We start from the raw sequence: 113664 nt of genomic DNA, 5'->3' as shown, positions 1-113664 counted from the left end.
ACTCCGGTGGCGCGCCGAATCATGCTCAACTGCGCCTGCTTTCCGGCACACTTGGACCATGACCGTATCGCCCGACCGCCCCGAACTCGCCCACGGCACGGCGGCGTTGTGCTCCCTGCTCGGCTCGCCCGACGACCTGCGGCAACCCGGGGTCCGGCAGGCCGCGGAGCGGGCGAGGGACCTGCTGCGTTCCGGTGCGGGCGCCGACGCGATCGAGGAGTGCTACGAAGGCCTCGACCACGCGATGCGCAGGGCCGGGGACGCGGGCGGTCTTGTCAACGGCTCCCGGGGCGCCATGACCCCCGGCCTCGCGCCGCACATCAGGGTGGCCGTGTGCCCGGGACCGGCCCACTGCAGCAGGCTCGAACGCGCCCGCGACCTGCTGCCCGCCCCCCACTGCGCGGTCAACGGAGCGCGTATGCGCAAGGGCCGACTGGACCCCGGGCAGTGACCGGCTCCGGTCCCGCGGCCTCATGAACCCGCTCCTCGCCACCCTGGGCGGCAAGCTCACCGAACGCTGGCTGAACCTCCTGGTCCTGCCCGGCGCCCTCTTCCTCGCCGCCACAGCCGTCGGCACCACCCTGGGACACCGCCACTGGCACGACGCCGACCGGCTGCGCGCCACGCTGGACGACCTCGCGGCCCGCCCCGCACTCGACCGGACCGGCACCGCCGCGCTCCTGGTGGCGCTCGTCCTGCTCACCGCGGCCGCGGCTTCACTTGCCTCGCAGTTCCTCGGCGGCGGGTTCGAAAAGTACTGGCTGCGTTTCGGCCGCGACCCGCTCTCGCGCGCCCTCACCACGCGGCGCGAGCGGCAGTGGCTGGCATTGGACGGACAGCTCGATGACGCCGTCGCGCGTGCCACCCCGACCGGTTCGGCGGCAGGCGGTGCGGTGCGGGTCGGGAGGAGCGCGGGCGCGCGGATCCAGGCCATCGGCGAGGCCCGCGACCGTATCTCGCTGTGCGCACCGAAACGCCCCACCTGGTACGGCGACCGCATGCAGGCGACGGCGGACCGCGTCGAGGCCGCGTACGGAGTGGACCTCGCCGCCCTGTGGCCGCGTCTGTGGCTGATCCTTCCCGAACCCGCCGTGCAACAGATCCAGGCGGCCCGTGACTCCTTCAGTGCGGCGGCCCGTCTCGCCGCCTGGGCCGTGGGCTATGCCCTGCTCGCCTGCTGGTGGTGGCCTGCCGCGCTGGTCGCCGTCGGGTGCGGGGTCGTGGCCCGTTCCCGTTCACGGGCCGCGCTCGACGCGCTCGCGGGCCTCACCGAGGCGGCCGTCGACGTCCACGGCAGGGAACTGGCCACGCGTGTCGGGCTGCTCGGGCCGGACACGACGGGGCTGCTGGACCACGACACGGGGGACGGGATGTCGGAGGTGTTCCGCAAGGCCGACTGACGTCGCCCACACCAATTCCCCCCGCACCAGTGCCCCGCACCGATTTCCCGCACGCTGATTTCCCCCTCACCACCCCGTGAACAGCAAGTGATTGACGGCGAGCGCGAGTACGGCCTGTGCGGTGAGCCAGTGGCGCCGGCCCGCCGGAGGCAGAAGCGCCGTGGCCGCGAGCAGGAACGTCGCGAAGGGCAGCCAGATGCGTTCCGTCTCCGCCTTGCTCATGCCGGAGAGGTCGGCGGCCAGCAGGGCGAGGAGAGCGGCCAGGACGAGCGCGGTCAGCCGGTCGGCGGGCGTCGTCCGGCCGGTGCGCAGACGGCCGATCGCGCCGGGCGCGGACGCCATCGCCCTGCGGAGGCCCGCCACCGTCGCGAGGCCGACGACCAGCACCGTGCAGGCGAGGTTGGCCCAGACGAAGTAGCCGTACGGCCGGATGCCGCCCGCTCCTTGGTAGTAGCGCTCGACGAGCAGGTGGTACGCCTCCCACCAGTCGAAGCCCGCGAGGGTGAAGGCGAGCGGGGCGACGGCTGCTCCCGCCAGCATCAGCGGCAGCGGGCGCGGGGTCCGGGCGATCAGCAGGACGGCGGCGGCGACGACGGCGAACAGGGGCAGGCCGTACGAGAGGTAGCAGGTGAGGCCGAACAGCAGGCCCGCGCCGAGGGCCGCGGTCGCGGGGGAGCGGACCTTGCGCGTCGCCGCGAGCGCGAGCAGGGCGATCATCCAGGCCGTGACGGCGGCGAAGTACCCGTCGGCGGAGGCGCCGACCCAGATCGCGGCCGGGGCCAGGACGAGGAAGGGAGCCGTCCGGCGGGCCGTCGCCTCGTCCGCAAGGGCGCGCAGCGTGATCAGGACGGCCACCACGGCGGTACTGCCCGCGGTGATGCAGAAGGCACCGGCCCAGGCGCCGCCGCCCAGGCCGACGCGGTCGAGGAGGACGAAGGTGAGGGTGGCGCCCGGCGGATGGCCCGCGGTGTGGGCGGGCCAGTGGCCGGGGGAGTCGATCAGGATGTGCCGCGTGAAGTCCCGCAGCGTTGCCGGGATGTCCTCGAAGCGGTCGATGACCTGGAGGTATTCGTACTTGGTGGTCAGCCGCCGCGCCACGCCCCGGTGCCAGCCGTCGATCAGGGCGAGCGACCAGATCCAGGCCAGGGAGGTGGCCCAGGCGGTGAGGAGAAGGGGCCGCCAGGGGAGCCGGGCGGCGAGAGCGGGGGCGTACGCGATCACGGCGAGGGCGACCGCGAGCGCGGCGGGTGTACCGGGGCCGATGTGCGGGTCCCATTGGGCGTACAGGGGCGGCCAGTTGAGGTGCAGGGTGCCGTCCGTGTCCTCGATGGATGCGCCGACGGCGACGGCCGCGACGACGAGGAGCGCCGCGACGGCGGCCGCGGCCAGGTCACGGCGGTGGCCGGTGCGCTCTGTGGTGCTCACGTCTGCACCGTAGGCGCAGGTGGAGTGAGTGCCGGGGCTCTGAGGGATGACGTCAGCGTTTCGTCATGAGTCGTGGGCCCATCCAGGGGCAGGGTCCGGCATACGGTCGATTCATGCCCCCCGTCCCACATATGACCTCCCCTGCCGACCCTGGTTTCTGGCGCAGCCCGCTGCGTGGGCCCTGGCTCACTTCGGTGCTCGGCGTCGTCCTGCTGCTCGGCATCACAGTGCTGTTCGTGACCGGCCTGCTGTCGTACGCCGCGTACAACCCGGATCTCTCACCCGTCAACGACAAGACACCGGACAAGGGCCTCCTCGGCTTCTACCTCTTCGACTGGCCGACCGACCCGCACTGGCTCTACCGCCTCAACCAGGGCCTGCACGTCACGGTCGGCATCACGCTGATCCCGGTGCTGCTCGCGAAGCTGTGGTCGGTGATCCCCAAGCTCTTCGCGCTGCCTCCGGCCCGGTCGGTCGGCCATGCCCTGGAGCGGGTGTCGCTGCTCCTGCTGGTCGGCGGCGCGCTGTTCGAGTTCGTCACCGGTGTCCTCAACGTCCAGCTGGAGTACCTCTTTCCCGGCTCGTTCTATCCGCTGCACTTCTACGGGGCCTGGGTGTTCTTCGGCGCGTTCGCGGCCCACGTCGTGCTGCGCCTGCCTCAGGTCGTACGCGTACTGCGCGAGCAGGGATGGCGTGAACGGCTGCGGGACCCACGTCCCGAGCCGGCCGACGCGGGAGGTCTGGTGGCGCCCCAGGCCGCCGAGCCGACGGTGTCCCGGCGTGGCGCGCTCGGCATGGTCGGTGCGGGATCAGCGCTGCTGCTCGTCACGACGGCGGGGCAGAACTTCGACGGGCCCCTGCGCCGCACCGCCCTGTTCGCCCCGCACGGCGGCGGCGATCCGGGGAGCGGGCCGAACGGCTTTCAGATCAACAAGACGGCAGCGAAGGTGGGCATCGAGCGGCAGGACACGGGTGAGCTGTGGCGGCTGGTCGTCAGTGGGCCACGGGGCCGCGAAGACGTCAGGCTTTCCCGGGAGGATCTGCTGCAACTCCCCCTCCACAGTGCCGCGTTGCCCATCGCGTGCGTGGAGGGCTGGTCGACGTCGGACCAGTGGTGGCGCGGTGTGCGGCTGCGGGATCTCGCGGCACTCGCCGGGTTCGACGAGGACCCTCCTGGCGTTCTCGTGGAGTCCTTGCAGCGGCGCGGAGCCTTCCGCAAGGCCGCCCTGCGCGACAACCAGGTACGCGACCCGCGTTCCCTGCTCGCGCTACAGGTCAACGGGGAGGACCTGTCGCCGGACCACGGCTACCCGGCGCGGATCATCGTCCCGGCCGCGCCCGGCGTGCTCAACACCAAGTGGGTGTCCCGTCTGACCTTCGGGGAGCTGTGATGACCGGTTTCACGCACCGATTCCGCCGGTGGTACGGCGAGGGGCCACTGCAACTCCTGGTGCTGCTCGGCTCTTTCGCCCTCGCCGGGTATGCGGGAGTGCGTCTCCTGGACGGTGACTGGCTGCTGATCGCCGTCTGGTTCGTCGGTGCGGCGCTGGTGCACGATCTGCTGTTCGTGCCCGCGTACGCACTCGCCGACCGGGCGCTGCGGGCCGCCGCCGGGGGGCGGCGGAACCGCAGGGAGTGGATCAACTTCGTGCGCGTCCCGGCATTCCTGTCCGGGTTGCTGCTGCTCGTCTGGTTCCCGCTCATTGCCGGACAGGTGGAGCGCTATGAGTCCTCCACCGGGCTCCCGGCCGGTGACTTCCTCGTCCGGTGGCTGGTCGTCACGGCCCTGCTGTTCGCGGGGTCAGCGCTGTGCCGGGTCCTTCAGACGCGGCGCAGGGCCAGGAACGAACGGCCGCCGGTGGTCCACTGATCGGCCGGGTGCCAGCCGAGAGGGCGGGCGTGACGCAGCAGGGCGGGCGTGCCGAGACGGGCCCAGGGGAACAGCTCGCCCAGCGCGCCGTGCCCGTCGTCGACGTGCACCTCCACCCGCTCGTCGACGTCCATCTGTACGGTCTCGGCGATCAACAGGCCGCCGGGTGACAGGAGTTGGGCGACGCGCTCGAGGAGTGCGGCCGGATCGCCGCCGATCCCCACGTTGCCGTCGATGAGCAGCGCGGTGCCCCAGCGGCCCTCGCCCGGCAGCGCGTCGAAGACGGAGCGGAGCAGCGCGGCGGCGCCGAGCCGGAGCGTGTGGTCGACGGCTGCCTGGCTGACATCGACCCCCAGGGCGCGATGGCCCCGGGCGGCGGCTCCCGCCACCAGACGGCCGGGCCCGCAGCCGATGTCGAGCACGCTGCCCTCGCAGCGACGCAGCGCGGACAGGTCGGCCGCGTCGGCGTCGGCGCACCAGCGCTCTACGTCGAGCGGCAGCAGCCAGCCGTCGCTGCGGCGCAGGAACAGCGGGCCGTGGCCGTTGCGCAGGGCGTTGGTGTACGGATCCGCGCGCCAGGGGGTGGCCGCGGGGCCGGTCCTGCGGAGGGTCGCGTCCGGCAGCGCGGTGCTCATCGGCCGCCACCCCGTCCCGCGTGTCCGGCTGCCGTGCCGAGGCGGGCGAGCGTGGCGGCGAACCGGCTGCCCGGCGCCGCTTCGGCGACCTTCCCGGCGTCGTCGGCCGTGTCGACGTCGCGCAGCAGGGGCAGATCGCGCACCCGCAGCCCGGCGCCGGTGAGCCGGGCCCGTTGCTGCGCGCCGGTGTCGGGCCTCGACATGGGGACGCCGCGCAGCAGCTCCGGATCGGGCTCGGCCAGGCCGAGTGCCCAGAATCCGCCGTCGACGGCGGGGCCGAACCAGGCGTCGCAGTCCCGCCAGGCGTCGGGGTCGAGCGCGGGGGCGAGGAGGCCGGGGGTGACCTGGGGGGTGTCCATGCCGATCAGGAGCGCGGGGCCCGAGCAGCAGGCGAACGCCGCGGCGAGCCGTTCGTCCAGGCCGCCCGCGCACTGGGGAACCACCTCGATGCCGGCGGGCAGCCAGGGCCCCGGCTGTCCGGCGAGCACCAGGACGCGACGGTGGGCGGGCGCCGCGAGCACGGCGCGGAGGGTGTCGGCGAGCGAGGCCGCGGCGAGCTCGGCGGCCTCCTCGGGCGTGTAGGGCGGGGTGAGTCGGGTCTTCACGCGCCCCGGCAGCGGCTCCTTGGCGATGACGAGCAGAGTCGTCCCGTACGTGGTCACAGGGCACCGCCCGCCGCGCGCCGCACACCGGTGCCGGAGGCCGTCCGCGGTTCCTCCGCGAGCACGGCCCGCATGTCACGCACCGCGTGCCACGTCCCCCGCCACGTGCCGGTGACCTTCGACTTGCCGGAACGCGGCAGGTACGGCACGTCCCGCTCCTCGATCCGCCAGCCCGCGTCGGCCGCCCGTACGACCATCTGCAGCGGGTATCCGCTGCGCCGGTCGGTCAGGCCGAGCCCGAGCAGGTCCTCGCGCCGCGCCGCCCGCATCGGGCCCAGGTCGTGCAGGCGTACACCGGTGCGCCGCCGCAGCATCCGCGCGAGCGCCACATTGCCCGCGCGTGCGTGCGGCGGCCAGGCACCGCGCCCCTGGGGGCGCCGCCGTCCGACGACCAGATCGGCCTCTCCGTCCGTCACTCTGCGTACGAAGGGCCGCAGCAGCCCCGGATCGAGGGAGGCGTCGCAGTCGCAGAAGCACACGATGTCCGCGTCGGACGATGTGAGGCCCGCGTGGCAGGCGGCCCCGAAGCCGCGCTGCCGCTCGTGGACGACGGTGGCGCCCAGGGCGCGGGCGATGTCCGCCGAGCCGTCGGTGGAGCCGTTGTCGACGACGACGGCGCGCCAGTCGTCGGGGACGCGTTCCAGCACCCAGGGCAGGGCGGCGGCCTCGTCGAGGCAGGGCAGGACGACGTCGACCCGGACGGCGCGCGCGTCGGGTGCGGGCACGTCGGGCTCTACGGAGGGGGAGGGGGTCATGTGACTCACCCTATGAATCTGAACCGGACATATCGGACTTGAGGTTCTTACGAAACAGGGACGTCGGCAACCGGGGGCGGTCCTGACCGGCAGATCCGCGCGCGGCAGGTGCGAGGCTTGCCGTATGCAGCCACCACCGCCACCGCAGGGCCGCCCGCACGTCGGGGACGGCGCCCCCGACGTGCCCCGGGTCCTCGTCGTGGACGACGATCCGACCGTCGCCGAGGTCGTCGCGGGCTACCTGGAGCGCGGCGGCTACACGGTCGAGCGCGCCGAGGACGGCCCCGGGGCGCTGGAGCGCGCCGGGGCGTTCCGGCCCGACCTGGTCGTCCTCGATCTGATGCTGCCCGGCATGGACGGTCTGGAGGTGTGCCGCAGGCTGCGCGCCAAGGGTCCGGTGCCCGTCATCATGCTCACCGCCCGTGGCGACGAGGACGACCGGATCCTGGGCCTGGAGATAGGGGCCGACGACTACGTCACCAAGCCGTTCAGCCCGCGCGAGCTGGTCCTGCGGGTGGGGTCGGTGCTGCGGCGCAGCCGCGCGGCCCGCGCTCCCGAGGCCGTCGCCACGCTGCGGGCCGCGGGCCTGTGGGTGGATCCGGTGGCGCGTCGCGCGACCAAGGGCGGGGCCGAACTCGCCCTCACCCTGCGGGAGTTCGACCTTCTTGCCTTCCTTCTGCGCCACCCCGGGCAGGCGTTCGGGCGTGAGGAGCTGATGCGGGAGGTCTGGGGCTGGGAGTTCGGCGACCTGTCCACGGTCACGGTCCACATCCGCAGGCTGCGCGGCAAGGTCGAGGACGACCCGGCGCGGCCCTGCCTGATCCAGACGGTGTGGGGACTCGGATACCGCCTCGACGTACCCGATGCACCCGACGTACTCGATGCGCCCGACGCACCCGGTGCACGCGACGCGCCCGACGTACCCGACGCCCACGCCGCTCATCGCGCCCAGCACGACCGCGTACCGCCCCGAGCCGAAGGCTGACCCTCATGCAGGACATCCTCCTCATCGCTCTCTTCGCCTTCCTGGGGGCCGCGAGCGCCGGGCTCCTGGGCGCCCTGACGCTGCGCCTGCTGCGGCATCGCTCCCTCGCGGTCGCGATGACCGTCGTGGCGGCCGTCGCGGTGCTCGCGATGCTGGCCGGGACGCTCGCGGTGGCCTGGGAGATGTTCCTGTCGCCGCACGACCTGAAGGTGGTCACCGTCGTCGTGGCGATGGCCGCGATGGTCTCGCTCGCCACCGCGCTGCTGCTCGGCCGCTGGGTGGTCGCCCGCAGCAAGGCCCTGACGCTGGCGGCCCGTTCCTTCGGCGACGGCGGCAGCTTCGCGGCCCCGCCCGAACCCGTCAGCGCGGAACTGGCCGCCCTGACCCGGGAGTTGGAGTCGACCAGCGCCAAGCTCGCCGAGTCACGGGAGCGCGAGAGGGCCCTGGAACGCTCCCGGCGCGAACTGGTCGCCTGGATCTCGCACGACCTGCGCACCCCGCTGGCCGGTCTTCGTGCCATGTCCGAAGCGCTGGAGGACGGCGTCGCGGCCGAACCGGACCGCTATCTGCGCCAGATCCGCACCGAGGTCGAACGCCTCAACTCCATGGTCGGCGACCTCTTCGAGCTCTCCCGGATCCACGCGGGCGCGCTGGCCCTGTCGACCTCGCGCATCTCGGTCTACGACCTGGTGGGCGACGCGCTCGCGGGCGTCGACCCGCTCGCCCGCGAACACCGGGTGCATCTCGTGGGCGACAGCGTCGAAGCAGTCCCGGTGGAGGTCGACAGCAAGGAGATGAGCCGCGTCCTGGGCAATCTCCTGATCAACGCGATCCGCCGCACCCCGGCCGACGGGACCGTCGCGGTGGCCGCCGAGCGCTCCGCGGACGGCGTGGTCCTGTCCGTGACCGACGGCTGCGGCGGCATCCCCGAGGAGGACCTGTCCCGCGTCTTCGACACCGGCTGGCGCGGCAGCCAGTCCCGCACGCCCCCGGCGGGCGCGGGCCTAGGCCTGGCGATCGTGCGCGGCATCGTCGAGGCCCACCAGGGCCGGGCAGCGGTCCGGAACGTGGCGGGCGGCTGCTGCTTCGAGGTCACCCTGCCCACCGCTCGGGCGTAGCGGCCGCCGCCCCGCGGGACTACCCCCGCAGCGGCGCCTTCGCGAAGGAGGCCATCCCCTCGGCGAAGCCCACATCGGCCCGCCACCCCAGCTCCGCCCGCAGCCGAGCCGAGTCCGCCGTGACATGCCGTACGTCGCCGAGCCGGTACTCACCCGTCACCACCGCGTCCGGGCCCCCGAACGCCCGCGCCAGCTCCCCGGCCATCTCGCCGACGGTGTGCGGCTCCCCGCTGCCGGTGTTGTACGCCGTGAATGCCCCGGCGTCCCGTTCGCGCACCGCCTCGAGCGCCATCGCGTTGGCCGCCGCCACATCCCGTACATGCACGAAGTCCCGCCGCTGGCGGCCGTCCTCGAAGACCTGGGGCGCCTCGCCCCGCTCAAGCGAGGAACGGAAGAACGAGGCCACACCGGCGTACGGGGTGTCGCGGGGCATGCCGGGGCCGTACACGTTGTGGTAGCGCAACGACACCGCACGGCCGCCGCTCGCCCGCGCCCACGCGGCGGCCAGATGCTCCTGCGCCAGCTTGGTCGAGGCGTACACATTGCGCGGATCGGCGGGCGCGTCCTCGCTCACCAGGCCGGGCTTCAGCTCGGCTCCGCAGTCGGGGCAGAGCGGCTCGAAGCGCCCGGCGTCCAGATCCGCCGCCGCGCGCGGACCCGGCCGGACGACCCCGTGCCGGGCGCACTCGTATCGCCCCTCCCCGTACACCACCATCGACCCGGCGAGCACCAGATCCCGTACGCCTGCCTCGGCCATCGCGGCGAGCAGGACGGCCGTGCCCAGGTCGTTGCAGGCGACGTACTCGGGGGCGTCCGCGAAGTCCTTGCCGAGCCCCACCATCGCCGCCTGGTGACAGACGGCGTCCACCCCGCGCAGCGCGTCCCGCACCGCGTCCCGGTCCCGGACGTCGCCGACGGTCCACCGCTGACCGGCGGGCGGCCTCGGCTGCCCGGCATGGGCGGAAGGCAGCAGGGCGTCGAACACCACCGCTTCGTGCCCCCGTTCCGTGAGGGCTTCGACCACGTGCGATCCGATGAACCCGGCGCCGCCGGTGACAAGTACGCGCATGCGGCCCACGCTAGGCGCGCCGAGCCGGGCTGACGATCACCGACGGGGCTCCGTCACGGGTCCGTAAGGACTGCCCGACAGGGCTTCGGGCTTGCGCTTTCCGTTGCGGCAACTTCTACGGTCAGGTGTGTGGCCGGAGAGACCGGCCCGGCGAGGGAGGCACCGGCCATGGCCTGGTCGATCGCGGAGGTGGCGCGGATGTCCAAGGTGACATCGCGGACGCTGCGGCATTACGACGAGATCGGCCTGTTGCCGCCCGCATGGATCGGGAGCAACGGGCACCGCTACTACGAGGAGGCCGATCTGCTGCGGTTGCAGCAGATCCTGCTGATGCGGGAGCTGGACCTGGGGCTGCGCGAGATCCAGGCGGTCCTGGACAGCCGGCTCGACCAGGTGGCCGTGCTCCGTGAGCACCACCAACAGCTGCTCGCGGAACGGGACCGTCTTGAGACGCTGGCCCGTACGGTCGGCCGCACCATCGCCGAACTGGAAGAAGGCAAGGACAAGGGCGAAATGACGAAGATCAACAAGCCGGAGAACCTGTTCGACGGGTTCCAGCCCCCCTCCGAGGCCGAGGCCGAGGTACGGGAGCGGTGGCCGCAGGCGTGGGAGCAGTCCCGGCAGGCCGTCGACGCGATGACCGCCGAGGACACGGAGCGCTGGCAGCGTGAGGTGACGGCGCAGATGATCCGCATGGCGGAGTTCATGGTGGCCGGCACGCCGGTGTCCGACCCGGCGGTGCAGGCCGAGGTGGACGCCAACTACCAGGGCATCTGCCGGTTCTGGACCCCGACCGCGGCCGCGTACAAGGGAGTCGGCCAGACCTACGTCGACGACCCGCGGATGCGGGCCAACTTCGACAAGATCGCCGACGGTCTCGCCGTCTATCAGCGCGACGCGATGACCGTGTACGCCGATGCCCGGCTGAGCTGACCGCCCTAGGGGTGTCGGCCCGGCACGATTCCCCGGGCCACGCCGAGCTCGACCAGATCCTGTGGGCGCAGGCGCAGCTGCTCCGCCGTCGACCGGGTCTCCTCCGGCCCCCGCTTGAGGATCGCGGTGGCCAGTTCCGGGGCGATGACCGAGAAATAGCTGTCCGGCGTCGCCCAGAGGTTGTCCGGTGCCGCGAGGGCGAGGGCGCCGCCCGAGCCGCCCTCGCCGATGACCAGGGAGGTGACCGGCACCGGTGAGGTGGCGACGGCGGCGAACAGATCGGCGATCGCCGCGCCCGCGCCCGCGCGTTCGGCCTCCGCCCCGTTCGCGGCCCCCGGCGTGTCGACGAGCGTGAGCACGGGAACGCCGAGCCGCCCCGCGAGCCGGACGAGACGGGCCGCGGTGCGGTACCCGGCGGGCGTCGTCGCCGTCCCGCACTGCGCCGCGTAGGCGACCGTCCGCCCCTCGCGCAGCCCGAACCCGCAGAGCATCCCCGGGTCCGTGCCCCCGCACCGGTCGCCGCGCAGCGGTGCGCGGTCGGTGAAGTAGGCGTCCAAGTAGGCGGCGGCGTGCGGGCGTTCGGGGGAGCGCGCGCGGCTGACGGCTTCCCAGCCGGTGGTGGGAAGGTCGGTGCGGCCCAGGGCGGTGGGGGGCTCGGGGGGTTCGGTGTGTGGGCGGGCATCCCCGTCCGGGGAGGCCAGCAGCCTCAGGCGCAGCGCCAGTGCCTCGCGCAGCTCGTCGGGGCGTACGACCTCGTCGATCGCGCCCGCCGCCAGCTGGGCCTCGGCGGTGTACGCCGCCGGGTCCGTGTCCGGCGGGCGTACCCGAGACCCGGCGAAGCCGACCTGACTGCCGGGCAGCGCCAGGATCAGGTCGGCGCCCGCGCCCAGGGTGGCCCAGCCGCCGCCCGTGGTCGGATCGCGCAGGACCGCGATCCGGGCCAGGCCCGCCGCGCCGGTGAGCTCGGACTGCCGTGCCACGCGCTGCAGTTGGACGAGCGCGCGCATGCCCTCCTGCATGCGGCTGCCGCCCGTCGCGATCAGCGACACGACGGGCAGCCGGTGGTCCCGGGCGTGGCGGTGCGCGGCCTCCAGGCGGTCCCCGGTGCGCTCGCCGAGGGATCCGCCCAGGAAGCCGAACTCGAAGGAGACGACCATCGTCCGCGTGCCGCCGACGGTGGCGGTGCCGCAGACCACCGACTCCCGCTCGCCGGTGCCCTCCTCGGCCCGGGTGCGGGAGTCGGCATAGCCCTGCCAGGCGAGCGGTCCGTCCTGCCGTACCTCCTCGGCGAACTCCTGTGCCGGGTGGGGGAGTTCACGGAAGCTGTCCTGGTCGGCCACTGCGGTGACGGCCGCGCGGGCGGTCAGGCGCGGGGCCGGACCGCCGGGCGTGGACTCAGGCATGGAGCGACCGCTTCATGATCTTCCCCATGTCGTTGCGGGGGAGCTCCGACAGATAGCGCACGGTCCGCGGACGCTTGTGCGGGGCGAGCTGCGCGGCCACGTGATCCGCCAATTCCCTCTGCAGCGGCGGGTGTTCCGGGTCGGCCGGGACGATCCAGGCGACGATGCGCTCGCCCAGGTCGTCGTCGGGCTCGCCCGTCACGGCGGCCTCCCGCACGCCGGGGTACTCGAGCAGGGCGTTCTCGATCTCGCCCGCGCCGATCTTGTAGCCGCCGCTCTTGATGAGGTCGGTGGCCTTGCGGCCGACGATGCGTACGTAGCCGTCCTCGTCGCGCACCGCCATGTCGCCGGTGCGGAACCAGCCGTCGGCGGTGAACGCCGCGGCGGTGGCGTCGGGCCGGTTCAGATACTCGGTGAACAGATTCGGGCCGCGCACCTCGATCTCGCCGACCTCCTGGCGGTCCGACGTCTCGGCGCCCGCCTCGTCCACGAGCCGCAACTCCACACCGCCCAGCGGCACTCCGACGGTTCCGGCGCGCTGTTCGCCGTCGGCCCGCACGCTCGTGTTCATCAGGGTCTCCGTCATGCCGTACCGCTCGATCACGCGGCGTCCCGTCGCCGCCGCGATGCGCTCGTGGTCGTGCACGGGCAGCGCGGCGGACCCGGAGACCAGGAGCCGGGCACCGGACAGGGCTTTGGCCAGTTCCGGGTCGGTGGGCAGCGCCTCCGCGATGCGGTGGTACATGGTGGGCACCCCGAACAGCATCGTGGCCCCGTCGGACAGTTCCTGCCGCACCCCCTCGATGGAGAACCGGCCCAGATGCCGCACCGAACCGCCCCGGCGCAGCGGCCCGAGGATGCCGAGGATCAGTCCGTGCACGTGGAACAGCGGAAGTCCGTGCACCAGCACGTCGTCGGACGTCCACTGCCAGGCGTCCTCAAGGGCGTCCAGGGTGGTGGAGAGGGCCCGGCGGGGCAGCACCGCGCCCTTGGGCGGTCCTGTGGTGCCCGAGGTGTAGACGATCAGGGCGGGGGACTCGGGGCCAGGTTCGCCGGGCAGCGCGGGGGCCGGTCCCGCTGCCGTCGCGCTGTCGGCGAACGTGATGTCCGTGCGCTTCAACGCCCGCAGCGGCGCGGGGAGTTCGTCGCCCGGCGCCGCGAGCACCGCCGTCGGGGCGCTGTCCGCCACGATGTGCCCCAGCTCGCCCTCGCCGATCTTCGGGTTGAGCGGCACGACGGGCACACCGGCGAGGAGCGCGGCCACGACGCCGACGGCGGTCTCCAGGGTCGGTGTCGCCCACAGGGCGACCCGGCGTTCCGAGCCGATGGACGCGGCGAGGGAACCGGCCGCGGCCGCGAGTCCGGCGTACGTCAGCGAGCGCTCGCCGAAGCGCAGCGCGGGCAGGTCCTGGCCCGTGGCGAGGGAGGGGAAGAGGGGCGGGTGGGGAGAACTCACGCTGCGTATCTCCTTGGTCGTCATGGTCGTCGTGGTCGTCGTGGAGGTGCCTTCGAGCCGCCGCCGGTCCAGGGTGCCGGACCGGTCGGCGGTTCGTCCTACCCGAATCCTGGCACCACGAAGGCGAGCCACACCGCAGCAGGTACCACGGCCACCACGATCCCGCCATAGATCATCAGCTGCCGGAAGAAGCGCTCCCGGTCCACGTCCGGGGCGGCGGCGAGCACCAGGGCGCCATTGGTCGAGAAGGGGCTGACGTCCACGACGGTGGCGGAGACGGCGAGCGCCGCGATCATGCCGACCGCGCCGATCTCGCCCTGGGCCAGGAACGGCACCGCGAGCGGGATCAGCGCGCCCATGATGCCGACGGAGGAGGCGAACGCGGAGACGAGCGCCCCGATGTAGCAGAGCAGCAGGGCGGCGAGGAGCGGGACACCGATGTCGGACACGCCCTCACCGGCCCAGTCGATGGTGCCCATCTCTTCGAGCACGCCGACGTACGTGAGCACACCGCAGATCAGCAGCACGGTGGGCCAGGCGATCTCGCCGACGGCCTTGCGGCTGGAGTCCGGCCAGAACGCGCTCAGGACCACGGCCAGGGTGATGGCGCTCAGACCGGCGTCGAGGTCGAAGCCGAGCACGGCGACGACGAGGGCGACCAGGGCGGCGAGAGTGGCGATCTTGGCCGGATCGAGCCGCGAACCTACCTCGTTCTCAGCCGACGTGGCCTGTTCAGGACCGGCGCTCACCGCCCGGCTCTCCGTCCGCTCCTCCGTCCCGGCCTTCGCCTCGACGTTTCCGAGACGGCCCAGTTTCAGCCCGCCGAAGAGGACGAACACGATCCCGGCGATGAGGAGATTGACGACGAGCGAGGCGAGGAAGAGCGCGACCTCGTTCCCTGGCAGCTTCTCGCGCTCCACGATGCCGTTGACGATCGATCCGTAGATGCTGATGGGGGAGAAGCCGCCGCCCTGGGCCCCGTGCACCACCATGGCGCCCATCAGGAGCGGGCTGATTCCGTACTGCGCGGCGAAGCTCAGGGCGATCGGCGCGACGATCGCCACGGCGGCCGGACTGACGGCGCCGATCGCGGTGAGCGCCCCGGTGATCACGAACATCACCCAGGGGATCAGCACGATCCGCCCGCGCACAAGGCGTATGGACGCGTGCACCAGCCAGTCCGTGGTGCCGTTGGCGCGGGCGATGGCGAACAGATAGGTGACACCGACCAGGACGACGAAGAGATCGCCGGGGAACCCGGCGAAGATGCCGTCCGCGTCGAGGTCGGCGACCAGTTCGCCGACGACGAAAGCGGCGGCGAAGGCGAGTGCGCCCATGTTGATGGAGCGGGTGGTGGCGATCACGAAGACCACCACGAGTACGAGGATGGAGATCAGTTCGGCGGACATCATGGGCTCCCGTCCCTGGGGCCGTCCTTGGGAGGCGTGGTTCGGCCACGAGCGGCCGAGCGGGTGGCTGAGCGGTGGTTGCGCGATTGGCCAAGTGGCTGAGCCAATCCGGCTGTTGGCGGAACTCAGCGTCGGGGTATCGGTTTCGGCCGTCAAGAGGTCGGACGTAATTGGCTGAGCCACTTGTCCACTCGTCCATCGGCAGGGCCGCGCTGTTAGGCTGCGAATCCATCGGCACGGGGACCGACATGGGGGGTTGGGATGTCTGACGCGCTGCGCCCCATGGGCAGGACGAAGCTGTACGAGCAGGTGCTCGACCGGCTCCGTGCCTACGTCGGTGAAGGGGGCCTGCGCGCCGGTGACCGGCTGCCGCCCGAACGCGAACTGGCTCAGCGCCTCGGCGTCTCCCGCGCCTCCGTCAAGCAGGCCATCGTCGTGCTCGAAGTGCAGGGACTGGTCGAGGTGCGGCACGGCGGCGGCACCTATCTGGTCAAGAACAGCCTGGACGCCGAGCCCGTGGAGCGGCTCGTGGAGCGCAAGCGGCGGCTGCCCGACGTGCTTGAGGCGCGCGAGGCCCTGGAGACCAAACTCGCCGAACTGGCCGCCGAGCGGCGCACGGACGAGGACCTGCGGGCGATGCGGGGAGCCCTCGACACGATGGCGCGGGAGATCGATGCGGGCGAGCGCGGCGTCGAGGGCGACCGGCTCTTCCATGCCGCCGTGACCGCGGCCGCCCACAGCGCGCTGCTCGCCGAGTTCATGCGCTCCATCGCCGAGCAGATCACCGAGAGCCGCAACGAGTCGCTGCGCCAGGTGCGCCGCCCCGCCCGCTCCCTCGCCCAGCATCACGAGATCCTCGACGCGATCGAGGCGGGCCGGGGCCGGGCGGCGGCGGCAGCGATGCGACGTCATGTGCGGACGGTCGCGAAGGTGCGGCTCCTCGACTGGAACCCGGAGGACGAGGCGAGCGCTCCGGATCACGCCGAGGCGTGACGCACGAGGGCACCCCGCCGTACCCGCGGTAACTTCCTTGCCGCACAGGGCTGTTCATTCGTCGCCGCAGACCTCACCATTCTCGGCACTACTCACGCGTAACCGGGCCTGGAGCCCGTGAGCGTGTGACGTCCGCCGGCCCGAGGGGGAACCTGTGCTGCGCCGAATCTCCGTCCCGCTGACCATCGCGGCCGCCGCCGCCCTGCTGATGCCGCTGACCACGGCCAGGGCGGACGAGGCCCCGAAGGCCGCCCGCACTCCGGTGATCTTCGTCCACGGCTACAACGCCGATCCGGGTGTGTGGGGCTCCCTGCGCGAGGACTTCAAGGCGTCCGGGTACACGGACGCCGAGCTGTTCTCCTGGGGGTACGACACCAGCCAGTCGGTGAACGAGGTGCTGTCCGGGCGGTTCGCCGCGTACGTCGAGGAGGTGCGCGCGCGGTCCGGCGCCGCCAAGGTGGACATCGTCGCCCACTCTTTTGGCAGCCTCGTCACCCGCTGGTACGTCAAGCACGGTGGCGGCACCGGGACGGTCGCCCACTGGGCCTCCCTCGCGGGCCCCAACCACGGCACCTCCACGGCCTGGGCCTGCGCCGCCTGGTCCCAGGCCTGCCGTGACATGACACCGGGTTCGTACGTGCAGGACGGGCTCGCCGAGGGCGACGAGACGCCGGGAGACGTCGCCTACGCCACCTGGTGGTCCAACTGCGACGAGGTCATCAACCCGGACGCCAGCGTGCGGATCGACGGTGCGACGAACAACGCGGCGGGGTGCCTGAACCACAACGACCTGCTGGGTGACGACGGGGTGTCACAGGGAGTGCGGGCCTTCGTGGGCGGCTAGTCCCCGGCTTCCGGCGCGCGGGGACAGCGTACGGAGACAGGCCCCATTCGCCTGGTCCTTCGCTCCTGAACGTGTTGCTCGCTCCGGGCGCCGCGAGCGGCACCGAAGGTGGGCACCATGGACGACGACAACGCTCCCCGTCACTCCGGCGCCGGTGCCCGCGCCTCCGCGCTCCTGCGCCGCCCCAAGCTGTGGCTGGTGCCCGCGGTCCTGACCGGGCTGCTCGCCCTGCTCCTTTCGCTGCTCTACATGGGCGGCATCGTCAGCCCCAACCGCGACCTGCGCGACCTGCCCGTCGCGATCGTCAACTCCGACCAGGGCAAGCCCCCGGCCGGGCAGCGGCAGAACCTGGGAACGCAGGTCGCCGAGACCGTCCTCGCCGACACGTCGAGCGACAAGGCCGACTGGCGCGGGCTCACGCGGGCCCAGGCCCAGGACGAGCTGGACTCCGGCAAGATCTACGGCGCCCTGGTCATCCCCGCGAACTTCAGCGACTCCGTCGCCGCGCTCACCACCCCGCGCGCGACGGAGCGGCCGACGATGACGGTCCTGACCAACCCCGGCATGGGCAGCCTGGGTTCCTCCCTGGCGAGCAGGATCGCCACGACGGCCGCGCAGCAGTCCTCCCAGGCCATCGGCAAGCAGCTGAAGGCGTCGGGCGCCGCCAAGGAAGCGGGCTCCACCGCGGGCCTGCTGCTGACCGACCCGGTCGGCATCACCACCCAGGTCGGCCACCCCATCGGCGACAACAGCGGCCTGGGCCTGAGCGCGTTCTACTACACCCTGCTGCTAGTCCTGGCCGGGTTCCTCGGCGCCAACCTCATCAGCATGGGCGTGGACACCGCCCTCGGCTACGCCGACAGCGAGATCGGCCCCTGGCACACCCGCCGCCCGACCGTGCCGATCAGCCGCACGCAGACGCTGCTCCTGAAGATGGCCATGACCGCGGGCATCACGGTCCTGACCACCACCCTGATCATGCTGGCCACCATCGCGGTCCTCGGCATGGACGCCACCCACCTGCCGCTGCTGTGGGTCTTCTCCTACTGCGCGAGCCTCGCGGTGGGCCTGGGAGTCCAGGCCATCAACGCGGCCTTCGGCGGGATCGGCCAGCTGGTGTCCATGTTCGTGTTCATCGTCCTCGGCCTCCCCTCCTCCGGGGCCACCATCCCGCTGGAGGCGGTCCCCGGCTTCTACCGCTTCCTCGGCATCTTCGAGCCCATGCGCCAGCTCAGCGGCGGCGTCCGCGCCATCCTCTTCTTCGACGCCCGCGCCGACGCCGGCCTCGCCCGCGCATGGATCATGATCGCGATCGGGAGCGTCATCGCCGCGGCCTTCGGGTTCGCGATGACCCGTTACTACGACCGCAAGGGGCTGCACCGGATGACTCCACAGCCCTCGCCCTGAACGCTCCCCGAGCCTCTCAGCGGTGCAGACGGACGCGGGTCAGCAGGTCCTCGCCCGCGGGACCCGAGCCCGACTTGTCCACCACGTACGCGTGGCCCTCGGCCACATGGACGTGGTTGGGGTTCACGCCGGTGGCCACGGACTTCACGACCTCGCCCTTGTGCGGGTCGACGACCGTGACGGTGGCGGTCGTGCGGTTGACGGCGAGGACGTGGCCCGAGCGGTGGTCGACGGCCACGGACTTGGTGCCGCCGCCGGTGGCCACGGACTTCACGACCTCGCCCTTGCGCAGATCGACGACCGTGACGGTGCCGGAGGTCTGGTCGGCGGTGTAGGCGGTGCGGCCGTTCTTGGAGAGGGCGATCGAGAGCGGTCCCTTGCCGGCCGGGATGAGCCGCGGGCTCTCGGCGCGGCGGGAGACCTCGATGATCCGGGCGCCGTGATAGTCGGCGGCGTACACCGAACCGGTCCGCTCGTTCACGGTGATGCCCGTCGGTCCCGTGCCGGGGACGGTGACGCGCTTCTTCTCCTTGAAGGTGCCGGAGTCGAACGCGACGAGGGCACCGTCGGCGAACGAGCTCGCCCACACCGTGTCGCGCCGCTCGTCCACGACGATCTCGCGGGCGTGGTTCACGTTCGGCAGCGTGGCGAGGCGCTTGCCGGTGCGCTGGCTGTAGACGGCGACGGAGTTGTCGCGGGTGTTCGTCGTCCAGACGGTGTTGTGCTCGTCGTCCACGGCGACGCCGTAGACCGACTCGACGGCACCGGTGGCCGCGTCGGTGACCGGCGGCGTGTAGGCCTTCTCGACCTTCAGTGTGTCCGGGTCGACTCTCAGCAGACGGGAGTCGGTGACCGTGGCGGGCGGCATGCCCACGGAAGAGGTCATCCAGAGCGCGTCGTTCCGCTCCGAGTACGCGGACTGGTAGAGGCCTTGCCTGACCGGCGCCGTTTCGGTGGGCGAGCCGGTCCTCGCGGTGTCGGCGTCGGCGGTGCCTGCCGAGACGAGGGCACCTCCCGCGGCGAGCGACACGGTGATCGCGGTGGTACGGCGGGCCCGGCGGATGGTTGAGCTCATGCTGCGTCGATCTCCTTGGCAGATGTGCCTCCGGAGGAAGGCACTCGCCGATCAACTTAGCCGAGCCTTACTTAATCCGTCAGGCCCCTCCCGTCAGCTCTTCCCGGATCCCGGGTCTCCTCAGGACAGGCAACCGGCGTGCGCCAGGGCCTGCTTGAGCAGGACGCCGTGGCCGCCCGGCATCTCGTTCTGGACCACCACCGACAAGGCCTCCTGCGGGCTGAACCACGCCAGGTCGAGAGCGTCCTGGCGGGGACGGCAGTCGCCGGCGACCGGAACGATGTAGGCGAGGGACACCGCGTGCTGGCGGGGGTCGTGGAACGGCGTGATGCCCTGCGTCGGGAAGTACTCGGCGACGGTGAACGGCTGGAGGGAGGCCGGGACGCGGGGGAGCGCCGCCGGGCCGAGATCCTTCTCCAGGTGGCGCAGCAGGGCATCCCGGACCCGCTCGTGGTGCAGGACCCGGCCGGAGACGAGGGAGCGGCTGACCGACCCGTCCCGTCCCATCCCCAACAGCAGTCCGATGCTGGTGACTTCGCCGCTGTCGTCGACGCGCACCGGCACGGCCTCGACGTACAGGATCGGCATGCGGTTACGGGCCTGCTCGAGCTCGTCGGAGGTCAGCCAGCCGGGCGTGGTTTCGGTCGTGTCAGACATCGGCTGATCATACGTTCACTGGCTCCCGGCGTGCTGCTTCACCTTGGTCGCGGTGTCGCCGTCGACGGCCGATGCCAGCTGCGGAACCAGGCGTTCCAGCATGTACGGCAGGCTCAGGACCGACACGAAGGAGACGGAGTTGCCGTAGTCGCTCGCCTCCGCGACATAGACCTCACGGTCCTCCTTGGCCACGTCCAGATCGGCGTAGAGCGGGTTCTTGCCGAGCTTGGCCTCGTCCTTCGCCGGGTCGGACGCGATCCACACGATCGCGTCGGTGTCCAGCAGGTCGGTGCGTTCCTTGCTGATGTTGGCGCCGAACTCGTCGCCGATGACCTTGTCCAGGTCGCCCGGCAGGGTGAAGCCGAGGCCGGTCAGGACCCGGGAGCGTGGGTCCTGGCTGCCGAAGGCGAAGATTCCCTCGTACGGAGTGGCCATCACGGCACTGGACTTGGCGAACGCCGGGTTCTCCTTGGTCGCGGCCTTGAAGTCGGCCTCGACGCCCGTCACCAGCTTCTTGGCCTTGTCCTTCTGGCCGAGCGCCTTGCCGATGGTCTCGGTCTGCTGCTGCCACGGGACCCCGAAGTCGTTGTACTCCTTCGGCTGCGCCACCACCGGGGCGAACTTCGACAGGGTCGTGTACTGCTCCTTGGTCAGGCCTCCGTAGACGGCGAGGATCAGGTCCGGGTGGAGGGCCGCGATCTTCTCCGTCTGCGGCCCTGTGCCGGTGTCCTTCAGGACGGTCGGCGCCTTGGCGCTGCCCAGTTCGTCGGCGGCCCAGGGACCGATGGCGCCCTTGTAGCCGCCGAGCCACTCGGTGGTGCCGACGGGCACCTTGCCCAGGGCGAGCACGGCGTCCTGGTCGGTGAGGCCGACGGTGACGATGCGCTGGGGCTCGGACTTGACGGTGGTGCTGCCGTACTTGTGCGCGATGCTCACCGGGAAGGCGCCGTCCGCGGACGCGGCACCGTCCGAGCCCGTGCCGGAGTCGTCTCCGGAGCCGCAGGCCGTGGCGGCGGTGAGCAGGAGGAGCGCGGAGGCGAGCGCTGTGGCGATGCGTGCCGTGCGTCTTGGAGAGCCGGGCATCAGTCGTCGTCCTTCACGGTGGTGGTGTCGGGACCTGCGCGGTGCGTGGGGGTCTTGTCGGTCGCGGTACGGGTGCCGGACCACGCCTGCCACAGGGAGGCGTAGGGGCCGGAGCCTTCGCGCAGTTCGTCGTGGGTGCCGCTCTCCACGATCCGGCCGCCCTCCATGACGACGATCCGGTCCGCGGTCGCGGCCTGGGTGAGGCGGTGGGCGACGACGAGCGCCGTGCGTCCCTCGACCGCCCGGTCCGCGGCCTTCTCCAGGAGACGCGCGCCGGTGCTTCCGGCCTCGGCCGTCGCCTCGTCGAGCACGGCCACCGGCGGATCGGCGAGGATCAGCCGGGCCAGGGCGAGTTGCTGGACCTGGGCGGAGGTGAGGCGGTGGCCTCCGTCGCCCACGACCGTGTCCAGGCCGTCGGGCAGCGCTTGGGCCCACTCCAGCGCGTCGACGTCGGTCAGCGCCGCGCGCAGGTCGTCGTCGGTGGCTTCGGGGTGGGCCAGCCGCAGGTCGTCCGCCAGCGGCCCGGCGAAGACATGCGTCTCCTGGGTGACCAGGGCCACCGGAAGGCCGCTGCCCCGGCCCGGGGTTCCGGTCAGGCGCACCGATCCCGAGGTCGCCTGGTGCACCCCCGCGATGAGCTTGGCGAGCGTGGTCTTGCCCGCGCCGCTCGGGCCGACAAGAGCCACCCGCTCCCCGGCTCGCAGCGTGAGGTCCACGTGTCGCAGGACGGGACGGCCGGGTACGTACGCGTGGTCGATGCCGGTCACGGTGACGGTGCCGTCCGGCGCCGCACCGGGCTGCGACGGCTCGGCCGTCTCCTGTGCCCGCGTGGGCTCAGGGGTCGGCTCGTCGGCCACCCCGACGAGGCGGGCGAGCGACGCGGTCGCCGACTGCGCGTCGTCGAGGAGTACGAGTGCGGAGTTGACCGGAGTGAACAGGCTGTGGAAGTAGAGCGCGGCGGCGGTCGCGGTGCCGATGGACACGGAGTCCGAGCGGACCAGGAGGAAACCGGTGACGAGGACCGCGGCGAGCCCGGTGTACTCGGCGACGTGCAGGCGGTTGTAGAAGTCGAGGACCAGCCGGATGCCGCGCATCTTCAGCGCGACCGCGTTCGACGAACGCCGGGTCACCCGCTCGGTGTGCTCCTCCTCGATGCGGAAGCCCCGCACCGTGCCCGCTCCTGCGATGGTGTCGAGGAGCTGCTGCTGCTGGGCGCCGGTGGCGATGCGCTGCTGGGCGTAGAGCGGCACGGCATGGCGGACGTACCAGCGGGCGGTGGTCGCCTGGACGGGCACCGCGAGCAGGGCCGCGACCAGGAAGCGCCAGTCGAGCGCCGCCATCGCGGCCAGCGTCAGGAAGATGGCGAGCAGGGAACGGGCCAGTTCGGGCAGGGCGCTGCGCACCGCCTCGCCCACCACCGAGACGTCCCGGGTCACCCGCGCGGTGAGGTCTCCGGCACCGGCCTTCTCCACCTGTTCGAGGGGCAGCCGGAGCGCCTTCTCCACGAACCGCTCGCGCAGCTGCGCGAGCACCGTCTCGCCGAGCCGGGAGACGAGCGACAGACCGAGCGACGTGGTGCCGCCGTGCGCGAGGGCGACGAGGACCAGCAGGACGACCGGCAGCGTGAGGTCTCCCGCCGGGCGCTGGTCGGCCACCAGGTCCACGATGCGGCCGAGGATCGGCTGGACGAGGAGCCCCACCGCCGTCGCCGCGATCATCACCGCGAAGCCGCCGACCGCCAGACCGCGGTGCGGACGCACCAGCTCGCGGACCGCGGCGCGGGTGCGGGTCGCGGTGGCGGTGGGGAGCAGCTCGCGGGTGTCCGGGTGCTGCTCGTTCGTGTTCTCGTTCGTGCTCTCGTTCATGCCAACACCGCCGTGCGATAGGCCTCATGACGCTGGATCAGGTCGGCGTGCGGGGCCGTGTCGGTGACCCGGCCCTCGTCGAGGAGCACCACACGGTCGGTGACCGAGAGCAGCGCGGGACTCGTGGTCACCAGGATCGTGGTGCGGCCCTTGCGGATCTCGCGCAGACCGGCGGCGATACGGGCCTCGGTCACGGCGTCGACCGCGGTGGTCGGATCGTGGACCACGAGGACGGGCCGTTCGGCCGCGAGCGCGCGGGCCAGGGCGACGCGTTGGCGCTGCCCGCCCGAGAGAGAGTGGCCGCGCTCCCCGACCGGCGTGTGCTCGCCGTCCGGCAGGGTCTGGGCGACCTGGGTCACTCCGGCGGCCGCCATCGCCTGTTCCGGGTCGGCGCCGTCGGGTGCGGCGGCCGTGACGTTCTCGCGGACGGTGCCCGCGAAGAGGTCCGCGTCGTGATCGGCGACCAGCATCGCCGTGCGCAGCTCGGCCGGGTCGAGGTCCCGCAGGGACATGCCGTCCAGTGCGACGGTCCCGGTGTCGGGGTCGGTCCGCCGGGCCAGGCAGCGCAGCAGGTCGCCCGCGTGCGCGGGGTCGGTCGCGACCACGCCGAGCAGCTCGCCCGGCGCGACGTCCAGGTCCACTCCGCGCAGACCGCCGTGCCGTACGCCGTCGAGCCGGACGGCGCCGCGCACCGGCTGGGACAGGCTCCGCTCCCCGGCGGTGATCGTGGCCGGGGTGGCGACGACCTCCGCGATCCGGGTGGCCGACGCCCGGCCCTGGGCGAGTTCGGCGTTGACCCAGGAGAGCGTCTCCAGGGGGCCGAGCAGGAAGAGCGCGAGGCCGACCGCCGACACGAGCTCGCCGAGGCTGATGCTGCCCTGGGCGGCGAGCCTGCCGCCGACCAGCGCGACGGCGGCGATCAGGCACCCGGTGAGGGCGAGGACCACACCGCTCTGGAAGGCCTGCGCGCGTGCGGCCTTCAGGGTGGCCCCGAGGGAGTCGCGGCTCGTGGTGCGGTAGCGGGCGATGGCCGCCGACTCGCCGCCGATGCCCTTGAGTATCCGCAGGCCCGTCACCAGGTCGGCGGCGACGGCCGACGCGTGCGCCGCGCGCTCCTGCTCGGCCTCGCTGCGGTGTTCGAGCGGCTTGCTCAGCAGGTGACCGAGCCAGAGCAGCACCGGCGTGCCGAGCAGCACGACGAGGCCGAGCGTCAGCGACATGCGCAGCAGGACGACGGCGCAGGTGAGGATGCCCGTCAGCGCCGAGATCCCGGCCATGAGGGCCATGTTGACGGCGCCGACGCGCTTGGCGTCCTCGGTCGCGATGTTGGCCAGGGCTCCGGGCAGCCGGCCTTCCTCGGCGCCGCCGCCCGGGTCGAGTATGCGGCGTACGAGAGAGATGCGAAGGGTGTGCTCGGCGCGGGCCGCGGCCCGCTCACCGGCCATGGCGCCGAAGCGGAAGCTCAGCGCGAGTGCCACATAGCCGACGGCGAGGACGCCGAGGCAGACGAGCAGGGCGCCGGTGTCGGAGTCGGTGACGGCCTGGTCGATCGCGACACCGATCAGGACGGGGACCAGCGCCTCGCCTATCTGGTGGCCGGAACCCAGCAGCGCGCCGACGCCGACGTCGCGCCGCTGCCCCCGTATGGACTCTCTCAGGACGTCCCGCCCCGACGGACTTGATGTACTCACCCGCCACCCTCTCCAGGACCGGACCATGCAGATGCAGAAAATCTAGGTGAGGCTACCCTAAGTCGATTCGTCGTGGTGACGGCCCATGGGAATGACCAGCGGTGTACCGCTGACCGGGTCCGGTGTGATGCGGCATTTCAGCTCGAAGACGTCCCGCACGGTGTCGACGGTGATCACCTCGGCCGGGGTGCCTTCGGCCGCGATCCGCCCCGACTTCATGGCGACGACGTGATCGGCGTAGCGGCAGGCCTGATTGAGGTCGTGCAGCACCATCACGACGGTGCGGTTCTCGCGGCGGTTGAGGTCGGTGATCAGGTCGAGTACGTCGATCTGGTGCGCGAGGTCGAGATAGGTCGTCGGCTCGTCGAGGAGCAGCACGGGAGTGCCCTGGGCGACCGCCATGGCGATCCAGGCGCGTTGGCGCTGTCCGCCGGAGAGTTCGTCGACGGGACGGTCCGCGAGATCGCTCATGCCGGTCGCGGCAAGGGCCTGGTGGACGGCGTCCTCGTCGGACTTCGACCACTGCCGCCACCAGGTCTGGTGCGGTGAACGGCCGCGGTTGACCAGGTCGATGACGGTCAGACCCTCCGGCGCGACCGGGCTCTGCGGCAGGATGCCCAGGCGCTGTGCCAGCTCGCGGCTCGGTATGGAGTGCAGCGCACGGCCGTCCAGGTGGACGGCGCCGCCGCGGGGTGCGAGCAGCCGGGCCAGGGCGCGAAGGAGGGTGGACTTGCCGCAGGCGTTGGCGCCGACGACGGCCGTGATCCGGCCCGGCGGCACGGACAGGTCGAGGCCGTCCACCACCAGGCGGTTGCCGTAGGCCAGGCTCAGGTCGTCGGCCCGCAGGTCCACGTCTGTGGCCTGCGCAGGGCCTGCCGGAGCGGGGTCGGTCGACAGGGAGTCAGCCGACATGGGATCAACCTCCTGAACCCGCGCGGTTGGCGCGGACGAGCAGCCAGAGCAGGATCGGCGCGCCGAGCACGCCGGTGACGATGCCGACCGGCAGTTCCGTGCCGGAGACGAGTGTGCGGGCGATGAGGTCACTGCCGAGGACCACCACGGCCCCGGTGAGACCCGAGGCGAGGGTGGGCGGCCACGCCGTGCGGGCGAGGCGCTGGGTGATCTGCGGCGCGGCGAGCGCCACGAAGGCCACGGGGCCCGCGGACGCGGTGGCGAAGGCGACGAGCCCGACCCCGCAGAGCAGGACGGCCAAACGCACCGGCTGCACCCGGGTGCCGAGCCCGGTGGCCACGTCGTCCCCCAGCTGGAGGGTGCGCAGCAGACGCCCGAGCAGCAGCGCGGCGGGCAGCAGCACCGCGAGGGCGATCGCGAGCGGCCCGACCTGGCCCCACGTACGGCCGTTGAGATTGCCGACCAGCCAGCCGAGTGCGGCCTGGGCCTGGAACCGGCCGCCCCTGGCCAGCAGATAGTCGGTGGCGCTGGTGCAGATCCAGGCCACTCCGATGCCGACCAGGATGATCCGGTAGCCGGTGGCGCCGCGGCGCCAGGCCAGGGCGTAGACGACGAGCGCCGTGGCCAGGGCGCCGAAGAGCCCAAGGGCCTGGGTGCCGAGGCCGCCGTCCCAGCCGAGGACGATCCCCGCGACGACGGCGGTGCCCGCGCCCTGGGTCAGGCCGATCATGTCGGGGCTCGCCAGCGGGTTGCGGGTCATGGTCTGGAACAGCGCGCCGGACACCCCGAAGGCGACCCCGGCGAGCAGTCCGACCAGGGCGCGGGGCAGCCGCAGTTCCTCGACCACGAGGACGGTGCCGGGGTCGCCGGAGCCCGCGAGGGCGCGTACGACATCGGCGAAGGCGATCGGGTAGTCGCCGATCGTCAGGCCCCAGCAGAACAGCAGGAAGCCGGCCACGGCGAGCACCGCGCCCAGCGCCACGAGCCGGGGGCGCAGGATCCCGGAGACGGGCGGCACGGTCAGCCGGAACGTGCGGACGGAGGACCCGTGGGCACGGACGGCAGACGAGCCGCGCGCGGTCTTCGAGCCGCTCATCCTCATACCTCCGACAGGTGGCGTCGGCGGACCATGGCGATGAAGAACGGGCCGCCGATGAAGGCGACGACGACACCCGCCTGGATCTCGGTGGGCCGTGCGACGACCCGTCCGACGATGTCGGCGGCGAGCAGCAGGCACGGGGCGAGCACCGCCGAGAGCGGAAGCAGCCAGCGGTGGTCCGGGCCGATCCCCGCCGACTGGGCGAGCACGCGGGCGACATGCGGCACGATCAGCCCGATGAAGACGACCGGACCGATCACCGAGACCGCCGCGCCGGTCAGGAGCGTGACCGCGGCGACCCCCTGGAGCCGGATCAGACCGAGCCGCCGCCCGAGCGACGCCGCCACGTCGTCGCCAAGGGCCAGGCTGTTGAGGGCCGGTGCGCACGCCAGGGCGAGGGCCGTGCCCACCGCGATGAAGGGCAGGATCCGCAGGACCGTGGCGCCGTCCTGGTCGGCCATCGAACCGGCGGAGAAGAAGCGGAAGCGGTCGAGCGCGTCGGGGTCGGTCAGCGCGATCGCGCTGGTGAGGGAGGAGAGCAGCGAGGTCACCGCGATACCGGCGAGGGCCAGTTTGACCGGCGTCAGGCCGGACCGGCCCAGCCTGCCGAGCAGGTAGACCAGGACGCTCGCCGCGAGAGCTCCCGCGAAGGCGAACCAGACGTACCCGTGGAAGGAGCCGACGCCGATCACCCCGACGGCGAGCACGATGGCGAAGGAGGCACCGGCACTGACGCCGAGGATGCCCGGGTCCGCGAGCGGATTGCGGGTCAGGGCCTGCATGAGCGCGCCGGAGAGACCGAGGGCCGCGCCCGCCGCGATGCCGAGCGTGGTGCGGGGCACGCGTGCCGACCAGACGATGTTCTCCACGAGCCTGCTCGGGGCGTGGCCGAACAGCGCCCGCACGACCTGGTCCGGCGGAATACTTGCCGCGCCCAGGGCGATCGACAGCACGCAGAGCATGGCCAGGACGGCGCCGAGCAGAGCCACGAGAAGGGTCGGACGGACCCTCTTGCTCCGCGTCACCTTGCAGTCTCCAACAGCCAACTCCCTTGGGGGTGGCGGGACTTGGGCGTGGTGCGGGACGCGAGATCCGCTCAAGCCGGGCCGGTCGATTAGGTTACCCTAACTTTTCGGCCACCGCCGGTGAGGGCTCCCGCCGCTGCCGCCGCCTTCCGGCCCCCGCCCCCGCGGGCCCCTAGGCTTCCTCCAGGCATCGGCCCCTACCCCTGGAGCGCACACCGTGTTCGACCCCGCACCGGAGCACCCGTACCCCGACGGTCACCGACCGGACGAGGCGCCGGCACCGCATCCGCTGCTCGCCCCCGTGCTCGGTCTCCTGGGCACCTGGCACGGCCGGGGCCAGGGCGAGTACCCGACCCTCGACGCGGACTTCACGTACGCCCAGGAGGTCACCTTCAGCCACGACGGCCGCCCCTTCCTGCGCTACGAGGCCAGGGCCTGGCTGCTCGACGCCGACGAGGCACCGCTGCGGCCGTCCGCCCGGGAGAGCGGCTGGTGGCGGCTGCAGCCCGAAGGCCGGGTGGAGGCGCTGATCACCCAGCCCACCGGCATCGCCGAGATCGCGGTGGGCCGGGCCGCCGGCGGCACGATCGACCTCTCCACCAGCGAGGTGGCGCGCACCCCCACCGCCAAGGAGGTCAAGGCCACCCGCCGCCGCTACACGCTCACCGACGACGGTCAACTCACCTTCGTCCACGACCTGGAGGCGGTCGGCCAGCCGCTGCAGCACCACCTCTCGGCACTGCTGAGGCGCACGGCGTAGGCCACGCGGCGCCCGCCGTCCGTACGTGGCCCGTACGTGGCCCGAAACCGGCCTTGACCGAGCCTCGCCGAAGTCTATGGTCTGGACTAATCGGCCATCGCGAACATCTGGCCCCACCTCTTCACGTACACCCCCACCCAAGTACGTCGCGCAACCTGCAGAAGCACTTCACGCACACCCCCACTCCACAGCGCCGTGAAGGAGTACGCATGCACAGGAAGCGGAAGTTGGCCGCGATGATAGGTGCGGGCCTCGCACCGGTCCTCGCCCTCACGCTGCCGACCGGTTCGGCCAGCGCGCACGGATACGTCAACGCACCGGCCAGCCGGCAGGCGCAGTGCGCCGCCGGCACGGTCGCGTGCGGAGAGATCAAGTGGGAACCCCAGAGCGTCGAAGGGCCCAAGGGCCTGCGCAGCTGCAGCGGCGGCAACGCGCGGTTCGCGGAGCTGAACGACGACAGCAAGGGCTGGAAGGTCAGCGACGTGAGCAGGACGCAGACCTTCACCTGGACGTTCACGGCGCGCCACCGCACCGCGAACTACGAGTACTTCGTCGACGGCACGAAGGTCGCGACGATCGACGGCGGCAACCAGCAGCCGCCCGCCACCGTCTCGCACCAGGTCAACCTCGGCAGCGCCACCGGCAGGCACAAGGTGCTCGCGGTCTGGAACATCGGCGACACGTCGAACGCCTTCTACGCGTGCATCGACGTGAACATCCGTTAGGGCAGGCGTCCGGCGCAGGCGTCCTTGACGCAAATCTCTCCGGTCATGGCCCTATGAACTGATACGTCCTCTGGTTACCCTCCGCCGCATGATTTCCACGGTTGTCTGGGGTACCGGAAATGTCGGCCGCGCGGCCATCCGTGCCGTCGAGGGCCACCCGGCGCTGAAGCTCACGGCCGTGCTCGTCCACAGTCCCGACAAGGTCGGCCGTGACGCGGCCGACCTCGCCGGGCTCGACGGGCAGTCGGGCGTCGCGGCGACCGACGACATCGACGCGGTCCTCGCGGCCTCGCCCCAGGCCGTCGTCTACGCGGCCTCCGGCGACATCCGCCCCGACGAGGCCCTCGACGACGTCGGCCGGGCGATCCGGGCCGGAGCCGTCGTCGTCACCCCCGCGCTCTACGCGCTCTACGACCAGCGCAACGCCCCGCCCGAGCTGCGGGATCCGGTCGTCGCCGCCATCGCCGAAGGCGGCGGCTCCCTCTTCGTGTCCGGCGTCGACCCCGGCTGGGGCAACGACGTACTGCCGCTGCTGGTCAGCGGACTCGGCAGCACCGTCGACGCGATCCGCTGCCAGGAGATCTTCGACTACTCCACGTACGACCAGGAGGATTCCGTACGCCACCTGATCGGCATGGGGCATCCGATGGACTACGAGCCCCTGATGCTCGCCGAGACCGTCCCGACCATGGTGTGGGGCGGCCAGATACGGCTGATGGCCAGGGCGCTCGGTGCCGAACTCGACGACATCCGCGAGACGTTGGAGCGCCGCGCGCTCGACACCTCGGTGACCACGCGCACGATGGGCGACTTCGAGAAGGGCACCCAGGGCGCCGTGCGGTTCGAGGTGCAGGGCATCGTCGGGGGAGAGCCCCGCATCGTCATCGAGCACGTCACCCGCATCCACCCGTCCTGCGCACCGGACTGGCCGACGCCGCCGGACGGCGCGGGCGCGCACCGGGTGATCATCGAGGGCCGTCCGCGCATCGAGGTGACGGTCGAGGCCACCGACGAGGGCGAGAACCGGTCAGCGGGCGGCAACGCCACCGCGGTCGGCCGTCTGGTCGGCGCCATCGACTGGCTCGTGGCCGCGGAGCCCGGACTCTACGACGCGCTGGACATCCCGCTGCGCCCCGCGACAGGCAAGCTCGGAAGGAGCCAGAAATGAAGATAGACATTCCCGAGGGGCAGGAGCCGATCGGGTACGTGTGGGGTGACATGGTCCCCGGGATCGGCATGGCCGCCGCGAACTTCTCGCTGTCGGTGTACGAGCACACGACCCTGGGGCTGCGGGAGTTCGAGGCCGCGCGGCTGCGCGTCGCGCAGATCAACGGGTGCCTGTTCTGCCTCGACTGGCGGACCGAACGCGAGGGTCAGAAGGTCGAGGAGGAGTTCGCCGAAGCGGTGACCCAGTGGCGTACCACCGACGCCTTCGACGACCGGACACGCCTTGCCGCCGAGTACGCCGAGCGGTACGCCCTGGATCACCATGGCCTCGACGAGGAGTTCTGGACGCGGATGACCGCGCACTACAGCCAGCACGAGATCGTGGAGCTGAGCATGAGCATCGGCTCCTGGCTGGCGTTCGGCCGACTCAACCATGTGCTCGGCCTCGACGCGGTGTGCGTCCTGCCGGGGCACTGACGCTTCTTGCCCCGGCATCGACGCTTCCTGCCCCGGCACCGAGAGGACACGGCTACAGATCGGTCGCGATGATCTTCTCGATGTTCCGTTCGGCGAGCGCCGTGATGGTGACGAACGGGTTGACGCTCGTGTTGCCGGGGATCAGCGAGCCGTCGATGACGTACAGGCCCGGATGGCCGTGCAGACGGCCGTAGTTGTCGGTGGCCTTGTTCAGGACGGCGCCGCCGAGCGGGTGGTAGGTGAGGTGGTCGCCCCAGATCTTGTACGTGCCGAAGAGATCGGTGCGGTAGATCGTCCCCTCCTTTGAGTTGATCTTGTCGAAGATGGTCTTGGCGGCGTCGATGGACGGCTGCTTCCATGCCGTCTGCCAGTTCAGCTCCGCCTTGCCCGCAGCGGCGTTCCAGGAGAAGGACGCACGGTTCGGGTTCTTGGTGATCGACAGGTAGAACGAGGCGTACGTCTCGATCCCGGTGGGCAGCGGCGCCACCTCGGCGAACGCGCCGCCGGCCGCCCAGTTGTCGATGCCGGCGGTGGGGATGGACGACTGGACCTTGCCGGTCGGGTCCCAGAGGTGGTTGGCGCGGCCGCACATGACGTTGCCGTTGTCGCCCCAGCCCTTGCCGATCTCCCCGTTCAGCTGGGGCAGCGCGCCGGTGGCTTTCAGTTTGACCAGGAGTTTGCTGGTGCCGACGCTGCCGGCCGCGAAGAACACCCGGTCCGCGGTCACGGACTTGGTGGCGGTGGTGGCTCCGCTGGTGTTGAGCTGCTCGATGACGACGGTGTAGCCGCCGCCGGACGCGGGGGAGACCGTGGTGACCTTGTGCAGCGGGGAGATGGTGACCTTGCCGGTCGCCTTCGCCTTGGCGATGTAGGTCTTCTGGAGCGACTTCTTGCCGTAGTTGTTGCCGTAGAGGATCTCGCCGGCGACCGCCGACTTGGGGACCGTTCCGGCCGCCTCCTGCTTCATGTAGTCCCAGTCGTAGACGCCCGGCACGAAGACGAACGGGAAGCCGGAGCGCTGGGCGTGCTTACGGCCGACGCGGGAGTACTGGTAGCAGTCGACGCTGTCGAACCAGGCCGGGTCGATGGTGCTGACGCCGAGGCCGGCGTTGGCGCGCGGGTAGTACGTGGAGTACATCTCGTCGGCGTTGACCGACGGGAGGATGGCTCCGAAGTTCTCGCGCTTGGGCGTGACCGCCATGCCGCCGTTGACCAGTGAGCCGCCGCCGACGCCGCGGCCCTGGTAGACGATGATCCCGCCCATCTCCTCGGCGTCGAGGATGCCGGTGTAGCGGGGGATGTCCTTGTCGATCGGGAAGCCGAGGAAGTTGCTCAGGGGCTGTTTGGTCCTGGTGCGCAGCCAGTAGGAACGGCCGTCGGGCGAGGTCGTGTGGGCGAAGATCTTGCCGTCGGAGCCAGGGGTGTCCCAGGCCATGCCCATCTCGATCATGTGGACGTCGACGCCCGCCTGGGCGAGACGCAGGGCGGCGACGGAGCCGCCGTACCCGGTGCCGATCACCAGGACGGGGACGCGGGCTCCGTCGCCGATGGGCCCGGCCGCCGCCTGGGAGTCTGCCTGGGCGGCGGCGGGGATGGCCTGAGCGGAGAGGGTGACGGCGCCGAGAATAGAACCAGTTCCAGCTAAGAATCTTCGCCGTGTGACGCCCTCTGGATCGGTAATGCGCGTGGTAGTGCCACTCATGTGACGTTCCTCACTCTCGTAGGAATGGGAACGAGTTCTACTGCTACTGGCGCATTAAGTCACTGCATACCTAGAGGTAACTTCTGTCCGATCTTGTACCTATGCGCCACCGTCGCCCAGGAGCTGCTTCCTTGCCAGGCCGACATCGAAGTCCCCTCGCGGGTACTGCGGATCCAGCTCGCCCAGGTGTTCAAGGAGCAGGCTGCTGATCGCCCAGTTGCGGTACCACTTGCGGTCCGCCGGGATGAGGTACCACGGGGCATGCGTCGTCGAGCAGCGTTCGAGCGCGATCTCGTACGCCTCCTGATAGGCGGGCCACAGGGCGCGCTCCGCGATGTCGCCCGGGTTGAACTTCCAGTGCTTGTCCGGGTTGTCGAGGCGTTCGAGCAGGCGGCGCCGCTGCTGTTCGTAACTGATGTGCAGGAAGCACTTGATGACGGTGACGCCGTCGTCGGCGAGGCTCTGCTCGAAGCGGTTGATCTGGCCGTAGCGGCGGCCGAGCTGTCGGCGGGGGGCCAGTTCGTGGACGCGGGCGATGAGGACGTCCTCGTAGTGCGAGCGGTCGAAGATGCCGATCTCACCGGGCAGCGGCAGGGCCCGCATGATGCGCCAGAGGAAGGGGTGGCTCCGCTCCTCGGGCGTCGGCGTCTTGAAGGCCTTGATGCGGCAGCCGGAGGGGTTGAACGGGCCGATGACGTGCTTGACCGTGCCTCCCTTGCCACTGGTGTCCATGCCCTGGAGCACGAGAAGGACGCGGCGGCGGTCACCCGCGGTGCTCGCCGCGTAGAGCCGCTCCTGGAGGTCGGCCAGGCGTTCGCCCATCCGTGCGGTGGCCAGGACCCCGGCGGCCTTGTCCGCCGGTCCCGCCGGGGTCGCGTCGGCGGCGTACTTGGCGAGGTCGACGCGCTCACCCTCGGGGATCCGCAGCAGCTCGCGGAGCGGGGCGGGGGCCTTGCGGGATTTCTTGCCGTCCTTTTTCTTCTTGTCCTTGTCCTTGCTCTTGTCCTTGGCCATCGAGCGAACCCTTCCTCCGGTTTCCCTCGATGGTCGCCGCGTGGGCGGGGGGCCGCCACTCAGTCCGGGCCTGCGGAGAAGTCTCGCCAAGGCCGTTCACGGCCACCTGCGCCGGCCACCCGGGAGCTGCCGGAGCCCGCCGTCCAGGGGCTCCGTGCCCGCCTAGGGGGCCGATGGGTGGCTCAACCGGCGTCCAGGATCGGCACGTTGGGGGCGAATGCCTGGACGGCGGTCCGCAGGAGCTCCGGGTCGAGGCGCCAGAGGTTGACCGCGCGGCTCGCGAGGAAGAGTTCGTGGTCGACCTGCGGGGCAAGACCGGCCGTCTTCTCGGGGGTGAGCGCCGCGTTGGGGCCGGGCAGGAGCGGTGCTCCGGGGCGGCGCCGGACGCCGATGTAGTTCATCGCCGAGCCCGTCATCCGCTGCTGCCACGTCACGAGCGCCGTGATGTCCTGCCACGGCACCAGGGCGGTCTGCGTGTGGTAGCGGGCCGGAGCGCCTCCGAGCAGTACGCCGGTCCCGTCGACCCGGAACGCGGTCAGCCGCTTCCAGCCCGCGCCACCGAAGAGCTGGGCGGGGCTGCGGGTGAAGTGCGCCTCGTAGGCGGCGGAGTTCGTGTCGGCCATGGTCAGAGGCTATCGAGGCCTTCGCGGGGCGGCGTCGGCGGACCGGTGGGTCAGGCCAGGCGCGCCGTGCCCGCTGCGCGAACCATTGACATCCCATCCCGGCGTAGAGAAGCTCCATCACGCCCGTGTTAACGCTAACACCGGGCCGACACACACCTGGGGGAGCCACCCATGTCAGGTAGTCGTCACCGCCCTCATCCCGCGCCGGGCACCCCGCTGGACCGCCGCACCCTCCTCGCCGCGGCCGCCGCGGGAGCGCTCGCCACGGCCTGCGGAACCGCGAGCGGCCAGCCTCCCGGCAGGGTCGCCGTGCTCGGTGACAGCGCCGCCTGGGAGAAGCCGATGGCGGCCGCGGGGGCGGCGATGAAGTCGGTGGCGGGCCTGCGGCTCGTGCCGGAGGTCAATCCGTCCCTGGAGTCGTTCGAGCAGGTCGTCAAGTCCTCGCTGCGCACCAGCAAGACACCGGACATGCTCAAGTACTGGTCGGGCTACCGGCTCCAGGACCTCGCCCGCACCGGCGGCATCGTCGACCTGACCCGGCAGTGGGACAGCGCCGTCGCGAAGGGGTGGGTCGACGCCTCGTTGCGGGACGCGTTCACCTACCGGGGCCGGGTCCACGCCCTGCCGATGAACCTCGCGTACTGGGTGTTCTTCTACAACATCGAGGTGTTCGAGGAGCACCGCCTCCAAGTCCCCCGCACCTGGGACGACTTCCTCGCCGCCGGTGAGCGGCTCAAGAAGAGCGGGATCACCCCGCTGCACGGCTCGGCGGCCGACCGCTGGCCCGCCTTCATCTGGTTTCAGGAGGTCCTCAGCCGTCAGGACCCGCGGTTCTACGAGGACTTGATGAACGGCCGGGAGCGATACACCGACCCGCGTGCCGAACATGCCCTGCGCACCCTGGAGTCCTTCTTCGACAAGGACTGGTTCACCTCCATGGACATGAGCCACGCCGACGCCGCCGCTGCCCTCGTCCACGGCAAGGTCGGGATGGTCCCCTGCGGCACCTGGCTCGGCTCGACCCTGGTCGGCGCGGGCGGAAAGCCCGGCAAGAACCTCGGTGCCTTCGTGCTGCCCATGGCGGACCCGAAGGCACGCCCCTGCGTCATCTTCGAGTCCAGCGCCCTCGTCTCCACCGTCAAAGGGCCCGACCGGGCAGAGGCGTTGGAGGCGGCAGGGCACTGGCTGGAGCCCGCCGTGATGAAGGCCTTCTCGCACAGCCTCCAGGACGGCTGCCCCAACCCGAAGGTCGAGCCCCCGAACCCGATGATCGCCGGGCTGGCGAAGAAGGTCCGCGGCGACAGGCTCTGGCTGCTCAACCGCTTCTGGGAGCAGGGCCCGCCCGAACTGGTCGAGGCGACCGTCGACGATCTCGCGGGCTTCCTGCTGAACCCGTCGTCGGCCCGCGGGACGCTGCGGACCATGCAGGACCGCGCGGACGAGGCATGGCAGGTATGGCGGGAGGCGGAGGAGACATGACGCAGGTATGGCGGGAGGCGGAGGAGACATGACCGAGATCGTCACCCCCGCCCAGCGGGCCGCGAAGCCCGTGCGCGTGCGGCGCCGGGTCCCGACCCGCACCCCGCACCAGGCCGCCCGCGCCGCCCGCGGCAACGGCAGGCTCGGCGGGCCGCTCGCCGCCCTGCCCTGGGCGCTGCCCGCCTTCGCCTTCGTCGGCGTACTCCTCGTCTATCCGTTCTTCCGCAGCGTCTACGACAGCTTCTTCGAGGACAACGGCTTCACCAGCAGCTTCACCGGCTTCGACAACTACGCCCGCCTCGCCGACGACCCGATCTTCGGCCGGTCGCTGCTCAACACCCTGATGTGGGTGGCGGGGACCCTGCTCCTGCCCGTACTCGCCGGTCTTCTCATCGCCGTCGCCACGCACCGGACGCGGTTCGGCGGCATCGCCCAGCTGGTGATCGTGCTGCCGTACGCGATCTCCGCCGCGGCCACCGCCGTCCTGTGGAACTTCATGCTGACGTCCGACGGCGCGGTCAATCAGGTGCTTCGCGGGGTCGGCCTCGACTCGTGGGCGCAGACCTGGCTCCTGGAGTGGCCGCAGAACACGCTCTCGATGATCGTCGCCAGCACATGGCAGGCCACCGGGCTCAATGTCGTCCTCTTCGCGATCGGGCTTCGTGCCATCCCTCAGGACACCGTCGAAGCGGCCCAGTTGGACGGTGCGAGCGGCTGGCGGATGTTCCGGTACATCACGCTGCCCCAGCTGCGGGCCGTGACCGTCGTCGTGGTCGGGATGGCCATCGTGAACAGCCTCAAGGCGTTCGACATGATCTGGATCCTCACCAAGGGCGGCCCGTCACGCTCCTCCGAGACCCTCGCCCTGAGCATGTACCGCGAGGCGTTCCGGCTCTTCCACATCGGCTACGGATCGGCGATCGCGCTCGTCCTCTCGGTGATCGTCGTCGCCTCCTCCTGGATGTACCTGCGCCGCCAGATGCCCGAGGCCGACGCCCGCGCCGCCAACGCCAAGGCCAAGGCCTGAGGAGGCACCCCATGGGTCGCACCGTGCGCCATCTCTTCATCGCCGGATGCGTGCTGCTCTGGCTGATCCCGCTCTACCTCCTCGTGGTCAACGCGCTCACGCCCGCCGCCGAGTACACCGGCAAGCCCGACTGGACCGTCCAGGGCTTCGACCTCGTCGAGAACCTCAGGACCGCCTGGAATGTGGCGGGCATCGGCGACAGCTTCCAGGCCTCGCTGCTCTACGCCGTGGTGTGCGGACTCGCCGCGGTGCTCATCGCGGCCATGGCGGCCTTCGCCGTCGTGGTCCTGCCGATTCCCAGGCCCGCCTTCTGGTTCTGGCTGATCTACTCCGGCACGCTCTTCCCGCTCCAGATGTTCCTCGCGCCGCTCTTCGGCCTGTACGCGGACGCCAACCTCTACGACACGAGGCTCGGGCTCATGCTGATCTACGCGGCGTGGGCAGTGCCGTTCGCGTTCTTCCTGATCCGCAATCAGATGACGACCATGCCACCCGAGTTGACCGAGGCGGCGCTCATCGACGGCGCGTCCTTCCGGCGGATCTTCTGGCGCATCCACGTCCCGCTGATGAAGGCGGGGCTCGCCGCGGCCTTCATCTTCCAGTTCACGGCCGTCTGGAACGACCTGCTCCTGGGCATCACGCTCAGCCGCAGCCCCGACGTCCAGCCGGTGATGGCCGCCCTGACCACCCTCAACAACGCCTACTCCTCGACAGGACCGCCCGTCATCCTGGCCGGCGCACTGATCGTCTCCGCGCCCACGCTCCTCCTCTTCCTGGTGTTCCGCGGCCTGTTCCTGCGCGGCGTCACCGCATCCGCCCGCTGAGACCGCCGACCCGACCACCCTCCGGGAGAGAACCGCATGACGACACGGGCCCTCGTCCGCACCACCGACTGGGACAACGACCGGATACGCGACAGCCTGCGCTCCTCCGTCGTCACCGCGGAGGGAAGCCTCGGCGGCAGCGCCCTGCGGCTCACGGAGGAACCGCTGCTGCGCAGGGCGGCGGACGGCGACGGTCTCACGCAGTCGCTGCGGATCGAGGCGGTCAACGGGTCCGTCCTGCCCGCCGAGTTCACCGTCCGCACCGAGTCAGGGACCGCGCTGCCCGTCGAGCGGCTCCCCGGCCCCGGCGGCTCCGCGCGTCTCATGGTGCCCGCCGTCGACACCGAGGCCCGCCTCACCGTGTGCCTCCCGGGCACCGCCGACGGCATCGACATCCGGCTCACCCCGCAGCGCCGGTGGACCCTCCACCTGGTCCACCACTCCCACCTCGACATCGGCTACACCGACCCCCAGGGCCACGTCCTCGCCGAGCACCTCTCCTTCCTCGACTCCTGCCTCGAGCTGACCCGGGCCACCGACGACTGGCCCGCCGAGTCCCGATTCCGTTGGTGCGTCGAGTCGTTGTGGTCGTTCCGGCAGTGGGCGGACGCCCGGCCGGCCGAGCAGGTCGAGGAGTTCGTACGCCGCGTGCGCGAGGGACGCATCGAACTGACCGCCCTGCCGTTCAACCTGCACACCGAGACCTGCTCCACGGACGAACTGCACGAACTGCTCCGCCTCGCCCACGACGTGCGCGAGCGGCACGGCGTCACGTTCACCTCCGCCATGCAGACCGACGTGCCGGGCGCGGTCGTCGGCCTGGTCGACGCCCTGTCCGCCGCCGGGGTCAAGTACCTCTCCGTCGCGCACAATTGGGCCGGCCGCTCCGTGCCCCATCTGGTCGGCGGCGAGAAGCTGCCCCGCCTCTTCCGCTGGCGCGCCCCCAGCGGCAACAGCGTCCTCGTCTGGGTCACCGACACCCCGCACGGCCTCGCCTACATGGAAGGCCCGCTGCTCGGCTTCGACACGGACTACGCGGACGTCGACGACCTGCTGCCCGCCTATCTGACCTCCCTGGCCACGAACCCCTACCCCTACCGCGGCGGCATCTTCGGCTGGGCCATGGACCAGGCCGAGATCAAGCGCGAGCCCTACCCCTGGGACGTGCTCCACCTGCGCGTCCAGGGCAAGTTCGGCGACAACGCGCCGCCCCGCCGCATCATCGCCGACACCGTCCGCCGCTGGAACGAGACCTGGGCCCACCCCCAGCTGCGGCTCTCGCGCAACGAGGACTTCTTCACCGACGCCGAGTCCAGGATCGGCGACGCGATACAGACCTTCGAGGGCGACTGGACCGACTGGTGGGTCGACGGAGTCGGTTCCGGTGCGCGGCCGCTTTCCCTGGCCCGCACCGCCCAGTCCGTGGTCGCCGACGCCCAGACCATCGGCACGTTCGCAGGCATCCTCGGCGCCACGGGGGCCGAGGACGACAGCGCGGACGCCGCCGGGGTCTACGAGGCGGTGTCGCTCTTCGACGAGCACACCTGGGGCGCCGGCGACCCGTGGACCCACGGCGACGAGGGCGGTCACTCCGGAGAACACCAGTGGCACTGGAAGTACGGGCAGGCGATGCGCGCCTACGACGACGGGAACGCGCTCCTGGGCAGGGCGAGCGCCCGGCTCGGGCAGCGGCTCGCGGCGACGCCGGGCGCCGCGGCGACGTACCACGTGCTCAACACCTGCTCCTGGCCGCGCACGGACGTCGTACGCGTCTTCCTGCCGGAGAGCAGCGTGCCGCTGGAACAGCCGGTGGCCGTGCACGACGCCCGCGACGGACGGCGGCTCGCCCACGAGGAGCAGCCGCAGACCAACGACGACCACCGGGACGCCGGACGGTTCCTGGTGGTGCGCGTGGACGAGGTGCCGCCCGCGGGTTCGGTGCGCCTGGACATCACCGCCGACGCCTCGCGGACCGCCGGCCGGTCGGCGGCCCCGGTCGTGAAGGCCGCCACCGGCTGGAACCCCACCGGCGGCACCGAACGGGAGGACCCGGCGCGGACCGCCGCCGCGGCGCTCGCCCGCCCCGAACCGACGCTCCTGGAGAACGACCACCTCGCCGTGCGCGTGGACCTGGCGCACGCGTGCATCGCCTCCGTCGTCGACAAGGCGAGCGGGCGCGAACTCGTCCGCCCCGACGCGACCGTCGGCTTCAACGGCTACCTCCACGACAGCTACACCACCGCGGGAGCCTTCAACCACAACTCCAGCCGTACGACGGCCTCCGACCGCCTCGAACACCTCGGCAGCCGCGCCGTCGCCCCGCCCGCCGCGCTCATCGCCCGCACCTCCACCGCGACGGCCGAATCGATCACGTACGAGACCCGCCCGGCCGGGGCCAACCGGCTGCGCACCACCCTCACCCTGCCCGTGGGCGTGCCCCGCCTCGACATCGAGAACCGCCTCGACAAGGACGCGACGCTGCGCAAGGAGAGCGCCTACTTCGCGTTCCCCTTCGCCTTCGACGAGCCGGTCGTCCGGATGGAGGCATCCGGCGGCCTGACCGGCACCTCCCTGCCCGTGGTGCCGGGTTCGGCGCTGCACATGCGGGCCGTACGCCGCTGGGTGACCCTCGCCGACGCGTCACTCGCGGTCGCCTGGTCCACGCAGGACGCGCCGCTGGTGCAGTTCGGCAACATCGCGCTGCCGTACGCGCCGTTCCCCAAGACGATGGGGCACGACGAGCCCGCCACCGTCTTCTCCTGGATCCACAACAACCTGTGGGACACCAACTTCCCCAGCCAACAAGGCTTCGAGTTCACCTACCGCTACAGCCTGGCCTGCGGCCCCACCGCCGAGGGGCTCGGCCCCCGGACCGCCGCGGCCTGGAGCCGCCCGCTGCGGGCCGTGCGGGCCAGGGGAGCGGAGGGCAGCGGGCAGATGTCTCTCTCCTTCGCCGACCTCGGGGACGAGCGGATCCGCCTGGTCGGCGTCACGGCGCCGGGGCCGGGCGAGGTCCTGCTCCGGCTCCAGTCCTTCGCCCAGGAGCCGGTGGCCTGCCCGGTGCGGGTCCACTTCCCCGTCACGGCAGTTCACAGCGCGGACTATCTGGGGTCGACCGGCGGTGAACTGCCCCTGTCCGACGGCCTGGTGACCGTCGACATCCCTGCCCTCGGCACGACCGCGGTGCTGTTCGTACGTCGTCTCTGAATCCCCCCGTGAAGAACCACCGCACGAAGGAGCACGCGTGTACCGGCTCGACCCGCGTTACCCCCCGGCCCCGGGGACCGTACTGGCCGACGGCTGGGAGGCCGTCGCCGCCCAACTGCCCCGCGAGCCGGCGATCGTGGCGGTCGAAGGGCCACCGGCCGCCGACTGGGAGACCATCGCCGCCCGGCTCGCCGCCGCCTGCTCCCTGCCCGTACGTGCCCTCGACATCCGTACGCGCTACGCGTCCCCCGCCGTGGTGCGGCGCCGCACCATGAGTGCCCCGGACGCCGACGACCCCTACTACTGCAGGCTCGCCGAGAACCCCCTGTCCGACCTGTTCGACGAACTCCCGCGCGACGACGGCGACCTGGAGGGGCTGCTGCTCGTCTACGGCCCCGGTGCCTCGCTGGTCCTGCACGACGTGCTCTGGTACGCCGACCTGCCCAAGCGGTACGCGGAGTCCGCCGTGACGGCCGGTGAGGCGGAGAACCTCGGACTGCCCGGTGAGCGGGCCGGGTTGAAGCGGCTCTTCTACGTGGACTGGCCGATGCTCGACCGCCACCGTGACGCGGTCGTCGGCCAGCTGGACGGCTGGGTGGACGTGCAGGACCCCGCGCGCCCCGTGTTCCTCGACGGCGACGGACTGCGGGCGAGCTACGCCGGTCTCGCGCGGCGCCCTGTCCGCACCAGGCCCTTCTTCAACTCCACTCCCTGGGGCGGGCATTGGGGTCAGCGCACCCTCGGCTTCGGCCCCGGCGCACGCAACACCGCCCTCGGCTACGAACTCATCGCCCCCGAAGCGGGCATCCTCATCGGACACGGCCCCGAGGCCCAGGCGGAGGTGCCCTTCCAGCTCCTGTGCGTCCTGCACCCCCACGAGGTGCTCGGACCGGAGTCGCACGCCCGCTTCGGCACGTCCTTCCCGATCCGCTTCGACTATCTGGACACCGTGGGCGGCGGCAATCTGTCGGTGCACTGCCACCCCAAGGAGCCGTACATGCGGGAGCGGTTCGGCTGGCACTACACGCAGCACGAGACGTACTACATGACCCTCGGCAGCACGGACACGCGCGTCTACCTCGGCCTGCGCGAGGACGCCGACCTCGCTCTCTTCCGCAAGGAGATCGAGGAAGCGGCGCACGACGGGGTGCCGATGGAGCCCGAGGACCACGTCATGACGTTCCCGGCCGAACAGGGCAGGCTCTTCATGATCCCGGCGGGCACCCCGCACGCGAGCGGCGCCGGAAACCTCGTACTGGAGATCAGCGCGACCCCGTACCTCTACAGCCTGCGCTTCTACGACTGGCTGCGGCCGGACGCCGACGGCCATCCGCGCCCCCTGCCCTACGAACACGGCCTCGCCAACCTGGACACGGAGCGGCGCGGCGAGGCGGTGGCACGCGATCTGGTCCAGGAGCCGTACGTCCTGCGGCGCGGCGACGGCTGGTGCGAGGAGCTGCTCGGGGCGCTCGACGAGATGTTCTACGAGGTGCGGCGCTACGCGCTCGACGCGGGCGCGGTCGCCGCCGACGACACGGCGGGACGGTTCCACGTGCTGAACGTGGTGGAGGGCGAAGGGGTCACCGTGCTGACCGCGGCGGGCGAGCGGCACGCGCTGTCGTACGCGGAGACGCTCACGGTGCCCGCGGCGGTCGGCGGCTACCGCATCGAGTCGCGGGGAGGCCCGGCCAAGGTGGTGAAGGCGCTCGTGCGCGACCGCCGTGCCATAGGCGCGAGCCCCTCGTGAGAGCTGTCCTGGAGATCGGCGGCACCCATGTCACCGCGGCTCTGGTGGACCCGCTGCGCACATGCGTGAGGCGGCGGATCCGGCGGCCGCTCGATGCGCGCGGCAAGGCCGAGCACATACTCGGCACGGTCGTGCGCTGTGCCGGGGAGCTCCGGGCGCCCGCGGGGCAGGTGTGGGCCGCTGCCGTGCCGGGACCCTTCGACCACGAGAAGGGGATCGCCCGCTTCGAGGGGGTGGGGAAGTTCGACGACCTGTACGGCATCGATGTGCGCGCGGTGCTCATCGACGGCGTGTGGCCGAGGCCCGCGGACGTGGTGTTCCTGAACGACGCGCACGCGTTCGCGCTCGGGGAGTGGCGCGCGGGATCCGCGGCCGGTCATCGGCGCTGTGTCGGGATCACCCTGGGGACGGGGGTGGGGTCGGCGTTCCTCGCGGACGGCGCCGTGTGCCGCGAAGGGCCCGGGGTGCCGCCCGATGGCCGCGTCGACCTGCTGGCCTGGGCAGGCGCCCCGCTGGAGCACACCGTCTCCCGGCGCGCGATCCTCGCCCGCTACGGCGGCCATGACGTGGATGTGCGGGACATCGCCGTGCGGGCGCGGGGCGGCGAGCGGTGGGCGGGGCAGGTCATCGCCGAGGCCCTCGCGGCCCTCGGCGCCGTCCTCGCCCCGTGCGTACGCGACTTCGGCGCGTCGGCGCTCGTCGTCGGCGGCGCCATGGCGCTCTCCTGGGACCTGGTCGGCCCGGCCATCGGCACCGGTCTCGGGGATACTCCGGTGAGAGCGCGCCCCGGCACGCTGGGCGCGGACGCGGCGCTGATCGGGGCGGCGGAGTTTGTGGGGGCTGCCGGGCGGTGAGGCGGCCCCCAGGGAAAGGACAGACGTGACGATGCCCGAACCGCGTCCCCCCGCGGACGGCCCACCCACCCTGCGGGACGTCGCCGAGCGGGTGGGAGTCAGCGCGATGACCGCGTCCAGGGCCCTGCGCGACGACTCGCGCGTGCTCCCCGCCACCCGGGAGCGCATCCGCGCCGCCGCCGCGGAGCTCGGCTACCGGCCCAACGAGGTGGCCCGCAGCCTGCGCCTCGGCCGCGGCACAGGCCTGGTCGGACTCGTCGTCACGAACCTGGCCAACCCCTTCTACTCCCGCCTTGCCCTCGGCGTGGACTCCGTCATCGCGGACGACGGCTTCAAGACCGTCATCGGCAACACCGGCCAGGACCTGGACAGCGAGCGCGAACTCGTCGCCGACCTGGTGGCGCGCCGCGTCGACGGCATCATCGCCGTCCCCGCATCGGCCGATCAGCGCCATCTGGCCGCCGCCGCGGCCGACGGCGTACCCGTGGTGCTCGCCAGCAGGCCGCCCGAGGGGTTCGATGCCGACTGCGTCCTGGTCGACGACTTCGGCGGGGCCCTCGCGGCCACCGGCAGGCTGATCACCCGCGGCCACCGCCGGATCGGCTTCCTCGGCTCACCGCCCGCCGTCTACACCGGCACCGAGCGCCTGCGCGGGTACGCAGCGGCCCTCGCCGCCCACGGCCTGCCCTACGACGAACGCTACGTACGGCAAGGACAGACCGAACCGCGCGAGGCCCGCCGCGCGGCGGCCCAACTCCTCGCGCTGCCCGAGCCGCCCACCGCGCTGTTCTGCTCCAACAACCGCAACACGATCGGGGCGTTCCGTGCCCTGCGCGCGTCCGGCACCGACACCGCGCTCGCGGGCTTCGACGACTTCGAACTGGCCGACGCGCTCGGCCTGCCGATCACCCTCGTCGCGTACGACAGCGACGAGCTGGGCCGGACGGCGGGACGCCTCCTCGCCGACCGGATGCGAGGGAGGGGTTCCGACGCCGGGAAGAAGCCCGAACCCGGCCCCGCGCGCCGCATCGTGACACGCACCAGCCTGGTGGAGTACGGGAGTTGAGGGGTGCGGTGGCCGGTCTCAGGCGACCGGAGCGGGAGGCGTCGCCGACGGCCGGGCGCCTGCGGAGCGGCGGCCGAGGACGGGCTCGGCCACCCATCGCGCGGGACCGCACAGGGTCTGGCCGTGCCGGGCGAAGAGGTCGTCGCGTGAGTCGAAGTGCCCCAGGTCCGCCAGGACATGGGCCGAGAGGTCGCAGGATGCGGCGTCGGCCGCGCAGGCCGTCGCTCCGTCCCAGTCGACCGCCGTCCGGGACAGTGCCTCGAAGAGCGTCTCCGCCCCCTCGTTCGTGAAGCCACCGGCGCGGCGCTCGCTCAACTCGTCGAGACCGCCGAAGAGTTCGGACACCGGGAGCCACGCGGCGGCCCCGCCGTGCGTCGGCTCATCGAGGCGGAACTCCGGCCACGCCAGCAGGACCTGCTCGGGGACGAGCCGTCGAAGGTGCGGGAAGCGCGCATGCCAGAACGCGCCGTCCACGCGCAGACCGCGCACCCGGGTGGCGACGCCGGAAGCCCGCGCCACGGACTCCAGGACCGCGAGCCGCTGGCTGCACGAGCCCCGGCCGCGCCGCAGCACCTCCGACACCGGCCGCTCGTCGTGCACCGAGTACACCGGCCGTACGGTCGCGGCGATCCGTCCGTGCGCACGGCGCAGGGTGGCCAACTGGTCGGAGGGGCGGGATGAGCCGGGGGACGCGGGCGGTCCGGACGCGGCGGCCCCGACGCTCCGGATGAGTTCGGCGACGCGCGGGTGGTGCCAGTCGAGTATCCGTGTCGGCGCCGTGCTTCCCGCCGCATCCGCCCGTGGGCGCGGTGGCTTCACGCCTGACCGTCCGGTGTCGGTGTCGGTGTCGGTGCCGGTGTCGGTTCTGCTTCTGCGCCCGCGCGGCGGCGCTGGCGCGAAGCCCGCAGATTCGCGGCGTTTCCGCAGCCGCGGGTGGAGTGCCAGACGCCGCTGTTGTTGCGGGAGCGGTCGTAGAAGGCCGTGGCGCAGCGTTCGTTGCGGCAGATCTTCAGGCGCCGCCACTCTCCGGTCGTCTGGGCGAGCAGTGCCTCGCACAGCACGGCGGACGTCAGCCAGCGCCAGCCCTCGCCCTCGGGCTCGGTGGTCAGGGCGGCGTCGCCGTGCAGGTTGACCTGGAGTGCGCACGAGGTGAAGCGCGCGGTCTCGCCGCTCGTCGTGCCGCACCGCGAGAGCAGGGCCCGGCGCAGCTGTTCGCGCAGCTGCCGCAGCTTGGGAAGGTCCTCTTCGGTGAGCGTGAGCCGCACCGCCGTGCGTCCCGTCGCCTCGGCCCAGGCGGGAAGCGCCACGGAGACCCAGCCCTGTGCGGCGGCCACGTCCCCGAGGAGGTCGGCATCGGGTCCGCCGCCGGAGGGCGCGGTGTTCAGGATGTCCTGCACGAGCCCCAGACCGCCGGGGACGGCGGTGGGGAAATAGCGCTCGGTGGCAGGCCAGGTCATGCGCATATCGTACGCGACCGCGGACGACAGCAGCGTATGGCCTTAGCTGCCGTCGCCGTGCGTACGGTGTCAGGTCGCGCCGCGCGTGCGGTCCCGGCGCCTGCCGGGACCGCACGCGGGTGGCTGTCGCTCAGGCCAGGCTCTTCAGCAGCGACTTGTCGAAGGGCAGCGCGTCACCGAGGCGGTTCTCCAGGGCCTTGGCCGCCCACTCCGGGTCGGCGATGAGGGCGCGGCCCACCGCCACCAGGTCGAACTCGTCCCGCTCCATGCGGTCGATGAGCGGCTCGATGCCGGTGGACGCGGACGGCGCGGCCCAGCCCTTCGGGCCGATGAACTCCTGGTCGAGGCCGACCGAGCCCACGGTGATCACCGGCTTGCCGGACACCTTCTTGACCCAGCCCGCGAGGTTGAGGTCGCTGCCCTCGAACTCCGGGAGCCAGTAGCGGCGGGTGGAGGCGTGCAGCACGTCGACGCCCGCGTTCACCAGCGGCGTGAGCAGGCGCTCCAGCTCCTCGGGGGACTCGGCGAGCTGCGCGTCGTAGCTGCCCGCCTTCCACTGCGAGAGCCGGAAGACGATGGGGAAGTCGGGCGAGACGGCGGCGCGCACGGCCGCGACGATCTCCGCGGCGAAGCGGGTGCGGGACTCGATGTCGCCGCCGTAGCCGTCCGTCCGCCGGTTGGTGCGCTCCCAGAGGAACTGGTCGATCAGGTAGCCGTGCGCACCGTGCAGTTCGACGCCGTCGAAGCCGATGCGCTCGGCGGCGGCCGCGGCGTCGGCGAACGCCCGGATCACGTCGTCGAGGTCGTCGGCCGTCAGCGCGGTGCCCTTGGGCTGCCCGTCGAGGCCGATCGCGGAGGGTCCCGCCGGGGGAGCGGAGGGCACCGGGCCCTTACCCTCGTCGCGCGTGATGCCGACGTGCCACAGCTGCGGAATGATCTTCCCGCCCGCGGCGTGCACGGCGTCGGCCACCTTGCGCCAGCCTTCGAGGGCGTCGTCGCCGTGGAAGCGCGGGACCCGGTCGCTCGTACCGGCCGACACGTGATCGACGTACGTCCCCTCGGTGATGATCAGGCCGACACCGGCGGCGGCCCGGCGGGCGTAGTACTCCGCCACGTCCGCGCCCGGCACGCCGCCCGGTGAGAACTCCCTGGTCATCGGTGCCATCACGATGCGGTTGGGCAGGTTGAGGCTGCCGACGCCGAAGGGGCGGTCGAGGGTCTGGGGGGTGCGTGCGGTCTGCGACGCCGAGGTCATGCGTCCTCCTGGCAGGGAACGAGGGGTGCGATCATCCTGCGATCGATGACGTAAGCGTACGCGCTTTACTCATGTCGCTTGCCGAAGGGTCCCGCAGCGGTACGGAACCGCCGGACGACGGCTTCGGCCGCTGCCGGTCGCGGGCTCCACGCCCCGTACGAGGCCGGGGGCCCGGAACGAGGCGAGAATGATGGAGGGATCGGCACAGGCCGTCACTGTCCACGATCGGAGTCGGTGTTGCTGTTCAAGCGCGACGTGCTCAACGCCATCGCGGCCGGTGAGATCGATCTGGCCTTCCGGCGCTGGCGCAGGCCTGCGGTGCGGCCCGGCACCGAGCTGCGGACCGAAGTCGGCGTCCTGGTGGTCGGCGCGGTGGAGAGCGTGCCGGAGTCGGCGGTCACCGACCGCGACGCACGCCGGGCGGGGTTCGCCGACCGGGGCCGGCTGCTCGCCGACCAGCGGCCGGGCGAGGACCGGCGGCTCTACCGGATCGGGGTCCGCATCGCCGGTGACGACCCGCGGACCCGGCTGCGGCAGGACACGGACGTGCCCACCGCTGAACTGGACGAGATCGTCGCGGAGCTCGCCCGCATGGACGCCCGGAGCCGACGGGAGCCGTGGACCGCGCGGATCCTTGAACTGATCCACGATCAACCAGGCGTCCGTGCGGCCGAGTTGGCCGCACAGGTCGGCAGGGAGACGCAGCCCTTCAAGGCGGACGTGCGCAAGCTAAAGGAGCGCGGCCTCACCGAGTCCCTGGAGACGGGATACCGGCTCTCGCCCCGAGGACGGCTGGTGCTCGGTCATCTGCGGGCCTGAGGCAGGCCGGCGCTGAGCGAACCTCCGTGCGGGCGACGGAAACGCGCGGTCGCGTGGGAGAATTCGCCGCGTGGACGGGGGGATCCTCGAGCGGGATCTTGAGCTGGCTCGACTGACCGCCGCCGCACGGGAAGCGGCCGACGGAGCGGGTTCGGTGGCGCTCGTCTTCGGTGAGGCGGGGATCGGCAAGTCGAGCCTCGTGAACGCCCTGCCGGGTGCACTGTCCGCGCAGGCCAGAGTGCTTGTCGGGCAGTGCGACGACCTCGCGACACGGCGCCCGCTCGGACCCTTCCGCGACCTGGTCGGCAGTGTGCGCACCGAGCTGGCGCAGGCGGTGACCGAGGGCGGCGACCGGCATCGGGTGTACGACGCGCTGCGGGCCGAGCTGGGCGATCCGCCGCACCCGACGGTCCTCGTCGTAGAGGACGTGCACTGGGCTGACGAGGCCTCCCTCGACGCGCTGCGGTTCCTCGTACGCCGTGTGGACCGGATGCCCGCGGTCCTTGTGCTGACCTACCGTGACGACGAGTTGAGCCGTGAGCACCCCCTGCGGCACCTCCTGGGCCAGGTGTCGCGGGCGACGCGCGTGCACCGCGTCCCCCTGCCGCGGCTTTCGCGGAGCGCTGTGCGCACGCTGAGCGCGGCGAGCCGCCTCGACCCCGCGCAGGTGTACGCCGTGACGTCCGGCAACCCCTTCTACGTCGCCGAGGTCGTCGCGGCGGGCGGCACCGGGGACGTGCCGCCGACCGTGGTCGACGCCGTCCTCGCCCGGCTGCGCGGCCTCGACGACACCGCGCGTGACGCGCTCGAACAGCTCGCCGTGCTGCCGACGGCGGTCGAGCGCCCCCTGACCGACGCCCTTCTGGCGGACGGCGTATGCCAGTTGAGCGCGGCGGAACGGCGCGGGCTGCTCGTCGTGACCCCCGAGCGCGTGGTCTTCCGGCACGAGATCATCCGGCGTGCCATCGCCGACTCGCTGCCCGCCGCGCGGCGGATCGAGCTCAATCGCAAGGTGCTCGCCGTCCTGGTCGCGCAGCCCGGCGCCGACTCCTCGCGCATCGTCCACCACGCCGCCCAGGCGGGCGACCAGGACGCCATCGCGCGCTACGGACCCGACGCCGCCAGGGACGCGGCCCGCACCGGAGCCCACCGGGAGGCCGCCGCCCAGCTGCGCCTCGTCCTGCGGCAGCGCAGACGCTACGGCCCGGCCGAACTCGCCGACCTCCTGGAGCGGTTCGCCGTGGAGAGCTACACCATCGCCGACTCCCCGGCCGCCGTCAGCGCCCAGCGCGAAGCCGTCGCCCTGCGCCGCTCCCTCGGCGACCTGCGGGCCCTCGGCGCCGATCTGCGCTGGCTGTCCCGGATCCACTGGTGGGCGGGCGACGCGGACGCGGCGCAGGAGGCCGCGAGGGAAGCCATCGACGTACTCGAACAGGCCGGGGACGAGCGGCTGTTGGCGCTCGCGCTCAGCAACACCTCGCAGCTGCGCATGCTCTCCGACCGGTACGCCGAGGCCATCGGCTACGGCGAGCGCGCCATCACGCTGGCCCGGCGCACCGGCGACGCGGCGATCCTCTCGCACGCCCTGAACAACGTGGGCACCGCACGCTGGCGCGGCGGCGACCCGCTGGGGCGCCCGCAGTTGGAGGAGAGCCTGGCGGTCGCGCTGAAGGCGGACGAGGCCGAGCACGCCTGCCGCGCCTACGCCAACGTCATCTGGACGCTCCTGGAGAACCTCCGGTTCACGGAGGCGGACCACTTCCTGGCGCCCGCCATGGAGTTCGCGGACCGCACGGAGCATCTGGGGTTCCTGCGCTACCTCCAAGTGGAGCTGGCGCTGCGGCAGTTCGCCGCGGGCAAGTGGGACGAGGCGGAGAAGCACGCCGAGTCCGGCGACGCGCAGGAGTTCCCGCCCGCCCGCTGCCCCGCCCTGACCGTGCTCGCCCGCGTGCGGATCCGGCGCGGCGCCGAGGGCGGCGACGAACTCCTCGCACGGGCCTGGGAGGTGGCCGCGCGGACCCGGGAGCTCCAGCGCACGGCCCCGGTCGCGGCGGCACGGGCGGAGGCGGCGTGGCTGCGCGGCGACCACGCGGCCGTGATCGACGCCGTCGGCCCCCTGTACGGACAGGCGCGCGGCCTGGCCGCGACGCCGTACCGCGCGGAGCTCGGCCACTGGCTGACCATGGCGGGGCACCCCGTCCCCGCCGACGACTCGGACCATCCGTACTCCTTGCAGGCCGCAGGGCAGTGGCGCCTCGCCGCCGAGGCCTGGCGGGCGGCGGGCTGCCCCTACGAACATGCTGCCGCCCTCGCGCAGAGCCCCGACCCGGCGGACAAGCTCACCGCGCTCGCCGGTCTCGACGCGCTGGGCGCCGAACCCCTGTCCCGGATCGTCCGCACCGAACTGCGTGCCCTCGGCGTCGCCCGGATCCCGCGCGGCCCGCACGCGGCGACCCGCCGCAACCCCGCGGGCCTCACCGGCCGCCAGCTCCAGGTCGGACGGCTCCTGGCGCAGGGCCTGACCAACATCGAGATCGCCGGGCGGCTCTTCCTGTCCGTGCGCACGGTCGACAACCACGTCCGTGCGGTCCTGGAGAAGCTCGGCGCCCGCACCCGGCGCGACGTCGCCGCGCGCGCCGCGCAGCTGGGGGTCGAAATCGGCCGCGAAAAGTAGGCAATCGCCGGACCCGAGCTGGGTGGCGGGCACGGATACCGGTGTGCGCCGGGCGGCACTAGAACGGGCTGATCGGATGCACCGATCCAACGGGGGAGCACATGTCCATCACGCCCGCACAGGCAGCGCGCAGCGAACTGGCAGGATTCAAGGGCGAGTTGAAGGGGCCGGACGACGCCGGGTACGACGAGGCGCGCGCCGTCTACAACGCGATGGCCGACAAGCGCCCCGCGCTCGTCGCCCGCTGTACCGACGCCGACGACGTGTCCCGCGTCATCGGCTTCGCCCGCGCGCACGGCCTGCCGCTCGCGGTCCGCGGCGGCGGCCACCACGGAGCGGGCCTCGGCACCGTCGACGGCGGCGTGGTCGCCGACCTGTCACCGCTCAAGTCGATCGAGGTCGACGCCCCGGCCCGCACGGTGCGCGTCGGCGGCGGCTGCGTCTGGAGCGAGGTGGACCGCGCCACGCACGAGCACGGCCTGGCCACACCGAGCGGCATCATCTCCTCGACCGGCGTCGGCGGGCTCACCCTCGGCGGCGGGCTCGGCCATCTCACCCGCAGGTTCGGGCTGAGCATCGACAACGTCCTGGAGGCCGACCTCGTCCTGTCCGACGGCCGCCAGGTGCGGGCGAGCGCCGACGAGAACGCCGACCTCTACTGGGCGATCCGGGGCGGCGGCGGCAACTTCGGCGTCGTCACCTCCTTCCTCTTCCGGCTCCACGAGCTGAGCACGGTCGTCGCGGGCCCCACCTTCTGGCCCGCCGAGCAGGGCGCCGAAGTACTCGCCGCCTACCGCGACTTCCTGCCGGGGGCGCCCCGCGAGGTGAACGGCTTCTTCATGTACGGCACCGTGCCGCCGGCCCCGCCCTTCCCCGAGCACCTCCACCTGCGCAAGGTCTGCGGCGTCGTGTGGTGCCACACCACAGAGGACCCGGACGCGGCGGCCCAGGCCATGGCGCCCCTGCTCGACGCGCTGCCCGAACCGCTGCTGCACGCCGTGGGCCAGATGCCGCACCCCGTGCTCCAGTCCATGTTCGACGGGCTCTACCCGCCCGGCGACCAGTGGTACTGGCGCGCGGACTTCGTCGACACGATCCCGGACGACGCCGTCGCCCTGCACGCCAAGTTCGGCCCCGAGGTGCCGACCATGAAGTCGACGATGCACCTGTACCCCATCGACGGCGCCGCGCACGACCCCAGCTCGACGGACACCGCCTGGAGCTACCGCGGCGCTCGCTGGGCCTGCGTCTACGCGGGAGTGGACACAGACCCGGCAGGCGCCGACCTCATCAAGCGCTGGACCGTCGACTACTTCGACGCGCTTCACCCGTACTCGGCGGGCGGCGCCTACGTGAACATGATGATGGACGAGGGGCAGGAGCGCGTACGGGCCAGCTACCGCGACAACTACGCGCGCCTGGCCCGCGTCAAGGCCGCGTACGACCCGGACAACGTCTTCCGCCTGAACCAGAACATCGAGCCCGACCCGCGCGGGCCCGCGTAACCCCGGCGGCCCGCCCGGCGCGCCGCCGGGCGGCGGGGACCGTAGCGTGATCGCCATGTGCTGGAGCGCGACGGCCGATCTCGTGGCGGGCGCGGGCATCGCCGCCGTCGGGGTCGCGTGTGTCACCCGGGCGGCTCGCGGTGCCCGCCCGGGTGACCTGCCGCTCGCGGCGCTCCCGCTGCTGCTCGGAGCCCACCAGATCATCGAGGCCCTGGTGTGGCGGGGCGACGGCGGCACGGGCCCCGCCACCGTCGCCTGGGCCGTGATCGCCATGCCGCTGCTCGCGCTGTGGATGCCCGTGGCAGTGCTGTGCGCGGCGCCGACGAGAGCGCGCCGCCGCCTGCTGATCCCGCTCGCGGCGGGCATCGCGACGGCGGCGGCGCTCTCCTACAGCCTGGCGACCCGCACCGTGACGGCCGAGATCCGCGGCCACACGGTCGGGTACTCACTCGGCCTGCCCCAGCCCGAGCTGATCGTCGCCGGATACTTCGTCGCCACCATCGGCTCCCTGCTCCTCTCCGGCGACCGTGGCCTCGTCCGCTTCGGCGTCCTGGTCGCCGTCGGGGCGGCGGTGTGCGTGGCGCTGTGGCAGCGGGAGTACATCTCCACGTGGTGCGCGTTCGCGGCGGTCTGCTCGGTGGTCCTGTACTTCTGGGTCAGAAGGCGTTCTCGTCCAGCTCGACGGCGGTCCGGTCCAGGCTCTCCAGGAGCGTGAACTGGGCCTCTGTCTTGGGCAGTTCATGGCGGAAGAAGTAACGGCAGGCGCCGCGCTTGCCCGCGTGGACGTCCTCGGTGCCCGCTTCGGCCGCGAGCAGCTGCTCCAGCCACATCCAGGCGACGACCACGTGCCCGACCGCCTCCAGGTAGACGGAGGCGTTGGCCAGGGCCGTGCGCGGGTCACCGGTCGACCAGAGCTTCCCGGTCGCGGAAGCCACCCGGCGTACGGACGCGTCGAGCGACGCCGCGTACTCGGCGGCGTCACCGCCGGCCTCCGTGGCGCGGGCAGTGGTCTCCGCGATGCGCGCGCCGAGCAGCGCGAGACCCGCACCGCCCTTCATGACGACCTTGCGGCCGAGCAGATCGAGGCCGTGGATGCCGTGTGTGCCCTCGTGGATCGGGTTGAGGCGGTTGTCGCGGTAGAACTGCTCGACGTTGTACTCGCGCGTGTAGCCGTAGCCGCCGTGCACCTGGATCGCCAGGTCGTTGGCCTCCAGGCACCACTGCGACGGCCAGCTCTTGGCGATGGGCGTGAGCACGTCGAGCAGCAGCTCGGCCTCCTCGCGCGCCTGCTGCGACGCGCCGGTGTTCTGCTCGTCCAGCAGCCGCCCGCAGTACAGGTTGAGAGCCAACGCGCCCTCCACGTACGCCTTCTGGGCGAGGAGCATCCTGCGTACGTCGGCGTGCTCGATGATCGGGACCTGCGGCGACGCGGGGTTCTTGGCGGCCGGCGGACGGCCCTGGGGGCGGCTGCGCGCGTAGTCCAGGGCGTGCAGATAGCCGGTGTAGCCGAGCGCGGTGGCGCCGAGGCCCACGCCGATCCGGGCCTCGTTCATCATGTGGAACATGTAGGCGAGACCGTGGTTCGCCTCCCCGATGAGGTGGCCGACCGCGCCCGGCTCACCGCCGGGCCGGTGGGCGCCCTCGCCGAAGTTCAGGAGCGTGTTCGTGGTCCCTCGGTAACCCATCTTGTGGTTGAGGCCCGCGAGCACGACGTCATTGCGCTCGCCGAGCGTACCGTCGTCGCCGACCAGGACCTTGGGCACGATGAACAGCGAGAGGCCCTTCACGCCGGGCGGGCCGCCGGGGATGCGGGCGAGCACCAGATGCACGATGTTCTCCGAGAGCTCGTGCTCACCGCCGGAGATCCACATCTTGTTCCCGAAGAGGCGGTACGTCCCGTCCTCCTGCTCCTCGGCCCGCGTCGCCACATCGGCGAGCGACGAACCGGCCTGCGGCTCCGACAGGCACATCGTCCCCAGGAAGCGGCCCTCCACCATCGGGCGCACGAAGGTCTCGATCTGCTCCTTCGACGCGTGAGCGAGGAGGAGATTGGCGTTGCCCATGGTCAGGAAGGGGTACGCGGCGGTGCCGACGTTCGCCGCCTGGAACCACGCGAAGCAGGCCTGCGCCACCACGGCGGGCAGCTGTCCGCCGCCGATCTCGTGGTCCATGGCACTGGCCAGGAGCCCCGAGTCCCCGAAGACCCGCAGGGCCTCCTTGACCTCCGGGATGATGTGCACCCGCTCACCGTCGAAGGTGGGCTCCTGGGCGTCGTTCTTCTTGTTGTGCGGGGCGAAGTGCCGCGTGGCGATCTGCTCGCTCAGCTCCAGCGCGGCGTCGAAGGTCTCGCGGGAGTGGTCCGCGTAGCGCTCCCGGGCGGTGAGCGCGGGCACGTCGAGCCACTCGTACAGCAGGAACTCGAGATCGCGGCGGGAAAGGAGCAGGGATGCCATGCGGATTCTCCATGCGGTGACGGCGGTACCGATCCCGGGGCAGGGAGCCCCGCACTCCCGATACTAAGCGGTCGCTTATGGGGTTTGTCGAGTGTGGCCCCGAGCGTGAATCCCCGGCGGGAGGATCAGTCCTGCGCGGCGGCCTCGAACGTCGCCGCGTGGACCGCCTCGAACAGCGCCGTCACGTCCTGCCCGGTGAGGCCCGCCGACCGCGCCTCGTGCATCCACTCCGTCAGCGCGGTCTGCAGGGGAGAGTCCGGTCCCGCCTGGGGGCGGGCGAGGGAGCGGGTGATGAACGTGCCCGCTCCCTGGCGGACCTCGGCGAGGCCGGCGCGCTCCAGCTCGCGGTACGCCTTGAGCGTCGTGTTCGGGTTGACCTTGGTGGCCGCCGCGACCTGGGCCGCGGTCGGCAGCCGGTCGCCCTCCACCAGCGCGCCCATGCGCAGCGCCTGTTCGACCTGCCGCACGATCTGGAGGTACGTGGCCACACCGCTGCGCCGGTCGATGCGGAATTCGACCACTGTCCCCACTCTCTGCTCGTTTGCGGACACTTTACGTACCTGCGGTCCCCGGTCGCCCTAGAGGGGCCGCCGCGTCGACCACCACAGGATGAAGACCGCCACGGCGGCGGTGGCACCGAGCAGCATCGCGGCGCCGGTCCACTGCATGCCCGGCATCTGGTCGTAGCCGAAGTACTCGACCACGTTGTTGACGATGCCGTGTTCCTTGACGCAGGCGTTGGTGGCCTTCTCGGTGGGTTCGGCGCAGGTGCCCCACCCGAAGAGCTGCCCGTCGGAGGTGCCGATCCAGCGGTCCGCCTCCACGACGCTGCTGCTGTTGACCAGGTCCGGGGTGTCGGCGTTCAGCGGCCAGGTGATGACGCGCGGGGTGGCGAGACGGTCACGGAACTCGCCCCAGGCCACCTGGACGACCAGGGCGAAGAAGAAGGTGGCCAGCATGGCGGGCAGCACCCTGCGCAGCAGCATGCCGATCGCGATGCCGCTGACGGTGAGGAAGAGGGAGAGCGCCGTCAGCATGGGGCCCGTGTTGTCGAACACCGAACCCGAGAGCCACTCCGAGAGGAGAAGATCGCGGTAGGGCTCCCACCACCAGAAGAACAGCGTGGCGAGCACGAGGGTGGAGACCAGGACGAGCGAGAGGCACCAGCCCAGCTTGGCCGCGAGCCAGCGGCGGCGCGGCACCGACTGCGTGGTGACCAGCTGCGCGGTGCCGTGCTCCTGGTCGCTCGCGATCAGCGGGGCGCCGAGGAAGACGCCGAGGACGACGGGCAGGGCGCCAAGGGCCTCGGCGATGTACTCGTAACTCTGCGGCGCCGATTCCAGGCTGACGTCCTTGTCCGGCCAGCCCCTGCCGGCGAGCATGTCGGCCATCGCGCCGCGTTCGTAGATGATCGTGGCCGCGCCGAGCACGACCAGGGCGACGACGAGCCACGTCGTGGTGCGGTGCTGGCGCAGGACGAGCCAGGTGAGCCCGTGCAGCAGGCCCGGCTTCTTGGCGGACTGCCCGGTGCGCGGCTGCTCGGTCAGGGTGGTGCTCATGCGGCGGCGATCCCCTCGGTCTGGATGCGTACGTCCTCGATGCGTGCGTCGTGCGTGAACAGCGGCTCCGCGTCGGCGGAGCGGAGGTAGGCGAGCAGGACTTCCTCCAGGCTCGGCTCGGAGACCTCCCAGTCCGGGGCCAGCGGTCCGCCCGGACGCAGGAGGGCGCGGAACTGGCGCCCCTGGAGCCGGAATTCGACCACCGAGTGCGGGGCGAGGTCCGCCGGCGGGGTGCCGTCGGGGGCGAGCCCGGTCACCAGGGCGTGGGCCGGGACCAGTTCGTCGGTGTCGCCCGCCATCCGGAGGCGGCCGTCCGCGATGACCAGGAGGAAGTCGCACATGTCCTCCAGCTCGGCCAGCATGTGGGAGGACATCACCACCGTCGTGCCGCGCTCGACGGCCTCGGACATCAGCAGGGAGCCCATCTCGTCCCGGGCCAGCGGGTCGAGGTCGGCCATCGGCTCGTCGAGCAGCAGCAGATCGGGCCGCTTGCCGAAGGCGAGCGCGAAGGCGACGCGGGTGCGCTGACCGCCCGAGAGCGTGCCGACCTTGGCCTCGAGGGGAACGTTGCCGGAGCGCACGATCCGCTCGGCGGCGGCCATGTCCCAGCCGGGGTTGAGCTCTTGGCCCATGCGCAGCGTGTCGGCCACGCTGAACCGCTTGAACAGCGGCTTGTCCTGCGAGAGGAACGCGAAGCGAGGCATCGCGGAGGGATCGTCCACCGGTACACCGAAGACGCGCAGTTCACCCTCTGTCGGGGTCACCAGGCGGGTCGCGAGCCCCAGCAGGGTGCTCTTTCCGGCGCCGTTGGGGCCGACGAGACCGCAGATCCGTCCGGCGGGCAGCCGGAAGGAGCAGTCACGCAGCGCCCAGCCGCGGCGATAGCGCTTGCCCAGGCCGCGGGCCTCGAGCGCGGTCGCGCCCAGGGATCCGGTGGCCTCGGTGGGGTCGGCAAGGGTCATGTCCACGCGCGCCTCTCTCGATTCCATTAAACAATTAATGGAATCATGATCTGCGCGGCGCGGACCTGTCAAACCACTCCCGCGGCGCCGGGGCGCAATTCCCTCGCATACGGCGGCTCCGCGCCCGCCCGTGAACAGGTGACCGCCGCCGCGCGAGCGGCGAAGCCGAGCACGTCGGTCCAGGTGTGGCCAGGGAGCGAGGCCAGCGCCTGTGCCGACAGCAGATTCCGCTCGCACAGCGCGTGCAGCAGCGCCGCGTTCACCGTGTCGCCTGCCCCGATCGTGTCCACGACGTCGACGCGCTCACCCGGCACGGAGAACTCCCCGCCGTCCCGCGTGAACGCCGTGAGTCCGTCCTGGCCGCGGGTGATCACGACGGCGGACGGCCCGGCGGCCAGCCACCCCGCGACGTCCGCCCCCAGCCAGTCCGCGTCCTCCTCGCTCAGCTTCAGCAGCGAGACGTACGGCAGCCAGCTCTTGAAGCGGGCCCGATAGGCCTCCGCGTCCGGGATGAGACCGGCCCGGATGTTCGGGTCGAGGGCGATGAACACCCCGCGCCCCGCCTCCCGCCGCATCAGCTCCTCGTAGGCGCTCGCCCCCGGTTCCAGGACGAGCGAACACGTGCCGAGCGACAACGCCCGTGTATCGGCGGCCAGTTCGCCGGGCACCTCGAACAGCCGGTCGGCGCTGCCCTCGACGTAGAAGCCGTACGCCGCCGAACCGTCCGCGCCGATCGAGGCGAGGGCCAGCGTGGTCGGCTCGGGGCCGCGCTGGATGAGCCCGGTGCCGACCCGCTCCGTACGCAGGTGCTCGACCAGCGAGCCCCCGAACATGTCGGTCGAGATCCGGGAGCAGAAGGAGACCTGCGCCCCGAGCCGTCCGAGCGCGACGGCGGTGTTGTACGGGCCACCGCCGCGCGAGGGCAGCAGGGGCGCGGTCACGTCACCCGGGGCCTGCGGCACCAGGTCGATCAGTGCCTCACCGGCGACGACGATCACGGGGGTTCCTTTCAAGGGGGGCTGGGTTCTTGGGGGACGGGGTGAGAGGTCAGACCTTGGCCGGTTCCGGCGCCGGGGCGGCGGGCTCCGGGTCGAGCGCGGGCAGGGCCTCGGGCAGACCCTTCTCGTCGGTCCGCAGCGTGAAGACCGAGATGAGGGTGAAGGTGGCCACGAAGCCCGACATGATCAGGTACGTCGGGGCGTAGCCGATGCTGTCGTAGCCGACGCCCGCGAGCGGCGAGATGACCGCGGCGCCGATCTGCGTCGCCAGTTGGAACCCGACCAGGTAGATCGAGGACGAGAGCCTGGGTTCGAAGTGCCGGTTGATGTACTTGAAGATCGCGATCAGCATGATCGGCAGCTCGACCGCGTGCAGCAGCTTGACGGCGGAGATCGCGACCGGGTCGGTGACCAGGCCGGAGAGACAGATCCGGGTCGCCATGACGCAGCCGGAGACGAGCAGCGACTTCTTCGGGCCGAGCCGGTTCACCAGGAACGGCGCGAGCGCCATGCCGCCGGCCTCCAGGAAGACCTGGACGGAGTTCAGGTCGCTGTACATCCGGTTGCCCTCGGACGTGGTGGAGAAGAGCGAGGCGAAGTACGAGGGGAACATCGCGTCGTACGTGTTGTACGTCGCCGTCACCGCGACCACGAAGAGCAGCAGACCCCAGAACGCCGGGTACGTCAGGAGCGACTTCACGTCGGCGATCGAGACCGAGGACGCCGCGTGGTCCACGGCCTCGGCGCGCCGCCCGTCGGTCACCCGGATCGCGACGAGCAGGGCGACGAAGACGGCGGCGGCGACGGACGCGGCCCAGAAGTTCAGGTCCGGGTCGATGTTGAAGAGGCGGCCCGCGAAGAAGGTCGCGGCGGCCCAGCCGAGCGAGCCGAACATCCGGGCCCGGCCGAACTCGAAGCCGTGGAAGCGGCCGAGGCGCTCCGCGTAGCTCTCCAGGGTGGCGACGGCGACCGCGAACGCCATGGCGAGATAGGCGGAGCCGACGATCAGGCCGAGCGCGAAGTGGGACTTCAGGAGCGGGCCGTAGACGTAGATGTACACCGGGCCGACCAGCAGCATCAGGCCGCCGATCCAGTACAGGAGGTTCTTGCGCAGGCCGAGGCGGTCCTGGAGGAAGCCATAGACCGGCATGGTCACCAGGCAGCCGACGGCGTTGGCGCTGATCACCAGGGAACTGCGGCCCGCGCTCAGGCCGATGTTCTGGGTGAGCCAGATCGAGAACAGTGACCAGGACAGGGACCAGGTCACGAAGAACATGAACAGAGCCGCGCTGATCAGGGTGAAGTTCAGGCGACGCCTGCTCTTCCCCGAGGCCTTGGCGGCGGGGCTCGGAGCCACGGGGCTCTGGGTCGTCATGGGCGCTCCCTTGCGCTGGGCACTGCGGTGTCCCGCGCAGCGCCTGCTCATGATGCCGGAACGAATTGTTCCGCTACTTTCCCTAACACGTGCTAGGGCGGCACAACTATCACGTGTTAGGTTCCGAAAAACAAGAGCTCCCCGACAAGGAAGTGAACTGAATCCATGGCCGACAGGTCCGACAGGAATGTCCCCGCCCACCACGTACGGCCTGCCGCCGGCGGGTGGTGCAACGACCCCAACGGCCCGCTCTTCCACGACGGCCGCTACCACCTCTTCTTCCAGCACAACCCCGGTGCCGCGGTCTGGGGCGACATCCACTGGGGCCACGCGTCGAGCCCCGACCTGGTGACGTGGACCGACCACGGCATCGCGCTCACGCCGACGCCGGGCGGCCGGGACGCGCGGGGAGCCTGGTCCGGCTGCGCGGTCGTCGAGGAAGGCGTGCCGACCGCCGTCTACACCGGCATGGACCGCGACGACGGCATCGGCTCCGTCATGCTCGCCCGCGCCACGGACGACACGGTCACCGAACTGAAGGCGGAGCCCGAACCGGTGGTCGCGGGCCCGCCGCCCGGCCTCGACCTGGTCGCCTTCCGCGATCCGTACCTCTTCTCGTACGAGGGGCGGCGCTGGGGAGTGATCGGCGCGGGCCACCGGGGCACGGGGACCGGTGACGTACTGCTCTACCGCGTCGACTCGCTCACCGAGTGGACCTACGCGGGCTCACTGGTCGACGCAGCCGACCCGGTGGCCGCTCGGATCGCCGGCCCCGCGACCGCCTGGGAGTGCCCGGCGCTGCTCCCGGCGGGGGACGGGCGCTGGGTGCTGCTGCTCTCGCTCTGGATCGACGACATCACGTACACGACGTCGTACCTCATCGGTGAACTGCGAGGAGAGGGTGAGGGGTTGCGCTTCGTGCCCGCGAGCGGCGGCATGCTCGACCACGGCCGGGACTTCTACGCCCCCACCGCCCTCGTCGAGGACGACCGCACCCTGCTGTGGGGCTGGAGCTGGGAGTCGCGCACCGAGCAGCAGTCGGTGGCCGCGGGGTGGGCGGGCTGCCTCACCCACCCGCGTGAGACCGGCGTCCACCCGGACGGGACCCTGCGCCTCGCCCCGGCACGGGAGTTGACCGCTCTGCGGGGCGCGGAACTTCCCTTGGGCGCGGAGCTTCCGGCAGCGTACGAGATAGAGCTCGACGTGCGGGTGGAGCAGCCCGACAGTGAGATCGTCCTCAGCCTCGGCGCCACGGTGTCCCTCCGCGTGAACCCGACCCGGGGCACTTTCGTCCTGGACCGCACCGGGGCCCCGGCGACGGCGCCGCATCCACTGCCGAGGACACCCCAGGCGATCGCGACCGTGCCCGGCGGCACGCGCTCGCATGTGCGGGTCCTGGTGGACGGCCCGCTGATCGAGGCGTTCGTCGACGAGCGGGCGATGCTCACGGAGAAGGTGTATCCGGCGCCGGAGGGGCGGTACGAGGTGACGGTGGTGCGGGGGGCGGCCGAGGTGGGCGTGAAGGGGTGGGTGCTGGACTGAGGGTGCGGCGCTCAAGGGGCCCGGCGTTGAGGGGCGGGCACGGGAGGGTGCCCCTGGGGCGGGCACTCCCGGGCCTTGCTTCGGGTGAGGGAACGGGGACAGCGGCTCCGAGTCGGCCGTGCCCGGCGATGCGCGGGCCCGGCAACGGGTGGGATCGCCGTACCTCAGGAGGTCATCCCCGCCTACGAAGGCGGGGACCTGCCGAGCAGGAGCGCGCCGACTCCGTGATCCGCGTGCTGTACGCACCGGTCGTCGACGTGCGCGGGGATCAAGGAGATCGAGCGCTGAGCCCGGCGGGCCCGAGCTGTTTCAGTGCCCGGCGGGCGGGCGCACCGAGTCGCGCATGACCACCGGGCACGTCAGACGACGTGCGGTGGCGGGAGTGACGTCCTGGCCCGCGTCGGCGGCGTCGAGCAGCATGCGGACCGCCGTCGCCCCCATCTCGTGGTGCGGCAGCGCGATCGTCGTCAGGGCCGGGACCAGGTGGGCGGCCATCTGGTCCTGGTCGTCGTAGCCGACCACCGAAAGATCGCCGGGTACGTCGACCCCCAGGCGGGCCGCGGCGAGCAGCGTCCCGGTGGCCACCCGGTCGTTCGCGCAGACCACGCCCGTCGGGCGGACCGGCCGGTCCAGGACACGGAGCGCCGCCGCGTACCCGTCGTCGATCTGCCAGCCCGCCCGCAATACCCACTCATCGCGGGCCGTGATGCCCGCGGCCCGCAGCCCGTCGCGGAAGCCGCGCACCCGGTCCGACGCCGCGATGTCGCCGGTCGAGCCCCCGAGCAGGGCGATCTCGCGGTGCCCCGCCTCGATGAGTACGTTCACCGCGGACCGGCCGCCCGCACGCTCGTCCGGCACCACGGACGCGTACGAACCCGGCTCGCGCGGAAGGCAGTTGGCGAGCACCGCACGGGCCGGGTCGATGCCTTCCGGAACGGTGGTGCGGCGCATCGACATCGCGGCGTACACGATCCCGTCGACCCGCCGGGCCCGCAGCTCGGCGACCGCCTCCGCCTCGGCGGCAGGGTCGAGGCGGGATTCCAGGAGCAGCACCTGATGCCCGCGCTCGCGGGCCGCCTCCATCGCGCCGAGCACCATCCGGCCCGCGAACGGGCTCGTCGCGATCTCATCGCTGAGCAGCCCGATCACCGCGCTGCGCTGCTTGCGCAGCGAGCGCGCCACTTCGTCCGGGCGGTAACCCAGCTGGTCTGCGGCCTTCTTGATCCGCGCCTGGGTCTCGGCGGAGAGGTTCCCCGCGGCCCGCCCGCTGAAGACGAAGGACACGGCGGCGCGCGACACCTCGGCAAGCTCGGCGACATCGCGGGCGGTGGGGCGGCTCACGTCGCGTCTCCTCCTGGTGCGTGACTGACTGGTGCGTGGCTCACTGGTGTGTGACTGACTGGGGCGTGACTGAGGGTAAGAATCGTCACGGCCAGTATCGCCGTACCCTCCGGCCGTGTGGGGACCCAGGGGGCGTGGATAGGCTGACTCGGATCACGGCGGATCCGGTGGAGCGACCGAAGGGGGCGGGGGACGTCGACAGCGCGAGCAGGGAAGCGGGCAGTGACGCGGGCAGGTCCGAGCGGCCGACCTCGAAAGACGTCGCGCGCCTCGCCGGGGTCTCGCACACAGCGGTCTCCTTCGTCTTCAACGGCCGCGCCGCGGGCAATCTGTCGCCCGCCACGCAGGAACGGATCAGGAAGGCCGCCGAGCAGCTGGGCTACCGGCCGAACGCGGTGGCCCGTGGTCTGCGCCGCCGCCGTACCGCCGTGATCGGCCTGGTCACCGACCACATCGCCTCGTCGCCGTTCGCCGGTCCGCTGTTGCGCGGAGCGATGGAAACCGCCTGGGACAGTGAGCATTTGGTGCTCACCGTCGACTCGACCGGCGACCCCGCCAAGGAGGACGCGGCCGTCGCCGAACTCCTCGACCGGCGCGTGGACGGCATCATCTACGCCGCGATGTCGCTGCGCAGCGCCCGCGTCCCCGCGGGCCTGAACCGCACCCTCGCGGTGTTCGCCAACTGCCTCCCCGACGACGGTTCCCTGGCCGCGGTGATCCCCGCCGAACGGGCCGGCGGCCGGGCGGCGGCCAAGCTGCTGCTCGACGCGGGGCACCGCAGGATCGCCCTGGTCGGCGGCCTGGACGACATCGCGTCGGCGGAACGCCTGCGCGGCTTCCGGGACGCGCTGCGGACCGTGGGGGAGCGGGCGGGGAAGGACCGGATCGTACGGGGCGGCGGCGAGATCTCGGCGGGTCACGAAGGCGCGATGCGCCTGCTGGACGGTGTGCCCGCAGACCGACGCCCCACGGGCATCGTCTGCTACAACGACCGAGTCGCGGCGGGCGTCCTGCACGCCGCGACCCGCCTTGGCATCGATGTCCCCGGCGATCTCTCCCTGGTCGGTTACGACGACCAGGAGCACATGGCGGCGTTCCTCAACCCGCCCCTGACGACGGTCGCACTGCCGCACCGGGCGATGGGCGAGACGGCGACACGGCTGCTGCTCGCAGCGATCGAGACGGGAACGGCTCCCGCGGTGGAGGTACGCCGCCTGGAGTGCCCGGTGGTGAGCCGCGCTTCGGTGGGACCGCCGCCCGGCACGTGAGACCGACGCCCCGAGCAGCTGCCCCGCCACGCGGCGACCTGGGCTTGCTCCCCGCCATGCGGGCGCGGTGCAGGGAGCGTGGGCATCAGGTCCTGCCTTGGCGGGGGCGGTCCGCGGCACGGTGGCTCCGGCGGTGGTCGCTGTGCGGGTGAGCCGTGCCTGGCGGCCGACTGGCTCCCGGGGAGCGCCCCGCGATGACCGGTTCGCGATGACCGCCTCGCGGCGAGCGCCCTGGCGGCAACGCTCGCCCAGCTGCCCAGCTGCCCTCCCACGCGCATGCCGTGCAGCGGAGCGCCCGGCTTCCGGCTTCCGGCCGTGAGCCGCCGAGCCGTGGCGGCCGGGTGCGGCGGCCGGGTGCGGTGGCCTCGGCCCGGCGTCGGGTTCTCGACCCTTGCCCGGTGGTCCCGACTGCGGTGGGCGGTCGTCGCTACCCGTGCTCCGGCGCCACCACCTCCCAGCCCGTGACCGTGACGCCCTCGCCGTGCAGCGTCAGCTCGGCGATGTCGTCCGGGCGCCGGTAGACCCGTTCCGTCGCCACCGCGCGGTCCGCCGCGAAGAGTTCGAGCAGGGAGCCGTCGACCAGGACGCGGAGAGCAAGTCCCCCCAGGGCGGCGGGAGTCGACCTGAGGGTGATCGGCCCGGAGCCGTCGGGGCGCTCACGGGGCCAGCCGGTGCGGTCCAGGGTCACGGTGCCCGCCGCCGGGTCGAGCGTGAGCGTCAGTTCCTTGCCCGAGGCCGTGCGCAGCAGCGTGACCGTGGTGGTGGCGACGGCGGTGATCTCCAGGTCGTATGCGAGAGGAAGTGGCGTACGGACCGGTTCGGTCGCGAACGGGGTCTCCGAGCGCAGGAGTTGGAGCTCCGGTGCGGGAGCGACGCGTACCCTTCCGTCGGGATGCGTGCCCACCACACGTGGCGCGGTCAGGACCCCGGACCAGCCCGCGTCCGCCACGTCCCGCCGGTCGCGGGCCTCCCAGGACCAGCCCCACAGCAGAGTCCGGCCCGCCTCGGTGTCGTGCAGGACGGCGGGTGCGTAGAAGTCTCTGCCCTCGTCGAGGCGACCGCCCGCATGGGGGATGAAGCGCGGCAACCCGCCATCGGTGGCGGTGATGAGACGTCCCGTCAGGTACGCCGTCGAGACCGGATCGCCGTCCCACAGCGACACCACCAACACCCACTCGCCGCCCGCATCACCCTCGTACAGCTGAGGGCACTCCCACCCCACCGCTCCGTTCCCGAACGCCTCCACCGCCATCGCGTTGCGGCCGTCGACCAACACCCCCGCGAACCGCCATGACGTGAGGTCGTCGCAGTCGTAGAGCAGCACCGACGGTGTGCCGTCACCGTGCCCCGCCCCGACCAGCGCCCAGCGGCGCCCGCCGTGCCGAAAGACGAACGGGTCGCGGAACATCGTCACGTCCAGGCCCTCCGGCGGTCCGGACACCACCGGATCGGGGAGAGACCGCCAGGCCGTCAACTCAGCGGAATCCGAGGCAGCTTGGGCCAGACAGATGGCGCCGAGCCCGGCATGCTCCCGGTCCACGCCCGTGTACACCGCGGTCGGGACGCCCGCGTCGTCCACCACACAGCCCGACCAGCAACCCCCCTCGTCCGGCCCGCCCGGCGTCGGTGTGAGCGCGATGGGATGGTGCTCCCAGTGGGCGAGATCGAGGCTGGAGGCGTGGCCCCAGTGCATGTTCGCGTGTACGGGGGCGTCGGGGTTGTACTGGTAGAAGAGGTGGTAGCGGCCGCGCCAACGGAACGGCCCGTTCGGGTCGTTGACCCAGTTCGCGGGCGGCCGTACCCGGAACCGCGGGGCGTGGAGGTCGCGCGGCTCGTACCCATGGTCTGCACTCAACGGTTCACTCCTGCGGACGTGATGCCCTCGCGCAGAGGGCGCTGGCCGACGGCGAAGACGGCGATGGCGGGGATCATGGAGAGGACGACGCCCGCGAGGACCACGGAGATGGACCCGGTGCCGAGATTGCCCTGGAGCGAGACCAGGCCGAGCGGCAGCGTGAAGTTGTCGGTCGACGTCTCCAGGATCAGCGGGCGGAAGAATTCGTTCCAGTGGTAGTTGAAGGCGAGGACACCCACGATGGCCAAGCCGGGTGCGGCCAGCGGCGCGTACACCGAACGGAAGATCCGCCAGGGCCCCGCGCCGTCGATCATGGCCGCCTCGCCCAGGTCCCCCGGCATCCCGAGGAAGTACTGCCGCATCAGGAACGTCCCGAACGCGGTCGGCCAGGCGGGGATGATCAGTCCGAGGAGGGTGTCGGTGAGGCCCATCGACTTCAGGACCAGGAACACCGGCACGATCGTGACCTGCAACGGCACCATCATGGTCGCGAGGACGAGTCCGAACAGGAGCTTCTTGAAACGGAATTCGAGGCGCGCGAAGGCGTAGCCCGCGAGCCCCGCGGTGATCATCTGGCCGACCGCGATCAGTGCGGTCACCAGGGTCGAGTTGAGGGCGAGCAGCCATATGTCGATCTGCGCGAAGGCCTGGTCGTACGCCTCGACCGTCGGCTCGGAGGGGATGATCTGCGGCGGCAGGTCGAAGGACTCCGCCGGGGCCCGCAGCGACGTGGACACCGTCCAGATCACCGGGCCGAGGGTGAGCAGCGCGACCACCGTCAGGCCCGCGATCCGCGCCCAGGACGACAGGCCGTACTTCATGTGGTTCACAGGGTTCACCCGGCTCACTGGTAGTGGACGAATCGCCGGCTGAGCCGGAACTGGAGGGCCGTGACCGCCATGATCAAGGCGAAGAGCAGCACACCGACCGCCGATGCCTCGCCGAACCGCAGCTGCTCGAAGGCGCTTTGGTAGATCACCATCACGACGGTGCGTGTGGAGTCGCCGGGACCGCCGTCCGTCAGGACGTACGGCTGCTCGAAGACCTGAAGGGCGTTGATGATGCCGACGACCGACGCGACGAGGAGGGTCGGCGACAGCAGCGGCAGCGTCACGGCCAGGTGTTTGCGGATGCCGGTGGCGCCGTCGAGGGACGCGGCCTCGTGGATCTCCTTGGGGATGTTGTTCAGGCCCCCGACGAAGAGGAGGAACGAGAAGCCGAACTGCTGCCAGACATAGACCAGGACGACCGCGGCCATCGCCGATTTCTCGGAGGTCAGCCAGGGGATCGGGTCGATGCCGATATGACCGAGCAGCCAGTTGATCACCCCGAATTCCTGGTTGAAGAGGTACTTCATCACCACCGAGATGGAGGCGGCGGAGAGCACGAGCGGGAAGAAGAAGGCCGAGCGGAAGGCCGAACGCAGCCAGGTGGGCAGGCGGTCGTTGAGGGTCAGCGCGAGCGCCAGGGCGAGAAGGAGTTGCAGGGCGACCGCGAAGAACATGAAGACGAGGGTGTTGGTGAACGAGACGAGGACCGTGTCGTCGGTGAAGGCCTCGCGGTAGTTGGCGGTCCCGGCGAACGTCGGCGAGTCGATGACGTCCCAGTGGAAGAAGCTCAGGACGACGGAACCGGCGATCGGTACGACGGTGAAGATCACGATGCCGATGACGGTCGGCGCGAGGAAGAGCGCGGCCAGGAGCCGCGAGCCCCGGTCGCGGAGGGCGGGGCGACGGGAGGTCCGGCGGCCGTCTGTGGCGGGCAGGGAAGCGGCCTTCTGCTGAGTGGTCGTCATGCGTCACGCTCCATGGCCTTCTCCAGGTCGCCCTGCAGCCGCCGCAGCGCGGGACGGACCCCGCGCGGATCGGCGAGCGCGGTGCCGGTGTGCTTCAGGAGGAGCTGCTCGACCTCGGCGACCTGCGGCGGGGCGGGGATCGGTCCGGTCGTCGGGAAGGCGTCAAGGGTGTCGTAGAAGATCTGCCAGTTCGAAGGGCCGGTCTCCTCGTAGCGGCCGGCGTGCACCATCGAACGGCGGGCCGGTGTGGTCTGGTTCGCCTGGAAGAGCTCGGTGAGTACGTCCTTGCGCACGGAGTACTTGATGAAATCCCAGGCCTCCTCCTGCTTCTTGGACGTGCGCAGGATCGCGTATCCGGCGGCGCCGAACTGATGGCGCTGGGTGCGCCAGCGGGGGAAGTACTGCACGTCGTATCCGGTGCGCTTCAGGCCGGCGGTGTGCAGCCCGCCCGCCCAGAAGCCGCCCGCCGGGGTGACGCCCACCCGGCCGGTGGAGAAGACCCCGACCAGGTTGGTGCCGCTGCCGCCCTCGGGGCGTGAGCAGAGCCGGTCCTGGACGAGCGAGGCCAGGTAGTCGTAGACCTCCTCGACACGCTCATCGGTGGCCTGCGGGGTGCGCCAGCGGTATCCGCCACCCCGGCCGCGGCGCTGTGCCGCCGGATAGAAGTCGTTCCACAGCCACTCGCCGCCGGGTGCCTTCGACTCGGCGAGGATGTTCGTGTCGTTGGCGAACAGCCAGGGGACCACGCCGCCCCAGAGGCGGTTCGTCCAGAAGTACGGGGTGAAGTGGGAGCCGCCGGAGCGCTTCAAGTCCCGTAGCAGCGCGGTGAAATCGTCGCGGGTCCAGTCGGGCGGGGGCAGCTCGGCGCCCGCCTCTTTCAGGACCCCGCTGTTGAGGTACATGTCGGCCGCGTTGAACTCGACGGGCAGCTGGTAGAGGCTCCCCTCGTACATCATCGACTCGACGAGCGAGGGGTGGACGTCGGCGAAGTACTCGCGCAGCTCGTCCGCGTCGCGCTTCACCCAGGCGTCGAGCGCCACGCCCATGCGCTGCGCGAAGAGCTGTACGCCCTCGGTCGCGACGTAGACGACGTCGGGCTCGGTGCCCGCGGCGATCTGGGTGAGGATCTTGGCGAAGAAGTCCGACCAGTCGGTGGCCTGGATCGGCAGGAGCCGGACCTTGATGTCCGGGTGCAGCTTCTGGAAGCCGTCGCGCAGGGTCCGTTGCGCGGCCGGGTCGATGGCGGAGCCGAGCGTGGCGACGACGAGGGAGTCGCCGTCCCGGCCGGGGATGTCGGCGCCGGTCAGCCGGTCCCAGCTCGCGGCGGTGCCCGCGAGGGCGGCGGCGCCCGCGCCGTAGCCGCCGTGGCGCAGCAGGGTGCGGCGCGGGAAGGTGCGGCGGGGGACAGTGCGGTCGGGAGGGTGGGGCGAGTCGGTCATCGAAGGGCCTAACTCGTGTTAGTTGATTTCTGTGACCCAGATGATGAGAACCCTGTTACGCCGGTGTCAAGCCCTCTGCGGCGCTTGACCTTTAACGAGTTAGGTCTACAGTCCTGACCCAGCGCGAACCAGCGTGCGTCACCATGAGCCGCCAGTGACAGGAGAGTGACGAGAGACGATGCGTGAGATGACCCGAAGGACGCTGATCCGGGCCGGAGCCGTCGGCGCGGCACTGGCCGCGATACCCGCAGGACCGGCGTCGGCCCGGGACCACAAGTCGGCGAAAAAGGCCGCGAGTTACCGCGCCGAGTACCACTTCACCGTCCCCGACCAGTGGAAGAACGACCCCCAGAAGCCCGTGTGGATCGACGGCGAGTACCACTACTACTACCTCTACAACGCCGACTACCTCGCGGGCGGCACCACCACCGGCACCGCCTGGCGCCTGGCCACCAGCACCGACCTCGTGTCGTTCAGGGACCGCGGCATCGCCGTCCCCAAGGACACCACCCCCAACGGCGACGTCTGGTCCGGCTCCCCGGTGGTGGACACCGACAACACGGCGGGCTTCGGCGCGGGCGCGGTCGTCGTCCTGGCCACGATGGAACCGGACGGGACCGCCAACACCCAGGCCCAGTACCTCTGGTACTCCACGGACAAGGGCCGCACCTTCAAGAACCACGGCACCGCTCCGGTCGTCCCGAACCCCGGCGTCAAGGACTTCCGCGACCCCAAGGTGATCCGCGACGAGGAGCGCGGCCGCTGGGTGATGACGCTGGCGGAGCAGACCAAGGTCGGCTTCTACCACTCCACGAACCTCAAGGAGTGGACGTACGCCAGCGGCTTCGTGAAGGAGGGCATCGGCGTCCTGGAGTGCCCCGACCTGTTCCGCATCGCCACCGCCGACGGTACCGCGAAGTGGGTGCTCGCGGTGAGCGCCAACGGCAAGGCGTCCGGTCTGCCCAACACGTACGCGTACTGGACCGGCGAGTTCGACGGCGCGGCCTTCACGCCGGACGCGCCGGACCCGCAGTGGCTGGACCACGGCTTCGACTGGTACGGAGCCGTCACCTTCGAGAAGCACGCCACGAACGGCGCCGTAGACCCGAGCGTCCGATACGCGATCGGCTGGCTGAACAACTGGGACTACCCCAACACCACCCCCACCATCGACTCCGACGGCTTCAACGGTACGGACTCCATCGTCCGCGAGATGACGCTGCGCCGCGCGGGCTCGGGCACGTACTACTTGGCGTCCCGCCCCGTCCAGGCCCTGGACCAGCACGTCTCGCGGAGGGTGGAGCTCGGAGACCTGACGGTCGACGGGCAGCTGGTCCTCGACTACACCGGCACGGCCTACGAGCTGACGACCGAGGTGACCTGGGACCAGCTCACCGGCGCCGGCGTGCAGCTGCGCAGATCAGCCGACGGCAGCCGCCACATCGACGCCGGTGTCTACGGCGACTACGCCTTCGTGAACCGCCGGGGCGCCGCCAACCCGGACACCTCCGGCAAGTGGCAGGAGAGCAGGACGCCCTTCGACGCCTCGGCACGCAAGGTCACCCTGCGCGTCCTGGTCGACCGTACGTCGGTGGAGGTGTTCTTCGACGACGGCCGCTACACGCACTCGATGGAGGCGTTCCCCTACCTGGCGGACACCCGGCTCGCGCTGTTCACGGTCGACGGCACGGCGGTCTTCAGGAACACCGTGATCCGGGAGTTCTCCGTATGAGCCGGTCAGAGGCGGTCTGATCCGGTCCGGGCCAGTCCGGAGCGGCCCGGTCGGTGCCGCGGCGCTGCCCCGCTAGGGCTGCGGCACCGACTTCGCCGGCGTCGTGGACTCACGCTGGTGCGGGATCAGGGGCGAGGGAAGCTCACCCTGCTGCACGTGCACGGTCCTGACCGGGGACGGCACCCGGATGCCCTCGGCGCGGTAGCGCTGGTGGAGCTGCTTGATGAACTCGTGCTTGATGCGGTACTGGTCGCTGAACTCGCCGACGCCCAGGATCACCGTGAAGCTGATCCGGGAGTCCCCGAAGGTGTGGAAGCGCACGGCCGGTTCGTGGTCGGGAAGGGCGCCGTCGACGTCCTTCATGACGTTCTCCACGACCTCGGTCGTGACGCGCTCGACCTGCTCCAGGTCGCTGTCGTAGCTGACGCCGACCTGGACCATGATGGACAGGTCCTGCTCGGGGCGGCTGAAGTTGGTCATGTTCGTGCCCGCGAGCTGGGCGTTGGGGATGATGACGAGGTTGTTCGACAGCTGACGCACCACCGTGTTGCGCCAGTTGATGTCGACGACGTAGCCCTCCTCACCGCTGCTGAGCTTGATGTAGTCGCCCGGCTGCACCGTCTTCGCGGCGAGGATGTGCACGCCCGCGAAGAGGTTGGCCAGGGTGTCCTGCAGGGCCAGGGCCACCGCGAGGCCGCCGACGCCCAGCGCCGTGAGCATCGGGGCGATGGAGACGCCGAGCGTCTGCAGGACGACGAGGAAGCCCATCGCGAGCACGACGACGCGGGTGATGTTGACGAAGATCGTCGCTGATCCCGCGACGCCCGACCGGGACTGAGCGACGGACTTCACCAGGCGCGTGACCACGCGGGCCGCCGTCAGGGTCGCGGCGAGGACGAGCAGGGCGGTCAGCGTCATCGAGACGTTGCGGCCGGTCCTGGGGGTGAGCGGGAGGGCCGCGGCGGCGACGGCCGCGCCCGCGGTTATCGCCGCGCAGGGGACCAGCGTACGTATGGCGTCGACGATGACGTCATCGCCGCTCCACCGGGTCCTGCTGGCCCGTTCGCCCAGCCACCGCAGGATCATGCGCAGCAGCAGACCCGCCGCGATGCCAACGGCCACCGCGATACCGGCGGTGATCAGGTCGTGCCATGTGAGGGCTCGCTCCATCAGTTCATTCTCCAGGTTGTGCGGGCGCACCGGACGTATGTTCGCGGTCCGGCGCGAGCGTCATCCTGCCCCATGGGTGCGGCGCCGTTGCCGGGGGCCCGCACCAGCCTGCCCTCAACTCGCCGGGCGCAGGGTGAAATCAGACATCCCGCGCCGAACCGACTGACTCCGGGTCAGCTTCCCGGCGCCGCTCGCCGCTCGCCGCTCGCCGCACCCCGTCACCGGCTACGGCTTGCGCGCCACGCCCGCGTACATCGACACCGAAGTCCCGTTCCTGACCTCGTCGACGCCGAGCTCCGGATGCCAGTCCGGCAGCCAGCCGATGCCGGGGTCCAGCAGCTCCAGGCCCTCGAAGAACCGCTCCACCTCGGCCCGCGAGCGCGGCACGAGCGTGACGCCGCCCGCCTTGTACATCTCCACGGCCTGCCGCGTCCGCTCCGGATCGAAGTCACCGGCAACCTGCGACAGGACCAGGTGGCTGCCCGGCGCGAGGGCGGCCATGAGCCGCGCCACGACGTCGTACGCACCGTCGTCGTCGCTGATGAAGTGCAGCAGCGCATTCAGCGACAGGGCGATCGGCCGGGCGAAGTCCAGTACGCCCTCGGCCTGTTCGAGGATCTTGTCCGGCTCGCGCGCGTCCACCTGGAGGAACTCCGTCGCCCCCTCGGGCGTACCCCGCAGCAGCGTCAGCGCGTGCGCGAGCACGGTCGGATCGTTGTCCACATACACGACGCGTGCCTCGGGGGCGACCGACTGGGCGATGCGGTGCAGGTTCGGCTCGGTGGGGATCCCTGCGCCGATGTCCAGGAACTGGCGTATCCCGGGCCCTCCCACGAGGTGGCGCGTGGCGCGCTGCATGAACCAACGGTTGTGCTGCGCGTAGTACTTGGCCTGCGGTTCGAGCGAAACGATCTGGAGCCCGAGCTCCTCGTCCACCGGGTAGTTGTCCTTGCCGCCCAGGTACCAGTCGTAGACCCGGGCGGGGTGTGCCTTGCTGGTGTCGATCGGGTGGGTGGCGGGCGGCGGGATCGCGGTCATGCGTCAACTCCCAGTGAGGAGGCGGGCGTTCAGACGGACTTCGCGTACGTCCGGTCATCGTGCCCGCTCGGCCCACCAGGCTCAAGCGCCTCCCGACTCAGGCACCACTCGGGTCCCGCAGCAGACTGCCCGCCCCCGGCACGTGCGGCGGCAGGCCCAGCTCGGTCAGGATCCGGTACGCCGTCGCGGTGGCCGCCGACAGGACGGGAAGGCCCGCCGCGTCCTCCACCGCCTGGATCGACGCCAGCGAAGGCATCTGCACACACGCCGAGAGGACGAGCGCGTCGGCGCGGCCGAGGTCCACGCGGCGCCAGTGGTCGCGCAGGTCGGCGGGGTCGAGCCGGGCCACCGCGAGGTTGTCCGGCACCTCCAGGCTGAGCGCGTCCACGACCTCGATCCCGGTGTCCTCGATGTAGTCGGCGACCAGACGCGTGAGCGGCTTCATGTACGGGGTGATGATCGCGACCCGCGACGCCCCGAGCGCCTTGATGCCGTCGAGCAGGGCGCCCGCGCTGGAGATCACCGGGGCCTGCGCGCCCTCGGAGCGCAGGGCGGCGGTGATCTCGTCCTCCGCCGTGCAGTGGTGTCCGGGCCCCTGCGCCATGATCGCGACGAGGCAGGCAGTGGCGACCACGTCGGGCCTGGCGTCGGCCAGTTCGAGGGCGGCGCGCTCGGTCTGCGCGTTCATGGCCTTGAGCTGCTCCGGCGTCACGTGCTTCATGCGCATCCGGCTGCTGTGGAAGACGAACCGGTCCTGCGGGGCCACGGCCTCGCGGTCGCGCAGCATGCGCGGCAGCTCCGTCTCCATCGTCAGGTTCGAGCTGGGCACGATCATGCCGATGTGGTGGTCGGTCGCTGTCGTCGCGGTCACTGCCACGGGATCCTCCGGATGTTCTCGTACGACTGCGCGTACGGCTATGAGTCCTCGGTGAGTCCCTCCCAGTGATCGGCGAGGGACGTGAGGAGATGCATGACTTCTTCGCGCCGCTCGCCGCCGAACGGCTCCAGGAGCCGCTCGTCGAGCTCGCGGGCGCGACGGTTGGAGTCGTGGAGGGTGCGCTCACCCTCCTCGGTCAGATAGAGCAGCTTGCGGCGGCCGTCGTCGGCGGCCGTCTTGCGCAGGAGCAGCCCCCGGTTCTCCAGGCGCCGTGCCACGTCCGCCATCGTCGACGTGTCCAGGGCGACCGCCGACGCCATCGACCGCTGGTCGCGGCCCGGCGATGCGTCCACGGCCTGCAGCACGGCGAACTGCGGTCCGGTGAGCGTGGGGTCCACCGCGCGGATCCAGACCGCGAGGTACGCCTGGTACAGGCGCCGTACCTGATATCCGGGCGCTGCCGTGAGGGCGGCGGGCGGACCGGGCCGCCCGTCCTGCGCAGACGTCGTGGTGGAGGTTTCGTCAGCCATGGAGCCCACTTAAGCACGGTGGTTGATCGGTTCGGGCGGTCAGGTCAGCATCGGGCGCAGCGCCTCGCGCAGGGCGGAAAGGGCGGCGCGGGTGCTGTCCCAGAACAGCATGTGACCCGCGTCCGGGATGCTGCAGATGACGGCCGACGGGTGCAGCCGCGCGGCCTCGGCGGCGCCCGCCGCGGTGACGACGGGGCTGTCCGCGCCGTACAGGAGCGCCGTGGGTCCCGGCACGGAGGGCCACCAGGAGAAGAAGTCCTCGGTCTCGAAGCCGCGGTGCGTGGCGGTGATCGCCTCCGCGTCGCAGCTCGCGAGCCAGCGGGCCCGCAGCTCCTGTTCCCGGCGCGGCCAGCGCGGCCAGGACAGGGCCACCTCGTCCGCGTCGGTACCGCGCCGAGCCTGTGCCAGCTGGTCGAGGAAGGCCTCCAGGGGTGTCGGATAGGGCCCGCGTCCGGGTCCGCTCATCGGCGGGTCCCCGAGGACCGTGCCGCGCAGCGCCACCTTGCCGCGGACCGCGGTCACCGCGGCGATGCGCGCGCCCATGGAGTGCCCGAACAGGACGGGACGGTCGAGGCCGAGCCCGGTGACGACGGCTTCGACGTCCTCGGCGTACTCCTCGAGGGAGTGGGCGCCGCCGCCGTCGGAGAGCCCGCGCCCTCGGACGTCGAGCACCAACGGGCGTACGGCGTCGGTGAGTTCGCGCGCCACGAAGTCCATCGTGACGGCGGGGCTGGTGATGCCGGGCAGGACGAGCAGCGGAATGCCGGGGCCGCCGTAGTCGAGGACGTGCAGCCGCGTGGCGCCCGAGCGGACCCAGCGGCCGGTCGCGGGGACGTCGGCCAGGTCGGCGAGGGCCGCCTGCGGCAGGCAGCGGTCGGGCGGGGTCATGCGTTCCTCCCGGGGAGGGCTTCGAGGTAGTCGGTTGCTTCCTTGAGGTCGATGACGTCGCCGTACTTGGCCTGGATGTCGAAGAGGCTCGCCTCGTGCGGCCCCGCGGCACGGTCGCCGACGCAGGCGCGCGGCACGAGCACCGAGAACCCGCTCTGCACGGCGTCGACCGCCGTCGCCCGTACGCAGCCGCTGGTCGTCGCCCCGCACACCAGGACGGTGTCGCGGCCCAGACCGGTGAGCAGGGCGGCGAGCGAGGTCCCGAAGAAGGCGGATGCCCCCTTCTTCACCACCATCAAGTCCTTTGGCTCACGCGGCAGTCGGGGGTCGAGTGCCACCTCCTCGCTGCCCTCGACCAGGGACCGCATGCCCTGGGCCTTGTGCAGCCAGGTGACGGAGTCACCCGTGGCCTCGGCGGGCGTGTAGGCGATCGCGGTGAAGATGACGGGCACGTCGGCGGGCCGTCCGCTGTCGATCAACTCGCCGACCGAGCCCACCACTTCACTGAGGTCCGCGCCCGAGGGGAATCCCTCCTCGGTGAAGCCGCGCGTGAGGTCGACGACCAGGATCGCGGGGCGGGTGCCCCGGCGCACGGGAGCGCCGAATCCGGCTCGTTCGTAGGTACGTTCCGTCTCCTGGCCGTAGTTCACGAGGCCCTCCCCGGCGCGCGCAGGGCCCGCAGAGTCCGCAGCTCCCGCGCCTGTGTGCCGAGCCGGCCCAGCAGCCAGCCCTCGAAGAGACCAAGGGCGAAGGCACCTGCGACGACGCCGTACTTGGCGGCGGCCGGTCCCAGAAGCATGGAGAGACCGTCGAGTTCGGCCTCCGCCACGGGCGCGGGGCGGGCCGCTTCCCGCACCGCTCCGGGCGCCGCGGCCGGAAGACCCGAAGGGGCCGGTGCCCGGTCCTGGTCGAGCAGGCTGCCCAGGTTCTGCGCGAACTGCTGAAGGATCCGGTCGGACACCGTCGCGATGGCCCCCTTCCCGAACTGCGCGATCTTGCCCCGGATCACCAGATCCGTGGAGATCTTGAGCAGCGTGCCATCGGCCGCCGGAAGCACGTCGAGGGCGACCTCGGCCTCCGCGTCGCCGCTGCCGTGGGTGTCGGCGCCGCGCGCCTGGACCCGCAGCCGCCGCCCCTGCGGATCGACCTCCAGGAAGCGGACCGTACCGGCGTACGCGGCGCTGATCGGACCGACCTTGATCTTCACGGAGCCCTGCCAGGCGTCTCCGTCACGCCCCTCGAGTGCGGCGCCCGGCATGCACGAGGCGACCCGCTCGACGTCGTTCATCAGGGCGAAGACCTCGTCCGGCGAGGCCTTGACCGGGACCGAGCTGGTGAGCTGCATCAGAACTCCTTGGGGCAGCGCCGGGCGGCGGCGCACCCGTCGATCGCCTCGACGATGGTCTGGTAGCCGGTGCACCGGCAGAGGTTGGAGGCGACGACCTCGCGGATCTCGTCCTTGGTCGCCTCGGGCCGCTCGGCGAGGAACCCCTCGGCGAGCATCAGGAAACCGGGGGTGCAGAAGCCGCACTGCAGGCCGTGGTGCTCGCTGAACGACCTTTGCAGATCGCTCAGTTCAGCTCCGTCCGACAGTGACTCGACGGTACGGATCCGAGCGCCCTCGGCCTGCGCCGCGAACATCAGGCACGCGCGTACGGGCCGGTCGTCGACCAGGACCGTGCACGCACCGCAGATGCCGTGCTCGCAGCCGACGTGGGTGCCGGTCAGGCGCAGATCGTGCCGGAGCACGTCGACGAGGGTGCGCCGGGGCTCGGTGATCACTTCGTGCCGCTCGCCGTTCACGTCGAGCGTGAGCAGCAGCACATCGGTGGCGTTGCCGGTGTCGGTCAGGTGTCCGGTGTCGGTCATGAGGAGAGCTCCAGGTTCAGGGCGCGGTGCACCGTCTCCGGGGTGATGGGGGTGTGGTCGAGCTCGACGCCCGTGGGGAGCAGGGCGTCGTTGACGGCGTTGAGCACGGCGGCGGGCGCCCCGATGGTGCCGCCCTCGCCCGCGCCCTTCGCGCCCGTCTCGGTGAACGCGCACGGAGTCTCCAGGTGGTGGATGAGCACGTCGGGGATCTCGTGGGCGGTGGGCACCTTGTAGTCCATGAAGCTGGTCGCCGACGGCTCGCCCTGGGCGTCGTACGTCACCTGCTCGAAGAGCGCGCCCGCGATGCCCTGCGCGATGCCGCCCCGGCACTGGCCCTCCACGACCTGCGGGTTGATCGCCACACCGCAGTCCTCGACGCAGACGTACCGCAGGATCTCCACCTGCCCGGTGCCTTCGTGGAGTTCGACGACCACGCCGTGCGTGGCGTTCGAGAAGGTGCCGTCGTTGAAGACGTCGAAGGTGGCGGTGGCGCTCAGGCCCGGTTCGATGTCCTTGGGCAGCAAGTGCGCCTGGAGGTAGGCGATGTCGGCCAGTTCCTCGTACGTCAGGGTGGTGCCGTCACGGTGTCGTGCGGCGCCGCCCGCGAGCTCCACGTCCTGCGGTCCGACCTCCCAGCGCGCCGCCGCGATCCGGCACAGCTTCTCGCCGAGCTTCGCCGCCGCGAGCCGCACCGCGCTGCCGCCCACCGTGATCGAGCGGCTCGCGAAAGTCCCCCAGCCGTAGGTGATGCGCTCGGTGTCCCCCTGATGGAGCTTCACCTTGCCGATGTCCAGGCCCAGTTCGTCGGCGACGATCTGCGCCATCGTCGTCTCGTGGCTCTGCCCGTGGCTCATCGTGCCGGTGGTGACGGTCACCGCGCCGCTGGTGTCCATCCGGACCTCGGAGATGTCGAAGCCGGGGACGACCCGCATCTTGCGCTGCGCGAAGGCCGCGGAGCCGTACCCGGTGCGCTCGCTGAAGCAGGAGTAGCCGATGCCGATGTGCCGCCCCTGCGCTGCCGCCGCCGAACGCTTCTCGTACCAGCCCTCGTCCTTGACGAGCCGCTCGCACAGGTTCAGCGACTCCAGATAGGAACCCGGGTCGTACGTGATGTTGTTGACGCCCGTGTAGGGGAACTCGGTGATGACGTTGCGGCGGCGGATCTCGACCGCGTCCAGGCCCAGTTCACGCGCGGCCCGCTCGAAGAGCCGCTCCACCACCATCACGTACTGCGGACGGCTCACCCCCCGATAGGGCGCGGTGGGCGCCTTGTTGGTGGTGACCGCCCGGCCGCGCACCCGGTAGGCGGGCACCTGGTAGACACCGGGCATCTCCGCCGACGCCATCAGCGGCTCGATGCCCGCCGTGAACGGATAGCAGGAGTAGGCGCCCATGTCGCACACCACGTCGGCGTCGAGGCCGAGGATCCTGCCCTCCTCGTCGAAGGCCGCGCGCACGTCGTAGTGCTGCTCGCGCGCCAGGAAGGAGGCGGACAGGGCGTCCTTGCGGTCCTCGATCCACTTCACCGGCCTGCGCAGCCGCAGGGCCGCGGCTGCCGCGGCGATCTCCTCGCGCCCGACCACGCACTTCTGTCCGAAGCCGCCGCCCATGTCGGGCACCACGACCCGCACCGCCCTCTCGTCCAGGCGCAGACAGCGGGACGCCACCGTCCGTACCTGGTGCGGGACTTGGGTGCAGGTCTGCAGGACGAGCTGCTCCTCGCGGTCGTCCCAGTGGGCGACGACACCACGCGTCTCCAGGGGCAGGGCGTTCTGCCGGCCGGTCCGTGACGCGACGTGCACGACACAGGCTGCGGTGTCGAAGACCTCGTCGATGCCGTCCGTGGCGAAGAGCGAGACGTCCACGAGGGTGTTGCGCGCGGCCTCCTCGTGAAGCAGGGGCGCCCCGGGCGCGAGGGCGGCCTCCTCGGAGGTGACCGGCTCAAGGGGTGCGTAACTGACCTTGGCCGCTTCCAGGCCGTCCTCGACGGCGTACGCGTTCTTCGCGACGACGATCGCGACGGGCTCCCCGACGTAGCGGACCCGGTCGCGGGCCAGGACGGGCATCGCGGTCGGCACGAACTCCGAAAGTGGACGGCCCAGTTGGGCCGTGATGTCGGTGAGCTCCAGGTCGTCGGCGGTGAACGCCGCGACGACGCCCGGCACGTCGCGTACCGCCGTCAGGTCGATCGACGTGATCTCGCCGTGCGCGACCGTGCTGCGCACGAACTGGGCGTGCAGCATCCCCGGCAGCGCGATGTCGTCGACGAACCGGCCACGGCCGGTGAGGAGCCGTGGATCCTCGCGCCGGGCCACGGACCGCCCGACCAACTGGCCTTCCCTCACTGACTCGTTCATCGGGCCATCGCCTCCTCACAGGCACGCCGGACCAGCGTGCGGACGAGCTGCTTGCGGTAGTGCGTGCTGCCGGACGCGTCGGCCGGCGGTTCGACGGCATCCGCCGCCGCGGCCGCGCACTCGGCGAAGGAGCCGCCGCCCGCGAGGACGGCCTCCGCCTGCGGCACCCGGGTCACGGCGGCCGCGACCCCGCCGAGCGCGACGCGCCCGCCGCGTACCGCACCGCCTTCGACGTCGAGGTCCACGGCGGCCGAGACGAGCGCGAAGTCCCCCTGCCGTTCGGCGAATTCGGTCAGCGCGGCGTACGGTGCCGGGCGCGGGAAGACGATCTCGACGAGGATCTCGTCGAAGTCGAGGGCGGTGGTGTAGTAGCCGAGGAAGAAGTCCCCGGCAGCGATCCTGCGCTCGCCGCGCGGCCCTTGGGCCACGAACTCGGCGTCGAGCGCCAGGGCGAGCAGACACCACTCGGCAGTGGCGTCGGCGTGCGCGATGCTGCCGCCGACCGTGCCGCGGGTGCGGATCGGCAGATGCCCGATCCACGGCATGGCCCGGCGCAGCACGGCGAAGTCCGCCCCCAGCCGCCCCGCCGGGTCGCTCTCCACCGTGTGATGCGTGGTGAGCGCCCCTATGCGAAGGCCGCCCGCCGCATCCGTGTGCAGCCGGTCGAGCTCCCGCAGGCCGCCTATGTCGACCAGGTGCCGGGGCCTGGCGAGCCGGAAGTTCATCATCGCGACCAGGCTCTGGCCGCCTGCGACGACCTTGGCGTCGTCACCGAGCTCGGCGAGCAGCCGCGTGGCGCCGTCGAGGTCGCGGGCCCGGTGATAGGCGAAGGGGGCGGGCTTCATGGTCCTCCTGTCTTACGTTCGGTGCGTTCGTCCGCGTCAGAGCGCCGCTTGCTCGGTGACCGGCAGGGGTGACGCCGACGCGGACGCCGGAGGCTCCTCGTCCCCGTCCAGGGCGCGCCCCTTGGTCTCCGGTGCCGCCACCGCCATCCACACGACGGCCACCAGGACGGTCGCGCCGAGCACGGCGAACGTCAGCGGAAGTCCGAGCACCGGCCACATCACCGAACCGAAGAGCAGCGGCGCGAACCCGGTGAGCGCCCGGCTGACCGAGGAGGCCCAGCCGAAGCCGCTGGCCCGCAGGGGAGTGGGGTAGAGCTCGGAGACGTACGCGTACAGGGCGGGGATGGCCAGCTGGGCCAGGAAGCCGAAGACGCCGATGGCCACGACCGAGCCGGTCGGCAGGTCCCGCACCAGGGCGAACACCACCAGGGCGAGCGAGGCGACCGGGGCCGAGACGCCGATCAGCCACTTGCGGCCGACGAGGTCGACCAGGGCGGTGGAGACCAGGACGCCGACGATGCCGACGCCGCTCATCAGGGTGGTGCTCATGAACGCGGCCGTGTCGCCCTGGCCCTCCTCCTTGAGGATCGAGGGCATCCAGCTCAGCGCCGCGTAGTAGACGAGCATGATCGTGGAGAAGAGCAGCCAGGCCGCGGAGGTGATGCGCGGGCTGAAGGCCCAGATGCGGCGCAGCTGGTCGACGGCGGCGGCCACACCGCGCGGCCCGTCGTCCGGCACGGGATCGGGGATGACGTAGGGCTCAACGGGCGCGCCCGTCCGCGCCACCAGGTCGTCGATGACCTTGCGCGCCTCGACCTCGCGGCCCTTCTTCGTCAGATAGATCGGGGACTCGGGGATGCCGCGCCGGGCCCAGAAGAGCAGGAGCGCGGGCAGCACCATCGTCGCCAGCATCCAGCGCCAGTTGCCGTCGAGGGTCAGCATCGCCGTCGAGACGAGCCCGCAGAGGGTCACGCCCACCGGCCACCACGCGTCGAGCGCGGTCAGGATCCTGCCCCGGTACTTGCGCGGCGAGAACTCGCCCACCAGGGCGTAGTCCACGGGGATGCAGCCGCCGAGCCCCACGCCCGCGAGGAACCGCAGCGCGAGGAAGACCGGATACGTCGGCGCGAGCGCACCGAGCACCGAGAACATCGCGAAGATCAGCAGCGTGACGCTGAACGCCTTCTTGCGGCCGATCCGGTCGGCGACCGCGCCCCAGGCGACGGCGCCCACGGCCATCCCCACCAGGTTCGCGGTGGCCACGAGGCCGCGCTCGCTGAGCGAGAGGTCGAAGTGCTTGCCGAGGAGCGGCATGAGGAAGCCGTTCAAGGCGATGTCGTACGCGTCGAAGAGGTAGCCGAGGCCACCGATGATGAAGATCTTGCCCTGGACCGACCATCTCCAGGGAAGTTCCTGAACGATCTGATCGCCTGTTTTCACGTTCGCTCCAAAGGGGCTCAGCGGGAGAACTGGTAGGAGAACGCGCCGAGATCGGGGTCGCCCAGGGGGCTGCCGCCCCAGAGCCAGTCGTACGAGAGGTCGGACTCGCCGTCGAAGTCCTGCCGGAGCTTCTCGTCCCTGGCCCGCTGCTCGGGGCCGTCGGGGAAGTGGTAGAAGGTCTTGTTCTGCAGCGAGGCGTCCTGGACCATCCCGGCGTGCTTGGCGCGCCGGTCGACATAGCGGCGCAGCGCCGCCTCGATGCCGTCCGTCGTGACCGCGCCCAGCTCCTCGGCGAGCACGGCGGCGTCCTCCATGGCCTGCGAGGCGCCCTGCGCCTGGTAGGGCAGCATCGCGTGGCAGGCGTCGCCGAGCAGCGCGACCCGGCCGTCCTGCCACACCGGGTCGCGGCGCCGGTGGTAGAGCGCGAAGCAGGAGACGTCCTCCTTCGCCTTGGAGAGCATCGCGGGTACGCGGTCGTCCCAGCCGGGGAAGGCGTCGACGAGGTCCTGCGCGGTGGCGGCGACGGACCACTTCTCGGCGACCTCGTCCGTGCAGGGCACGCAGGCCACGATGTTGAGGAACTCGCCGCCGCGGATCATGTAGTGCACCAGATGGCGGTCGGGCCCGTACCAGATCGTGGACTGGTAGCGGTCCACCAGCCAGCGCGTCGCAGGGTCGGCCGCGATCAACTCGCCCGGTATGAGCGCCCGGTAGGCCATCTCGCCGGAGAACAGCAGGGTGTCGGGGGCGCCCATCAGGTCGCGCACCTGGGAGCGGATGCCGTCGGCGCCGATGACGACGTCGGAGGTGTACCGCCGCCCGTCGTCCGTGACCGCCACCGGACGCGCGGGATCCGTGCGGTCGAGCTCGGTGACCTTGCTCGCGGTGTGCAGCGCGACGACGGGGCCAGGACCCGCCGGGTCGACGCAGGCGTCCATGAGGACGCGGTGCAGATCGGCCCGGTGGTAGTGCCAGTACGGCGCGTTGAACTGCTCCTTGCAGCGCCGCCCGAGCGAGGTCAGGCCGACGACGCTGCCGTCCTTCCAGCGCCGTCGCACCTGGTCGAGCGGCTCGGTGTGGATGGCCTCCAGCTGACGGCGGAGCCCCAGGCCGAGCAGGACGCGGCTGGCGTTCGGCGCCGTCTGGATGCCCGCGCCGACCTCGCCGAGCTGCGGCGCCTGTTCGAGCACGGTGACCCGCAGACCGCGGTGCCGCAGCGCGAGGGCGGCGGTCAGGCCACCGAGACCGCCTCCGACGACGGTGACTTCGTACGACTGGCTGGACGCCACGCTTCCTCCATCTTCCTGGTACGTAAGGGCAGTTGGTGCGCGGTCAGCGCTCGGTGAGACGGCCGCCCGTCACGACTTCCGTGTCGTCGACCCTGACCGTGCAGCCCCGCATGGCGATGTCGAGATGGGCGTACGACTCGCGCCCGAGTACGGGGTGCGGTCCGGTGGACCACAGGAAGTTCCCGGCGAAGGCGCGGGCGTCCATGCCCATCAGGTCGTCCTTGCCGTACATCGCGGTGGCGAACCAGTCGGCCGTACGCATCAGGCCCCAGCCCATGTGGGAGAGGCTGCGCGCCCACTGGTCGTCGGCGTCCTCGAAGAACGTGTTCAGGAGCTCGGCCTCGGCGCCGCCCGACACCTTCTCGATCTGCCCGCCCGCGATCTGCAGGGTCACCGGCTGGCGCACGTACTCCTTGAAGGGCAGCAGGATGTCGCCCTCGGCGAGCACGATCTGGCCGTCGGAGATCTCCGGCCAGGCAAGGACCATGGTGCTCGGCCAGTGGTCCCAGCGGCCCGGGTCGTCGGCGAAGCCGCACTGGAACTCGGGCTTGGATCCGGCGAGTTGCACGGTCAGGTCCGTGCCCGCGTCCGAGGTGACCTTCATGACGGACGACCGCTTGAGCAGCTGGACGCCTTCGAGCACCTCGTCCTTGTCGGCCTCCTTGGGCAGATTGCGGATGAGGACGTCGGGTGCGTCGCAGACGAAGATGATGCGGGTGCCCGCGCGCAGGATCTCCTGCTGGACCGGCGCGTGGATGAAGCCCTCGCGGGTGAGGTCGACGACCAGATCGGCGGACTTCAGCAGGTCCTGCGCGGTGGAGTCGTTGAGCACGGAGACCAGGCCGGGGCCCGCGCCGGTGTGGGTGCTCGGCATCGGCGCGGGGCTGCCGCCGGGGACGGTCGCGGCGATGACATGGGCGCCGCACGTCTTCGCGGCGCCGAAGGCCGCCGCCACGTAGTCGCCGCGGCTGCCGGGCTCGGAGAGGACGACGACGTGCTCGCCCTCGCGCAGCTTGCACAGCCGCAGCTCGCGGGTGAACGCGTCGAGCAGATCGACGGACGAAAGATCGAACACGGGGGATCCCTTCTTTCGGGCTGCCGCGGACATGCGGGCAGCACGACTCCGGACACATCGTGCGAGGGGGCATGGGGGAGTTGTGAGGGAGCACAGACGGGTGCAGACAGGCCTGATTGGCCCGCCGTACAGGGTCTGAGCTGCGGTTACGAGGCGGTGGGTGACCGCCCGACTGAGATAATCCGAACACGTACTATCTCCCTTGGCAAGGGGTCGTGCACGGAGTTAACCCGGGTGTTTCCTGACGGGTCATCAGGATGAAGGGGCAGTGCGAAGGGGGTTCCCCGTCGCCCTTGGATATGCAAGTCTCCTCCTAAATCTCCGGGAGCAGCCGTTGACCCACTGGTCAACAGGGCTGCCCTGACCTCGACATGGGGTGAAGAAGTGTTGCGGAACGGGACACGGGGGCACGATCTCGCCTCGCTGCGCCGGCTGAACACCACCGTCGTGCTGCGCGCCCTGCACCACCGCAGCCCGCAGACCCTCGCGGAGCTCGCCGCGGGCACCGGGCTCTCCCGGCCCACCGTGGAAGCCGCCGTCGAGGAGCTGACCGCGCACGGCTGGGCGGGGGAGGCCGAGCGTGACGACGGGGAGCGCGCGCCGGGTCGCCCGGCGCGGCGGTTCCGCTTCCGGGTGGAGGCGGGCCGTGTCGTGGGCGCCGACATCGGCCTGCACAAGATGGTGCTCCTGCTCGCCGATCTCGGCGGGACGGTGCTCGCCGTGCGGCGCGAGGACATCGACCCGGAGCTGGGCGGGGCTGGGCGGCTCGACCTTCTCCGCAAAGGGCTCGAAGCCTTTCTGGACGCGCACTCCGTGCGGCGCGACGACATCCTCGCCCGCTGCGTCGGCGTACCCGGCGTCGTGGACGCGGGCGGCACCATCACCTCCCACGTCATCCCCGAGTGGTCCGGCGTCGACCTCGGGCGGCTCCTCGCCGACGGGGAGCCGGGCCACACCCTCGTCGAGAACGACGTGAACCTCGCCGTGCTCGCCGAGCGCTGGCAGGGCGCGGCCACCCTCGCCGGTGACGTCGTCTGCGTCCTGACCGGACACCGCGTGGCGTGCAGCCTCACCATCGGCGGGCGGCTGCACCGGGGCAGGCGCGGCGGCGCGGGCGAGCTGGGACTTCTTCCGCTGCTCGGCATGAACACCGCGCAGGACGCGCTCAGTTGGAAGGGCGCCCGGCGTACCGGCGAGTCCGAGGTGGCCGCCCTCGCGCGCGCCGCGGACACCGGGGACCCGCGTGCCCTCGCGGCCGTCGCCGACTTCGCCGACCGCATCTCGCCGGGCATCGCCGCCCTCGCCCTCGCCGTCGACCCGGAGCTCGTGGTGCTCACCGGCGGCGCGACCCCGCTCGGCGGCCATCTCGTGCCGCTGATCGAGGACAGGCTGCGACCGCTGACCCTGCACGTCCCGCGCATCGCGCTGAGCACGCTCGGCGAGCAGGGCGTCGCGATCGGCGCCGTACGCAAGGCACTTGACCAGGTCGAATCCGATCTCCTGACGGATTCGGCGTCGTAGGAAAGCTCCAGGGCGGCTCCGGACAGCACCGGGGCGCCCGTGGAAGAGCCGGAAGCGGAGGCGCGCATGCGCAGGAGGACTCTGCTGTACGGAGCTATGGCGGCGCCGCTGCTCGCCGCCTGCTCCGGCCAGAGCGAAGGCAAGGAGAGCGGTGGCAGGACCACCCTCTCGTACGGGGTGTGGGACGTGGCCCAAGTGCCGGGCCTCCAGAAGGTGATCGACGCCTTCGAGAAGGAGAACCCCGGCATATCCGTGCGCATGGAGCTCACGCCGTGGTCGAGCTACTGGACCACCCTGAAGACCGCGATGCGCGGCGGCACGGCCCCCGACGTGTTCTGGATGAACGCCGTCAACCTGCAGCTCTACGCCTCGAACGGCGTCCTTGAACCCCTGAGCGGACACATCAAGAGCGACGTGACCCCCGTGGACCGCCACCCCGATGCGCTCGTGAAGATCTACGCCCATCAGGGCACGCAGTACGGCATTCCCAAGGACTTCGACACCATCGGCCTCTGGTACAACAAGGCGCTCTTCGACAAGGCGGGCATCAAGTACCCGGACACGACCTGGACATGGGACGACGTGCGCGACGCCGCCGCGGAACTCACCGATCCGCGCGAGCGGGTGCACGGCATGGCCGCCGAGATGGACCGCCAGGCCCAGCTCTACCCGGCCATCCACGGAGCGGGCGGCTACGTCCTCAAGGACGGGAAGTCCGGCTTCGGCGACGAGCGCTCCATCGAGGGCCTGCGCTACTGGACCGACATGATCGACCGCGGCTGGTCTCCGCCGCAGAGCGCGATGGTCGAGTCCAAGGCACGCAACCGCTTCTGGTCGGAGAAGGCCGCCATGGTCTACGAGATATCCGCGTTCTCAGGGCAGTATCACGCCGTTCCCGCGATCAAGGACCACGGTGGAGTCACCGTCCTGCCCAAGGGCCGCGAGCGCGCCACCGTCATCCACGGTCTCGCCAACGTCATCTCCGCCAAGAGCCGCAAGAAAGAGGCCGCCTGGAAATTCGTCCACTTCATGGCGGGCCACAAGGCCGCCGAGATCCAGGCGTCGGCGGGCATCACCATCTCCTCGTACGAGGGGACGCAGGACGCCTGGTTCAAGTCGATGCCCCAGTTCGACCTGAAGTGCTTCGTCGACATGCTGGAGTACGCCGTGCCGTACCCGAGCTCGAAGAACACCGCGGTCTGGGAGAACCTCCAATACCCGCTCCTGGGCGCCGCGTTCAGCGGCAAGGGCGGCATCGAGAGCGCGGCCCGCACGCTGGGCGAGCAGATGGACCGAGCCCTGAAGGGGGAGCGCGCATGATGAGTGTCTTTCCCTCCACGGCAGCGGCGAAGAAAGCGAGCCGCAGCAAACCGGCGGCGAATTCCGCACCCAAGTCCCGCAACCAGAAAGCCGCATACCTCTTCGTCGCGCCGCTCGGCATCGGCTTCGCCGTCTTCTACTTCTGGCCGCTCCTGCAGACCTTCTTCTACAGCTTCACCGAGTTCGGGGCGTTCGGCGGCAACACCTGGGTCGGCACCGACAATTACGTCCGCGTCCTGAAGGACGTCACCGTCTGGCAGGCGCTCGGCAACACGCTGATCTACTGCGTCATCGGACTGCTCGCCCTGCCACTCGCCATCGGCGTCGCCGCGCTGCTCAACCGGCGCGGACTGCGCGGTGTCGCGGTCTACCGCGCGCTGTACTTCATCCCGTTCGTGACGCTGCCCGTCGCCGTCGGCCTGGTCTGGAACTGGCTCTACAACGGCGACTACGGACTGATCAACGAAGTCTTCGAGTGGTTCGGCGCCGACCGCCGCTACTGGGTCTCCGACCCCTCGACCGCCGTGTACGCGATCGGCACCGTCATGGTCTGGTCGACCACCGGCTACTACTTGATCATCTTCATGGCGGGCATCAAGGGCATCCCGCAGGACTACTACGAAGCCGCCGAGCTCGACGGCGCGGGGCCGCTGCGCCGCTTCTTCACGATCACGCTGCCGCTGCTCAGCCCGACGATCTTCTTCGCGTCCATCATCTGCATGATCAACTCGCTGCAGACCTTCGACCTGATCTACATCATGATGGCGGAGAAGAACCCGGCCATCGGCGACACCCAGTCGGTGGTGAGCCTCTTCTACAAATGGGCCTTCATCGAGAACGCCCAGGGCGCCGCCGCCGCGCTCGCTTTCCTGCTCATGCTGATCATCGCGGCGCTGACGCTGGTGCAGTTCAGGCTGCAGAAGAGGTGGGTGCACTATGCGTGAGTCCTCAGTGAGCCCTTCGGTGAGCTCCTCAGCGAGCCCTTCAGCGAGCCCTTCAGCGAGCCCTTCGGCAGGGCCCTCCGCCCGTCGACGGTTCAACGCCGGTTCGGTCGCCACCCACGCGGCGCTCTCGCTCGGCGCCCTGGTGATGGTCTTCCCCTTCCTGTGGCAGCTGCTCACCGCCGCCAAGTCCCTTGCCGAGACGGCGAAAGTGCCACCGACCTTCCTGCCCGACACCTGGAACTGGTCCAGCTTCGAAGAGGTCTTCACCGCCTTGCCGTTCCGGGAGATGCTGTTCAACAGCGTCTTCAACACCGTGGGACGCACGGTCGGGCAGCTGGTGTTCTGCTCGCTCGCCGCCTACGCCTTCGCGCGCATGCAATTCCGGGGCCGCAACGTCCTGTTCGCGCTCTTCCTCTCCGTGCTGATGGTGCCCAGCTCGCTGCTCGTCCTGCCGCAGTACGACATCATCCAGCGGCTCGGCCTGCTCAACTCGGCACCCGCGCTGTTCCTGCCGGGCATGTTCAGCGCGTTCGGGACCTTCATGCTGCGGCAGTTCTTCCTCACGCTCCCCAAGGAGCTCGAGGAGGCCGCGCGGATCGACGGCGCGGGTCCGTTCCGGATCTTCTGGTCGATCATGCTGCCCCTTGTGCGGCCCGCGCTCGCCGCGCTCGCCGTCATCACCGCGATGTGGTCGTGGAACGACCTCCTGTGGCCGCTGATCGTCAACACCGACCCCCAGAAGATGCCGATCAGCGCGGGACTGACCTCGCTGGAGGGGCAGTTCGAGACCAACTACCCCGTCATGATGGCTGGTTCGCTCATCGCGAGCCTGCCCATGCTCATCGTCTACGTCTTCCTGCAGCGGCACTTCGTGCAGAGCGTCGCGCTCTCCGGATCCAAGAGCTGACCTGCTGACCCCACGTCAAGAAGCCGATCCCCTTTTCAGGAACCAGGAAAGGTAACTCCCTTCATGCGACCGCTCATGCGACCGCTTCACATCGGCCTGATCGGCGCGGGCGGCATCGCCCGCGCCCATCTCCCCGGCTGGCTCGAACTGGGTGCGCGCGTCAGCGTGTACACCGTGGACGGCTCGGCTCAGAAGCTCGCCGCCGAGTACGCGGGACACGAGGTCGCCGCGTCGGCGAGCCTCGACGCACTGCTCGCCGACTGCACGGCCGTCGACATCTGCACGCCCACCCCCACCCACAAGGAGCTCGCCCTGGCGGCCGTCGCCGCGGGCCGGCACGCCATCTGCGAGAAGCCCCTCGCGCTCACCACCTCCGACGCTGAGGAGATCGCGGCAGCCGCCGAAGCGGCGGGCGTCCGGCTGCACCCCGCCCACGTCGTGCGGTACTTCCCGGCATACGCGGCGATGCAACAGGCAGTCGAGCGAGGCGAGTTGGGTGACCTCGCGGTGCTGCGGTTCACGCGCGGCGGCGCGCGCCCGCAGTGGGCGCCCTGGTTCGGTGACCCCGGCAAGTCCGGCGGCGTCATCATGGACCTGATGGTGCACGACATCGACATCGCCCGCTGGATCGCCGGTGACGTGGTCCGCGTGCACGCGCAGACGCGCGGCGTCGAGCACGCCACGGGCGGCCCGGAGGCCGAGGTCGTCTCGGCGACCGCCGTCCTCACCCACGCCTCCGGCACGATCAGCCACATCACCGGCCTCTGGGGCCTGCCGGACCAGCAGTTCCGCACGACGTTCCGGATCGCGGGCGGCGACGGGCTGCTGCGGCACGACTCCACGTCAGTGCCGGGCTACCGGATCACCGCGCAAGGGGTGCGCGCGGCCAACGAAGGCATCCCGTCGAGCCCGATGTCAAAGAGCCCCTACCTGGCCGAGCTGCGGGAGTTCGCGGCTTCGTGGGAGGAGGGCGGCGGCGAGCCGCGGGTGAGCGCGCGGGACGGGATCGAGGCGGTGCGGATCGCCGAGGCCGCGGTGGAGTCGAGCCGTACGGGCCGGGCGATCGAGATCGGGACGGATGCCACGATCACCAAGGAGGTCACGCGATGAAGGTCGCCGTGCTGTCGTTCGCCCATGTCCACGCGGCCGGATATCTGCGGCTCCTCTCCCGCATGCCGGGTGTCGAGGTCATCGGCAGCGACCCGGACACCGGGTCGGCCGCGCCCGGCGAGGTACGGGGGCGCGCCTTCGCCGAGGAGATGGGGGTCGCGTACGCGGATTCGTACGACGAGGTCTTCGCCTGGGGCCCGGACGCGGTGATCGTCTGCTCCGAGAACGCGCGCCACCGCCCGCTGGTCGAGCTCGCCGCGTCCCGTGGCGTGGATGTCCTGTGCGAGAAGCCGCTGGCCACGACGGTCGCGGACGGCGAGGCGATGCTCGCGGCCTGCCGGGCGGCCGGGGTGCGGCTCGCGGTCGCCTTCCCGGTCCGCTTCAGCCCCGCCTACGCGGCGGTCAAGGCGGCCGTCGCGTCGGGTGAGACGGGCCGGGTCCTGACCGTGTCCGGCGCGAACAACGGCTCCATGCCCGCCTCGCGGCGCTGGTTCGCCGATCCCGAACTCGCGGGCGGCGGCGCCCTGATGGACCACACGGTCCACGTCGCCGACCTCCTGGACGACCTCTTCGGCGATGCCCGCCCCGTCGACGTGTACGCGCAGACGAACAACCGCATGTACGAGGGCGAGGTCGACGCCGAGACGAGCGGCCTGGTCACCGTGACCTACGACAACGGCTCGGTGGCCACGATCGACTGCAGCTGGTCGCACCCGCGCTCGCACCACTCCTGGGGCGGGCTCGAACTGACGGTGGTCGGCGAGCGGGCCACCCTGGAGATGGACGCCTTCGACCAGTCGGTCCACGGCTACAGCGAACGCCGCCGGCAGGGGCTCGAACTGCCCTTCGGCGCCGATCTGGACGAGCGGATGCTGCGGGCGTTCCTCCACGGGCCCGAGAAGGGCGGCATGGACGTCGCGGACGGCGAGGGCGGGCTGCGGACGCTGAAGATCGTGGCGGCGGGCTATGCGTCGGCCCGGAGCGGGGAGCCGGTGGCGGTGGGCTGAGGCATCGGGGGCGCGGCGCGGGCTCCGCGGCGGTCAGCCGCCGAAGAGCTGCGTCCAGTACGTCCCCGCCGAGCCGCCGCCCGCGAAGCCGACGCCGAGGTGGGTGAAGGAGGGCTTGAGGATGTTGGCCCGGTGGCCGGGGCTGTTCATCCAGCCGTCCACCACCTCGGCGGGTGTGCGCTGCCCGCAGGCGATGTTCTCGCCGATCGCGCGGTGCGTGCTGCCCGCGGCGGACGCGCGGTGCCAGGGTTCGCCGCCGTCGGGCGAGGTGTGGGCGTAGAAGGCGCGGGCGATCATGTCCGCGCTGTGGCCCTGCGCCGCCACGGTCAGGAGCGGATCGGCGGAGAGGGGACGGAGACCGGCCGCCGTCCGCTCGGCGTTGGTGAGACGGAGCACGGCGGACCCCCACTCCGCGAGCCCCTGCGGGCTGAACGGGGTGGCCCACAGCGCCGTCCAGTAGACGTCGCCGGAGCGCGCGTCGGTGGTGTGGGCCACGCCGACCTGCGAGTACGCACGGCTGAGCACCGTACGCCGTGACTGCTCGCCGGAGAGGCAGTACTCCACGAAGTCGGCGGGTGTGCGCGGCCCGGAGACCAGATGCTCGCCGACGGCCAGGTACGCGTACCCGCCCGCGACGACGCGCTGGTAGAGCGAGGTGCCGTCCGCGTGCTCCGAGCTGAGGACGGCCCGCGCCGCCATCCCGGCGGCGTGCGCGCTCGCGGCGGCCGTCAGCCGGGCGTCGAGGGTGACGGGTGGCGCGCCCACCGACGCCCGCGCGGCGTTGACCAGCGGGAGGAAGCCGTCGGGGCCGGTCGCGGGCGGGCCGGTCGGCGCGGTCGTCGGAGCTGTCATCGGCGCGCCAAGGGGCGGCCCGGCAGCGCCCGGCGGCTGCGTGGCCTCGTCCTCCGCCACGTCCACCCCGAAGTCCCGCGCCACCCCCGCGAGCCCGTCCGCGTACCCCTGACCGAGTGCCCGCAGCTTCCACCCCTGGCCCCGGCGGTAGATCTCCGCGAGCAGCAGCACCGTCTCGCGGTCGGGGCGCGGCGGTGTGAAGTGGGCCACTGGACGGCCGCCGGGACCGTGCACCTGGAGGGCGATGGCGGGCAGCCGGCCCAGGGGAGTGCCCGGCACGGCGGGGCTGACGGCCACGGTGACGCGGCTCGCACCGGGGCGCAGGCGCCGCCCGTCGACCGTGACCGTGTCGCCCTGGAGCCGGGCGCCGGAGGTGGCGGGCTGGTTGTAGAAGACGAAGTCGCCGTCGCCCGCGACCTTCCCGCTGTCGTCCGTGACGATCACGGACAGGTCGAAGGGGCCGGGCACCCGGAGGGTGACGGCCCCGTCCGGCAGCGGCACGTTCCCCCCGGCAACCAGCTCGTTCATGCAAGGACAACGCGAGGCCGGGCCCGCGAGGTTCCCGGCGGGAGGCCGCGGCGGGCAGGCACCGCCGCAAGGCTGAGGGCGGCTGGGACCGGAGGCGGATCCGCGCCCCGAAAGGCGCGTATTAGCGTAGGGGTCACGGGAAAGTACAATTCACCGACAGGATCCGAGGTGCCCGGCAGATGGCAAGCCGCAGCGAGAGCCGTACCCAGCTCGTCGAGGGACTCATGGAGCGGTTCCCGCAGGTGCCGCGAGAGGCGGTGATCAAGGAGGACCTGCTCAGGGGAGGGATGGCGTTCGACGAGTCCGCGCTCAGCGACAACGAGGGCGGTGAGGTCAAGCCGAAGTCGTACTTCATCTTCTCCTTCGACCACAGCACCCTGCCCGAGCTCGGCGCCGCCGCCCTGCGCCGCCCGCCCGAGGAGATCGTCCTCACCGGCGGCCCGTACGACCTGCGCCGCACGGTCGTCTCGGTCCGCGTGAACCCCTCGTCGCCGTACCGCGTGGCCGCCGACGACAACGGCGTGCTCGGCCTCTACCTGGACGGCGTCCGGATCTCCGACGTGGGCCTGCCGCCGATGCCGGACTACTACCGGCACACGCTGGAGAACGGCAAGTCCGTCATGGAGGTGGCGCCCACCATCCAATGGGGCTACCTCATCTACCTGACGGTCTTCCGGGTCTGCCAGTACTTCGGCGCCAAGGAGGAGTGCGGGTACTGCGACATCAACCACAACTGGCGCCAGCAGAAGGCGGCGGGCCGCCCCTACACGGGCGTGAAGCCGATGGACGAGGTCCTCGAGGCCCTCGCCATCATCGACAAGTACGACACCGCGAAGGCCTCCACCGCGTACACGCTCACCGGCGGCGCCATCACCTCGCAGCTCCAGGGCAAGGACGAGGCCGACTTCTACGGCCAGTACGCGAAGGCCATCGAGGAGCGCTTCCCAGGCCGCTGGATCGGCAAGGTCGTCGCGCAGGCGCTGCCCAAGGCGGACGTGCAGCGCTTCCACGACTACGGCGTGCGGATCTACCACCCGAACTACGAGGTGTGGGACCCCTACCTCTTCGAGCGGTACTGCCCCGGCAAGGAGCGCTACGTGGGCCGGGACGAGTGGCACCGCCGCATCCTGGACTCCGCGGAGGTCTTCGGGCCGCGCAACGTCATCCCGAACTTCGTGGCGGGCGTGGAGATGGCGGAGCCCTTCGGGTTCAAGACGGTCGGCGAGGCCATCGACTCCACCGTCGAGGGGCTGCAGTACTTCATGTCGCGCGGCATCACGCCTCGCTTCACCACGTGGTGCCCGGAGCCCACGACACCGCTCGGCAAGGCCAACCCCCAGGGCGCCCCGCTGGAGTACCACGTCCGTCTTCTTGAGGCGTACCGCGCGACGATGGAGGCCAACGGCCTGACGTCGCCGCCCGGTTACGGGCCCGCGGGTCCGGGACGCGCGGTGTTCTCCGTCTCCTCCTTCATGGACAGCCTGGCCCCCGAGGAGTCGGCCGAGGCAGCCGGGGAAACCGGCAGGGAGGCGGTGGTCTAGGGCCCGTGCGGCCCTAGGGGGCGGCCAGCGCGGAGAGCAGTCGTTCGGCCTCCGCCGTCACCGAGGTGAGGGCGGAGGCGGGGTCGGGCGAGCGGGCCAGGAGCATGCCCGCCTCGCACAGCGCGCCGAACATCATCTGGCAGCGCACGTCCAGATCGCCCTCGCCGATGTGTCCTGCGGCCGCAGCCGCACGCATGCCGCCGGTCAACACCCGCAGCGTATGGGCGTATTCGATCTCGCGGACGGTCTCCCAGCCCAGGACCGCGGGCGCGTCGAGCAGCACGATCCGACGGAATCCGGGGTCGAGGCAGTGCTCGAGGAAGCGGCGGCAGCCGCGCCGCAGCGCGGACCAGGCGTCGGGCTCCTCGGCCGCCGCGCGCTCCAACTCCGCCGCCATCTCCTCCTGTTCGCGGACGAACACCGCGTGGAAGAGGGCGGCCTTGCCCTCGAAGTGGTGGTAGGCCGCGCCCTTGGTGACCCCGGCGTCGGCCGCCACGGCGACGATCGAGGTCGTCGCGTACCCGTCCCTGCCGAAGAGCCGCTGCGCCGCGGTGATCAGCTGCGCGGTCGTCGCGTCGGAGCGTTCCGCCTGTGTACGGCGGGCAGTTGGGCGCGCGGGCGGGATCACGGGTCGGCTCCTCTTGACGGACATACTCAGGGTACGTAGGTTCCGCACCAGTTGCATACCTTCGGTATGGAAGCGAGTTGAGCATGACAAAGCCGCTCTTCGCCATCTACGGAGCCTATGGCCACACCGGACGGCTCGTCGCCGCCGAACTCCTGGCCAGAGAGGCGGAGTTGCTCCTGGTCGGCCGCGATGCCGCGGCGTTGCGCGCACTGGCCGACGAACTCGACGCGGGGGAGCGTGTACAGACCCGTACCGCCTCCGTGGACGACGCGGCGGCCCTGCGTGAGGTGATGACGGCGGCCGACGTCCTCATCCAGTGCGCGGGCCCCTTCGCCGTCACCGGCGCACCCGTCGCCACCGCCGCGGCGGAAGCCGGCTGCCACTACGTCGATCACGCCCTCGAACCCCACCACGTGAAGGCTGTCTTCGACACCGCGCAGGCCACGGCGCAGCGCACCGGAGCCGTCATGATCCCCGGTGTCAGCTTCTACGGAGGCCTCGGCGACCTCCTGGCGGGCGCGGTGTCGGACGGCATCGCGGGCGTCGACCGGATCGTTGTCGCCTACGCCGTGAACGGCTGGCGCCTGACCACCGGCGCCAAGAACACCGCGACCCACCTCCTGGCCGAGACCGAGCGCCTCACCTTCAGCGACGGCGCCCTGCACGCGGGCTACGTCGAACCCCGCAACGCCGTCTTCCCCTTCCCGCCGCCGCTCGGCCCGCGCACGATGATCGCGCCGTTCCCGTCCTTCGAGACCGTGACGGTGCCGCGCCATGTCCCCGTCCGCAACATCGACTTGATGCTCAGTACCAGCGCCTTCGAGGCGACGGACGCCTTCGCGAGCGAGCACATCGGCGCCGCCGAACGGGCGGGCACCGACTTCACCGTCGCCGTCCAGGCGATGTGGGAAGGAGGCGCCGCGGCAGGGCAGTTGACCGGCCACGACCTGTGGCGGGCCGGAGCGCTGGCCTCGGTGGAGGCGGCGGTGCGGATCGCGGAGGGCAGGGGGCCGACGAAGACGGGGGTCCTCGCGCCCGGTGAGGCCTTCGGCGCGGAGGAGTTCCTGAGGGAGCTGGAGCGGCAGGGCGCGTTCACGCTCACGCTGCGGCGCGGAGAAGACGGAGGGGGTGAACAGCGATGAGCACGATGCAGTCGAACGAACCGGTCCTGGTCACCGGAGCGGCGGGGGGACAGCAGGGCTCCACCGGCCGTCATGTGGTGCGGCTGCTCCTGGAACGGGGGCAGGCGGTACGAGCCTTCGTGCGCACCGACGACGAACGCGCCGCCGTGCTGCGGCAGATGGGCGCTGAGGTGGTCGTCGGCGACCTCCGCGAGATCACGGACGTGCTCGCGGCCGTGCGGGGCGTGCGGCGCGCCTTCTTCACGTACCCGGTGACCGACGGCCTGCTGGAGGCGACCGGCGCCTTCGCGGCGGCGGCCCGGCGCGAGGGCCTGGAGCGCGTCGTCGAGGTGTCCCAGCTGGCGGCGGCGCCGGACGCGGGCACGCCTCGGATGCGGCAGCACTGGGTCGCCGAGCAGGTCTTCGACTGGGCGGGGGTCGGGGCGGTGCATCTGCGTGCCGGGGTCTTCTTCGAGAACCTGGACTTCCTGGTCCGGGCGGGCGGCGGCCGCGAGCTGGTGATGCCGCTCGGCTCCCTGGACACGGTGCTTCCGCTGATCGCGGGGGAGGACGTGGCGCGGGTGGCAGCGGGCCTGCTGGCAGCCCCGACGCCCGAGTGCTCCGATCCCGTGGTGCTCCTGACGGGGCAGGTGCTGACGGTCGGCGAGGTGGTGGAGACGTTCGGCGGCGGCCTGAAGTACGTGGACACGTCGCCGGAGGAGTGGCGGGAACGGGCGATGTCCCTGTACGGGGACGCGCACGTGGTGGCCCACCTGGACAAACTCTGGGAACTGTTCCGCCTGATCGGCGCGCACCACGAGCTCTATCAGGTGACGGAGGCGATCGAGCGGTTCGGGGGGAGGGAGCCGGGGACGCTGGCGGAGTTCGTACGGGGGTTCAGCCCGTCCGGCGTTTGAGGACGAACTCGGCGGAGCCGGTGACAGAGGGCAACCGAGGCCCCCGCGCCGGAGCGGCCCGCGGCGGAGCCGCGCATGTCACAGCCGGGAAGGGGCGGGGTTGAGGAATGATCGATCAAACAGCAACCCCGTCCACCCCGCACCTCCGGAGGATCACGTGCAGCACCACCCCGTCACGGTAGTGACCGGCGGCAGCCGCGGCATCGGCGCGGCCATCGCCACCCGCCTCGCCACGGACGGCCACCACATCGCCCTCGGGTATCACGCCGACGTCGACGCCGCCGAAAAGACGGCCTCTGAAGTCCGCGCGACCGGCGCAAGCTGCGTCACCGTCCGCATGGACACCGCGGACGAGGCGGACGTCGACCGCCTCTTCGAGACCGCCGCCGCGGAACTCGGCCCGGTCACGGGACTGGTGAACAACGCCGGGATCGGCGCCCCGGTGGGCCCCCTCGCCCAGGCCGACGCCACCGCCATGCGCCGCGCGCTCGACGTGAACGTACTGGGCTATCTCCTCTGCGCCCGCCGCGCGATCCGCGACATGACGCGGACCGGCGCGGGCGGCGGCATCGTGAACATCTCCTCCGCGGCGGCGACCCTCGGCGCCCCGGGCGAGTACGTCCACTACGCCGCCGCCAAGGGGGCAGTCGACACGATGACGGTCGGTCTGTCGAAGGAAGTCGCGGCGGACGGCATCCGCGTCAACGCCGTCGCTCCGGGCGTGATCTGGACCGAGTTCCACGCCGACCCCGAGCGCCCGGCGAAGCTCGCCACGGGGATCCCGCTGGGACGCTCGGGCCAGCCGGAGGAGATCGCGGCGGCCGTCGCCTGGCTGCTCTCGGACGAGGCGTCCTACGCGAGCGGAACGATCCTGCGGGTGGCGGGCGGAAGGTGAACCAACCGGCGCGCGCACCTGCCGCAGTCCCTACGCTTGGCGCATGATCACCGAATCCGCCCGCATCACCCCGGACGTCGTCATGCGCCCCGTCACGCTGGAGGACGCGGGCGGTCTCGCCCGCGCCCGCCTGCGCAGCCGCGCCCACCTGGAGCCGTGGGAACCCACCCGGCCCGAGGACTACTTCACCTCGCAGGCACAGGCCGCCCGGCTCCGTGCCCAGCTGGAGGAGTGCCGGGCGGGGCGGGCGGCTCCCTGGGTGCTCGACCGCGAGGGGGACATCGTCGGCTCGGTCACCCTGTCCGGCATCGTCCTCGGCCCCTTGCGCAGCGGAAACCTCGGCTACTGGATCGACGTGGACCACATCGGCGGCGGCCTCGCCACCGCCGCCGTCATGTACGCCTGCGCGTCCGCGGACGCCGAGCTCGGCCTGCACCGCGTCGAGGCGGGCACCCTTCTCGACAACGTGCCCTCGCAGCGGGTCCTCGCCAAGTGCGGCTTCGAGGAGTTCGGTGTCGCGCCGGAGTTCCTGCACATCAACGGCGCCTGGCGCGACCACCGGCTCTTCCAGCGGATCCTCAACGACCGCACCCCATGAGGAGGTCGGGGCACGGCCGTCCGGCAGGATCCTTCTAGATGATGTCCTCCGCGATCTCCGCCTGCTCCCGCTCCGACCCGTACGCCGACGGAGTGCTGTAGGAGCGCCGCGCCACGAACCACCACACCGTGGCGAGGGCAAGCACCACAGCGAGCGCGATCGACGCGTAGTTCATCGTGTCGACCGTCACCGGCGAGGCCTGCGGCAGGCAGAACAGGACCGTCACGAACGCCACCCAGATCACGGCCACCCAGCCGATCGGCTTGCTCCAGCGGCCCAGGTTCCACGGGCCCGGCTGGAAGCGGTCGCCCGCCCGCAGCCTCAGGAAGATCGGGATGGCGTACGCGGGCGTGATCCCGATGACGTTGATGGCGGTCACGGCCGTGTACGCCGTCGCCGAGTACAGGGACGGCAGGGCGATGACGGCGGCCAGGCCCACCGAGAGCCACACCGCGGGCACCGGGACCTGGGTGCGGGAGCTGACCTTGCGCCAGATCTTGGAGCCGGGCAGCGCGTTGTCGCGGCTGAACGCGAAGACCATGCGGCTAGCCGCGGCCGTCTCGGCGTTGCCGCAGAACAGCTGCGCCACGATCACGATGAGCAGCAGCGCCGTCGCCCCGGACTCGCCGATCGCGTCGATCATGATCTGCGCGGGCGGCACGCCGGTGTCGGTACCGACCGTGCCCGCGTAGTCCTGGATCGCGAACGTCAGCCCGGCCAGGAGGATGAAACCGGCGATCCACGACGCCCAGATGGCACGCACGATGCCGCGCGCCGCCGACACCGAGGCGTTGGAGGTCTCCTCCGACAGGTGCGCGGACGCGTCGTACCCGCAGAAGGTGTACTGCGCGAGGAGCAGACCGATCGCCGTGACGTAGAGCGGGTTGTCCCAGCCGGTGTTGTTGACGAACTCACCGAAGACGAACCCCGGCGACTGGTGGTGGTCGGGCACGATCGCGAGGACGCCCACGATCACGGCGACGCCCGCCACGTGCCACCACACGCTGATCGAGTTCAGCAGGCTCACCAGGCGCACGTTGAAGAGGTTCAGGACGGCGTGCAGCAGCAGGATGCAGAGGAAGATCAGGAAGGTTTTCTCCGGCGTCGGCGTGAAGCCGAACTTCAGGTTCAGGAACGCGCCGGTGAAGAGCGCGGCGCCGTAGTCGATGCCCGCTATCGCGCCAAGCAGACCGAGCAGGTTCAACCAGCCCGTGTACCAGCCCCAGCGACGCCCACCGAGCCGGTCGGCCATGTAGTAGAGCGCCCCCGAGGTCGGGTACGCGCTGGTGACCTCGGCGAGTGCCAGGCCGACGAAGAGCACGAAGAGGCCGACGCCCGCCCAGCCCCAGAGCATCACGGCGGGGCCGCCCGTGTTGAGCCCGAAGCCGTACAGGGTCATGCAGCCGGAGAGGATCGAGATGACGGAGAAGCTGATGGCGAAGTTGCCGAAGCCGCCCATCCGGCGTGCCAGGACCGGCTGATAGCCGAGCTCCCTGAGCCTCTGTTCCTCGTCGGGCAGTGGCGCGTCGGTCGACGATGGGCTCGACCAGGTGGTGCGGGACACGGATGTACCTCCGTCGGGGAGCGGTGGGTCGGGGAGCGGGTGGTGCTGACTTGGAAGGCCCGGGGGCGGGGGCCTCAGCCCGGATCTCGTGCGGCGCTCAGACAGCGCGTACGTGCCTGCATGAAGGCCTCGGCCGCCGCGTCCGCGTCACCGGGTGAGCGCGTGCGGTACGTCCAGGGCGCCACGGTGTAGAAGGGGTCGAGGGCCTCGAACACCCTGGTCGCGTCCTGGAATTGATGCGCTCCCCACAGCGCGTGGGCCAGATGGCTGAGGTCGAGGAGCGAGGTCGCCGCGGGCAGCGCGTGCTCGAACCACAGGTGCAGGGCGCGCAGGGCGGAGCGGGTCGCGTCCTCCCCTATCCAGTGCAGATCCAGGGCGTGCTCGGCGCCGCCGTCCTTGCGGTAACGCTCGACGCGCACATACAGGGGCAGTACGTGGAGCGCCGATCCCGCGTAGGCCGAACCGGAGGCCCAGTGGGCGAAGTTGACCGCTTCGGTGAGCGGGCCTCCGGGGCGGCGTGTGTACGCGAACTGGAGCATCCGGTGGTACGCCTCGCGGTTGCCCGGGTCGCGCTTGTCGGCCTCGGCGAGGAGGTGCCAGGGGCCGGGGAACAGCATCGGCTCGGGGGCCGGCACCCGGTGCTCGTCCCACCGCTGCCCCTTGTCGAGCTGGGCGAGGGCGAGCAGGCAGACCCACGGCACGGGATCCTCGGGGAACGCGTCGATCGCGGAGCCGCACGCGGCTGCCGCCTCGCGCCACAGCTCGTTGGTGTGGCGGTGTCCGGCGCGATGGGCGCGCAGGGTCCGCTCGACCAGGACCCGGGTGTGCAGAACGGAGGCGGCGGCACTGTGCGGCTCCTCGGCCTGCCAGGCCTTGATCACGTCGGAACCGGCGACGGCGGCGGCCAGGATCTGCGTGCGTTGCGTCCACAGGCCCCAGTCGGGTGTCGAGTCGAGCAGGTTGCGCGTCGACACCCAGCGACCCGTCTTGAGGTCCTGGAGCACGGCGCGCAACTGTTCGTCGTGGCCCGCCGGGTGGTAAACGGGGCGGCCTGACGGATTGGGCATGAATCCTCTGTGGGGGAGGAGGGCGGACGGCGTGAACTGGCCTATGAGTAGGTGATGTTGTTCGGCGGTCAGTGTAGATCCGTAACTTCCGTTCTCAGGGCGATTCGTGGATCTTTTGGGGTCGACTTATGTTCAACTCGGCGCGCCGGTTGGCAATTTGAAAAAGGGGAGGGGCGGGATCAGGCCGCAAGGGGGGCTCTTGACGCCTTCCGGGCCCCTGTTGCAGGCTTCCGCGGTGATCACGAATGGCAGAGGACCGCGCGGCGAGGCTGTCCTCGCCATCGACCAGGGCACGTCCGGCACGAAGGCTCTCGTTCTCTGCCCGGAACGCGGCGTGATCGGCTCCGGCGCCGCTCCCGTACGCCCGCGCCATCTCCCCGGAGGCCGGGTCGAGGTGGACCCGGCGGCGCTCTTCGCCTCGGTCGTCGACGCGGGACGCCGCGCCCTGGCCGACGCGGGGGAGCCGGTGGCCGCGGTCGGCCTCGCCAACCAGGGCGAGACGGTGCTCGCCTGGGACCCCGATTCCGGCCGCCCGCTGACCGAGGCGATCGTCTGGCAGGACCGGCGGGCGGAGCCTCTGTGTGCGGAACTGGCTCCGTACGCAGATGAGTTGACGCACCTGACGGGGCTCCCCCTCGACCCCTACTTCGCAGCGCCCAAGATGGCGTGGATACGCCGCCACCTCACCCGGGAGGGCGTCGTCACCACCAGCGACGCCTGGCTGATCCACCGACTCACCGGCGAGTTCGTCACGGACGCGGCGACCGCCGGACGCACCCAGCTCCTCGACCTGGACGACGTCGCGTGGTCGCCGCGCGCTCTCGACGTCTTCGGTCTCGCCGACGAGCGGCTGCCGCGCGTCGTCGACGCGGCGGGCCCGGTCGGCACGACGAAGGCCTTCGGCCCCGAACTCCCGCTGACCGGCCTCCTCGTGGACCAGCAGGCTGCACTGCTCGCCCAGGACGTGACGGAACCGGGAACCGCCAAGTGCACGTACGGCACCGGGGCGTTCCTGCTCGCCCAGACCGGCTCCCGGCCACGCAGGGGCGACTCCGGCCTGGTCAGCTGTGTCGCCTGGCGCCTTGCGGGCGAGAGCAGCTACTGCCTCGACGGACAGGTCTATACGGCCGCGTCCGCCGTCCGCTGGCTCACGGACCTCGGGGTGATCGAAGGGGCCGCCGACCTCGACCTCGTGGGCTCGTCGGTGCCCGACACGGCCGGTGTCACCTTCGTGCCCGCGCTCGCCGGGCTCGCGGCGCCCTGGTGGCGCGGCGACCTGCGCGGCTCGATCACCGGCCTCGGCCTCGACACCGCCCCCGGCCATCTGGTCCGCGCCCTGTGCGAGGGCATCGCGGCCCAGGTCGCATCCCTCGCCGACGCCGTGGCCGCCGACCTGGGCGAGCCCCTGACGAGCCTGCGCGTCGACGGCGGCCTGACCCGCTCGGCCCTCCTGATGCAGACCCAGGCCGACCTGCTCCAACTCCCGGTCGAGGTATCGGCGTTGCCTGATGTGACCGCCCTGGGTGTGGGCGCGGTCGCACGCATGGGTGTCGATCCGAAGCTCACGGTGCGGGACGCGGTCTCCCGGTGGCGGCCCGCCACCGTGTACGAGCCGAAGATCGACGCCACGCAGGCCGCCGAGCGCCTCGGCGGCTTCCGCTCGGCGGTCGCGTCGCTCCTGGACCGCGCGCCCGCGCCGTCGTCATGACCGTCACCACCAAGGGGCCGCTGCCGACCGAGCCCTATGACGTGACCGTCGTGGGCGCCGGGGTGGTCGGCTCCGCCATCGCCCGCGAACTGGCAGGACACCACCGCCTCCGAGTCGCCCTGGTCGAGGCATCCGGCGACGTCGGCGACGGCACGTCCAAGGCCAACACCGCGATCCTGCACACCGGTTTCGACGCGGTGCCGGGCTCCCTGGAGTCCCGCCTCGTACGCGAGGGGCAGCGCCTGCTCGCCGCGTACGCCGCCGAGTCCGGCATCCCCGTCGAACCGGTCGGCGCGCTGCTCGTCGCCTGGGACGACGAACAACTGGCCGCACTCCCGGGCCTGTTGAAGAAGGCGGAGGCAAACGCATACAACGACGCCCGGATCATCGGCGCGGACGAGGTCCGCTCCCGCGAACCCCACCTGGGCGAGGGCGCGCTGGGCGCGCTCGACGTCCCCGGCGAGTCGATCATCTGCCCCTGGACGACGACGCTGGCGTACGCCACCCAGGCCGTGCGGGGCGGTGTGGACCTGCACCTCAACTGCGAGGTGGAGAAGGTAGGTTCATGGGAGTCGCCACCGCCACCGCCACCGCCATCGGACTCGGCATCGGACTCGGACCCGGCATCGTCGGGAGGCTCCGACTGCCATGAACTGACCACGCCCCGTGGTGCCGTACGCACCCGCTACCTCATCAATGCCGCGGGTCTGCACGCCGACGTACTCGACCGGCGGTTCCTCGGGCACGGCGCGTTCACGGTGACCCCGCGCCGCGGCCAGCTCATCGTCTTCGACAAGCTGGCCCGCGACCTGGTCCGCCACATCCTCCTGCCGGTGCCGACGGCGCTCGGCAAGGGGGTGCTGGTCGCGCCGACCGTGTACGGGAACGTCCTTCTGGGCCCCACCGCCGAGGAGTTGGACGACAAGAGGGCGACGGGCACGACGGAGGAAGGCCTCGCCGGACTTCGTGCCAAGGGGCGACGCATCCTGCCCTCGTTGCTCGACGAGGAGGTCACCGCGGTCTACGCGGGCCTGCGGGCGGCCACCGAGCACGACGACTACCAGATCCACAGTTCCCCCGAGGCGCGGTACATCACCGTCGGCGGCATCCGGTCCACGGGGCTCACCGCGTCGATGGCGATCGCGGAGTACGTCGTCGGCCTGCTCGCCGACGCCGCGGGTCCGGACCTCGACCTGACGGTGGCCGGAGACCTGGACCCCGTCGGCATGCCGAACCTTGGAGAGGCCTTCCCCCGCCCCTACCAGCGCGCCGACCTCATCGCGACAGACTCGGCGTACGGCAGCATCATCTGCCACTGCGAGCGCGTGACCCGAGGCGAGATCAGGGACGCCCTCATCAGCACCGTGCCGCCCGGTTCGCTGGAGGGCCTGCGGCGCCGGACGCGGGCGCGGGGCGGGCGCTGCCAGGGGTTCTACTGCGGGGCCGCGGTGCGTGAACTCTTCGACGGCTGGGGCGAGTCGGGGGCGGCGTGTTGAGGCGGCAGCGGAGTGTGGACATCCTCGTTGTCGGGGCGGGCCCCGCGGGACTCGCGGCAGCCGCGCGCCTCGCCGCTTCGGGCGCGGGCACGGTGGAGGTCCTGGAGCGCGACGCGCGGGCCGGCGGGGTGCCGCGCCACTGCCACCGCAGGGGGTTCGGGCGGTGGGGGGTGACGGGGCCGCAGTACGCGGAGAGCCTCGTCGAGGCCGCGCTGGGCGGTGGAGCGGCGGTGCGGACCGGGGTGAGCGCCACCGGGTGGGCGGGACCGCTCTGCCTGGAAACGACGGGGCCGCACGGCCTTGAGCGGATCACCGCGCGCGCCGTGGTCCTGGCCACGGGCGCACGCGAACGGCCGCGGTCGGCGCGGCTCGTGCCGGGGACGCGCCCGGCGGGAGTGCTGACCACGGGGGAGCTGCAGCAGGCGGTCCACGTCTACGGGCAGGAGATCGGTACCAGGGCGGTCGTCGTGGGGGCGGAGCCGGTGAGCTACGCGGCCCTGTCCACCCTGCGGCGCGCGGGGGTGGAGGTCGCCGCGCTCGTCACAGAGGAGGCGCGGGCGCAGGTCGGCAGGGTGCGGGCCGCGTCGACCCGGCTCGGGGTCGCCCGGGTCCCGTTGCTCACCGGTGCGGTGGTGACCGAACTCCTGGGGCGTGGGCGGCTGTCGGGCGTCCGGCTGCGGCGGCGCGACGGGCGGGAGCGTGTGCTCGCCTGCGACACGGTGGTGTTCACCGGGGACTTCGTCCCCGACCACGAGCTGGCCCGGCGGGGAGGCGTGCTCCTCGACCCCGGCACACGGGGCCCCGCGGTGGACGGTTCGTTCCGCACGGCTTCGCCGGGTGTCTTCGCGGTGGGCAACGGTGTGCACGCGGTGGAGCCTGCGGGGGTGGCCGCGGGGGAGGGGGCGCGGGTCGCGGAGGCGGTGCGGGGGCATCTCGGGGGTGCGGGGTGGCCTTCCGGCGGGGTGCCGGTGGTGGCGGAGACCCCCCTCCGGTGGGTGGCACCGAACCGGATCGTGCCTGGTGCTGCTGGGGGTCGCTTTGTCCTGCGGACGGCGGAGGCGTTGGGCTGTCCGGTTCTGGTGGTGCTGCAGGACGGGCGGTGCCTGCACCGGCAGCGGGTGCGGCGGAGGATTCTGCCCAACCAGGGGGTGTATCTCTCGGGGGGCTGGGCCGGGAAGGTTGATGCGGGGGGAGGGCCGGTGCGGGTCGTGGTCGGCTAGGGCTTTTCCTTCCCCGACCCCGCCCCTTCCCGAAAACTCGCTGGGCGCGAGGGCCTGACTGGGGCTCCGTCCCAGACCCCGTACAAGATGGCCTCGGGGTGTTTCAGCCCGTCCGGCGTTTGAGGACGAACTCGGCGAAGCCGGTGATAACGGCAACCAAGGCCCCCGCGCCCGAGCGGCCCGCGGCGGAGCCGCCAATCGATGCAGCCGGGAAGGGGCGGGGTTGGGGAAAAGACCACTCTTCCCCCAGCAGCAACCTCCCCGTAGACTGCAAAAACTAGCAGTGCTAATTAACGTCAAGCGATGCCCCGCAGACGATGACCGCAAACGATCCGGAGCCGTATCGTGCGCCCAGTCCACTTCGCCGCAGCCCGCCGCACCCCCATCGGCAAACTCCGCGGAACCCTCTCCTCCGTCCGCCCGGACGACCTCGCCGCCGGCGTCGTACGCGGCCTCCTCGCAGGAACACCCGAGCTGGATCCCGCAAGGATCGACGACATCTACTGGGGCGCCGCCAACCAGGCGGGCGAGGACAACCGCAACGTGGCCCGCATGGCCGCCCTCCTCGCAGGCCTCCCGGAATCCGTGCCCGGCGCCACCGTGAACCGCCTCTGCGCATCCGGCATGGAGGCCGTCACCGCCGCCGCCCGCACCATCGCGTCCGGCGAAGCCGACATCGTCCTCGCGGGCGGCTCCGAGTCGATGAGCCGCGCCCCCTTCGTCATGCCCCGCCCCGACGAAGCGCTGCCGCACAAGATGGAGACCGTCGACACCCGCCTCGGGTGGCGCCTCGTGAACCCCGCCATGAAGGACCTGCACGGCGTACTCGCCATGGGTGAGACCGCCGAGGAAGTCGCCGAGCGCCACGGCGTCTCCCGCGAACGCCAGGACACCTTCGCCCTCCGCAGCCACCAACGCGCCACCGAGGCCCGCAAGAACGGCCACTTCGACGACGAGATCCTCCCCGTCACCCGACCTGACGGCACGGTCGTCGACCTCGACGAATGCGTCCGTGAGGACACCTCGTACGAGAAGCTCAGCAGCCTGCGCCCCGTCTTCCGCAAGGGCGGCACGGTCACCGCGGGCAACGCGTCGCCGATGAACGACGGTGCGGCCGGGCTCATTCTCGTCAGCGAGGAAGCCCTGAACGAACTCGGGCTCGAATCCCTCGGGCGGTACGTCGCAGGCGCCTCCGCCGGTGTGCACCCGGACGTCATGGGCATCGGGCCCGTCCCCGCCACCCAGAAGGCACTCGCCCGCGTCGGCTGGACCATCGGCGACCTCCAGGAGGCCGAGTTCAACGAAGCCTTCGCGGCCCAGGCCCTCGCCTGCGTCGACGCCCTCGGCATCGATCCGGAGCTGGTGAACCCGACCGGCGGCGCCATCGCCCTCGGCCACCCCCTCGGCTGCTCGGGCGCCCGCATCCTCACCACGCTGCTGCACCGCATGCGCCGCACCGGCGCCGCCCGCGGCCTCGCCACGATGTGCGTGGGCGTCGGTCAGGGCAGCGCGCTGCTGGTCGAGCGCGGCTGAATCCCCCTCCCTCACCAACGGAAACAACGCACGGAACGCACGGAACGCACGGAAACGGAGCACCACCCATGGCCACGCTGTCCCTCGCCGCGATCCTCGCCGAGCCCGCACGTCGCCAACCGGACCGCACCGCCCTCGTCGAGGGTGAACTGCGGCTCTCCTTCGGTGAGTTGTGGGAGCAGGCCCGCGCGCAGGCGGCGGCACTCGTGGGGCTCGGGGTCGCGCCGGGGGACCGGGTGGCCCTGATGGCGCCCAACACCGCCGAGTTCCCGCGCGCCTATTACGCGATCCTCGCCGCGGGCGGCGTCGTGGTCCCCGTACACCTCCTGCTCTCCGCAGAGGAGGTCGAGCACGTCCTGCGGGACAGCGGCGCCACCCTGCTGCTCTGTCACCCCGCGCAGGCCGAGACGGGCAAGGCCGCTGCCGCCGCCACCGGCGTACGCATGCTGACGCTCGGCGGGGGCGGTGAGCTCGAGACCCTGGCGGGCGCGGCCGAACCGCTCCCCAGCTACGTCACGCGTGAGGCCGACGACCCCGCCGTCGTCTTCTACACCAGCGGCACCACGGGCGTCCCCAAGGGCGCCGTGCTCAGCCACCTCAACCTGGTGATGAACGCGACCGTCTGCGCCTTCGACGCCCACGACGTGCGCCGCGACGACATCGCGCTCGGCGCGCTCCCGCTCTTCCACGCGTTCGGCCAGACCGTCTCCATGAACGCCACCTGGCGCGCGGGCGCGACACTCGTCCTGCTGCCGCGCTTCGACGCCGCGCGGGCCATCGCGCTGATGGCGGCGGAGGGCGTCAACACCTTCCACGGGGTACCGACGATGTACGTGAACCTCGTCGCCGCCGCGGCCGCGGCCCCCGAACTGCCCACGCTGCGGCTCTGTGTCTCCGGCGGGGCCTCGCTGCCCGTGGCCGTACTCGAACGCTTCGAGGAGGCCTTCGGCGTACCGGTCTTCGAGGGGTACGGGCTCTCCGAGACCTCGCCCACCGCCTCCGTGAACCAGCCCGTGTTCGGCACCAAGGCGGGCAGCATCGGCCACCCGCTGTGGGGCGTGGACGTGGAGATCGCCCGCGCCGACGTCGAGGGGCGGATCGAGCTGCTGCCCACCGGTGAGCTCGGGGAGGTCGTGGTCCGCGGCCACAACGTCTTCTCCGGCTACCTGGGGCGCCCGGAGGCGACCGCGGAGGCCGTCGTCGACGGCTGGTTCCGCACCGGGGACCTCGGCACGAAGGACGCCGACGGGTTCCTGGCCATCGTCGACCGCAAGAAGGACGTCATCATCCGCGGCGGCTTCAACGTCTATCCGCGCGAGGTCGAGGAGGTGCTCATGCGCCACCCGGACGTCGCGCACGTCGCCGTGATCGGTCTGCCCGACGCGGTGCACGGCGAGGAGATCTGCGCCGTCGTGGTCGCCGCGCCCGGCTCCGCGCCCGATGCCGCGCAGATCACCGAGTGGTCCAAGGAGCACCTGGGCCGCCACAAGTACCCGCGCCGCGTGGAGTTCACCGGCGAGCTGCCGCTCGGCCCCAGCATGAAGGTCCTCAAGCGGGAGCTGCGCGTCACCTACAGCGGGGCCTAGGCCTTGTCGGCCCGGACGTCCAGGATGTGGCCGCCCCTGACGACGCGGAGATAGTTGGGCCTAGCATCTGTCCCCGGCATGGACATATCTCTGAACATATCTCTGTGGGAATTCGCTGCACTCGCCGCGGCCGCGGTGCTCGTCGGCTTCTCGAAGACCGCCGTCAGCGGGGCCAACACGGTCAGCCTCGCCGTCTTCGCCGCGGTCCTGCCGGCCCGCGAGTCGACCGGAGTCCTGCTGCCCATCCTCATCGCGGGCGACGTACTGGCGGTCCTGACCTACCGCAGACATGCCCACTGGCCCACCCTGTGGCGGCTGTTCCCCGCCGTCGCGGGCGGTGTGGTGGTGGGCACGGTCTTCCTGATGTGGGCCGACGACGCCATCGTCCGTACGTCGATCGGGGCGATCCTGCTCCTGATGGCGGCGGTCACGCTGTGGCGCCGCAGGGCCCCCGCGGACGGGGTGGCCGAGGCTGGTGAGTCGAGTGCGGCGGAGGTTTCGCTCGGCGCCCGGCTCAAGGCCCCCTCCTACGGCGTGCTCGGCGGCTTCACCACCATGGTCGCCAACGCGGGCGGCCCGGTGATGTCGATGTATCTGCTCTCGGCGGGCTTCCGGAAGCTGAGCTTCCTGGGCACGTCGGCGTGGTTCTTCCTCATCGTCAACACCTCCAAGGTGCCGTTCAGCGTGGGCCTCGGCCTGATCGACGCGCACTCGCTGCTGCTGGACGCGGCACTCGTGCTCTTCGTCCTGCCGGGCGCCCTCATCGGCAAGGCGGCCGTGCACCGGATCAATCAGCGGCTCTTCGAACAACTGGTGATCGGGGCCACGGTCCTCGGGGGCCTCCAGCTGCTGCTGCGCTGACGGAGCAGTGGCCGCAGGCGGCCTAGGCCTTGCCCATGGGGACTGCCTGCCTCGCCTCGGGGGCAAGACCGTGCTCCAGGTCCTCCACGAGCAGCCGCTTCGCGATCGCGTCGACCGCCTTGACGAGGTCCTGGTCCGCGGGCCGGCCGCTGTCCTTCTCCACCTGCTCGCCCAGCCATTTGGCCCACGCCTTGCCGATCACGTCGGCCTCGCGTTCGCCCGCGGGCGTGTGCGAGAAGAGCAGGCCGGAGCGGGTGAGGAAGCCCTCCTCGACCATGCGGTTGAAGACCGGCACCAGGACTTCGGACGGCAGCTGACGCCGGGCGGCGATCAGGCTGAGGCTCGCGTGCCCGACCATCCGGTCGAAGAGCGACACCTGCATCACGGCCCACGCGCCCGCGATGTCGAGCCGGGTGTCGGAGTCGCGGATGACACGGCGTGCGGTGTCCATACCGGTACTGCGGATGATGTTCCCGACCGCCAGTTCGAGCACCCGGTCCGAGCTGCCGCTCGACGTCGGCGACGCGAAGCCCTCGCCCATGTCCGAGGAACTCATCCGCGCGCTGTCCCGCAGCTGCACCTGCTTGAGGAAGAGGGCCACCACGAACCCGAGCAGCGCCACGGGCACCGTCCACAGGAACACGGTGTGCAGTGTGTCGGCGTACGCCTTGATGATGGGGGCGGCCGCTTCCGGTGGAAGGCCGTGCAGCCCCTGCGGACTCTGCGCGGCCTTGGCCACCACGGCGGGATCCGCGGCCCCGGCCTTGGCCGCGGCGGCGACCCCGTCCTCCAGGTTCGGCTTCAGCGTGTTCGCGTAGATCGTCCCGAACACGGCGGTGCCGAAGGAGCTGCCGAGCGTACGGAAGAAGGTGACCCCGGAGGTCGCCGTGCCCAGATCCGAGTAGACGACGGTGTTCTGCACGGCGATCGTCAGGACCTGCATGCAGAGCCCGATGCCGGTACCGAGGACGAACATGTAGAGCGACTCGAGCCAGGTACTGGTCTCACTCCCCATGAGCGAGAGCAGATAGAGCCCGAGCGCCATGACCAGGGCACCCACGATGGGAAAGATCCGGTACTTCCCGGTCTTGCTGACCACATTCCCGCTGAAGATCGAGGCGATGAGCAGCCCGATCACCATGGGCAGCGTCCGCACGCCCGAGATGGTGGCGGAGTCCCCGTCGACGTACTGAAGATAGGTCGGCAGGAACGTCATCGCGCCCAGCATCGCGAACCCGACGATGAAGCTGAGGATCGAGCAGACGGTGAAGACGGGATTGGCGAAGAGCCGCATCGGCAGCATCGGTTCGGCGGCCCGCGTCTCGACCACACAGAACAGCGCGAGCGCGACCGCGCCGCCCACGAACAGCGCGATGATGGTGCCCGAACCCCACGCGTACTGGTTGCCGCCCCAACTGGTCGCCAGAATCAGCGCGCTGGCGCCGATCGCGACGAACGCGATGCCGAGATAATCGATGACGGGACGCACCGCAGACCGCACGACGGGGATCGTGCGAGCGGCTGCGATCACCACGACGATCGCGATCGGTACGTTGACGTAGAAGGCCCAGCGCCAGGTCAGATGGTCGGTGAAGAGCCCGCCGAGCAGCGGCCCGATGACGGTGGCGACGCCGAAGACGGCGCCGATCGCACCCTGGTACTTGCCGCGCTCGCGCAGCGGGATGACGTCGGCGATCAACGCCATCGAGGTCACCATGAGACCGCCCGCGCCGATGCCCTGCAGGGCGCGCCAGGCGATGAGCAGCGTCATGTTCGTCGACAGGCCGCACAGGAACGAGCCGGTGATGAAGACGATGGCCGAGACCTGAAAGACGATCTTCCGCCCGAAGAGATCGCCGAACTTCCCGACGAGCACCGTGGCGACGGTCTCCGCGAGCAGATACGAGGTCACGACCCACGACATGTGCTCCGCGCCGCCCAGATCCGCCACGATCGTCGGCAGCGCGGTGCCCACGATGGTCTGGTCGAGTGCGGCGAGCAGCATCCCCAGCATGATCGTCACGAAGACGATGTTGCGGCGGCGCTTGTCCAGGACGGGCGGCCCCTGGGCGGGGGCCTCGGCGGCGGGCTCGACGGTGGTGGTCACACGGTCACCCTCACACCGCGCCTGGGCGTGTGCATGCGGGGCCGGTCCGGTCCGGTGACGGTTGCCGGTGGTTAATGGGGGTGAGGGAGGTGGGGGCGCTCAGTCCAGGTTGCGGCGGAGCAGATAGGTGTCCATGATCCACCCCTTGCGCTCGCGCGCCTCGGCGCGGAGGGCCTCGATGCGGGGAGCGGCTTCGTCGAGGGGCCCGGAAACGAGGATCTCGTCGATGGTCCCGACATAGGCCCCCCAGTAGACATACATGTCACCACCTTCACGGCCTTCACCGCTTAGGTACTGCCGGAAGGCCTGATGAGCATCGAGCATGACCACGACATCGTCGACGCCCTCGGGAAACCCGCCGTCGGCGAGCCGGCGCCCGGTGGTGATCTGCACGGGGCGCCCGACGCGGTTCAGGCCGGTGCGGTGCCGCGCGGCGAGCGAGGAGACACTGCTGATCCCGGGCACGACGTCGTACGAGAAGGCCACCGCACCCCGGTCGAGGACTTCCTCCAGAACCCCGAGGGTGCCGTCGTACAGCGAGGGGTCTCCCCACACGAGGAAGGCACCGCACTCGTCCTCACCCAGCTCATCGGCGACGAGCCGCTCATAGATCTCGGCACGGCGGCTGCGCCAGTCCACGACGGCGGGGGAGTAATCCGCGCCGCCCGCCTTCCTGTCGCGCGCGGGGTCCCGCGCCTCGACGACGCGGAAGGTGCCGTCGGCACAGTGCGCGTCGAGGAGATCACGCCGCAGCCGCACGAGGTCGTCCTTCTCCTCGCCCTTGTCGAGGATGAAGAACACGTCGGTGCTCTTCATGGCCTTGACGGCTTGCAGGGTCAACTGGTCGGGGTCGCCCGCGCCGATACCGATGACATGAATCTTTCGCACCCTGAGAGTCTGCCGTACGGGGATGTCGTGCTTGTCCCCCGGGCGGGGCGCATCCGCGTGACCGGCGGGTGGCTAGTCACTCCCACGCAGCCGAGGCGCGTGCTCGGCAGCGTCCACCGTCGACCGGTCCCCTTCCAGAGCCTGAGCCAACTGCCGCGCCCACACGCCGAGTCCGTCCACATCGATCCCGTGGGGCCGCTCTCCCCACTTCCCCGTGCCGATGGCGCTCGCCCCCCTGAGCAGCAGCCGCGCCCCGCCCGTGAGGTTGCCGCGGGCGGAGTGAGTCAGCCCAACGGCCAGCTGCGCGAGCCCTTTCCACAGGTCGCGCTCGTCCTCGGGCCCCGACTTCCAGGCGTCCTCGAAGACCTCGTGCGCGTGAAAGGGCCGCCCCGCGTCGAGCAGGGCCTGCGCCTGAGCGACCGTCTCCTCGGGCGTACGCGTGACGCCTTCGGGCTGCCGCTCCACACCTTCGGTGCCGTACGGCAACGGCCGCCCGAGCCCATCACGCGGCCGCGCATTGCGGGCCCGCCCTTCGGCGTCACGGTCACGGCCACGGTCATCGGGTCGAGGTGCGGTGTTCATACGGCGATTGTCCCTCGCCGGGTGTCCGGAGGGGGGAGCGGACCACCCCCGAACGTGGGGTAAAGTTCTGTTTGCGCGATCACGCAGAACACCGCGAGACACGCGCATCGGGACGTGGCGCAGCTTGGTAGCGCACTTGACTGGGGGTCAAGGGGTCGCAGGTTCAAATCCTGTCGTCCCGACGGAAACGTCGCAGGTAGGGGCCATCTTCGGATGGCCCCTACTTCGTTTTTGGGAGCAAATCTGGGAGCGGGAGACCGCTCCCTGTGCTCCCAGGGAGCGGGAGTCTGGGAGCGACGTCAACCGGGGGTCGACGGCTGGTCACCCGATCCGGTCGCTCCCAGGGAGCATCTCCGCTGCCCGGTCTGATGTTCGAGACAAGGGTCCGCGCCGTTCGCCCCGTTGTCCGAATACTCGTCATGGGGCCGTGCTCCCACTCGACCCCTTGACGGATTTCGCCGACCTGTGCCGCTCGAAAACACGATTCGTGACCTGACCTGGTAGTTCCCGGACTAGAAGACCGGCCTGCACGGCATCTGCGACGATCCTTCGATGCCGTTGCCCACCGTCACCGCGCTCATTCGGAATCTGATCAAGGTGCCTTCTGCCGTACTGCGTAGCCGTGTGGCAAAGGACGCAGAGGTTCTGGCGTTGCGGCACAAGAACGCGGTGCTGCGCCGTCAGATCGCCCGCGTCCGCTATGAGCCCGCAGACCGGATCTGGCTTGCCGCGCTCTCGCGGTTCGTCCCGCGTGGGCGCTGGGGCCAGGCCTTCGCGGTCACCCCCACCACATTGCTGGCCTGGCACCGCCATCTCATAGCCAGGAAATGGTCGTTCACCCGGCAACTCCGCCCCGGCAGACCCTCCACCGCGCTTGCCGTCAAGCAGCTTGTCCTGCGCATGGCCCGGGAGAACAGCGGCTGGGGCCACCGCCGGATACAGGGCGAACTCGCCCGTCTCGGCTACCCGATCGCCCCGTCCACGGTGTGGAAGATCCTCCACTTCGCCGGCATCGACCCCGCCCCGCAGCGCTCCGGCCCTCCAGGCCCACCTAATTCGACATGCATCCTGGTGCCCCGCGCCTACACGCCGCCCGCGGACCATCCGGCGGTGATCCACCTCGAACGGGACGGCTCCCACGAGGAGTTGCTCGTGCCTCCGCACGACCAGTTCCGTTCCGTGGTGACGGCCTTCGTCGAGGGCATCCGCTCGGGCGCCCCGTCCCCGCTCACGGGCGGGGCACTGGTCGAACAGGCCCGCCTGGCCGAGGAGGTCCGCGCCGTCGCGCTGCGCGGGCGGTGAGGGCCGGGCTG

The 113664-nt window shown here is 71.5% G+C and carries 97 protein-coding genes, 1 tRNA gene and 2 pseudogenes; 47 read left to right on the top strand and 53 right to left on the bottom strand.

The window, feature by feature from the left end; translation table 11 throughout:
- The first annotated feature begins 58 nt into the window (after positions 1-58).
- On the top strand, positions 59-451 hold the full coding sequence (locus tag ABZ833_RS09535) for a hypothetical protein (RefSeq protein WP_361043435.1): 393 nt from the start codon (positions 59-61) through the stop codon (positions 449-451).
- Between the two features lie 22 nt (positions 452-473).
- Entirely contained in the window at positions 474-1400 is a 927-nt protein-coding gene (locus ABZ833_RS09530) for a hypothetical protein (protein ID WP_361043433.1), read from the top strand.
- Positions 1401-1466: 66 nt separating this feature from the next.
- Here ABZ833_RS09530 and ABZ833_RS09525 read toward each other — a convergent pair whose 3' ends face one another.
- The gene (locus ABZ833_RS09525; protein ID WP_361043431.1) at positions 1467-2825 is read right to left on the bottom strand and encodes a hypothetical protein; all 1359 of its coding nucleotides are present in this window, start codon (positions 2823-2825) and stop codon (positions 1467-1469) included.
- 113 nt (positions 2826-2938) lie between these two features.
- Between ABZ833_RS09525 and ABZ833_RS09520 the strand changes: the two genes are divergently transcribed.
- On the top strand, positions 2939-4216 hold the full coding sequence (locus tag ABZ833_RS09520) for a molybdopterin-dependent oxidoreductase (protein ID WP_361043428.1): 1278 nt from the start codon (positions 2939-2941) through the stop codon (positions 4214-4216).
- Positions 4216-4695, top strand: a complete 480-nt coding sequence (locus ABZ833_RS09515) for a hypothetical protein (RefSeq protein ID WP_361043425.1) — start codon at positions 4216-4218, stop codon at positions 4693-4695. Before ABZ833_RS09520 ends, ABZ833_RS09515 begins: the two co-directional genes overlap by 1 nt.
- Here the strand turns inward: ABZ833_RS09515 and ABZ833_RS09510 are convergent.
- The 3 genes and pseudogenes from ABZ833_RS09510 to ABZ833_RS09500 all read right to left on the bottom strand — a co-directional run.
- Positions 4653-5330 (bottom strand): annotated as a pseudogene (locus tag ABZ833_RS09510) (methyltransferase domain-containing protein); the annotation flags it as partial. The gene ABZ833_RS09515 and the pseudogene ABZ833_RS09510 overlap by 43 nt on opposite strands.
- Positions 5327-5992: a DUF2064 domain-containing protein gene (locus tag ABZ833_RS09505; protein WP_361043423.1), complete on the bottom strand. Its 666-nt coding sequence runs from the start codon at positions 5990-5992 to the stop codon at positions 5327-5329. The gene ABZ833_RS09505 and the pseudogene ABZ833_RS09510, both read right to left, overlap by 4 nt.
- Positions 5989-6747: a glycosyltransferase family 2 protein gene (locus tag ABZ833_RS09500; protein ID WP_361043421.1), complete on the bottom strand. Its 759-nt coding sequence runs from the start codon at positions 6745-6747 to the stop codon at positions 5989-5991. Before ABZ833_RS09500 ends, ABZ833_RS09505 begins: the two co-directional genes overlap by 4 nt.
- 124 nt (positions 6748-6871) lie before the next feature.
- Between ABZ833_RS09500 and ABZ833_RS09495 the strand changes: the two genes are divergently transcribed.
- Together ABZ833_RS09495 and ABZ833_RS09490 are read left to right on the top strand one after the other, a co-directional pair.
- The gene (locus ABZ833_RS09495) at positions 6872-7732 is read left to right on the top strand and encodes a response regulator transcription factor (protein ID WP_361043418.1); all 861 of its coding nucleotides are present in this window, start codon (positions 6872-6874) and stop codon (positions 7730-7732) included.
- Positions 7733-7737: 5 nt separating this feature from the next.
- A complete protein-coding gene (locus ABZ833_RS09490) occupies positions 7738-8850 on the top strand; it encodes a HAMP domain-containing sensor histidine kinase (RefSeq protein ID WP_361043416.1) in 1113 nt (370 codons plus the stop codon).
- 19 nt (positions 8851-8869) lie between these two features.
- On the opposite strand, the gene ABZ833_RS09485 is transcribed toward ABZ833_RS09490, so the two are convergent.
- Entirely contained in the window at positions 8870-9919 is a 1050-nt protein-coding gene (locus tag ABZ833_RS09485) for an NAD-dependent epimerase/dehydratase family protein (protein WP_361043414.1), read from the bottom strand.
- Between the two features lie 168 nt (positions 9920-10087).
- Between ABZ833_RS09485 and ABZ833_RS09480 the strand changes: the two genes are divergently transcribed.
- Entirely contained in the window at positions 10088-10852 is a 765-nt protein-coding gene (locus ABZ833_RS09480) for a MerR family transcriptional regulator (protein ID WP_361044728.1), read from the top strand.
- A 5-nt stretch (positions 10853-10857) separates the two neighbouring features.
- Here the strand turns inward: ABZ833_RS09480 and ABZ833_RS09475 are convergent, their stop codons facing one another.
- From ABZ833_RS09475 to ABZ833_RS09465, 3 genes are all read right to left on the bottom strand, one after another.
- Positions 10858-12255 carry a carboxyl transferase domain-containing protein gene (locus ABZ833_RS09475; RefSeq protein ID WP_361043411.1) on the bottom strand — a complete coding sequence of 466 codons (1398 nt, stop codon included), beginning with the start codon at positions 12253-12255 and terminating at the stop codon, positions 10858-10860.
- Positions 12248-13711 (bottom strand): acyl-CoA synthetase, encoded by a 1464-nt coding sequence (locus ABZ833_RS09470; protein WP_361043408.1) that lies wholly within the window; start codon positions 13709-13711, stop codon positions 12248-12250. Before ABZ833_RS09470 ends, ABZ833_RS09475 begins: the two co-directional genes overlap by 8 nt.
- Before the next feature lie 98 nt (positions 13712-13809).
- Positions 13810-15120, bottom strand: a complete 1311-nt coding sequence (locus tag ABZ833_RS09465; RefSeq protein ID WP_361044725.1) for an SLC13 family permease — start codon at positions 15118-15120, stop codon at positions 13810-13812.
- Between the two features lie 261 nt (positions 15121-15381).
- Between ABZ833_RS09465 and ABZ833_RS09460 the strand changes: the two genes are divergently transcribed.
- From ABZ833_RS09460 to ABZ833_RS09450, 3 genes are all read left to right on the top strand, one after another.
- Positions 15382-16113: an FCD domain-containing protein gene (locus ABZ833_RS09460; RefSeq protein ID WP_361043406.1), complete on the top strand. Its 732-nt coding sequence runs from the start codon at positions 15382-15384 to the stop codon at positions 16111-16113.
- Between the two features lie 154 nt (positions 16114-16267).
- Positions 16268-16957, top strand: coding sequence for a triacylglycerol lipase (locus ABZ833_RS09455; protein WP_361043404.1), 690 nt, complete (start codon positions 16268-16270; stop codon positions 16955-16957).
- A gap of 117 nt (positions 16958-17074) precedes the next feature.
- Positions 17075-18364, top strand: a complete 1290-nt coding sequence (locus ABZ833_RS09450; RefSeq protein ID WP_361043402.1) for a DUF3533 domain-containing protein — start codon at positions 17075-17077, stop codon at positions 18362-18364.
- Between the two features lie 16 nt (positions 18365-18380).
- Here the strand turns inward: ABZ833_RS09450 and ABZ833_RS09445 are convergent, their stop codons facing one another.
- The 8 genes from ABZ833_RS09445 to ABZ833_RS09410 form a co-directional block, all read right to left on the bottom strand.
- On the bottom strand, positions 18381-19439 hold the full coding sequence (locus ABZ833_RS09445; RefSeq protein ID WP_361043399.1) for a YncE family protein: 1059 nt from the start codon (positions 19437-19439) through the stop codon (positions 18381-18383).
- 120 nt (positions 19440-19559) lie between these two features.
- A complete protein-coding gene (locus tag ABZ833_RS09440) occupies positions 19560-20096 on the bottom strand; it encodes an NUDIX hydrolase family protein (protein ID WP_351161410.1) in 537 nt (178 codons plus the stop codon).
- Between the two features lie 15 nt (positions 20097-20111).
- A complete protein-coding gene (locus tag ABZ833_RS09435; protein WP_361043397.1) occupies positions 20112-21179 on the bottom strand; it encodes an iron-siderophore ABC transporter substrate-binding protein in 1068 nt (355 codons plus the stop codon).
- Positions 21179-23044 (bottom strand): ABC transporter ATP-binding protein, encoded by a 1866-nt coding sequence (locus ABZ833_RS09430; RefSeq protein WP_361043395.1) that lies wholly within the window; start codon positions 23042-23044, stop codon positions 21179-21181. The genes ABZ833_RS09435 and ABZ833_RS09430 overlap by 1 nt, the downstream gene beginning before the upstream one ends.
- On the bottom strand, positions 23041-24762 hold the full coding sequence (locus tag ABZ833_RS09425) for an ABC transporter ATP-binding protein (protein WP_361043392.1): 1722 nt from the start codon (positions 24760-24762) through the stop codon (positions 23041-23043). Before ABZ833_RS09425 ends, ABZ833_RS09430 begins: the two co-directional genes overlap by 4 nt.
- Positions 24763-24792: 30 nt before the next feature.
- Positions 24793-25647 (bottom strand): ABC transporter ATP-binding protein, encoded by an 855-nt coding sequence (locus ABZ833_RS09420; protein ID WP_361043389.1) that lies wholly within the window; start codon positions 25645-25647, stop codon positions 24793-24795.
- Positions 25648-25651: 4 nt separating this feature from the next.
- A complete protein-coding gene (locus ABZ833_RS09415; RefSeq protein ID WP_361043386.1) occupies positions 25652-26743 on the bottom strand; it encodes an iron chelate uptake ABC transporter family permease subunit in 1092 nt (363 codons plus the stop codon).
- A gap of 2 nt (positions 26744-26745) precedes the next feature.
- A complete protein-coding gene (locus ABZ833_RS09410; protein ID WP_361043383.1) occupies positions 26746-27771 on the bottom strand; it encodes an iron chelate uptake ABC transporter family permease subunit in 1026 nt (341 codons plus the stop codon).
- A 217-nt stretch (positions 27772-27988) separates the two neighbouring features.
- Here ABZ833_RS09410 and ABZ833_RS09405 point away from each other — a divergent pair, with 217 nt between their 5' ends.
- From ABZ833_RS09405 to ABZ833_RS09390, 4 genes are all read left to right on the top strand, one after another.
- Positions 27989-28531: an FABP family protein gene (locus ABZ833_RS09405; RefSeq protein ID WP_361043381.1), complete on the top strand. Its 543-nt coding sequence runs from the start codon at positions 27989-27991 to the stop codon at positions 28529-28531.
- A 209-nt stretch (positions 28532-28740) separates the two neighbouring features.
- The gene (locus tag ABZ833_RS09400) at positions 28741-29256 is read left to right on the top strand and encodes a lytic polysaccharide monooxygenase auxiliary activity family 9 protein (RefSeq protein WP_249586373.1); all 516 of its coding nucleotides are present in this window, start codon (positions 28741-28743) and stop codon (positions 29254-29256) included.
- Positions 29257-29344: 88 nt separating this feature from the next.
- Entirely contained in the window at positions 29345-30424 is a 1080-nt protein-coding gene (locus ABZ833_RS09395) for a dihydrodipicolinate reductase (protein ID WP_361043378.1), read from the top strand.
- Positions 30421-30900 (top strand): carboxymuconolactone decarboxylase family protein, encoded by a 480-nt coding sequence (locus tag ABZ833_RS09390; protein ID WP_361043375.1) that lies wholly within the window; start codon positions 30421-30423, stop codon positions 30898-30900. The genes ABZ833_RS09395 and ABZ833_RS09390 overlap by 4 nt, the downstream gene beginning before the upstream one ends.
- A 52-nt stretch (positions 30901-30952) precedes the next feature.
- Here ABZ833_RS09390 and ABZ833_RS09385 read toward each other — a convergent pair whose 3' ends face one another.
- From ABZ833_RS09385 to ABZ833_RS09375, 3 genes are all read right to left on the bottom strand, one after another.
- Positions 30953-32602, bottom strand: coding sequence for a GMC oxidoreductase (locus tag ABZ833_RS09385; RefSeq protein ID WP_361043373.1), 1650 nt, complete (start codon positions 32600-32602; stop codon positions 30953-30955).
- 99 nt (positions 32603-32701) lie between these two features.
- Complete coding sequence (locus ABZ833_RS09380; RefSeq protein WP_361043370.1) at positions 32702-33616, bottom strand: PPK2 family polyphosphate kinase; 915 nt, start codon at positions 33614-33616, stop codon at positions 32702-32704.
- A 182-nt stretch (positions 33617-33798) separates the two neighbouring features.
- Positions 33799-34239, bottom strand: a complete 441-nt coding sequence (locus ABZ833_RS09375; protein ID WP_361043367.1) for a hypothetical protein — start codon at positions 34237-34239, stop codon at positions 33799-33801.
- A 171-nt stretch (positions 34240-34410) separates the two neighbouring features.
- On the opposite strand from ABZ833_RS09375, the gene ABZ833_RS09370 reads away from it, so the two are divergent.
- From ABZ833_RS09370 to ABZ833_RS09340, 7 genes are read left to right on the top strand one after another with little or no spacing between them, the layout of a single operon-like run.
- Positions 34411-35718 (top strand): extracellular solute-binding protein, encoded by a 1308-nt coding sequence (locus tag ABZ833_RS09370; RefSeq protein ID WP_361043365.1) that lies wholly within the window; start codon positions 34411-34413, stop codon positions 35716-35718.
- A gap of 28 nt (positions 35719-35746) precedes the next feature.
- Positions 35747-36745, top strand: coding sequence for a sugar ABC transporter permease (locus ABZ833_RS09365; protein WP_361043363.1), 999 nt, complete (start codon positions 35747-35749; stop codon positions 36743-36745).
- 11 nt (positions 36746-36756) lie between these two features.
- Positions 36757-37569 (top strand): carbohydrate ABC transporter permease, encoded by an 813-nt coding sequence (locus ABZ833_RS09360; RefSeq protein WP_361043360.1) that lies wholly within the window; start codon positions 36757-36759, stop codon positions 37567-37569.
- Between the two features lie 36 nt (positions 37570-37605).
- A complete protein-coding gene (locus ABZ833_RS09355) occupies positions 37606-40776 on the top strand; it encodes an alpha-mannosidase (protein WP_361043358.1) in 3171 nt (1056 codons plus the stop codon).
- 37 nt (positions 40777-40813) lie between these two features.
- Positions 40814-42523, top strand: coding sequence for a hypothetical protein (locus ABZ833_RS09350; protein WP_361043356.1), 1710 nt, complete (start codon positions 40814-40816; stop codon positions 42521-42523).
- Positions 42520-43377, top strand: a complete 858-nt coding sequence (locus ABZ833_RS09345) for an ROK family protein (RefSeq protein ID WP_361043353.1) — start codon at positions 42520-42522, stop codon at positions 43375-43377. Before ABZ833_RS09350 ends, ABZ833_RS09345 begins: the two co-directional genes overlap by 4 nt.
- A gap of 31 nt (positions 43378-43408) precedes the next feature.
- The gene (locus tag ABZ833_RS09340) at positions 43409-44443 is read left to right on the top strand and encodes a LacI family DNA-binding transcriptional regulator (RefSeq protein ID WP_361043351.1); all 1035 of its coding nucleotides are present in this window, start codon (positions 43409-43411) and stop codon (positions 44441-44443) included.
- Between the two features lie 18 nt (positions 44444-44461).
- Here ABZ833_RS09340 and ABZ833_RS09335 read toward each other — a convergent pair whose 3' ends face one another.
- The 3 genes from ABZ833_RS09335 to ABZ833_RS09325 form a co-directional block, all read right to left on the bottom strand.
- The gene (locus tag ABZ833_RS09335) at positions 44462-45262 is read right to left on the bottom strand and encodes a transglutaminase domain-containing protein (RefSeq protein ID WP_361043348.1); all 801 of its coding nucleotides are present in this window, start codon (positions 45260-45262) and stop codon (positions 44462-44464) included.
- Positions 45259-45900, bottom strand: a complete 642-nt coding sequence (locus ABZ833_RS09330) for a CGNR zinc finger domain-containing protein (RefSeq protein WP_361043344.1) — start codon at positions 45898-45900, stop codon at positions 45259-45261. Before ABZ833_RS09330 ends, ABZ833_RS09335 begins: the two co-directional genes overlap by 4 nt.
- Before the next feature lie 130 nt (positions 45901-46030).
- Positions 46031-47155, bottom strand: a complete 1125-nt coding sequence (locus tag ABZ833_RS09325; RefSeq protein WP_361043342.1) for an NADH:flavin oxidoreductase — start codon at positions 47153-47155, stop codon at positions 46031-46033.
- 234 nt (positions 47156-47389) lie between these two features.
- On the opposite strand from ABZ833_RS09325, the gene ABZ833_RS09320 reads away from it, so the two are divergent.
- From ABZ833_RS09320 to ABZ833_RS09305, 4 genes are all read left to right on the top strand, one after another.
- Complete coding sequence (locus tag ABZ833_RS09320) at positions 47390-47974, top strand: hypothetical protein (protein WP_361043339.1); 585 nt, start codon at positions 47390-47392, stop codon at positions 47972-47974.
- Positions 47975-48044: 70 nt separating this feature from the next.
- Positions 48045-50648, top strand: a complete 2604-nt coding sequence (locus ABZ833_RS09315) for an AAA family ATPase (RefSeq protein ID WP_361043336.1) — start codon at positions 48045-48047, stop codon at positions 50646-50648.
- A gap of 101 nt (positions 50649-50749) precedes the next feature.
- Positions 50750-52153, top strand: coding sequence for an FAD-binding oxidoreductase (locus ABZ833_RS09310; RefSeq protein WP_361043333.1), 1404 nt, complete (start codon positions 50750-50752; stop codon positions 52151-52153).
- Between the two features lie 55 nt (positions 52154-52208).
- Positions 52209-52868, top strand: a complete 660-nt coding sequence (locus tag ABZ833_RS09305) for a DUF6629 family protein (protein ID WP_361043330.1) — start codon at positions 52209-52211, stop codon at positions 52866-52868.
- On the opposite strand, the gene ABZ833_RS09300 is transcribed toward ABZ833_RS09305, so the two are convergent.
- The 6 genes from ABZ833_RS09300 to ABZ833_RS09275 all read right to left on the bottom strand — a co-directional run bounded on the left by ABZ833_RS09300 (position 52810) and on the right by ABZ833_RS09275 (position 59500).
- Positions 52810-54606, bottom strand: coding sequence for an acyl-CoA dehydrogenase (locus ABZ833_RS09300; RefSeq protein WP_361043327.1), 1797 nt, complete (start codon positions 54604-54606; stop codon positions 52810-52812). The genes ABZ833_RS09305 and ABZ833_RS09300 overlap by 59 nt on opposite strands.
- 125 nt (positions 54607-54731) lie before the next feature.
- On the bottom strand, positions 54732-55136 hold the full coding sequence (locus ABZ833_RS09295; protein WP_361043325.1) for a GntR family transcriptional regulator: 405 nt from the start codon (positions 55134-55136) through the stop codon (positions 54732-54734).
- Between the two features lie 48 nt (positions 55137-55184).
- On the bottom strand, positions 55185-56165 hold the full coding sequence (locus ABZ833_RS09290) for an ABC transporter permease (RefSeq protein WP_361043322.1): 981 nt from the start codon (positions 56163-56165) through the stop codon (positions 55185-55187).
- Entirely contained in the window at positions 56162-57127 is a 966-nt protein-coding gene (locus ABZ833_RS09285; protein ID WP_361044722.1) for an ABC transporter ATP-binding protein, read from the bottom strand. Before ABZ833_RS09285 ends, ABZ833_RS09290 begins: the two co-directional genes overlap by 4 nt.
- 68 nt (positions 57128-57195) lie before the next feature.
- Complete coding sequence (locus ABZ833_RS09280) at positions 57196-58125, bottom strand: carbohydrate kinase (RefSeq protein ID WP_361043319.1); 930 nt, start codon at positions 58123-58125, stop codon at positions 57196-57198.
- Between the two features lie 49 nt (positions 58126-58174).
- Entirely contained in the window at positions 58175-59500 is a 1326-nt protein-coding gene (locus ABZ833_RS09275; RefSeq protein WP_361043317.1) for an oligosaccharide MFS transporter, read from the bottom strand.
- Positions 59501-59665: 165 nt separating this feature from the next.
- On the opposite strand from ABZ833_RS09275, the gene ABZ833_RS09270 reads away from it, so the two are divergent.
- Positions 59666-61042, top strand: a complete 1377-nt coding sequence (locus tag ABZ833_RS09270) for a glycoside hydrolase family 32 protein (RefSeq protein WP_361043314.1) — start codon at positions 59666-59668, stop codon at positions 61040-61042.
- Positions 61043-61351: 309 nt separating this feature from the next.
- Here ABZ833_RS09270 and ABZ833_RS09265 read toward each other — a convergent pair whose 3' ends face one another.
- Complete coding sequence (locus ABZ833_RS09265; protein WP_361043311.1) at positions 61352-62383, bottom strand: LacI family DNA-binding transcriptional regulator; 1032 nt, start codon at positions 62381-62383, stop codon at positions 61352-61354.
- 167 nt (positions 62384-62550) lie between these two features.
- Between ABZ833_RS09265 and ABZ833_RS09260 the strand changes: the two genes are divergently transcribed.
- Positions 62551-63651, top strand: a complete 1101-nt coding sequence (locus tag ABZ833_RS09260) for a LacI family DNA-binding transcriptional regulator (RefSeq protein WP_361044720.1) — start codon at positions 62551-62553, stop codon at positions 63649-63651.
- Between the two features lie 427 nt (positions 63652-64078).
- On the opposite strand, the gene ABZ833_RS09255 is transcribed toward ABZ833_RS09260, so the two are convergent.
- From ABZ833_RS09255 to ABZ833_RS09240, 4 genes are read right to left on the bottom strand one after another with little or no spacing between them, the layout of a single operon-like run.
- Positions 64079-65506, bottom strand: a complete 1428-nt coding sequence (locus ABZ833_RS09255) for a glycoside hydrolase family 32 protein (RefSeq protein WP_361043308.1) — start codon at positions 65504-65506, stop codon at positions 64079-64081.
- Positions 65503-66327, bottom strand: coding sequence for a carbohydrate ABC transporter permease (locus tag ABZ833_RS09250; RefSeq protein WP_361044717.1), 825 nt, complete (start codon positions 66325-66327; stop codon positions 65503-65505). Before ABZ833_RS09250 ends, ABZ833_RS09255 begins: the two co-directional genes overlap by 4 nt.
- Before the next feature lie 23 nt (positions 66328-66350).
- Positions 66351-67301: a sugar ABC transporter permease gene (locus tag ABZ833_RS09245; protein ID WP_361043305.1), complete on the bottom strand. Its 951-nt coding sequence runs from the start codon at positions 67299-67301 to the stop codon at positions 66351-66353.
- A complete protein-coding gene (locus tag ABZ833_RS09240) occupies positions 67298-68740 on the bottom strand; it encodes an extracellular solute-binding protein (protein WP_361043302.1) in 1443 nt (480 codons plus the stop codon). The genes ABZ833_RS09245 and ABZ833_RS09240 overlap by 4 nt, the downstream gene beginning before the upstream one ends.
- Positions 68741-68918: 178 nt before the next feature.
- On the opposite strand from ABZ833_RS09240, the gene ABZ833_RS09235 reads away from it, so the two are divergent.
- Positions 68919-70472 (top strand): GH32 C-terminal domain-containing protein, encoded by a 1554-nt coding sequence (locus ABZ833_RS09235; protein WP_361043298.1) that lies wholly within the window; start codon positions 68919-68921, stop codon positions 70470-70472.
- Positions 70473-70544: 72 nt separating this feature from the next.
- Here the strand turns inward: ABZ833_RS09235 and ABZ833_RS09230 are convergent, their stop codons facing one another.
- The 13 genes from ABZ833_RS09230 to ABZ833_RS09170 form a co-directional block, all read right to left on the bottom strand.
- Positions 70545-71642, bottom strand: coding sequence for a mechanosensitive ion channel family protein (locus ABZ833_RS09230; RefSeq protein WP_361043295.1), 1098 nt, complete (start codon positions 71640-71642; stop codon positions 70545-70547).
- A gap of 225 nt (positions 71643-71867) precedes the next feature.
- Positions 71868-72680 (bottom strand): SAM-dependent methyltransferase, encoded by an 813-nt coding sequence (locus tag ABZ833_RS09225; RefSeq protein WP_361043293.1) that lies wholly within the window; start codon positions 72678-72680, stop codon positions 71868-71870.
- 97 nt (positions 72681-72777) lie between these two features.
- Positions 72778-73515 carry an Asp/Glu racemase gene (locus tag ABZ833_RS09220; protein ID WP_361044715.1) on the bottom strand — a complete coding sequence of 246 codons (738 nt, stop codon included), beginning with the start codon at positions 73513-73515 and terminating at the stop codon, positions 72778-72780.
- A gap of 80 nt (positions 73516-73595) precedes the next feature.
- The gene (locus ABZ833_RS09215) at positions 73596-74087 is read right to left on the bottom strand and encodes a MarR family winged helix-turn-helix transcriptional regulator (protein ID WP_361043290.1); all 492 of its coding nucleotides are present in this window, start codon (positions 74085-74087) and stop codon (positions 73596-73598) included.
- Positions 74088-74126: 39 nt separating this feature from the next.
- Positions 74127-74975 (bottom strand): alpha/beta hydrolase, encoded by an 849-nt coding sequence (locus ABZ833_RS09210; protein WP_361043287.1) that lies wholly within the window; start codon positions 74973-74975, stop codon positions 74127-74129.
- A complete protein-coding gene (locus tag ABZ833_RS09205) occupies positions 74972-75625 on the bottom strand; it encodes an isochorismatase family protein (RefSeq protein WP_361043284.1) in 654 nt (217 codons plus the stop codon). The genes ABZ833_RS09210 and ABZ833_RS09205 overlap by 4 nt, the downstream gene beginning before the upstream one ends.
- Positions 75622-76320 carry an SRPBCC family protein gene (locus tag ABZ833_RS09200; RefSeq protein ID WP_361043281.1) on the bottom strand — a complete coding sequence of 233 codons (699 nt, stop codon included), beginning with the start codon at positions 76318-76320 and terminating at the stop codon, positions 75622-75624. Before ABZ833_RS09200 ends, ABZ833_RS09205 begins: the two co-directional genes overlap by 4 nt.
- Complete coding sequence (locus ABZ833_RS09195; protein ID WP_361043278.1) at positions 76320-76844, bottom strand: (2Fe-2S)-binding protein; 525 nt, start codon at positions 76842-76844, stop codon at positions 76320-76322. The genes ABZ833_RS09200 and ABZ833_RS09195 overlap by 1 nt, the downstream gene beginning before the upstream one ends.
- On the bottom strand, positions 76841-79201 hold the full coding sequence (locus tag ABZ833_RS09190; protein WP_361043275.1) for a xanthine dehydrogenase family protein molybdopterin-binding subunit: 2361 nt from the start codon (positions 79199-79201) through the stop codon (positions 76841-76843). The genes ABZ833_RS09195 and ABZ833_RS09190 overlap by 4 nt, the downstream gene beginning before the upstream one ends.
- Positions 79198-80046, bottom strand: a complete 849-nt coding sequence (locus ABZ833_RS09185; RefSeq protein ID WP_361043272.1) for an FAD binding domain-containing protein — start codon at positions 80044-80046, stop codon at positions 79198-79200. The genes ABZ833_RS09190 and ABZ833_RS09185 overlap by 4 nt, the downstream gene beginning before the upstream one ends.
- 36 nt (positions 80047-80082) lie before the next feature.
- Positions 80083-81486 carry an MFS transporter gene (locus ABZ833_RS09180; RefSeq protein WP_361043269.1) on the bottom strand — a complete coding sequence of 468 codons (1404 nt, stop codon included), beginning with the start codon at positions 81484-81486 and terminating at the stop codon, positions 80083-80085.
- Positions 81487-81503: 17 nt separating this feature from the next.
- On the bottom strand, positions 81504-82775 hold the full coding sequence (locus tag ABZ833_RS09175; protein WP_361043267.1) for an FAD-dependent monooxygenase: 1272 nt from the start codon (positions 82773-82775) through the stop codon (positions 81504-81506).
- 43 nt (positions 82776-82818) lie between these two features.
- Positions 82819-83850, bottom strand: coding sequence for a hypothetical protein (locus tag ABZ833_RS09170; RefSeq protein ID WP_361043264.1), 1032 nt, complete (start codon positions 83848-83850; stop codon positions 82819-82821).
- A 387-nt stretch (positions 83851-84237) separates the two neighbouring features.
- Between ABZ833_RS09170 and ABZ833_RS09165 the strand changes: the two genes are divergently transcribed.
- From ABZ833_RS09165 to ABZ833_RS09140, 6 genes are all read left to right on the top strand, one after another.
- Positions 84238-85371 (top strand): ROK family transcriptional regulator, encoded by a 1134-nt coding sequence (locus tag ABZ833_RS09165; RefSeq protein WP_361043262.1) that lies wholly within the window; start codon positions 84238-84240, stop codon positions 85369-85371.
- A 66-nt stretch (positions 85372-85437) separates the two neighbouring features.
- On the top strand, positions 85438-86691 hold the full coding sequence (locus ABZ833_RS09160) for a sugar ABC transporter substrate-binding protein (RefSeq protein WP_361043259.1): 1254 nt from the start codon (positions 85438-85440) through the stop codon (positions 86689-86691).
- Positions 86688-87635 carry a sugar ABC transporter permease gene (locus ABZ833_RS09155; RefSeq protein WP_361043256.1) on the top strand — a complete coding sequence of 316 codons (948 nt, stop codon included), beginning with the start codon at positions 86688-86690 and terminating at the stop codon, positions 87633-87635. The genes ABZ833_RS09160 and ABZ833_RS09155 overlap by 4 nt, the downstream gene beginning before the upstream one ends.
- A 19-nt stretch (positions 87636-87654) precedes the next feature.
- Positions 87655-88542 (top strand): carbohydrate ABC transporter permease, encoded by an 888-nt coding sequence (locus ABZ833_RS09150; protein ID WP_361043253.1) that lies wholly within the window; start codon positions 87655-87657, stop codon positions 88540-88542.
- Positions 88543-88617: 75 nt separating this feature from the next.
- On the top strand, positions 88618-89652 hold the full coding sequence (locus tag ABZ833_RS09145) for a Gfo/Idh/MocA family oxidoreductase (RefSeq protein WP_361043250.1): 1035 nt from the start codon (positions 88618-88620) through the stop codon (positions 89650-89652).
- Positions 89649-90659, top strand: a complete 1011-nt coding sequence (locus ABZ833_RS09140; RefSeq protein WP_361043247.1) for a Gfo/Idh/MocA family oxidoreductase — start codon at positions 89649-89651, stop codon at positions 90657-90659. Before ABZ833_RS09145 ends, ABZ833_RS09140 begins: the two co-directional genes overlap by 4 nt.
- 33 nt (positions 90660-90692) lie before the next feature.
- Here the strand turns inward: ABZ833_RS09140 and ABZ833_RS09135 are convergent, their stop codons facing one another.
- Complete coding sequence (locus ABZ833_RS09135) at positions 90693-92039, bottom strand: CAP domain-containing protein (protein ID WP_361043244.1); 1347 nt, start codon at positions 92037-92039, stop codon at positions 90693-90695.
- Between the two features lie 179 nt (positions 92040-92218).
- On the opposite strand from ABZ833_RS09135, the gene ABZ833_RS09130 reads away from it, so the two are divergent.
- Positions 92219-93580 carry a radical SAM protein gene (locus tag ABZ833_RS09130; protein ID WP_361043241.1) on the top strand — a complete coding sequence of 454 codons (1362 nt, stop codon included), beginning with the start codon at positions 92219-92221 and terminating at the stop codon, positions 93578-93580.
- A 13-nt stretch (positions 93581-93593) separates the two neighbouring features.
- Here the strand turns inward: ABZ833_RS09130 and ABZ833_RS09125 are convergent, their stop codons facing one another.
- A complete protein-coding gene (locus tag ABZ833_RS09125) occupies positions 93594-94208 on the bottom strand; it encodes a TetR/AcrR family transcriptional regulator (protein ID WP_361043238.1) in 615 nt (204 codons plus the stop codon).
- An 83-nt stretch (positions 94209-94291) separates the two neighbouring features.
- Between ABZ833_RS09125 and ABZ833_RS09120 the strand changes: the two genes are divergently transcribed.
- The 4 genes from ABZ833_RS09120 (at position 94292) to ABZ833_RS09105 (ending at position 97739) form a co-directional block, all read left to right on the top strand.
- A complete protein-coding gene (locus tag ABZ833_RS09120; protein ID WP_361043235.1) occupies positions 94292-95350 on the top strand; it encodes a saccharopine dehydrogenase NADP-binding domain-containing protein in 1059 nt (352 codons plus the stop codon).
- On the top strand, positions 95347-96246 hold the full coding sequence (locus ABZ833_RS09115) for an NAD(P)H-binding protein (RefSeq protein WP_361043233.1): 900 nt from the start codon (positions 95347-95349) through the stop codon (positions 96244-96246). The genes ABZ833_RS09120 and ABZ833_RS09115 overlap by 4 nt, the downstream gene beginning before the upstream one ends.
- Before the next feature lie 157 nt (positions 96247-96403).
- Entirely contained in the window at positions 96404-97141 is a 738-nt protein-coding gene (locus ABZ833_RS09110; RefSeq protein WP_361043230.1) for an SDR family oxidoreductase, read from the top strand.
- Positions 97142-97184: 43 nt separating this feature from the next.
- Entirely contained in the window at positions 97185-97739 is a 555-nt protein-coding gene (locus tag ABZ833_RS09105; protein ID WP_361043228.1) for a GNAT family protein, read from the top strand.
- Positions 97740-97773: 34 nt separating this feature from the next.
- Here ABZ833_RS09105 and ABZ833_RS09100 read toward each other — a convergent pair whose 3' ends face one another.
- Positions 97774-99303 carry an amino acid permease gene (locus ABZ833_RS09100; protein ID WP_361043225.1) on the bottom strand — a complete coding sequence of 510 codons (1530 nt, stop codon included), beginning with the start codon at positions 99301-99303 and terminating at the stop codon, positions 97774-97776.
- 74 nt (positions 99304-99377) lie between these two features.
- Positions 99378-100370, bottom strand: coding sequence for a hypothetical protein (locus ABZ833_RS09095; protein ID WP_361043222.1), 993 nt, complete (start codon positions 100368-100370; stop codon positions 99378-99380).
- 235 nt (positions 100371-100605) lie between these two features.
- On the opposite strand from ABZ833_RS09095, the gene ABZ833_RS09090 reads away from it, so the two are divergent.
- The 6 genes from ABZ833_RS09090 (at position 100606) to ABZ833_RS09065 (ending at position 108774) form a co-directional block, all read left to right on the top strand.
- Positions 100606-102078, top strand: a complete 1473-nt coding sequence (locus ABZ833_RS09090; RefSeq protein WP_361043219.1) for an FGGY family carbohydrate kinase — start codon at positions 100606-100608, stop codon at positions 102076-102078.
- On the top strand, positions 102075-103574 hold the full coding sequence (locus ABZ833_RS09085; RefSeq protein ID WP_361043217.1) for an FAD-dependent oxidoreductase: 1500 nt from the start codon (positions 102075-102077) through the stop codon (positions 103572-103574). Before ABZ833_RS09090 ends, ABZ833_RS09085 begins: the two co-directional genes overlap by 4 nt.
- Positions 103568-104794 (top strand): FAD-dependent oxidoreductase, encoded by a 1227-nt coding sequence (locus tag ABZ833_RS09080; protein WP_361043214.1) that lies wholly within the window; start codon positions 103568-103570, stop codon positions 104792-104794. Before ABZ833_RS09085 ends, ABZ833_RS09080 begins: the two co-directional genes overlap by 7 nt.
- Before the next feature lie 345 nt (positions 104795-105139).
- Positions 105140-106327, top strand: coding sequence for a thiolase family protein (locus ABZ833_RS09075; RefSeq protein ID WP_361043211.1), 1188 nt, complete (start codon positions 105140-105142; stop codon positions 106325-106327).
- 68 nt (positions 106328-106395) lie between these two features.
- Positions 106396-107913: a long-chain fatty acid--CoA ligase gene (locus ABZ833_RS09070; protein WP_361043209.1), complete on the top strand. Its 1518-nt coding sequence runs from the start codon at positions 106396-106398 to the stop codon at positions 107911-107913.
- A 78-nt stretch (positions 107914-107991) separates the two neighbouring features.
- Positions 107992-108774: a sulfite exporter TauE/SafE family protein gene (locus tag ABZ833_RS09065; RefSeq protein ID WP_361043206.1), complete on the top strand. Its 783-nt coding sequence runs from the start codon at positions 107992-107994 to the stop codon at positions 108772-108774.
- A gap of 22 nt (positions 108775-108796) precedes the next feature.
- On the opposite strand, the gene ABZ833_RS09060 is transcribed toward ABZ833_RS09065, so the two are convergent.
- From ABZ833_RS09060 to ABZ833_RS09050, 3 genes are all read right to left on the bottom strand, one after another.
- Positions 108797-110881 (bottom strand): MDR family MFS transporter, encoded by a 2085-nt coding sequence (locus tag ABZ833_RS09060; protein ID WP_361043203.1) that lies wholly within the window; start codon positions 110879-110881, stop codon positions 108797-108799.
- 99 nt (positions 110882-110980) lie between these two features.
- Positions 110981-111769, bottom strand: a complete 789-nt coding sequence (gene cobF, locus ABZ833_RS09055; RefSeq protein ID WP_361043200.1) for a precorrin-6A synthase (deacetylating) — start codon at positions 111767-111769, stop codon at positions 110981-110983.
- A 72-nt stretch (positions 111770-111841) separates the two neighbouring features.
- The gene (locus ABZ833_RS09050; protein ID WP_361043197.1) at positions 111842-112351 is read right to left on the bottom strand and encodes a DUF309 domain-containing protein; all 510 of its coding nucleotides are present in this window, start codon (positions 112349-112351) and stop codon (positions 111842-111844) included.
- 108 nt (positions 112352-112459) lie between these two features.
- Between ABZ833_RS09050 and ABZ833_RS09045 the strand changes: the two genes are divergently transcribed.
- Positions 112460-112533, top strand: a tRNA-Pro gene (locus ABZ833_RS09045).
- Between the two features lie 370 nt (positions 112534-112903).
- Positions 112904-113392: pseudogene (locus tag ABZ833_RS09040) on the top strand (integrase); the annotation flags it as partial.
- Between the last annotated feature and the right edge of the window lie 272 nt (positions 113393-113664).

The sequence above is a fragment of the Streptomyces sp. NPDC047525 genome (assembly GCF_040643025.1).
GTDB lineage: Bacteria > Actinomycetota > Actinomycetes > Streptomycetales > Streptomycetaceae > Streptomyces > Streptomyces durmitorensis.
The sequence above is the reverse complement of the archived record's forward strand: the minus strand, read 5'-3'. Positions and strand labels throughout refer to the sequence as shown.

What these genes read in the sequence shown, in the direction of transcription:
- ABZ833_RS09325 (WP_361043342.1), bottom strand. Translation starts at nt 47,155, where the DNA reads ATGACCTCGGCGTCGCAGACCGCACGCACCCCCCAGACCCTCGACCGC.
- ABZ833_RS09120 (WP_361043235.1), top strand. Translation starts at nt 94,292, where the DNA reads ATGACAAAGCCGCTCTTCGCCATCTACGGAGCCTATGGCCACACCGGA.
- ABZ833_RS09185 (WP_361043272.1), bottom strand. Translation starts at nt 80,046, where the DNA reads ATGAAGCCCGCCCCCTTCGCCTATCACCGGGCCCGCGACCTCGACGGC.
- ABZ833_RS09520 (WP_361043428.1), top strand. Translation starts at nt 2,939, where the DNA reads ATGCCCCCCGTCCCACATATGACCTCCCCTGCCGACCCTGGTTTCTGG.
- ABZ833_RS09190 (WP_361043275.1), bottom strand. Translation starts at nt 79,201, where the DNA reads ATGAACGAGTCAGTGAGGGAAGGCCAGTTGGTCGGGCGGTCCGTGGCC.
- ABZ833_RS09085 (WP_361043217.1), top strand. Translation starts at nt 102,075, where the DNA reads ATGACCGTCACCACCAAGGGGCCGCTGCCGACCGAGCCCTATGACGTG.
- ABZ833_RS09135 (WP_361043244.1), bottom strand. Translation starts at nt 92,039, where the DNA reads ATGAACGAGCTGGTTGCCGGGGGGAACGTGCCGCTGCCGGACGGGGCC.
- ABZ833_RS09530 (WP_361043433.1), top strand. Translation starts at nt 474, where the DNA reads ATGAACCCGCTCCTCGCCACCCTGGGCGGCAAGCTCACCGAACGCTGG.
- ABZ833_RS09285 (WP_361044722.1), bottom strand. Translation starts at nt 57,127, where the DNA reads ATGACCCTTGCCGACCCCACCGAGGCCACCGGATCCCTGGGCGCGACC.
- ABZ833_RS09365 (WP_361043363.1), top strand. Translation starts at nt 35,747, where the DNA reads ATGACCGAGATCGTCACCCCCGCCCAGCGGGCCGCGAAGCCCGTGCGC.
- ABZ833_RS09065 (WP_361043206.1), top strand. Translation starts at nt 107,992, where the DNA reads ATGGACATATCTCTGAACATATCTCTGTGGGAATTCGCTGCACTCGCC.
- ABZ833_RS09385 (WP_361043373.1), bottom strand. Translation starts at nt 32,602, where the DNA reads ATGAGTGGCACTACCACGCGCATTACCGATCCAGAGGGCGTCACACGG.
- ABZ833_RS09420 (WP_361043389.1), bottom strand. Translation starts at nt 25,647, where the DNA reads ATGTCGGCTGACTCCCTGTCGACCGACCCCGCTCCGGCAGGCCCTGCG.
- ABZ833_RS09225 (WP_361043293.1), bottom strand. Translation starts at nt 72,680, where the DNA reads ATGACCGCGATCCCGCCGCCCGCCACCCACCCGATCGACACCAGCAAG.
- ABZ833_RS09300 (WP_361043327.1), bottom strand. Translation starts at nt 54,606, where the DNA reads ATGGCATCCCTGCTCCTTTCCCGCCGCGATCTCGAGTTCCTGCTGTAC.
- ABZ833_RS09070 (WP_361043209.1), top strand. Translation starts at nt 106,396, where the DNA reads ATGGCCACGCTGTCCCTCGCCGCGATCCTCGCCGAGCCCGCACGTCGC.
- ABZ833_RS09480 (WP_361044728.1), top strand. Translation starts at nt 10,088, where the DNA reads ATGGCCTGGTCGATCGCGGAGGTGGCGCGGATGTCCAAGGTGACATCG.
- ABZ833_RS09115 (WP_361043233.1), top strand. Translation starts at nt 95,347, where the DNA reads ATGAGCACGATGCAGTCGAACGAACCGGTCCTGGTCACCGGAGCGGCG.
- ABZ833_RS09290 (WP_361043322.1), bottom strand. Translation starts at nt 56,165, where the DNA reads ATGAGCACCACCCTGACCGAGCAGCCGCGCACCGGGCAGTCCGCCAAG.
- ABZ833_RS09370 (WP_361043365.1), top strand. Translation starts at nt 34,411, where the DNA reads ATGTCAGGTAGTCGTCACCGCCCTCATCCCGCGCCGGGCACCCCGCTG.
- ABZ833_RS09105 (WP_361043228.1), top strand. Translation starts at nt 97,185, where the DNA reads ATGATCACCGAATCCGCCCGCATCACCCCGGACGTCGTCATGCGCCCC.
- ABZ833_RS09475 (WP_361043411.1), bottom strand. Translation starts at nt 12,255, where the DNA reads ATGCCTGAGTCCACGCCCGGCGGTCCGGCCCCGCGCCTGACCGCCCGC.
- ABZ833_RS09230 (WP_361043295.1), bottom strand. Translation starts at nt 71,642, where the DNA reads ATGGAGCGAGCCCTCACATGGCACGACCTGATCACCGCCGGTATCGCG.
- ABZ833_RS09200 (WP_361043281.1), bottom strand. Translation starts at nt 76,320, where the DNA reads ATGCAGCTCACCAGCTCGGTCCCGGTCAAGGCCTCGCCGGACGAGGTC.
- ABZ833_RS09140 (WP_361043247.1), top strand. Translation starts at nt 89,649, where the DNA reads ATGAAGGTCGCCGTGCTGTCGTTCGCCCATGTCCACGCGGCCGGATAT.
- ABZ833_RS09235 (WP_361043298.1), top strand. Translation starts at nt 68,919, where the DNA reads ATGCGTGAGATGACCCGAAGGACGCTGATCCGGGCCGGAGCCGTCGGC.
- ABZ833_RS09380 (WP_361043370.1), bottom strand. Translation starts at nt 33,616, where the DNA reads ATGGCCAAGGACAAGAGCAAGGACAAGGACAAGAAGAAAAAGGACGGC.
- ABZ833_RS09155 (WP_361043256.1), top strand. Translation starts at nt 86,688, where the DNA reads ATGATGAGTGTCTTTCCCTCCACGGCAGCGGCGAAGAAAGCGAGCCGC.
- ABZ833_RS09275 (WP_361043317.1), bottom strand. Translation starts at nt 59,500, where the DNA reads ATGACGACCCAGAGCCCCGTGGCTCCGAGCCCCGCCGCCAAGGCCTCG.
- ABZ833_RS09310 (WP_361043333.1), top strand. Translation starts at nt 50,750, where the DNA reads ATGTCCATCACGCCCGCACAGGCAGCGCGCAGCGAACTGGCAGGATTC.
- ABZ833_RS09340 (WP_361043351.1), top strand. Translation starts at nt 43,409, where the DNA reads ATGCCCGAACCGCGTCCCCCCGCGGACGGCCCACCCACCCTGCGGGAC.
- ABZ833_RS09535 (WP_361043435.1), top strand. Translation starts at nt 59, where the DNA reads ATGACCGTATCGCCCGACCGCCCCGAACTCGCCCACGGCACGGCGGCG.
- ABZ833_RS09430 (WP_361043395.1), bottom strand. Translation starts at nt 23,044, where the DNA reads ATGAACGAGAGCACGAACGAGAACACGAACGAGCAGCACCCGGACACC.
- ABZ833_RS09215 (WP_361043290.1), bottom strand. Translation starts at nt 74,087, where the DNA reads ATGGCTGACGAAACCTCCACCACGACGTCTGCGCAGGACGGGCGGCCC.
- ABZ833_RS09050 (WP_361043197.1), bottom strand. Translation starts at nt 112,351, where the DNA reads ATGAACACCGCACCTCGACCCGATGACCGTGGCCGTGACCGTGACGCC.
- ABZ833_RS09445 (WP_361043399.1), bottom strand. Translation starts at nt 19,439, where the DNA reads ATGAGCTCAACCATCCGCCGGGCCCGCCGTACCACCGCGATCACCGTG.
- ABZ833_RS09270 (WP_361043314.1), top strand. Translation starts at nt 59,666, where the DNA reads ATGGCCGACAGGTCCGACAGGAATGTCCCCGCCCACCACGTACGGCCT.
- ABZ833_RS09240 (WP_361043302.1), bottom strand. Translation starts at nt 68,740, where the DNA reads ATGACCGACTCGCCCCACCCTCCCGACCGCACTGTCCCCCGCCGCACC.
- ABZ833_RS09250 (WP_361044717.1), bottom strand. Translation starts at nt 66,327, where the DNA reads ATGAAGTACGGCCTGTCGTCCTGGGCGCGGATCGCGGGCCTGACGGTG.
- ABZ833_RS09440 (WP_351161410.1), bottom strand. Translation starts at nt 20,096, where the DNA reads ATGTCTGACACGACCGAAACCACGCCCGGCTGGCTGACCTCCGACGAG.
- ABZ833_RS09465 (WP_361044725.1), bottom strand. Translation starts at nt 15,120, where the DNA reads ATGTCCGCCGAACTGATCTCCATCCTCGTACTCGTGGTGGTCTTCGTG.
- ABZ833_RS09495 (WP_361043418.1), top strand. Translation starts at nt 6,872, where the DNA reads ATGCAGCCACCACCGCCACCGCAGGGCCGCCCGCACGTCGGGGACGGC.
- ABZ833_RS09210 (WP_361043287.1), bottom strand. Translation starts at nt 74,975, where the DNA reads ATGACCCCGCCCGACCGCTGCCTGCCGCAGGCGGCCCTCGCCGACCTG.
- ABZ833_RS09305 (WP_361043330.1), top strand. Translation starts at nt 52,209, where the DNA reads ATGTGCTGGAGCGCGACGGCCGATCTCGTGGCGGGCGCGGGCATCGCC.
- ABZ833_RS09485 (WP_361043414.1), bottom strand. Translation starts at nt 9,919, where the DNA reads ATGCGCGTACTTGTCACCGGCGGCGCCGGGTTCATCGGATCGCACGTG.
- ABZ833_RS09490 (WP_361043416.1), top strand. Translation starts at nt 7,738, where the DNA reads ATGCAGGACATCCTCCTCATCGCTCTCTTCGCCTTCCTGGGGGCCGCG.
- ABZ833_RS09395 (WP_361043378.1), top strand. Translation starts at nt 29,345, where the DNA reads ATGATTTCCACGGTTGTCTGGGGTACCGGAAATGTCGGCCGCGCGGCC.
- ABZ833_RS09515 (WP_361043425.1), top strand. Translation starts at nt 4,216, where the DNA reads ATGACCGGTTTCACGCACCGATTCCGCCGGTGGTACGGCGAGGGGCCA.
- ABZ833_RS09450 (WP_361043402.1), top strand. Translation starts at nt 17,075, where the DNA reads ATGGACGACGACAACGCTCCCCGTCACTCCGGCGCCGGTGCCCGCGCC.
- ABZ833_RS09160 (WP_361043259.1), top strand. Translation starts at nt 85,438, where the DNA reads ATGCGCAGGAGGACTCTGCTGTACGGAGCTATGGCGGCGCCGCTGCTC.
- ABZ833_RS09330 (WP_361043344.1), bottom strand. Translation starts at nt 45,900, where the DNA reads ATGACCTGGCCTGCCACCGAGCGCTATTTCCCCACCGCCGTCCCCGGC.
- ABZ833_RS09095 (WP_361043222.1), bottom strand. Translation starts at nt 100,370, where the DNA reads ATGCCCAATCCGTCAGGCCGCCCCGTTTACCACCCGGCGGGCCACGAC.
- ABZ833_RS09145 (WP_361043250.1), top strand. Translation starts at nt 88,618, where the DNA reads ATGCGACCGCTTCACATCGGCCTGATCGGCGCGGGCGGCATCGCCCGC.
- ABZ833_RS09460 (WP_361043406.1), top strand. Translation starts at nt 15,382, where the DNA reads ATGTCTGACGCGCTGCGCCCCATGGGCAGGACGAAGCTGTACGAGCAG.
- ABZ833_RS09360 (WP_361043360.1), top strand. Translation starts at nt 36,757, where the DNA reads ATGGGTCGCACCGTGCGCCATCTCTTCATCGCCGGATGCGTGCTGCTC.
- ABZ833_RS09435 (WP_361043397.1), bottom strand. Translation starts at nt 21,179, where the DNA reads ATGCCCGGCTCTCCAAGACGCACGGCACGCATCGCCACAGCGCTCGCC.
- ABZ833_RS09400 (WP_249586373.1), top strand. Translation starts at nt 28,741, where the DNA reads ATGCACAGGAAGCGGAAGTTGGCCGCGATGATAGGTGCGGGCCTCGCA.
- ABZ833_RS09390 (WP_361043375.1), top strand. Translation starts at nt 30,421, where the DNA reads ATGAAGATAGACATTCCCGAGGGGCAGGAGCCGATCGGGTACGTGTGG.
- ABZ833_RS09195 (WP_361043278.1), bottom strand. Translation starts at nt 76,844, where the DNA reads ATGACCGACACCGGACACCTGACCGACACCGGCAACGCCACCGATGTG.
- ABZ833_RS09220 (WP_361044715.1), bottom strand. Translation starts at nt 73,515, where the DNA reads ATGATCGTGCCCAGCTCGAACCTGACGATGGAGACGGAGCTGCCGCGC.
- ABZ833_RS09375 (WP_361043367.1), bottom strand. Translation starts at nt 34,239, where the DNA reads ATGGCCGACACGAACTCCGCCGCCTACGAGGCGCACTTCACCCGCAGC.
- ABZ833_RS09355 (WP_361043358.1), top strand. Translation starts at nt 37,606, where the DNA reads ATGACGACACGGGCCCTCGTCCGCACCACCGACTGGGACAACGACCGG.
- ABZ833_RS09245 (WP_361043305.1), bottom strand. Translation starts at nt 67,301, where the DNA reads ATGACGACCACTCAGCAGAAGGCCGCTTCCCTGCCCGCCACAGACGGC.
- ABZ833_RS09130 (WP_361043241.1), top strand. Translation starts at nt 92,219, where the DNA reads ATGGCAAGCCGCAGCGAGAGCCGTACCCAGCTCGTCGAGGGACTCATG.
- ABZ833_RS09415 (WP_361043386.1), bottom strand. Translation starts at nt 26,743, where the DNA reads ATGAGCGGCTCGAAGACCGCGCGCGGCTCGTCTGCCGTCCGTGCCCAC.
- ABZ833_RS09500 (WP_361043421.1), bottom strand. Translation starts at nt 6,747, where the DNA reads ATGACCCCCTCCCCCTCCGTAGAGCCCGACGTGCCCGCACCCGACGCG.
- ABZ833_RS09425 (WP_361043392.1), bottom strand. Translation starts at nt 24,762, where the DNA reads ATGGTCCGGTCCTGGAGAGGGTGGCGGGTGAGTACATCAAGTCCGTCG.